At 50.0% G+C, this 115,343-nt stretch carries 108 protein-coding genes, 2 tRNA genes and 1 riboswitch (2 of these 111 only partly in view); of the genes, 47 read left to right on the forward strand and 63 right to left on the reverse strand.

Annotation, left to right across the window (positions count from 1 at the left end; all coding sequences use genetic code 11):
* The 17 genes in view from L9P87_RS08010 to L9P87_RS08090 are tightly spaced (at most 48 nt apart) and all read right to left on the reverse strand, a layout consistent with a single transcriptional unit that may run on beyond the window.
* Nucleotides 1-535: the 5' portion of a beta-ketoacyl-ACP synthase gene (locus L9P87_RS08010; RefSeq protein WP_237444154.1), read on the reverse strand. Its footprint begins 698 nt before the window's first position; only the first 535 of its 1,233 coding nucleotides appear in the window; its start codon is at nt 533-535; the stop codon falls past the left edge of the window.
* Nucleotides 532-1,260, reverse strand: a complete 729-nt coding sequence (locus tag L9P87_RS08015) for a 3-ketoacyl-ACP reductase FabG2 (protein WP_237444155.1) — start codon at nt 1,258-1,260, stop codon at nt 532-534. The genes L9P87_RS08010 and L9P87_RS08015 overlap by 4 nt, the downstream gene beginning before the upstream one ends.
* 1 nt (nt 1,261) lies before the next feature.
* Nucleotides 1,262-1,711, reverse strand: coding sequence for a hotdog family protein (locus L9P87_RS08020; protein WP_237444156.1), 450 nt, complete (start codon nt 1,709-1,711; stop codon nt 1,262-1,264).
* A gap of 1 nt (nt 1,712) precedes the next feature.
* The gene (locus L9P87_RS08025; RefSeq protein ID WP_237444157.1) at nt 1,713-2,915 is read right to left on the reverse strand and encodes a beta-ketoacyl-[acyl-carrier-protein] synthase family protein; all 1,203 of its coding nucleotides are present in this window, start codon (nt 2,913-2,915) and stop codon (nt 1,713-1,715) included.
* Nucleotides 2,902-3,459, reverse strand: coding sequence for a DUF3261 domain-containing protein (locus L9P87_RS08030; RefSeq protein ID WP_237444158.1), 558 nt, complete (start codon nt 3,457-3,459; stop codon nt 2,902-2,904). Before L9P87_RS08030 ends, L9P87_RS08025 begins: the two co-directional genes overlap by 14 nt.
* Entirely contained in the window at nt 3,452-5,761 is a 2,310-nt protein-coding gene (locus L9P87_RS08035) for an MMPL family transporter (RefSeq protein WP_237444159.1), read from the reverse strand. The genes L9P87_RS08030 and L9P87_RS08035 overlap by 8 nt, the downstream gene beginning before the upstream one ends.
* A gap of 1 nt (nt 5,762) precedes the next feature.
* Entirely contained in the window at nt 5,763-6,389 is a 627-nt protein-coding gene (locus L9P87_RS08040; RefSeq protein ID WP_237444160.1) for an outer membrane lipoprotein carrier protein LolA, read from the reverse strand.
* Nucleotides 6,389-6,808 (reverse strand): acyl-CoA thioesterase, encoded by a 420-nt coding sequence (locus L9P87_RS08045; RefSeq protein WP_354001884.1) that lies wholly within the window; start codon nt 6,806-6,808, stop codon nt 6,389-6,391. The genes L9P87_RS08040 and L9P87_RS08045 overlap by 1 nt, the downstream gene beginning before the upstream one ends.
* Nucleotides 6,801-8,351 (reverse strand): HAL/PAL/TAL family ammonia-lyase, encoded by a 1,551-nt coding sequence (locus L9P87_RS08050; protein ID WP_237444161.1) that lies wholly within the window; start codon nt 8,349-8,351, stop codon nt 6,801-6,803. Before L9P87_RS08050 ends, L9P87_RS08045 begins: the two co-directional genes overlap by 8 nt.
* Nucleotides 8,329-10,014: a glycosyltransferase family 2 protein gene (locus L9P87_RS08055; RefSeq protein WP_237444162.1), complete on the reverse strand. Its 1,686-nt coding sequence runs from the start codon at nt 10,012-10,014 to the stop codon at nt 8,329-8,331. Before L9P87_RS08055 ends, L9P87_RS08050 begins: the two co-directional genes overlap by 23 nt.
* The gene (locus L9P87_RS08060) at nt 10,011-10,361 is read right to left on the reverse strand and encodes an ApeI family dehydratase (RefSeq protein ID WP_237444163.1); all 351 of its coding nucleotides are present in this window, start codon (nt 10,359-10,361) and stop codon (nt 10,011-10,013) included. Before L9P87_RS08060 ends, L9P87_RS08055 begins: the two co-directional genes overlap by 4 nt.
* Entirely contained in the window at nt 10,354-11,769 is a 1,416-nt protein-coding gene (locus L9P87_RS08065; RefSeq protein ID WP_237444164.1) for an AMP-binding protein, read from the reverse strand. The genes L9P87_RS08060 and L9P87_RS08065 overlap by 8 nt, the downstream gene beginning before the upstream one ends.
* Nucleotides 11,770-11,807: 38 nt before the next feature.
* Entirely contained in the window at nt 11,808-12,371 is a 564-nt protein-coding gene (locus L9P87_RS08070; RefSeq protein ID WP_237444165.1) for a COG4648 family protein, read from the reverse strand.
* A complete protein-coding gene (locus tag L9P87_RS08075) occupies nt 12,372-12,617 on the reverse strand; it encodes an acyl carrier protein (protein WP_237444166.1) in 246 nt (81 codons plus the stop codon). It lies immediately after the preceding gene.
* Nucleotides 12,610-12,873: a phosphopantetheine-binding protein gene (locus tag L9P87_RS08080; protein WP_237444167.1), complete on the reverse strand. Its 264-nt coding sequence runs from the start codon at nt 12,871-12,873 to the stop codon at nt 12,610-12,612. The genes L9P87_RS08075 and L9P87_RS08080 overlap by 8 nt, the downstream gene beginning before the upstream one ends.
* Nucleotides 12,874-12,921: 48 nt before the next feature.
* On the reverse strand, nt 12,922-13,680 hold the full coding sequence (locus L9P87_RS08085) for a lysophospholipid acyltransferase family protein (RefSeq protein ID WP_237444168.1): 759 nt from the start codon (nt 13,678-13,680) through the stop codon (nt 12,922-12,924).
* Between the two features lie 6 nt (nt 13,681-13,686).
* Nucleotides 13,687-14,382: a beta-ketoacyl synthase chain length factor gene (locus L9P87_RS08090; protein WP_237444169.1), complete on the reverse strand. Its 696-nt coding sequence runs from the start codon at nt 14,380-14,382 to the stop codon at nt 13,687-13,689.
* 251 nt (nt 14,383-14,633) lie between these two features.
* Between L9P87_RS08090 and nosR the strand changes: the two genes are divergently transcribed.
* The 14 genes from nosR (at nt 14,634) to L9P87_RS08160 (ending at nt 28,880) form a co-directional block, all read left to right on the forward strand.
* Nucleotides 14,634-16,781 (forward strand): transcriptional regulator NosR, encoded by a 2,148-nt coding sequence (gene nosR, locus L9P87_RS08095; protein ID WP_237444170.1) that lies wholly within the window; start codon nt 14,634-14,636, stop codon nt 16,779-16,781.
* Between the two features lie 47 nt (nt 16,782-16,828).
* Nucleotides 16,829-18,736, forward strand: coding sequence for a TAT-dependent nitrous-oxide reductase (nosZ, locus tag L9P87_RS08100; RefSeq protein ID WP_237444171.1), 1,908 nt, complete (start codon nt 16,829-16,831; stop codon nt 18,734-18,736).
* A gap of 129 nt (nt 18,737-18,865) precedes the next feature.
* Nucleotides 18,866-20,158: a nitrous oxide reductase family maturation protein NosD gene (locus L9P87_RS08105; RefSeq protein ID WP_237444172.1), complete on the forward strand. Its 1,293-nt coding sequence runs from the start codon at nt 18,866-18,868 to the stop codon at nt 20,156-20,158.
* Nucleotides 20,158-21,108, forward strand: coding sequence for an ABC transporter ATP-binding protein (locus L9P87_RS08110; RefSeq protein ID WP_237444173.1), 951 nt, complete (start codon nt 20,158-20,160; stop codon nt 21,106-21,108). The genes L9P87_RS08105 and L9P87_RS08110 overlap by 1 nt, the downstream gene beginning before the upstream one ends.
* The gene (locus tag L9P87_RS08115) at nt 21,101-21,931 is read left to right on the forward strand and encodes an ABC transporter permease (protein ID WP_237444174.1); all 831 of its coding nucleotides are present in this window, start codon (nt 21,101-21,103) and stop codon (nt 21,929-21,931) included. The genes L9P87_RS08110 and L9P87_RS08115 overlap by 8 nt, the downstream gene beginning before the upstream one ends.
* Entirely contained in the window at nt 21,931-22,461 is a 531-nt protein-coding gene (locus L9P87_RS08120) for a nitrous oxide reductase accessory protein NosL (protein ID WP_237444175.1), read from the forward strand. Before L9P87_RS08115 ends, L9P87_RS08120 begins: the two co-directional genes overlap by 1 nt.
* A 45-nt stretch (nt 22,462-22,506) precedes the next feature.
* Nucleotides 22,507-23,571: a methyltransferase gene (locus L9P87_RS08125; protein ID WP_237444176.1), complete on the forward strand. Its 1,065-nt coding sequence runs from the start codon at nt 22,507-22,509 to the stop codon at nt 23,569-23,571.
* Between the two features lie 141 nt (nt 23,572-23,712).
* A complete protein-coding gene (locus L9P87_RS08130) occupies nt 23,713-24,075 on the forward strand; it encodes a hypothetical protein (protein ID WP_237444177.1) in 363 nt (120 codons plus the stop codon).
* Nucleotides 24,076-24,180: 105 nt separating this feature from the next.
* Entirely contained in the window at nt 24,181-25,899 is a 1,719-nt protein-coding gene (gene aceK / locus L9P87_RS08135) for a bifunctional isocitrate dehydrogenase kinase/phosphatase (RefSeq protein WP_237444178.1), read from the forward strand.
* Nucleotides 25,900-26,162: 263 nt separating this feature from the next.
* Entirely contained in the window at nt 26,163-26,894 is a 732-nt protein-coding gene (locus tag L9P87_RS08140; RefSeq protein WP_237444179.1) for an AsmA family protein, read from the forward strand.
* A 123-nt stretch (nt 26,895-27,017) separates the two neighbouring features.
* A tRNA-Asp gene (locus L9P87_RS08145) sits at nt 27,018-27,094 on the forward strand.
* Between the two features lie 63 nt (nt 27,095-27,157).
* Nucleotides 27,158-27,234: transfer RNA gene (locus L9P87_RS08150), tRNA-Asp, on the forward strand.
* A 159-nt stretch (nt 27,235-27,393) separates the two neighbouring features.
* Nucleotides 27,394-28,224, forward strand: coding sequence for a helix-turn-helix domain-containing protein (locus L9P87_RS08155; RefSeq protein WP_237444180.1), 831 nt, complete (start codon nt 27,394-27,396; stop codon nt 28,222-28,224).
* Between the two features lie 5 nt (nt 28,225-28,229).
* Nucleotides 28,230-28,880: a class I SAM-dependent methyltransferase gene (locus tag L9P87_RS08160; RefSeq protein WP_237444181.1), complete on the forward strand. Its 651-nt coding sequence runs from the start codon at nt 28,230-28,232 to the stop codon at nt 28,878-28,880.
* 5 nt (nt 28,881-28,885) lie between these two features.
* On the opposite strand, the gene L9P87_RS08165 is transcribed toward L9P87_RS08160, so the two are convergent.
* Entirely contained in the window at nt 28,886-29,215 is a 330-nt protein-coding gene (locus L9P87_RS08165) for a DUF6388 family protein (RefSeq protein ID WP_237444182.1), read from the reverse strand.
* A gap of 255 nt (nt 29,216-29,470) precedes the next feature.
* Nucleotides 29,471-31,231 carry an acyl-CoA dehydrogenase gene (locus L9P87_RS08170; RefSeq protein WP_237444183.1) on the reverse strand — a complete coding sequence of 587 codons (1,761 nt, stop codon included), beginning with the start codon at nt 31,229-31,231 and terminating at the stop codon, nt 29,471-29,473.
* A 439-nt stretch (nt 31,232-31,670) separates the two neighbouring features.
* On the opposite strand from L9P87_RS08170, the gene L9P87_RS08175 reads away from it, so the two are divergent.
* The 6 genes from L9P87_RS08175 (at nt 31,671) to dxs (ending at nt 39,463) form a co-directional block, all read left to right on the forward strand.
* Nucleotides 31,671-32,717: a TIGR03857 family LLM class F420-dependent oxidoreductase gene (locus L9P87_RS08175; protein WP_237444184.1), complete on the forward strand. Its 1,047-nt coding sequence runs from the start codon at nt 31,671-31,673 to the stop codon at nt 32,715-32,717.
* 132 nt (nt 32,718-32,849) lie between these two features.
* On the forward strand, nt 32,850-35,300 hold the full coding sequence (locus tag L9P87_RS08180) for a DNA polymerase II (RefSeq protein WP_237444185.1): 2,451 nt from the start codon (nt 32,850-32,852) through the stop codon (nt 35,298-35,300).
* 237 nt (nt 35,301-35,537) lie between these two features.
* Nucleotides 35,538-35,930 (forward strand): hypothetical protein, encoded by a 393-nt coding sequence (locus tag L9P87_RS08185; RefSeq protein WP_237444186.1) that lies wholly within the window; start codon nt 35,538-35,540, stop codon nt 35,928-35,930.
* Between the two features lie 302 nt (nt 35,931-36,232).
* On the forward strand, nt 36,233-36,565 hold the full coding sequence (locus L9P87_RS08190; protein ID WP_435531788.1) for an exodeoxyribonuclease VII small subunit: 333 nt from the start codon (nt 36,233-36,235) through the stop codon (nt 36,563-36,565).
* Nucleotides 36,565-37,485, forward strand: coding sequence for a polyprenyl synthetase family protein (locus tag L9P87_RS08195; RefSeq protein ID WP_237444187.1), 921 nt, complete (start codon nt 36,565-36,567; stop codon nt 37,483-37,485). Before L9P87_RS08190 ends, L9P87_RS08195 begins: the two co-directional genes overlap by 1 nt.
* A 106-nt stretch (nt 37,486-37,591) precedes the next feature.
* Entirely contained in the window at nt 37,592-39,463 is a 1,872-nt protein-coding gene (gene dxs, locus L9P87_RS08200) for a 1-deoxy-D-xylulose-5-phosphate synthase (RefSeq protein WP_237444188.1), read from the forward strand.
* A 52-nt stretch (nt 39,464-39,515) separates the two neighbouring features.
* On the opposite strand, the gene ribA is transcribed toward dxs, so the two are convergent.
* Both ribA and L9P87_RS08210 read right to left on the reverse strand, forming a co-directional pair.
* Nucleotides 39,516-40,109, reverse strand: a complete 594-nt coding sequence (ribA, locus tag L9P87_RS08205; protein WP_237444189.1) for a GTP cyclohydrolase II — start codon at nt 40,107-40,109, stop codon at nt 39,516-39,518.
* Nucleotides 40,110-40,205: 96 nt separating this feature from the next.
* Entirely contained in the window at nt 40,206-40,865 is a 660-nt protein-coding gene (locus L9P87_RS08210; RefSeq protein WP_237444190.1) for a retropepsin-like aspartic protease family protein, read from the reverse strand.
* Nucleotides 40,866-41,269: 404 nt separating this feature from the next.
* Between L9P87_RS08210 and L9P87_RS08215 the strand changes: the two genes are divergently transcribed.
* Nucleotides 41,270-41,872, forward strand: a complete 603-nt coding sequence (locus tag L9P87_RS08215) for an outer membrane beta-barrel protein (protein ID WP_237444191.1) — start codon at nt 41,270-41,272, stop codon at nt 41,870-41,872.
* A gap of 60 nt (nt 41,873-41,932) precedes the next feature.
* On the opposite strand, the gene thiE is transcribed toward L9P87_RS08215, so the two are convergent.
* From thiE to L9P87_RS08295, 16 genes are all read right to left on the reverse strand, one after another.
* Nucleotides 41,933-43,429 (reverse strand): thiamine phosphate synthase, encoded by a 1,497-nt coding sequence (thiE, locus tag L9P87_RS08220; RefSeq protein WP_237444192.1) that lies wholly within the window; start codon nt 43,427-43,429, stop codon nt 41,933-41,935.
* Nucleotides 43,430-43,450: 21 nt separating this feature from the next.
* Entirely contained in the window at nt 43,451-44,242 is a 792-nt protein-coding gene (locus L9P87_RS08225; protein WP_237444193.1) for a thiazole synthase, read from the reverse strand.
* 2 nt (nt 44,243-44,244) lie between these two features.
* Nucleotides 44,245-44,451, reverse strand: coding sequence for a sulfur carrier protein ThiS (gene thiS / locus L9P87_RS08230; protein ID WP_237444194.1), 207 nt, complete (start codon nt 44,449-44,451; stop codon nt 44,245-44,247).
* A 4-nt stretch (nt 44,452-44,455) separates the two neighbouring features.
* A complete protein-coding gene (gene thiO / locus L9P87_RS08235; protein ID WP_237444195.1) occupies nt 44,456-45,541 on the reverse strand; it encodes a glycine oxidase ThiO in 1,086 nt (361 codons plus the stop codon).
* A 68-nt stretch (nt 45,542-45,609) separates the two neighbouring features.
* Entirely contained in the window at nt 45,610-47,514 is a 1,905-nt protein-coding gene (gene thiC / locus L9P87_RS08240; RefSeq protein ID WP_237444196.1) for a phosphomethylpyrimidine synthase ThiC, read from the reverse strand.
* A 95-nt stretch (nt 47,515-47,609) separates the two neighbouring features.
* Nucleotides 47,610-47,718, reverse strand: a riboswitch (TPP riboswitch).
* A 326-nt stretch (nt 47,719-48,044) separates the two neighbouring features.
* Complete coding sequence (locus tag L9P87_RS08245) at nt 48,045-48,593, reverse strand: ProQ/FINO family protein (RefSeq protein ID WP_237444197.1); 549 nt, start codon at nt 48,591-48,593, stop codon at nt 48,045-48,047.
* 140 nt (nt 48,594-48,733) lie between these two features.
* Nucleotides 48,734-49,234: a phosphatidylglycerophosphatase A family protein gene (locus tag L9P87_RS08250; RefSeq protein WP_237444198.1), complete on the reverse strand. Its 501-nt coding sequence runs from the start codon at nt 49,232-49,234 to the stop codon at nt 48,734-48,736.
* A 15-nt stretch (nt 49,235-49,249) separates the two neighbouring features.
* Nucleotides 49,250-50,206, reverse strand: coding sequence for a thiamine-phosphate kinase (gene thiL, locus L9P87_RS08255; RefSeq protein WP_237444199.1), 957 nt, complete (start codon nt 50,204-50,206; stop codon nt 49,250-49,252).
* 95 nt (nt 50,207-50,301) lie between these two features.
* Entirely contained in the window at nt 50,302-50,766 is a 465-nt protein-coding gene (gene nusB / locus L9P87_RS08260; protein ID WP_237444200.1) for a transcription antitermination factor NusB, read from the reverse strand.
* A gap of 55 nt (nt 50,767-50,821) precedes the next feature.
* A complete protein-coding gene (ribH, locus tag L9P87_RS08265; protein WP_237444201.1) occupies nt 50,822-51,295 on the reverse strand; it encodes a 6,7-dimethyl-8-ribityllumazine synthase in 474 nt (157 codons plus the stop codon).
* A gap of 42 nt (nt 51,296-51,337) precedes the next feature.
* Nucleotides 51,338-52,465 carry a bifunctional 3,4-dihydroxy-2-butanone-4-phosphate synthase/GTP cyclohydrolase II gene (gene ribBA, locus L9P87_RS08270; RefSeq protein ID WP_237444202.1) on the reverse strand — a complete coding sequence of 376 codons (1,128 nt, stop codon included), beginning with the start codon at nt 52,463-52,465 and terminating at the stop codon, nt 51,338-51,340.
* Nucleotides 52,466-52,532: 67 nt separating this feature from the next.
* On the reverse strand, nt 52,533-53,192 hold the full coding sequence (locus L9P87_RS08275) for a riboflavin synthase (protein WP_237444203.1): 660 nt from the start codon (nt 53,190-53,192) through the stop codon (nt 52,533-52,535).
* A 9-nt stretch (nt 53,193-53,201) separates the two neighbouring features.
* Nucleotides 53,202-54,338, reverse strand: coding sequence for a bifunctional diaminohydroxyphosphoribosylaminopyrimidine deaminase/5-amino-6-(5-phosphoribosylamino)uracil reductase RibD (ribD, locus tag L9P87_RS08280; protein ID WP_237444204.1), 1,137 nt, complete (start codon nt 54,336-54,338; stop codon nt 53,202-53,204).
* A complete protein-coding gene (gene nrdR, locus L9P87_RS08285) occupies nt 54,331-54,798 on the reverse strand; it encodes a transcriptional regulator NrdR (RefSeq protein WP_237444205.1) in 468 nt (155 codons plus the stop codon). The genes ribD and nrdR overlap by 8 nt, the downstream gene beginning before the upstream one ends.
* Before the next feature lie 142 nt (nt 54,799-54,940).
* A complete protein-coding gene (gene glyA, locus L9P87_RS08290; protein WP_237444206.1) occupies nt 54,941-56,200 on the reverse strand; it encodes a serine hydroxymethyltransferase in 1,260 nt (419 codons plus the stop codon).
* Nucleotides 56,201-56,359: 159 nt separating this feature from the next.
* Entirely contained in the window at nt 56,360-59,734 is a 3,375-nt protein-coding gene (locus L9P87_RS08295) for a bifunctional diguanylate cyclase/phosphodiesterase (RefSeq protein ID WP_237444207.1), read from the reverse strand.
* A gap of 232 nt (nt 59,735-59,966) precedes the next feature.
* On the opposite strand from L9P87_RS08295, the gene ettA reads away from it, so the two are divergent.
* The 9 genes from ettA to folE all read left to right on the forward strand — a co-directional run bounded on the left by ettA (nt 59,967) and on the right by folE (nt 67,483).
* A complete protein-coding gene (gene ettA / locus L9P87_RS08300; protein WP_237444208.1) occupies nt 59,967-61,631 on the forward strand; it encodes an energy-dependent translational throttle protein EttA in 1,665 nt (554 codons plus the stop codon).
* A gap of 115 nt (nt 61,632-61,746) precedes the next feature.
* Nucleotides 61,747-62,136 carry an acyl-CoA thioesterase gene (locus L9P87_RS08305; RefSeq protein WP_237444209.1) on the forward strand — a complete coding sequence of 130 codons (390 nt, stop codon included), beginning with the start codon at nt 61,747-61,749 and terminating at the stop codon, nt 62,134-62,136.
* A gap of 8 nt (nt 62,137-62,144) precedes the next feature.
* A complete protein-coding gene (locus L9P87_RS08310; RefSeq protein WP_237444210.1) occupies nt 62,145-62,645 on the forward strand; it encodes a gamma-glutamylcyclotransferase family protein in 501 nt (166 codons plus the stop codon).
* Between the two features lie 156 nt (nt 62,646-62,801).
* Nucleotides 62,802-63,002, forward strand: a complete 201-nt coding sequence (locus tag L9P87_RS08315) for a hypothetical protein (RefSeq protein WP_237444211.1) — start codon at nt 62,802-62,804, stop codon at nt 63,000-63,002.
* Between the two features lie 143 nt (nt 63,003-63,145).
* Complete coding sequence (gene hutW, locus L9P87_RS08320; RefSeq protein WP_237444212.1) at nt 63,146-64,492, forward strand: heme anaerobic degradation radical SAM methyltransferase ChuW/HutW; 1,347 nt, start codon at nt 63,146-63,148, stop codon at nt 64,490-64,492.
* Nucleotides 64,493-64,624: 132 nt separating this feature from the next.
* Nucleotides 64,625-65,059, forward strand: coding sequence for a PaaI family thioesterase (locus tag L9P87_RS08325; protein ID WP_237444213.1), 435 nt, complete (start codon nt 64,625-64,627; stop codon nt 65,057-65,059).
* A gap of 161 nt (nt 65,060-65,220) precedes the next feature.
* Nucleotides 65,221-66,186 carry a YbgA family protein gene (locus tag L9P87_RS08330; protein ID WP_237444214.1) on the forward strand — a complete coding sequence of 322 codons (966 nt, stop codon included), beginning with the start codon at nt 65,221-65,223 and terminating at the stop codon, nt 66,184-66,186.
* 160 nt (nt 66,187-66,346) lie between these two features.
* Complete coding sequence (gene folX, locus L9P87_RS08335) at nt 66,347-66,748, forward strand: dihydroneopterin triphosphate 2'-epimerase (protein ID WP_237444215.1); 402 nt, start codon at nt 66,347-66,349, stop codon at nt 66,746-66,748.
* A gap of 51 nt (nt 66,749-66,799) precedes the next feature.
* Nucleotides 66,800-67,483 carry a GTP cyclohydrolase I FolE gene (gene folE, locus L9P87_RS08340; RefSeq protein ID WP_237444216.1) on the forward strand — a complete coding sequence of 228 codons (684 nt, stop codon included), beginning with the start codon at nt 66,800-66,802 and terminating at the stop codon, nt 67,481-67,483.
* A 173-nt stretch (nt 67,484-67,656) separates the two neighbouring features.
* On the opposite strand, the gene L9P87_RS08345 is transcribed toward folE, so the two are convergent.
* The 4 genes from L9P87_RS08345 to radA all read right to left on the reverse strand — a co-directional run bounded on the left by L9P87_RS08345 (nt 67,657) and on the right by radA (nt 73,982).
* The gene (locus L9P87_RS08345) at nt 67,657-68,709 is read right to left on the reverse strand and encodes a 2-oxoacid:ferredoxin oxidoreductase subunit beta (RefSeq protein ID WP_237444217.1); all 1,053 of its coding nucleotides are present in this window, start codon (nt 68,707-68,709) and stop codon (nt 67,657-67,659) included.
* 2 nt (nt 68,710-68,711) lie between these two features.
* Entirely contained in the window at nt 68,712-70,562 is a 1,851-nt protein-coding gene (locus L9P87_RS08350; protein WP_237444218.1) for a 2-oxoacid:acceptor oxidoreductase subunit alpha, read from the reverse strand.
* Nucleotides 70,559-72,349, reverse strand: coding sequence for an FAD-dependent oxidoreductase (locus L9P87_RS08355; RefSeq protein ID WP_237444219.1), 1,791 nt, complete (start codon nt 72,347-72,349; stop codon nt 70,559-70,561). Before L9P87_RS08355 ends, L9P87_RS08350 begins: the two co-directional genes overlap by 4 nt.
* Before the next feature lie 265 nt (nt 72,350-72,614).
* Complete coding sequence (gene radA / locus L9P87_RS08360; RefSeq protein ID WP_237444220.1) at nt 72,615-73,982, reverse strand: DNA repair protein RadA; 1,368 nt, start codon at nt 73,980-73,982, stop codon at nt 72,615-72,617.
* A 172-nt stretch (nt 73,983-74,154) separates the two neighbouring features.
* Between radA and L9P87_RS08365 the strand changes: the two genes are divergently transcribed.
* The 9 genes from L9P87_RS08365 to L9P87_RS08405 all read left to right on the forward strand — a co-directional run bounded on the left by L9P87_RS08365 (nt 74,155) and on the right by L9P87_RS08405 (nt 84,312).
* On the forward strand, nt 74,155-75,480 hold the full coding sequence (locus tag L9P87_RS08365) for a DnaT-like ssDNA-binding domain-containing protein (RefSeq protein WP_237444221.1): 1,326 nt from the start codon (nt 74,155-74,157) through the stop codon (nt 75,478-75,480).
* Nucleotides 75,437-76,081, forward strand: coding sequence for a replication protein P (locus L9P87_RS08370; protein WP_237444222.1), 645 nt, complete (start codon nt 75,437-75,439; stop codon nt 76,079-76,081). The genes L9P87_RS08365 and L9P87_RS08370 overlap by 44 nt, the downstream gene beginning before the upstream one ends.
* Nucleotides 76,082-76,350: 269 nt before the next feature.
* Nucleotides 76,351-77,823: a NarK family nitrate/nitrite MFS transporter gene (locus tag L9P87_RS08375; protein WP_237444223.1), complete on the forward strand. Its 1,473-nt coding sequence runs from the start codon at nt 76,351-76,353 to the stop codon at nt 77,821-77,823.
* A 9-nt stretch (nt 77,824-77,832) separates the two neighbouring features.
* Entirely contained in the window at nt 77,833-78,486 is a 654-nt protein-coding gene (locus L9P87_RS08380; RefSeq protein WP_237444224.1) for an ANTAR domain-containing response regulator, read from the forward strand.
* Nucleotides 78,487-78,822: 336 nt separating this feature from the next.
* On the forward strand, nt 78,823-80,184 hold the full coding sequence (locus L9P87_RS08385) for a CmpA/NrtA family ABC transporter substrate-binding protein (RefSeq protein ID WP_237444225.1): 1,362 nt from the start codon (nt 78,823-78,825) through the stop codon (nt 80,182-80,184).
* Between the two features lie 58 nt (nt 80,185-80,242).
* Nucleotides 80,243-81,247, forward strand: coding sequence for an ABC transporter permease (locus tag L9P87_RS08390; RefSeq protein WP_237444226.1), 1,005 nt, complete (start codon nt 80,243-80,245; stop codon nt 81,245-81,247).
* Between the two features lie 15 nt (nt 81,248-81,262).
* Complete coding sequence (locus tag L9P87_RS08395) at nt 81,263-82,117, forward strand: ABC transporter ATP-binding protein (RefSeq protein ID WP_237444227.1); 855 nt, start codon at nt 81,263-81,265, stop codon at nt 82,115-82,117.
* Between the two features lie 38 nt (nt 82,118-82,155).
* The gene (locus tag L9P87_RS08400; RefSeq protein WP_237444228.1) at nt 82,156-83,373 is read left to right on the forward strand and encodes an alginate export family protein; all 1,218 of its coding nucleotides are present in this window, start codon (nt 82,156-82,158) and stop codon (nt 83,371-83,373) included.
* A 54-nt stretch (nt 83,374-83,427) separates the two neighbouring features.
* Complete coding sequence (locus L9P87_RS08405; RefSeq protein WP_237444229.1) at nt 83,428-84,312, forward strand: hypothetical protein; 885 nt, start codon at nt 83,428-83,430, stop codon at nt 84,310-84,312.
* Between the two features lie 16 nt (nt 84,313-84,328).
* Here the strand turns inward: L9P87_RS08405 and hmpA are convergent, their stop codons facing one another.
* Nucleotides 84,329-85,504, reverse strand: coding sequence for an NO-inducible flavohemoprotein (gene hmpA, locus L9P87_RS08410; RefSeq protein WP_237444230.1), 1,176 nt, complete (start codon nt 85,502-85,504; stop codon nt 84,329-84,331).
* 183 nt (nt 85,505-85,687) lie between these two features.
* Here hmpA and norR point away from each other — a divergent pair, with 183 nt between their 5' ends.
* A complete protein-coding gene (norR, locus tag L9P87_RS08415; protein ID WP_237444231.1) occupies nt 85,688-87,235 on the forward strand; it encodes a nitric oxide reductase transcriptional regulator NorR in 1,548 nt (515 codons plus the stop codon).
* Between the two features lie 50 nt (nt 87,236-87,285).
* Nucleotides 87,286-87,903 (forward strand): LysE family translocator, encoded by a 618-nt coding sequence (locus tag L9P87_RS08420; protein WP_237444232.1) that lies wholly within the window; start codon nt 87,286-87,288, stop codon nt 87,901-87,903.
* A gap of 68 nt (nt 87,904-87,971) precedes the next feature.
* Here the strand turns inward: L9P87_RS08420 and dnaB are convergent, their stop codons facing one another.
* From dnaB to L9P87_RS17860, 8 genes are all read right to left on the reverse strand, one after another.
* Entirely contained in the window at nt 87,972-89,411 is a 1,440-nt protein-coding gene (gene dnaB, locus L9P87_RS08425; RefSeq protein WP_237444233.1) for a replicative DNA helicase, read from the reverse strand.
* A 169-nt stretch (nt 89,412-89,580) separates the two neighbouring features.
* A complete protein-coding gene (rplI, locus tag L9P87_RS08430; RefSeq protein WP_237444234.1) occupies nt 89,581-90,027 on the reverse strand; it encodes a 50S ribosomal protein L9 in 447 nt (148 codons plus the stop codon).
* Between the two features lie 85 nt (nt 90,028-90,112).
* A complete protein-coding gene (locus tag L9P87_RS08435) occupies nt 90,113-90,994 on the reverse strand; it encodes a YybS family protein (RefSeq protein WP_237444235.1) in 882 nt (293 codons plus the stop codon).
* A gap of 41 nt (nt 90,995-91,035) precedes the next feature.
* Nucleotides 91,036-91,266: a 30S ribosomal protein S18 gene (gene rpsR / locus L9P87_RS08440; protein ID WP_237444236.1), complete on the reverse strand. Its 231-nt coding sequence runs from the start codon at nt 91,264-91,266 to the stop codon at nt 91,036-91,038.
* A gap of 47 nt (nt 91,267-91,313) precedes the next feature.
* The gene (gene rpsF, locus L9P87_RS08445) at nt 91,314-91,745 is read right to left on the reverse strand and encodes a 30S ribosomal protein S6 (RefSeq protein WP_237444237.1); all 432 of its coding nucleotides are present in this window, start codon (nt 91,743-91,745) and stop codon (nt 91,314-91,316) included.
* Nucleotides 91,746-91,982: 237 nt separating this feature from the next.
* Nucleotides 91,983-92,720, reverse strand: coding sequence for a 23S rRNA (guanosine(2251)-2'-O)-methyltransferase RlmB (rlmB, locus tag L9P87_RS08450; protein ID WP_237444238.1), 738 nt, complete (start codon nt 92,718-92,720; stop codon nt 91,983-91,985).
* 52 nt (nt 92,721-92,772) lie between these two features.
* Entirely contained in the window at nt 92,773-95,313 is a 2,541-nt protein-coding gene (gene rnr / locus L9P87_RS08455; RefSeq protein ID WP_237444239.1) for a ribonuclease R, read from the reverse strand.
* Between the two features lie 69 nt (nt 95,314-95,382).
* On the reverse strand, nt 95,383-95,508 hold the full coding sequence (locus L9P87_RS17860) for a hypothetical protein (protein WP_290368485.1): 126 nt from the start codon (nt 95,506-95,508) through the stop codon (nt 95,383-95,385).
* A 247-nt stretch (nt 95,509-95,755) separates the two neighbouring features.
* Here L9P87_RS17860 and L9P87_RS08460 point away from each other — a divergent pair, with 247 nt between their 5' ends.
* Nucleotides 95,756-96,118 carry a diacylglycerol kinase gene (locus L9P87_RS08460; RefSeq protein ID WP_237444240.1) on the forward strand — a complete coding sequence of 121 codons (363 nt, stop codon included), beginning with the start codon at nt 95,756-95,758 and terminating at the stop codon, nt 96,116-96,118.
* A gap of 46 nt (nt 96,119-96,164) precedes the next feature.
* Here L9P87_RS08460 and L9P87_RS08465 read toward each other — a convergent pair whose 3' ends face one another.
* Nucleotides 96,165-96,509, reverse strand: coding sequence for a YgiW/YdeI family stress tolerance OB fold protein (locus L9P87_RS08465; RefSeq protein WP_237444241.1), 345 nt, complete (start codon nt 96,507-96,509; stop codon nt 96,165-96,167).
* A gap of 279 nt (nt 96,510-96,788) precedes the next feature.
* On the opposite strand from L9P87_RS08465, the gene L9P87_RS08470 reads away from it, so the two are divergent.
* Nucleotides 96,789-97,766 carry an alpha/beta hydrolase gene (locus L9P87_RS08470; RefSeq protein ID WP_237444242.1) on the forward strand — a complete coding sequence of 326 codons (978 nt, stop codon included), beginning with the start codon at nt 96,789-96,791 and terminating at the stop codon, nt 97,764-97,766.
* 68 nt (nt 97,767-97,834) lie between these two features.
* Entirely contained in the window at nt 97,835-98,254 is a 420-nt protein-coding gene (locus L9P87_RS08475) for a phosphate-starvation-inducible protein PsiE (protein WP_237444243.1), read from the forward strand.
* A gap of 43 nt (nt 98,255-98,297) precedes the next feature.
* Here the strand turns inward: L9P87_RS08475 and L9P87_RS08480 are convergent, their stop codons facing one another.
* Both L9P87_RS08480 and L9P87_RS08485 read right to left on the reverse strand, forming a co-directional pair.
* A complete protein-coding gene (locus L9P87_RS08480) occupies nt 98,298-100,661 on the reverse strand; it encodes a TonB-dependent receptor (protein WP_237444244.1) in 2,364 nt (787 codons plus the stop codon).
* A gap of 56 nt (nt 100,662-100,717) precedes the next feature.
* A complete protein-coding gene (locus L9P87_RS08485; RefSeq protein ID WP_237444245.1) occupies nt 100,718-102,013 on the reverse strand; it encodes a hypothetical protein in 1,296 nt (431 codons plus the stop codon).
* Between the two features lie 206 nt (nt 102,014-102,219).
* Here L9P87_RS08485 and L9P87_RS08490 point away from each other — a divergent pair, with 206 nt between their 5' ends.
* Nucleotides 102,220-102,921, forward strand: a complete 702-nt coding sequence (locus tag L9P87_RS08490; protein WP_237444246.1) for a Crp/Fnr family transcriptional regulator — start codon at nt 102,220-102,222, stop codon at nt 102,919-102,921.
* Here L9P87_RS08490 and L9P87_RS08495 read toward each other — a convergent pair.
* Both L9P87_RS08495 and L9P87_RS08500 read right to left on the reverse strand, forming a co-directional pair.
* Nucleotides 102,918-104,807 (reverse strand): MFS transporter, encoded by a 1,890-nt coding sequence (locus L9P87_RS08495; protein ID WP_237444247.1) that lies wholly within the window; start codon nt 104,805-104,807, stop codon nt 102,918-102,920. The two genes, L9P87_RS08490 and L9P87_RS08495, sit on opposite strands and share 4 nt — an antisense overlap.
* A gap of 74 nt (nt 104,808-104,881) precedes the next feature.
* Entirely contained in the window at nt 104,882-105,247 is a 366-nt protein-coding gene (locus tag L9P87_RS08500; RefSeq protein WP_237444248.1) for a hypothetical protein, read from the reverse strand.
* Between the two features lie 272 nt (nt 105,248-105,519).
* Here L9P87_RS08500 and L9P87_RS08505 point away from each other — a divergent pair, with 272 nt between their 5' ends.
* Nucleotides 105,520-105,735, forward strand: a complete 216-nt coding sequence (locus L9P87_RS08505; RefSeq protein WP_237444249.1) for a DUF3820 family protein — start codon at nt 105,520-105,522, stop codon at nt 105,733-105,735.
* Here the strand turns inward: L9P87_RS08505 and L9P87_RS08510 are convergent.
* The gene (locus tag L9P87_RS08510) at nt 105,732-107,657 is read right to left on the reverse strand and encodes a DNA topoisomerase III (protein WP_237444250.1); all 1,926 of its coding nucleotides are present in this window, start codon (nt 107,655-107,657) and stop codon (nt 105,732-105,734) included. The two genes, L9P87_RS08505 and L9P87_RS08510, sit on opposite strands and share 4 nt — an antisense overlap.
* Nucleotides 107,658-107,822: 165 nt before the next feature.
* Between L9P87_RS08510 and L9P87_RS08515 the strand changes: the two genes are divergently transcribed.
* Nucleotides 107,823-109,391 carry a tetratricopeptide repeat-containing sulfotransferase family protein gene (locus L9P87_RS08515; RefSeq protein ID WP_237444251.1) on the forward strand — a complete coding sequence of 523 codons (1,569 nt, stop codon included), beginning with the start codon at nt 107,823-107,825 and terminating at the stop codon, nt 109,389-109,391.
* Here L9P87_RS08515 and L9P87_RS08520 read toward each other — a convergent pair.
* From L9P87_RS08520 to L9P87_RS08550, 7 genes are all read right to left on the reverse strand, one after another.
* Nucleotides 109,373-110,284: a tetratricopeptide repeat protein gene (locus tag L9P87_RS08520; RefSeq protein WP_237444252.1), complete on the reverse strand. Its 912-nt coding sequence runs from the start codon at nt 110,282-110,284 to the stop codon at nt 109,373-109,375. The genes L9P87_RS08515 and L9P87_RS08520 overlap by 19 nt on opposite strands.
* 148 nt (nt 110,285-110,432) lie before the next feature.
* On the reverse strand, nt 110,433-111,128 hold the full coding sequence (gene artM / locus L9P87_RS08525; protein ID WP_237444253.1) for an arginine ABC transporter permease ArtM: 696 nt from the start codon (nt 111,126-111,128) through the stop codon (nt 110,433-110,435).
* Complete coding sequence (gene artQ, locus L9P87_RS08530) at nt 111,128-111,805, reverse strand: arginine ABC transporter permease ArtQ (RefSeq protein ID WP_237444254.1); 678 nt, start codon at nt 111,803-111,805, stop codon at nt 111,128-111,130. Before artQ ends, artM begins: the two co-directional genes overlap by 1 nt.
* A gap of 11 nt (nt 111,806-111,816) precedes the next feature.
* Complete coding sequence (locus L9P87_RS08535) at nt 111,817-112,560, reverse strand: lysine/arginine/ornithine ABC transporter substrate-binding protein (RefSeq protein WP_237444255.1); 744 nt, start codon at nt 112,558-112,560, stop codon at nt 111,817-111,819.
* A 13-nt stretch (nt 112,561-112,573) separates the two neighbouring features.
* A complete protein-coding gene (gene artP / locus L9P87_RS08540) occupies nt 112,574-113,311 on the reverse strand; it encodes an arginine ABC transporter ATP-binding protein ArtP (RefSeq protein WP_237444256.1) in 738 nt (245 codons plus the stop codon).
* Nucleotides 113,312-113,852: 541 nt separating this feature from the next.
* Nucleotides 113,853-115,130, reverse strand: a complete 1,278-nt coding sequence (locus L9P87_RS08545) for an MATE family efflux transporter (RefSeq protein ID WP_237444257.1) — start codon at nt 115,128-115,130, stop codon at nt 113,853-113,855.
* A 95-nt stretch (nt 115,131-115,225) separates the two neighbouring features.
* A protein-coding gene (locus L9P87_RS08550) for a spermidine synthase (RefSeq protein ID WP_237444258.1) crosses the window boundary here: on the reverse strand, nt 115,226-115,343 show its end. The gene runs 641 nt beyond the window's last position; only the last 118 of its 759 coding nucleotides appear in the window; the start codon falls outside the window, past its right edge; the stop codon is at nt 115,226-115,228.

A 115,343-nucleotide genomic window follows, 5' to 3' on the forward strand; every position in this document is an offset into this window, starting at 1 on the left:
TCGCCTCATAAGCATAGCCGATGCCCTGACTGCCCGAGGTGCAAGCACTGCTGGTGGTTATTACCCGGCCCCGCAAACCAAAAAACAGACTGATGTTGACCGCCGTCGTATGCCCCATCATCTTAATGTAGGTCGAGGAGGTAATCTTGCCGGTGTTATTTTCAATCAACATGGCGCCGAAGTCTTTAATCGCATCGGTTGAGCCGGTAGACGAGCCATAGGCAACGCCCACCTGGCCACTCTCCAATATTGGATCCGCTAACAAGCCAGCATCGGTTAAAGCTGCCTCTGTCGCAACCACAGCCATTTTGGATACTCGCCCCATGGCGCGGGTCTTCTTACGCGGGTAATTTTTTGGCATTTCGAAATCATTGATCGGTGCTGCCAAGCGAGTATTTAAGCCCTTGTAACAGTCCCACTCATCCATCGTCACGACGGCATTTTTTCCCTCGCGAAAACGCGCTTCGATGGCCAGCCAATCTGCCCCCAAGGCAGTAATACCCGACATACCTGTCACTACAACACGCTTGGTCATATCATGCCCCCATTAATTGAAATCACCTGACGAGTTACATAAGCGGCATTATCCGACATCAAATAACTTACCAAGCCAGCCACCTCTTCTGGTTCTCCCATTCGCTTTAACGGGATCATTTCCATCGCATGCTGTTTAACATGGTCTTCAACCATGCCCGTATCAATTAAGCCTGGCGCGACACAGTTAACGGTTATTTTCCGCTTAGCTAATTCTAACGACAACGCCTTTGTAGCGCCGATAATACCGGCCTTGGCTGCAGAATAGTTTGTCTGCCCCCGGTTACCCATCAACCCAGAAACCGAGGCCAGCGTGACAATGCGGCCACCTTTTCTGCCCTGTACCATCGGCATAACACAGGGGTGGATTACATTATAAAAACTATCGAGGTTGGTATGGATGACGCTGTCCCAATCATCCTCGCTCATCATCGGGAAGGCCGTGTCCCTGGTAATACCGGCGTTACTGACAATGCCATAAAAGTAACCATTATCAGCAATATCCTGCTCCAACACCTGACGGCATTGTTGCCGTTGGCTGATATCGAATTGCATTATTTGTGCCTGACCGCCGAGTTCAACAATAGCCGCCTGTGTCATTTCTGCACCGCTCTTATCGCCCATGTAATGAACGACGACAGCAAAACCATCCCGAGCCAATTGCAGGGCCACTGCCCGTCCGATACCCTTACTCGCCCCCGTTACCAGCACACGACGCTGCCCCATCTTAATCTCCTTTAATCATCTTATTAAGTTGCTCTTCATCGGGTAAATAGGCGGTTAGCTTGGCCTCTGCCAACACCTCTCCCTGCAACGTTATAGTACATTCAAACACCGACATGCCCGCATCTTGCAGCAGCTCTTGGCCGTGTATTTTCAACTCACTGCCCAGGGGAAAAACATCCGTATGGCTGCGATATTTACGTGTGCCCAATAAAAAGCCGACGCCAATGGGTCGCTGCTCAGCCAGGGCTGTTGCACCCGACCATGCCGCCACCGACTGGGCCATAATCTCTAAGCCGACCCAAGCGGGCAAACCGTCTCGATCGGCAAAGGCTAACGATTCCGTCACGGTAACAGAACAGTCGACACTGTTTTTTGTGAAACCGTCGAGGCGATCGAGCAACACCATGGGTGGCCGGTGCGGTATTACCTGCTCAATGTGATAGTTACTCACGTTAATCATCTCTCTGCTGTTTTGCCAAAATCACACTGACATTGTTACCGCCGAAGGCAAATGAATTTGACAGCACATAGCGCCCCTCTATCTTCTCGCCTGTCGCCAGTTTTATTGGCGCCAGATCGGTGTCTCGCTCCCCTGCAGCCAAATCATTATGCGCCGGCGCGAAGGGCTCATCCGCCATCAACGCCAGATAACACAGCCCGACCTCCTGCGCTGCAGCAGCACCCAGGGTATGCCCGATCATCGATTTCGTTGAGCTGCAGGGCACATCAGCGCCAAACAATCGGTATACCGCTGCCGATTCCATTGCATCATTGAGCGGTGTCGCCGTGCCGTGCAAATTGATGTAGTCAATTTGATCGGGGGCAATATTCGCCAATGATAGCGCCTTTCTCATCGCCTCCTCTGCACCGCTGCCATCCGGACAGGGGGCCGAGATGTGATGCGCATCCGAACTGTCACCGACTGCCACAACCGCCACATCGCTGGGCTCACGAGTCAATAAAAATAGCGCTGCGCCCTCACCAATGGAAATACCATTCCGGTGCTTTGCCATCGGCCTGCACAGGTCAGCCGATAGCGAGTCCAATGCATTAAAACCATTGAGTGTTAGCTGGCAAAGGCTGTCGACCCCCCCGGCAATCACCGCATCAACCAAGCCTGACGAGAGTAAGCGCTGAGCACTGAGTAACGCTCTTCCGCTCGAGGAGCAGGCTGTAGAAATGGTATAAGCCGGGCCAGCGAGATTAAGATGATGTTTGAGGAATTCTGACAATCCCCCTATCTCAGCCTGTGAATAGTGGAAGCCTGCGCCAACACTCCCGCTACGCTGTACCGCTTCGAAAGCACCTTCGGCACAGTCGACACCCGAGGTGCTGGTGCCTGTAACCACCGCTATACGATCGCGACCAAAACGTTCAACCGCGCGATCGAATGCCGGCCGAAACTGATCGAGTGCCGCTATGGCTAAACGATTATTGCGGCAGTTATGCTGAAGCCCCTCTATCACGGGTAACTCAGCGGCGACCTTGCCAACATAACAGGCTTGATTAGCCAGCAGATACTGCGTATCTAAGACCATCCCATCGCGTTGGTTAGTCAGCAGCGCCGAGGCAACCTCGGCGCTATTAGCACCGAGGGCATTGAGTACACCTAAGCCGTGGATATAGGCAGGTTTGAGAGAATTATTGCTCTTCATCTATCGGATTGATGGCCAAGTGGTAATTAAATTGAAGCTGTTCTAAAGTTAGCGAACTATACCATCGTTGACTGGCTTCGCCATGATATTTAATGCGATAAACGGGCTCGCCATCGGCGCGGGAAACCAATCTCTGCCGGCCATCATCAGCCATTACCCAGCCCTGTTGCTGCAAATAAGGCTGCCAACTCGCCATCGGCCATAACGCCAACATAATATCTTTCAGTACCTGTTCCGCACGAATATCAACACCGGGCATCATCAACTGCTGCTGGCGAATGGTCTCACCATCGTATTCAGCCGACATCAAACGAATACCACTGGGGTGCAGGACAACCACAGTGAGGTGATCGGCATTGACCTCTATACTGGCGATTAATAACTGTTGCGTTTCATTGTGCTGAACTTGAATCAACTGTTGAAAAGAACCGGTTACATTGGCATCGGCAGGTGCTGGCAGCAACAGTGAGGGGCTGAGTCTGGGCGAGACACAACCAACAAGCACCAGTGTTAGAGCCAGAATAATATAACAGCGGTTAATCATTCATCACACCAGCATAGCTATTGTCGCTGGCCGCCATTGGCGAAAATAGCCAAGCGACAACAATCCCAATAGCAACGGCCAAGCCAAAATCACTGATTGCAGCGGTCTGACTCAGAGCCAACAAGCCAAACGACAGCAGTGTTGTCATCGCTGCCAAGGTTGTCGCCACCAATGTCGATAGCTGCCACTGGTCGGCCTCGGCAAAAAACAGGGTGTAATCAATACCAATGCCCAATACCAAGACCATGGCCAGCATTGCAAATACATTGATTTCTATACCCAACAACACCATGGTGGCCAACGATATAGTCGTCGCTGCCACCGGGGCCAACATCAATTGTGGCAGCCGGGCAAAACCATAGCGCACCGCGAGAATTACCATGACAAAGCCATAGGCAACAAATAAAAGGCTGGTCACTAACGTACGAATGTTGCCCAGCAACGAAGATAGCGATGAGGCCCTATCAATATATTCGACGCCATCATGATCACTGGCCACCTGCTTTAACCAGTTTTTATTATCGACGCCGTGCAGTTGAATAATACTAAACACCGGTTCACCGTCAGCTAATTCATCCGCCGATAACCAGAGGTCTCGCCAACCATCAGCCGCCTCACTATCGATCCAGCTTTGAAACAACAGCGGCGCATTACTCTTTGGCGAGGCAAGTTGATCGGCACCGAGGTCTGTCTTCAGGTGAGCCAATTGCTCAAGCATAAGACGCTGCTGCAGCTGATTATCTTCGAGTTGTCGCTGTTGAGAGGGGACCGGTATGGCTCGAAAGCCCTTAAGCCAGCCGTCGCTGACCAATTTCTGCAGGCTATCGGCGGTCGCCTCAGTGCGCTGCAACATCTGCTCTAAATTATCGCCGCCGACAATTAAAAACGTGGTCGATATATCACTGGCCGTTACTCTAGTAATCATCTGCTGTTGCTCAACCAGTTCTGGCGACAGTGTTTGTAGCGAATGAATATCATCATCGATCTGCCAGCCCGGCCAAACTGTCACCACTAACAGAGCCGCTACTGGCGCAAGCCAAAGAAAACGGCGGTATCGGGCAACCGACTGACACCAACGCAGCCAAGCCCACAACACCTTTTTACCGAACACGCCTGACAATGCCGGTTTGACAATCCAATAGGGGTAGCACAAAACCACTGTCAGCCAAGCGCTGATTAACCCAACAATAGCGAACACAGCCATTTGCTGTATCCCCGGTAGCGGGGTAAAAAGCAGCGACAGATAGGCCAGCGAGCTGGTCAATAATGCCAGGCTAATCGCCGGGTAAATACTTGCCATCGATTTTTTAGCCTGCCAATCGGTACCACCACATTGCCGGTGGGCGAAAAAGTGAAAGGCGTAATCTATCGACACGCCGATAATAGCGGAGCCAAAGACCAGGGCAAAAATATGTATTTTGCCAAACAATAACAGGGTGAAAACCAGTGCCGTCACAATACCGCAGGCGATAGATAGCAGGCTAAAAAAGATCGGCATTAACGAGCGAAATGCTATCAGCATCAGCACAATAATGCCGATAACCGAACCCACACCAATCCGACTAACATCGTACTGGCCACCGGCCATACCCTCTGCCGCATAGAAGAACACGCCGGTATGCTTGAACTCACTGTTGGGCTGGGCCTGTTGACTGGCGGCAGTGATAGCCTCAACCTGCGCAATCGCTTCGGCACTGTTAAAGAGATTGGGGGCAACCGCCATCTTGCCCCGCATCAACAGCCAAAACTTGCCGTCATACTGTGAGATAATATAACTGTCGCGCCACTCCACCGCTCCACCACTATGATTCATCGTTAGAATGTAATCACGAAATAACAAAAAGGGATCGCTCAGCAACTCACTACTACTAACTCCAGAAAAACCTGAATAAACCTGACTGATAGCCTGCTGAGTAAGTTGCGATGAAAGCCCTTGAGAAATCAAATGGCGCTGCTCTGTGGTGAGCAACAGGCTGCGATAAGGGTACCAGAATTTATATATTTTCTGTTGCTGCTCGAGCGGCCACTCCAACTGCATTTCTTTGAATAAGCCACTTTCCAGCAAGGCTCTTCGATACTGAATCGCCGTTTGCTCTGCCGCTTCAAAACTATCGCCAGACACCATAAATACCACTTCCGGCGATACATTTTCATTATAGTGTTCGATGGCTGTACGCAGATTTTGACTTCCTTGCTGCTGCGGCAACAAGGCAAAAACATCGGCATCGACAACCAAGCCTCTGTTGCTCATAGCAACCAAAAGCAGCAGCATGCAGGCAACAAAGCCCAGCCATAATCGCATTTTATTGACACCAAACACGTTCTTCCTCCGGCCACTGCTGAGCAATGTCGGCATTATTGAGCAACAACTGGCTGAACACAATCAAGGTGCTGTCGCCACGCCTTTCATTCAGCTGTATTGATTGCATAACATCGCCATGGCCAGCCACATCAATAGTGGTAAAAATACCCGTGAACGGCGGCTGCTTTGGCGTCAGCATAATCTCCCAATGCTCAACATCACCTTTCAGTACCGGGGTAAAATTTGTTTGAATAGCCGCCATGTCGCCACTCATTAAAGCCGTTATAAATGACAGCGCATTGAACATCAGAGGGTTTTCTAGCGAGGTCGATATCTGCACCTCACCGCCTGCAACTTGTTGAGCAATATATTGCTGTTTAATGCACAATTTACTGCTGAAAGGTGTTTTCTGCAGCCAAAAAAGCTGATGTTCAGCATCGATTAAAAATGCTCCTTGCGTGATCAGCGGTCGGCTTAGCATCGGCATTGTCTTGGTCTGCTCGAAGCGACCAGCGAGGGGGATTTGATCGGCAATAACGTCAAAACGCCGCTGCAATTCGATATTGTATGGCTCAGCGCCGATGAATGGACTGAGCAGTAACAGCAAAATACATTGAACGCAGCGCATTATTCCGGTGGCTCCAGCGACAGTTTTTCGAATAAAACAGCCGGTGAACGGTAACACATTTCACCACTGCTATTATCGACAGCTACCTGAATAGTATAGCCTTTGGTAATGATTTCAGCCTCACTGTTACGAATTTCATAATTCAGCTTGAGCCGATTTTCATACTCTGCCAACGTCGCCGTCACCGTCACCACCTGTTCAAAGAAAGCAGAGCGCAAATATTTTACCCGGGTATCAACCACCGGCCAGGTATAACCCGACTCAGTCATCGTACGATAGTTATAATCGATCTGATCCAACAGCTGGCAGCGGGCCACTTCAAAATAACGAAAATAATTACCATGCCACACCACCCCCATTGGATCGGTATCGTGAAAAGGTATTTTAATCTCGACTACGGCGGTCACCGGCTTATTCATACAGTGACCAGTGCTGCTGTTGAATTTGCTGACAAAGCTGCTTGAGTTCATGTTCCAGCGGCCTATCTTCATCGATCAATGGGTGCTCAGATTTAAGCTGATGATAGAAATCCAGTACTGCAGGGGTCAATTGAGACTCTTGTAATTCACCGTGTTTAATACGCAATTCAAAGGCCTGCCTTACCGCCAACAACAGCGCGGCGGTCACCTGCTCAGTTAGCGTAAGTACTCTCAGGCAGTCGCGGCTGGCAATCGTCCCCATGCTCACCTTGTCCTGGTTATGACACTCCGTCGAGCGGGAGAAAACACTGGCCGGCATGGTATTCTTTAACGCTTCGGCAGCCCAAGCACTGGTACCTATCTGCACCGCTTTCATACCGTGATTGAGCGGGGCCCGTTCGCTCTCGCTGCCGCTAAGATTAGAGGGTAGACCGTTGTTATAACGGGTATCCATCAGCAATGCCATTTGCCGGTCGAGTAAATCCGCCAAATTGGCAACCGCGGTTTTCATACTGTCCATTGCCATTGCTATGTGACCACCATAAAAGTGGCCGCCGTGCATCACATGCTCACCAACACCGTCAATCAGCGGGTTATCATTGGCACTGTTCAACTCATTTTCAATCATCTGCCTAAACCATGGCAGGCTGTCTTCTAACACCCCAATGACATGCGGAGCACAGCGGATGGAATAGCGATCCTGTAGCCGGCTGCTATTACGCGGAAGCTCTAGACTTTCTATATCATTGCGAATGCGGCTGGCAATTTGCTGCTGGCCAGGGTGTGGCTTAACCTCGAATAACTTTTTATCAAAGTGAAAGGCATTACCCTGTAAACCAATACAGGCCATGGCGGTAATGCGAGAGCACAGCTTACCTAAGTAATCGGCACGGCTGTATGCCAACGCTGCCAACCCCGTCATAACAGCCGTGCCATTCATAATGGCCAGTGCTTCTTTCGGGCGCAGTTTTATCGGTGTCAGGCCATGCTGTTCAAAGGCCTCTTTTGCCGTCACTAATCGATCTTCGCTCCACACATCACGCTCACCAATTAATACCGCAGCAAGGTAACTCAGCGGCGTTAAATCACCACTGGCGCCGACGGAGCCCTCGCTGGGGATGCGTGGCGGTAAATCTTTGATCAACAGCTCAACCAGCAATTCTAACAGCTCAAAACTGACACCGGAGTATCCCTGAGTCAGCGATGCTAACCGGGCTGCTACGACTGCTCGAGATTGTTCGGGTGATAAATCATCACCCAAGCCACAACCATGAAAGCGTGACAGGTGGACCGGCAGTTCGCTGACTAAATCGGCAGGTACTTGGTTGACACAGGAGTCGCCATAGCCGGTGGTGACGCCGTAAATAACCCCATCTTCCTCGAGCAGGCTGTCGAGAAACGCTAGCGCCTTAGTTATTTTGTCAGTGAATTCATTATCTGTGCTCAGCTGCGGCAACGCTTTATTTTGCGCCAGCGCCACAACCTCTTCGATAGTAATTCTTCGGCTACCAAAGCAAATCTTATCCATCATTTTTACGGCCACTCAAATTCCAAAAATCAAAAAAATTAAACCACTGTAACGGCGCTTGTCGACAATAATTTTCCAATCTGTCTGCGTAGCGCTCGACCGCGGTTGCTAATGCCTGCTGTCGTTCTTTACGGGGTAATATCAGAGGGTTGGCAAATGCCTCAAACGACAATTGATAACGCTTATTATTCTTTAAGCCAAAGATTAAATAGACCGGACAGGCTAACAATGAGGCCAAAATAAACGGTCCTTGGGCAAACGGCGCCGGTCGCCCTAGAAAGCTCTGCCAAACCACCCGTTGCTCATTGGTCGTCGACGTTCTATCGCCAACAATCACCACCCACTCCCCCGCATCAATCTTTTGCTTGAGCATGATGATAGTTTCGGGGCCGATGTTCGACACCGGCAATAAGTTTACCGACGAATCAGGGTTGATCTGCGCCATGACGCGGTTAAAGCTTTCCGCATGCTCAGTAAATACCACGGCATTCACCGTAATACCTTGGTAGCCATCTGACAGGGCTCGGCAAAGCTCTATATTCCCCAGATGAGAACCTAACAATAACAGCCCCTGCTGTCGCTCTCGATGGGCGAGGATCTCGTTGCGAACTGCCGGCGTTAAGATATCGACATCGTCAATTGTTACGCCGCCAGACCATGCCGACAATTTGTCCAGCATGCATTCACCAAAGCTTAGAAAATGCTGAAAACTCGATAACTTACCCTGACCAGGGTCGAAGCTTTGTAGCTGTTTAATGTATTGAGTAGAGGCCAATCTAGCCTGCTTCGCACTCAGGTAGTAATACCCCATCACCGGCTTGAGCATTAACGAAAACGCCCTGCGACCCAATATATTGTAAAGTCCAAGCATAAACTTAATGCCCAGCACACTGCCACGCTCGGCCATCGACGACCAGTGCTGCTGGCGATTTCTCCCGGCTATCTTACGGGCTAACAACCTTGGACTGCGAGCTAACATGCCTAAGAATAATCGGCTGTGCATATAGCTGAGTCGGACGTTATCCCACAGCGCATCGAAGTGAGAGAGGCCATCGTCGGGGTAAATCACCCGCGTATCGATGAAATCGACCTCACAACCCTGCCAATATAAGCGCACCAAAACTTCAATATCGAAATCCATCCGCCGACCAAGTTCGACCTTTTCAAGCAGCGCAATAACCGCCGACAGCGGATAAACCCGGTAACCACACATGGTGTCTTTGAGGTCAAAAGAAAGCGTCTCTAACCACACCCAGAAATGGGTGATATAACGGCCATACAAGCGCGACTTGGGTACCGATTCATCATAGACTGGGCGACCGGAAATAACTCGGTTGGGCGCGGCCTCAGAGGCCGCTAAAAATCGAGGAATATCAGCGCTGTCATGCTGACCATCGGCATCAATTTGTAGACTGTGAGTAAACCCCATCGCCGCGGCTTTTTGTAGCCCGGCCATTACCGCTGCACCTTTACCGCCGTTGACGGCCAACGTCACCAACGTCATATCAGAGTACTGCTGCGATAACTGCGCCAAACGCTGTTTAGTCGTTTGATCTGAGCCGTCATCAACCACAATAACCGGCAGCGAATAAGCACTGACCCGCGCCACCGTATCACCAATTGTTTGGTGATGATTGAAAATGGGAATGACTACACAGTAGTTAGCCTGGGTAATCATAATGCCGCCAGACTAATGCGACCGCTGCTGTATACCGCGTCTTCGAAGCTATAGCGAAACTGCAACTGACGCTTGTGAGGCAGCCAAACCAGCTTGAGTACACAGTGGCGACCCGGTTGAAGTAGCTGTTGGAACTTCACCACATCCATGGCGTTAAAACGTCCCACCACAGCAAGGTAATCGGCGGCAAGACGAATAGCCCAATCAATCTGCGCAACACCCGGCACCACCGCCACATCAGGGAAATGTCCTGCGACACAGGCAATATCCTGATCGATATACAACCTTAACTCTGCGCTGTCACCGTCGACCGTTGTCGCTACAATCTGGGGGTAGGGGTTATTCATGATCAAACAACTTAATAATGTCCTGTTTTATTATCTTACCCTGGGCATTATAAGGCAGCCGGGGCAAAAAACGAAAACGCCGTGGTATCGCCACTGGCTCAACATCATGACGCAGCTGCTGACGCAGATACCGGGTCAGGCGATACCGCCCTTCGCTCTCCAACATTGCCTGCCCCGATGCTGTCAGCACCACCACGGCCACGATTTCATCGCGCTTTGCCAGCGTGAACATGGCAGTATGACTTTGCGCTATCTCAGCCAGAGCCGATAGATGATGATTAATATCCAGCAACGAAACTCGTTTCTCAGCGATTTTGACCACGCTGTCACTTCGCCCGCGATGAACAAATTGCCCGCTGCCGACCAACTCCACCAGGTCATCCATCTGCCAGGGTTGTTGTTGCGCGCTGATAAATGGCGACTCAATTAACAGACGACCTTCTGACATGGTTGCTGAAATGCCAGCAAAACATCGCCAGGGACTCGACGAATCCTGCTGCACTCGCCAGGCGACACCTCCGGTCTCACTGCTGCCGAAGACCTCGATAGGGCGACGTCTCAAAACCTCACCGCATTTTTTGCTCGCTGCCAGGCTCAACGGCCCACCTGAACTGAAAACGGTACCATAAGCCTGGCCACTGGCATCGCTTTCATCCAAACGGCTCAACAGCGCCGGACTGGCGACCAATACACGGTGCTTGGCAGCCTTGGCAACAACCTGCTCAGGGTAAAGCATGCTGTGGCTGCTCATGACTCTGCCCGCGGTTAAGGGCCACAATAATCGAAACAATAAACCATAAATATGCTGACCACTGACACTGGCAACGATCTCGCTATCGCCCAACAGGCTGCCCCATTGCTGTTCGAGCACTTCCACCTCTCGCAGCAAAAACAATAACGGCTTGTTAATCGCCTTCGGCATACCACTCGAGCCGGAGGTAAATACCGTGAGTTCGGCCCTATTCTCGTCGCCTCGCTGATTCAACCGGCTCAGTAATACTGACTGAGCGTGAGCGCTACCGGCGCCAGCTAGAGCATATAAATCAGATCCGACAAGAGTGATGGCTGCCCGATGCTTCAGCGGCTGATCGGTGATTAAACCCACCGCCTGCCCACTCAGTTTATCGATGGCCCCCTGCCGACTACTCACCGGTAACAGTGGTTTCTCACCGTCGATGACCAGCGCTAAAAACGCCGCCAAGAATAACAAATTGTCATCGAATGACAGCAGCCAAGATGCGCTCGAACCAGCACCGGCACCGGCACAAACAGATTTTTTCTGCTGAAGCAACACAACCAACTGCCATAATTGACCATAATCAACCGCCTGCCCCTGCTCACCACACGCAATTATCTGGGTCACAGGGCGCTGCAACAACCGTGTTAACCAATGATCAATCTTGTTCATAGTATCTCTAACAAAAAGGAAGTGGTGCGCGACAACAACTAATGCTGCTGGCGACGAACATGCTGGCGGACAAACCACTCAACGGCAAACAATAACGCCATCAACAGATAACTCAGCAAACCGTTATACAGCGTCCAAAATTCAAAGCTGGTGTAACCTGCGGTATACAAGGCAAACAAACCATTGACGATAAAAAACAGCAACCAAGCCTTGGTGACTATCCGGGTATAGGCCACACCACTGGCATCAAGCTCTGACTCTTTTAAACGCGCCAAACGCTCAACCATCGGCATCCCCCGCAACAGGCTGGCAGCAAATGCCGTTGCCATAATCGCATTGACGACTACCGGATAATAACGAAAGAAGTCAGACGACTGGAAATAGTAGCTGAGCCCGGCCAGTACCCCCCCCATTACACAGCCGACCGCCAACAAATGCTTTACCGGTGATTGGCTTGACCACAAAGAGGCCAGGCGCAGCAGAAATATCAACGCAAGCATCGAAGTTAGCTGTGCAATGGAAAAATAACTGAGACCAAAGAAGACTGCCAACGGATAGACGGCAATAACAATACCGACGGTCACATTCAGCAACACCTTCATTTAGGCGTTAATCAGCTCGTCGACGGCAGTAACAATATCGGCGACAGTACGAACCTGCTTGAACTCTTCCGGCTTGATTTTCTCACCGGTGATATTTTGCAGCTGCACAACTAGGTCAACCGCGTCGATGCTGTCGAGATCTAAGTCTTCATACAGATGGCTTTGCAGTGTCACCTGCTCGGCATCCAGCTCGAACAACTCGACCATAATCGATTGAAGCTGGTTAAATATTTCTGCTTTATTCACCGCTATTACTCGCTGTAATCAACTGCACAAGAGCGTTAACACTGGCAAAATGCTGCCGGCTCTCATTATCATCGGCATTGAGCACAATGTTGTATTTCTTTTTAACCGCCAGACCAAGTTCCAGCGCATCGATTGAATCCAACCCCAGACCTTCACCAAACAAGGGCTCTGCTGAGTCAATCTCCGAGGCGTCAATATCCTCTAAGTTCAAACACTCGATAATCAGTGTTTTAACTTCTAAATCTAAGCTTTGCATGTCCATCCTATCTCTTCGAATACAACACCATGACGAGAACGCTCGTCATTATTTCGGCTGTAGTTTCTCACTAAAAACTCGGGTTAGCTCTCTCGCGGCCCTCGACTTCGGTAAATCTGCGTCGAGTAATGTCTCCACCGCTAACTTTTCCCCTATAGTAACACTAAATACCGGCTTAGTTTCAGGGATGTAGTGCCAGGGGTCTGTTTTTGCCAGCATTCTAGGCGTTACATCTATATGACAAAACAAAATTTCGGCGTCAGTACGAGCCGCAATATTCCCCGCACCTCGCTGCAGCTCAATAGGCATACCTTCTTGCGAGCGTGTCCCCTCTGGAAAGATCAGCAAGTTATCCCCGGCCAGCATCGACTGATGACAACCTTCTAGCATTGAGCCACCCTGATTATTCGAAATATAACCCGCCGCTCGTATCACCCCCCCCATAAAGACATTGCTCCACAACGCCTCCTTAACAATGCAATTGCAATCGGGCAATTTTGAGGCAATCAGCACATAGTCGATTAATGAAGGGTGGTTAGCCAGCACCAGCACACCGCGCTGGTGGGCCAGTTTTTCAACCCCGTACCAACGCACACTGATCACCCCCAAAAATTCCATCATGGCGACAAAGCAACGAAACGCCAACTGAATACAGAACCGAGCACGATTAACTCGGCGCTGCGGATCACGGTTAAACAGCGCTAATAGTAGTAACAACACAGCCAATACCAAACCACCGAGACCAAAGCAGGTAAAGGAGATAGCCGTTGCAAATAGACGCCAGCCACGCTTTAGACGGACTAACATGGGCAACTAATAACAAGTAAGGGCAAAACAGCCTCCATCGGCTCGATCTTCTGCTAATACAATCTGACCAAGCAGCGATAACAGGTCGTCATCACTGCCATAGCTCAGGGTTTCAGGGCGGCTATCCCCTGCGCGCAACACCAAGCCTAGGGCCAGGTTTTGATTCCCCCCCTGACAGGTCGGTTGAAAGATATCGGGGACTGGCTCGTCAAAGTATTGCAACAAAACACTGTGCGTCGGATTTTGCTGCAAATAGATGTAACACTCTATCCAGGCTTGAGAGAACGTCTGCTCTCCACCAGCGATGGAGTTAACCGGCAGTCGCTGAGTGCTGATAATCGTATGCAGTCCAGCACTGGTATTATGTACTGACTGAGAAAAGCCCATCGGAGAGACATCGTCGCCGGCTATCAGCCCTTCTATAAGCTTGGCGGTACGTGGCAATTCACCGTGGCGACTGGCAAATACGGCATAGTCAAAGCGTGCACTTTGCTGTGCCAAGGTTAATGAGCACTGTAATGCTCGCTTGGTCAAAGACGACATTCGCCTTCGCATATTGGCTGGCAGCACGACCATCTCATCACCGGACCGGTCGAGATTTTCATTGTCCTGGGCGGCAAAAAATCGCCGCCATTGAGCCCTGCTATCAATATCCGCATTGAGAGCAAACCAGTTGTCGACCAAAAGGGGTATCGCCGGCATAGCAAACCTATAAAACCTGTGAAATAGAGCGTTTAGGAGAATGATGGGCGTCTATTGTTTATTGTAATTCGCGACATTATAGCGGAATACTCGCCCGCGGGGGGAGAGGATGAACAGCCTAGCACACGAAAAAAACGCAAAAAAAATGCTTGATTCAAGTCAACATGTCAAGTGTTTGCATGTGACAAATTGTCGCACCGGGCTAATAATCTATGTAGGTAAGTTAATTATTCTACACATAGGGATTTCATGTGGGTAAATTAAGCTCTTGGTTTTCTAGCGCAAGAATCATTACCTTACTATGCTCGCTGCTAGCATCCAACCCTGCCCTAACCGCCGGTCTAATTGTCAGCCCTGCCAAAGCCGCCAAACCCTTTATCGAGTCAGCCTTTCCTGAGGCCACGTCTATTGGCACAAAAGAAGGTGAGCTGCCCAGCTGGACGATTCGCAACGGCGAAGAGGTCATCGGTTATTCCTTCGAGACAGATGATATTGCCCCCATCCCCGCCTATTCTGGCGAACCGGTTAACAGTCTAGTGTCTATCGATATGCGCGGGAGAATCATCGCTGTTAATGTCCTCGAACACCACGAACCCATTTTATTGATTGGTATTCCCGAGCAAAAGCTGCATGACTTCACCGATCAATACACCGGCTTTATGTCGACCGATGTGGTGAAAATCGGTGGTCGGAAAGGTGACGATAGCATCCACGTCGATGGGCTTTCCGGTGCCACCGTCACCGTAATGGTGGTCAATCTTGGCATCATGCGAGCAGCCAAAATAGTCGCCAGAGACAAGGGCATTATTGCTTACGACGATATCGATAAACAGCCAGCCGCCACGATCAACCACGACTTTAAACAAGCTGCTGACTGGAGCCAATTAACCGGTGATGGTTCTATACGTCGCATGGTTTTAAAAAATGCCGATGTCGAGCAATCCTTTCTTGGCACCACAGGGGAGAGGACTACTCCGCTGTCACAATCAGAGGCAAACAAGCCGTTTATCGATCTTTACTATACCCAGATTGACCTTCCGGGTATCGGCCCCAATGTACTTGGCGATAGCGAGTACCAGTGGTTGCGCGATAAATTGAAAGCAGGGGAGTTTGCTTTGGCCCTTATGGGTAATGGCTTTTCCTTTAAGGGGTCGGGCTATGTACGCGGCGGGATCTTTGATCGCATCCAAATTCACCAAGGTGAAAATGTTTTCAGCTTCCGCGATTTAGATCAGTATCGCATCAATGATATCTATGCCGCCGGCGCCCCCTATTTCTCCGAGATGTCGATATTTATTATTCGTGACCACCATCAATTTGATCCGGGCAGCGAATGGGAAATCGAACTGCTGGTTCGCCGCCAAACAGGACCATTAGACAGTATTTTCAGCAGTTTCAAAACTCACTACCTGCCGATAGAAAAATATTTAATACGGCCTGAGATAAAGAGAGAGAAAGACCTCTCTAGCCTTCCACTTTGGCAGCAGATTTGGCACGCCAAACAAGTGCCCGTCACCATTCTAATCATCAGTATGATGCTAATCTTGGTGGTGATTTTTCTGCAGGATTGGATGGTGAAATTCCCCCGCTCCCTTCATATCTTTCGGCGAATATTCTTGATCTATACCGTGCTGTTTGTCGGCTGGTACTCCCTGGGGCAAGTGTCAGTTGTTAATGTTTTGACCTTTACTCAAGCCCTGATGACCGGGTTTCACTGGCAGACCTTCTTATTAGATCCGATTATCTTCTGCCTGTGGGTTTTTATCGCCGTCACCATTTTATTATGGGGCCGAGGTATTTTCTGTGGTTGGTTATGCCCATTTGGCGCACTGCAAGAATTGGTCAGTGAGCTCGCCGTCAAACTCAAGGTGCCACAGTATATCGTACCCTTTGCTGTTCATGAGCGCCTATGGGCTGTTAAGTATCTAGTTTTACTAGCTTTGTTTGGCTTATCTTTGGAGTCTCTACAAACTGCCGAGGTATATGCCGAGGTTGAGCCCTTCAAAACCGTTTTCCTATTACGCTTTGATCGCGACTGGCCGTTCATTCTATACGCCACCGCCCTGATTCTGGTGTCGGTATTCAGTCGCAAGGTTTATTGCCGCTATGTCTGCCCATTGGGTGCCGCCATCGCCATTCCATCGGGTATTCGCTTATTCGATTGGCTAAAACGCCGCAAAGAGTGTGGCGAACCATGCCAACTATGCGCTAACGAATGTGAAATTGGGGCAATAGAAAAAAACGGGGATATTAATTTGCGCGAGTGCCATCACTGCCTCGATTGCCAAGTCACATACCACAATGAAAGTAAATGTCCGCCACTTATTATCAAGCAGAAAAAAAATTCACGTCACAAACAAAAGACCGTGACCACTGAACCCGTTCGCATAGTTGAATAAGCCGCTGGACAACAGCACCTACTAAACAGAGAGAGTAAGGGAATATTATGAAAAAGAATGATAACCCAACAGAACTATCTGGCGAGATTAATGCCGAAGACAGCTCTAACGGACTTAGCCGACGCGGTTTCTTAGGTGCCGGGGCTGTTGCCGCAGCAGGAGCGGTGCCAATGACGGCAGCAATGTTTGCCGCTAGCGCAAAAACTCAGGCCGCCGAAATTCGCAACGATACCTCAGTTCATCCAGGCGAGCTCGATGAATACTATGGTTTCTGGAGTGGCGGTCACTCAGGTGAAATCCGTATTTTAGGTATTCCATCTATGCGGGAACTCATGCGTATTCCCGTCTTTAATACAGACAGCGCAACAGGCTGGGGGCTTACCAACGAATCTAAGCGCGTTAAGGGCGACAGCGCTCACATACACGCTGGCGATTGTCACCACCCTCACATGAGCATGACTGACGGCCATTACAACGGTAAATATGTTTTCATTAATGACAAGGCCAATTCTCGGGTTGCGCGCGTCCGATGTGACGTGATGAAAACAGATAAGATGATCACCATCCCAAACGTACAGGCGATTCATGGCCTGCGTGTACAGAAGGTGCCATATACTAAGTATGTCATCTGTAATGCTGAATTTGAAATTCCAATGAACAACGATGGCAAGTCTTCGATGGAAGACGTTAGCACCTACCGCTCGTTGTTCAATGTTATCGATGCCGAGGCTATGGAGGTCGCATTCCAAGTGATGGTTGACGGTAACCTGGATAATACTGATGCGGATTACGATGGTCGATTCTTTGCCTCGACATGTTACAACTCCGAAATGGGTATGACCTTGGGCGAAATGGTCGTTGCCGAGCGAGACCATGTTGTCATTTTTGATCTACACGCCTGCGAGAAAGCACTCAAGGCTGGAAAATTTAAAACTTACAATGACAATAAGGTGCCAGTATTAGATGGCACCAAGGGTTCCAATCTAACGCGTTACATTCCTGTGCCCAAGTCTCCGCACGGTCTAAACACCTCTTCTGATGGCAAGTATTTTGTCGCTAACGGTAAACTTTCACCCACTGTCTCAGTTATTTCCATCAAGAAACTCGCCGACTTATTCGATGATAAAATAAAGCCCCGCGATGCCATCGTGGCAGAGCCTGAGCTGGGTCTTGGGCCACTGCATACAGCCTTCGATAATCGCGGCAATGCCTACACCACCTTATTCTTGGATAGCCAAATAGCCAAGTGGAATGTTGAAGAGGCTATTGAGGCTTACCAAGGCAAAAAGGTCAACTATATACGTCAAAAATTGGATGTGCATTATCAGCCAGGGCACAACCATACATCGCAGGGCGAAACCCGAGACGCTGACGGGAAGTGGCTAATCTCATTATGTAAATTTTCGAAAGACAGATTCCTCCCCGTGGGGCCGTTGCACCCTGAAAATGACCAGCTGATTGACATCTCTGGCGACGAGATGAAGCTAGTACACGATGGCCCGACCTATGCTGAACCACATGACTGCATGATTGTTCACCGCAGCAAGGTAAAGCCTAAGAAGGTCTGGACCCGAGACGATCCAATCTTCGCAGAGACTGTTGCCATGGCGAAGAGAGATGGTGTCAATGTTGAGAGTGATAACAAGATAATCCGTGACGGTAATAAGGTTCGTGTTTATATGACCTCGGTAGCGCCAGCCTTCGGCATGAATGACTTCAAGGTCAAGTTGGGGAATGAGGTTACTGTCGTCGTTACTAATTTAGATAAAATTGAAGACGTAACACACGGTTTCTGTTTGACTAACCACGGGGTACAAATGGAAGTCGCGCCACAGGCAACCGCATCGATTACCTTCATCGCCGATAAACCGGGGGTTCAATGGTACTATTGCAATTGGTTCTGCCATGCTTTGCACATGGAAATGCGGGGCCGTATGTTTGTATCGGCAGAGTAACAGTAGATAGTCTCGGCACTTGAGGTGAGCCTACAAAGGCCACCTCTATAATTTTTATTTAGCCTAGCTATATCTATTTTTTGAGCAATCAGCTCCCTTTTTACTTGAATTAAAAAAGAGAGGACGCTTTTGAAGTCAGTAAAAAAAATAATTTTCAATCTTACTTTAATAATATTTATTCCCGTTGCGAATGCCAAAATATGGCAGGTCTCCACACAAGACTCACTCCAGACAATACTCGACTCTGCTAGCCCTGGGGATCAAGTACAGTTACTGCCAGGAAAATATTTAGGCAACTTTGTTATTAACCACAGCATTGATCTATCAGGTATGGAGGCCACCCTCGATGCTCAGGGGCATGGTCACGGGCTCTTAATTAATGCTGAGAATGTGACTATCGGCTCTCTTAGTATCGTCAACTGGGGAGATGATCTTACAGAACAAAATTCTGGTATTTACTCCGACAGAAAATCTAATAACATCACCATTAAAAACTGCCTGCTAAAAGGCGATGGCTTTGGCGTCTGGCTACAAAACGGTGAGCACAATACTATTTCCAATAACGTCGTCATTGGCAACGATACAATGCGTTCATCTGACCGCGGCAATGGCATCCAAATTTCCAACATAAAAAACACCAAGGTGACTGGCAACAACATCAGCAAAAGCCGTGACGGGCTATATGTGATTTCAAGCACCAACAACACCATTAGTAACAATACCGTACACGATTTACGCTATGGCATTCATTACATGTATTCTTATGATAATAAAATAATCTACAACCACGCCTACAACACACGCGCTGGATACGCCATGATGAACTCAAGGAATCTTGAAATTCGTGGAAACACTACTGAAAACAGTGATGACTATGGCTTCCTAATAAATTTTATTATTTACTCAAACTTCGAAGATAATATCGTTAAAAATGTTTGGACACCGGCGGATAAAAAAGTTCTCGGCCGCGACGGAAAGGGGCTTTTCATCTACAACTCAGGCTACAATACTATTCGCAACAATCATATCGAAAACGCTGAGATCGGAATTCATTTAACCGCCGGTTCAGAAGAGGTGGAAGTCTCAGGTAATAACTTCATCGACAATCAGATACAAGTAAAGTACGTCTCCAACAAAAAACAGGAGTGGAGCCAAGAAATCAATGGCGTACGACAGGGTAATTATTGGAGTAACTACAGAGGCTGGGATATGTCCGGCGACGGTAAGGGCGATATTCCCTTCGAGCCAAATGATAGTATCGATAAATTATTTTGGAAATACCCGGAAGCTAAGTTTTTAATGGACAGTCCTGCCATTTTATTATTGCGCTGGGTTCAGCAACAGTTTCCCGTTTTAAAATCACCTGGGGTGAAAGATTCCAGTCCACTGATGAAGCCTAACATGGCCATGGCGGTAAAATAATGACAAACGACATCGCTGTTGAATTAACAGCTGCCTGTAAATACTACCCGACTGTCGACGCTCTCCACCCCTTAACCATGTCGGTCAAAGCAGGCGAAGTATTAGGGCTATTTGGCCACAACGGTGCGGGCAAAACCACCTTGATGAAAATCATCCTAGGTGTATTAAAACCTAGTGCCGGGAATGTATCAGTGCTTGGTCATTGCCCCCGAAGCAATCAAGCCCATAGCTACCGAACCCTATTCGGCTACCTGCCAGAGAATGTCAGCTTTTATGAGCAACTAACAGGTCGAGAAGTTCTTCACTATTTGGCTAAATTAAAAGGCCACAGTAAGACTCAGGCAGACGAGTTGCTAGCGGCAGTCAGCCTAACTCAGGCCTGCGATCGTGCGGTAAAAACATACTCAAAAGGCATGCGCCAACGATTAGGCTTGGCTCAGGCTTTTCTGGGAGAGCCTAAATTATTAATCCTTGATGAGCCAACTGTTGGTCTCGATCCGGTCGCAACACAGGACTTTTATCAAACCGTCGACCGCCTTAAATCGGGTGGCTGCGCAGTTATCTTATGCTCTCACATATTACCCGGAGTCGAGCAACATATCGATCGAGCTATGATCTTAAGCAAGGGCTATAAATTAGCGCTTGGGCCTCTGGATGAGCTAAGATCTTTCGCCAAACTGCCTATTGAAATTTCTGTGTCTGGTATGTCTCGCTCTGAAATAGAGCATAAATTGAGCGGGGTGATCGATGACACCGAGTGGTCTGGAGAAGCATCCGGGGAAGGCCTCGTTCGATTTACCGCCCAGACAGAGAAGAAGCTCGATATTCTTAAGCGTTTGTCCACATCAGAAGCACTGCAGGACCTCCATATTCAACTGCCTTCGCTAGAGGACTTATATCGATTTTATTCGACGCGTAAGCAACCAGTGGGGGAAGGTATTAATGAATAAAATTTTTATTGTTGCACAAAAAGAATTTCATGACGGCATTCGCAACCGCTGGGCTGGCGCCATTACCCTTATTTTTATCTTGATGTCTCTGGGTCTGGCTTATTTTGGCTCAGCCGCAGCTGGGGTGCTAGGTTTTTCATCGCTGGAGTCTACCTTGGTCAGCCTTGCCAGTTTATCCGTAATGCTGGTTCCGCTGATAGCACTGATGCTGTCCTACAATTGCTTTGTCGGTGAACTGGAACAAGGCACCTTATTATTACTAATGACCTACCCGATCAGTAAAGCGCAACTGCTATTAGGCAAGTTTGTCGGCCAAGCCAGCATCATCACCCTGGCCTCAGCCCTTGGCTTTGGTCTACCTGCGGTCATTATATGCCTCATCAGCGATGTAGACGTGCCAGTGGTGCTAACAGCTTTCTCACAGTTCATTATCCTCGCCAGTTTGTTGGGCTGGGTCTTTATCGCGCTGGCCTATATTATCAGCGTGTCGGTAACGGAGAAATCCAAGGCTGCAGGGCTTGCCTTGATTGCCTGGTTCTTATCCGTGCTTGTCTTTGACCTACTATTAATGGCAATCCTGGTGGCCAGCGACGGCAACATTAACCAAACCCTGGTACCCTTTCTGCTATGGGTAAACCCGACTGACGTTTTCCGCATTCTGGTTTATACCGTCATTGAGGCTGATCGTTATTCTGGCGTACTACAAATTGCAACACATGGCGCCGACGGTACCGCCTACCTCATCATCGTCATGTTGCTCTGGGTGACCTTACCTTTGTTAGGCTCATGGTGGATATTTAACCGTAAAGAGTTATCAGAATAATGAAAAATATCGCTGGTTTTTTACCCAATATCGCTATCATTTTGTTCGTATTATTATCAGGCTGTGAGGAAAAAAAGGAACAACCGCTAGCATCGCCGAAACCAGTCATTATTCAAGATCACGATGAATGTGATTTGTGTGGCATGTACATTAACGCCTTCCCCGGACCAAAAGGACAAATATTTGAGCGAGGGCTGAACCACCCCAAACGCTTCTGCTCCACCCGTGACATGTTCGCTTATGCTCTGCAGCCAGAGCATCGACATCGGATTGAACATATTTTTGTTCACGATGTTTCCAGCGCACCCTGGGACCATCAAGAGAGCGCACAGTACATCGATGCAAGCAGCGCTTTCTTTGTCAGCGGCCATAAACTCAACGGCGCCATGGGACCCGCTCTCGCCTCATTTTCTACCCGCGCCGATGCGACTAATTTTGTTCGTGAGCAGGGAGGGAGTTTATTCACCTTCAAACAGATCGACATCGAGGTGCTTAATAAGATGAGCCATCAGCCTATGAACCCTGATTGATATGATATCATATGCATACATAAGCACTATAATAGCAGGCAAATTTTGTACAATTCCGATGATATGAACGCCAAAGATGCAAAGTCACATGCCCAAGCATTGGCGTTTGGCCCCATTCTTTTTCAGGCAACACAAGCCCTACGCGACTTAGGGATTTTAACCGTTTTAGACAACTCACCCAAGCGACAAAGTGATTGCGAGACCATTGCACAGCAATGCGGCCTCAGCGTCTATGGTGTATCGGTGTTACTCGATGTAGGCCTCAGCGCCCGCGTCGTCTATCTCGACAACGGCCTTTTCACGCTCAGCAAGGTTGGCTTCTTCATTCTTCACGATGATATGACCCGGGTGAATATGGATTTCTGCCAGGATATTTGTTATCGCGGCATGGATCATTTGCAGGAAGCCATTGTCACTGGCAAGCCAGCCGGCCTGAAAGAGCTAGGCCCTTGGCCTACAATTTACCCCGCCCTATCTGAGCTAACACCACAACAGAAAAGTAGCTGGTTCGCCTTCGATCATTTCTATTCTGATCAGGCATTCCCCGTTTTGTTACAGCAAGTTTTTGCGATAAAACCACGACAGATTTTCGACATTGGCGGTAATACTGGTCGCTGGGCTCGCAAGTGCGTAGAGCATGACAATGATGTCGAGGTGACTATTGTCGACCTACCCCAACAGACTAAAACGGCAGCGGCCGAGGCTGAAAAGCACGGCTATGCTGAACGGATCCATACCCACGCCATCGACCTCCTCGTCGACGACACCCCGATCCCATCGGGTGCCGATGTTTATTGGATGAGCCAATTCCTCGACTGCTTCTCCAGCGAGCAAATCGTCAGCATTTTACACAGGGTAAAAGAGGCGATGCGCGATGACGCCGTGGTCTATATTCTAGAGCTGTTTTGGGATAGGCAGGCCTATGAGGCTGCCGCACTGAGCCTCAACTGCACCTCGCTTTACTTCACCGTACTGGCCAATGGTAATAGCCATTTTTACCACTCGGAGCAAATGCTGGCGCTGATCGAGGAAGCCGGACTAACAGTCATCGAACAGGTAGACGGTGTCGGCCTCGGCCACAGCCTGATCAAGTGTAGCAAGTCACCTTAATTCAGCGTCTTTTCAGCAGGGGATAGTGTCTGCGTTAGCGACTCTCCCCTCGCTGTTTACCCTCTTCGTTACAACCTCGCTATCGGCGTCTATAGTTAATGCAATAATCTGGTTAATATATCGATAGTATTTGAGGCAGCAATGACCATTCAAATCAAGCATATTGCAGTGATCACCCGCCGCTTCAGTCTAGAAAGCAATTACCCCGGTGGCATTAATCAGCTTATTTTCGATTCCCCTTGCGATGCCATCAGTCAAGATAACTTCCTCATTGCGGTACACTTTCACAGTGAGTTAAGCGCGAGAAAATTCATTAGAAAGCTTACCAGGCAACATCTGATATACAGCCCAGACGGACACTACAGCGATATACTACTGCTTAATTATAGTGACACTCGCCGCCAGCATTGCGACTGGCTGGTGGTTAACAACCAACTCGATAACACCCTTTTTTGCCACTCAGCACTGGAGCAAGCCAAACAAATTTCAGGGTTAGAGCTCTGACCGCTTCATCAACGGCTAACGATCAATCGCCATGACCACGCGAGCATTGGTCAAGCGTCAGTATTTATGCTCTGATAGTAGTTTTCAAATAGCACTGTAAGCACTATGGCAACTTCCGTATATCTCGCTCGCTCCATACTCAATAGTTTTGAGGCAATGTTTGCCGACTTTCAAAATATTACCCTTGGTGCCAAGGCACGCTTTGAGCAGGCTGACTGGCAAGCGGTGCACGATGCGCAAAAAACACGACTAGAAATTTACAAAAGTAAAACCCTGCAGCTGAATGATTTACTCAAAACCTTGGCAGGTTCCCAGTTAAGAGATCTGGCACTCTGGCAACAGGCCAAACAATACTATCGCGAGCTGATCAAGCATCACATCAATTATGAAATTGCCGAGAGCTTTTTTAACTCCACCTTCTGCTCCATCTTCGAACATCACAATATCAACAATGATTTAGCCTTTGTTTTAAGTTCGAAAATGGCCGCCGACCCCAGCCTCGACTTTCCGATATACCGCACCTACCATACCCATCAAAATATCAATAAGTTAATTCGCGATATCATTGCCGAGTTTGAGTTCAACGTCGACTATGAAAACCTCGACCGCGATATTCGAACCGCCACCGTCATCGCCGTCAAAGCCATCACCCCTAAAATTAAGGGCGATATGGTTAATATACGAGTCGACGTGCTCAAGCCAGTGTTTTATCGCAACAAAGGCGCTTACCTCGTCGGCAGAATTTTCAATGACGACACGCCTCCACTGCCGTTTGTCATCCCCATCATCAACAAACCCGGGCAGGGGCTCTGTATTGACACACTTATTTTTGAGCCGGACGAAGTCAGTATCATCTTCAGCTTTACCCGCTGGTATTTCATGGTCGACTCTCAAGTGCCGTCGCAAATAGTCAGTTTTTTACATGGTTTGATACCCAGCAAGCCGATTTCTGAGCTATATAGCTGCATTGGCTTTAGAAAGCATGCTAAAACACAGTTCTTCCGTGATTTTCTCGATAATATCGAGCACTCCAACGACCAGCTGATTATTGCACCCGGTATCAAGGGCATGGTCATGACAGTATTTACTCTGCCATCACTCGATATAGTCTTTAAGCTGATTAAGGACAAGTTCGCCCCGCCCAAACAAGTTACCCGAGAGATAGTGAAACAGAAATACCGATTGGTTACCCATCACGACCGTGTTGGGCGAATGGCTGACACGCAAGAGTTCAAACACTTCCGCATCCCTAAGAGCTTGTTCACCCAAGAGCTATTGGATGAACTTTATCAGGTCGCCCCCTCGTTACTCCAAGAGAAGGGTAGCGACATCATCATTAAGCATCTGTATATCGAACGTCGCATGACACCGCTTAATATCTACCTCAGCACTGCCACTGACGATGAAATATGGCAGGTAATGGATGAATACGGCAATGCGATTAAGCAACTTGCAGCCGCCAATATTTTTCCCGGCGATATGCTGCTGAAGAACTTCGGCGTCACACGTCACGGTCGCGTGGTGTTTTATGATTACGATGAAATCTGCTTTATCACCGAGTGTAATTTCCGCAAAATCCCAGAACCTCAGACGCCGGAACAGGAGATGGCCTCGACACCTTGGTACTCCGTCGATGACTTTGATATTTTTCCGGAAGAATTTGGCCTTTTCTTCGCCGGCAACCGCAAAGCACGCAAAGCCTTTGACCAGCTCCATGCCGACCTCTATACCCCTGAGTACTGGCTAAGCCTGCAGCGCAATATAGAACAAGGTCAAATTATGGATGTATTTCCCTATCGAAGAAACCGGCGCTTTTCACACTGATAACCTCTGGCACGCACAAACCTGTTGATTTTCAGCGTTTACTTATTGAGCAATAGTAGGAGCGTTAGCACTGACCGGCACTGGCGAGGGTTATCTCACTTCCATCACCAGACTTATCCACAGAATCTGTGGAGTGTTTAACGATAGTGGCTGCCTGACGGCTTAATTGCCTCCGCAATTAGCCACAGGCTGAGGCAAACTGTTATATTAAATCATCAAAACGCTCAGGGTAGAAAACTAACAATGACAACGTCTCCTCAACGATGAAAAAACTTCTTATTTCTATAACACTTCTTGTTTTCTTAGGCGTGACGGCCTTTATCAACAGCCCGCGGCTCATTGGCCAAAGCCTACAAAGCGGTTTATCTGCGCTGTTAAAAACAGCGGTATCGATTAACCAGGTCGAACTATGCCTAAGCTGCACCAGTATCACCATCGACCAATTAAGCATTGCCAACCCCGATGGTTTCGACGACATTGATGCGATTTCTGTCACCCAGCTGGTGGTTGAAATTGACCTGCTATCAGTATGGTCCAACCCGACCATCTTTCACCGCTTAATCATTGAGCAAATTAAAATCAACTACAGCAAAGCCGGACGACGCAGCAATCTGACCCGCTTACTGGCCAACTTGCCTGAGAGTTTCACCTCGACCGTCAACTACGATGAAATCGAGTTCGTCTCCATGCCGGATAAAGCCACACAGAAACGCCCTGAGCAGCAGCTTTACAGCCTCGATCAACTGACAATCAACCGTACGACAATCACCGCCAACAGCGATGACATCAGTAGCAAGCCACTGACACTTGAGCTTGCCCCCCTGACCCTCTACGAGCTTGGCCACCCAGACCACGGCCAAACTGCCAGCGCAATTATAGGTTCCATCTTAGGGCGGCTCCAGCTTGAACTCGGTGCAGCGCTGATAAAATCCCCTGAATTTCGTCAGCATATTCGCCAAAAAACACAGCAACGACTACAACAACGCCAGCAATAATCGATGCTTTATTAACCAGCTGGCGGATGACAATATTAAGTCGAACAAAAGGATCAAAAAAAAAGTGCAAAGAGGGCTTGTCAGATACCAAAGTGCATGGCTATAATGCGCCCACTTCGTAACGGGCCGGTAGTTCAGCTGGTTAGAATGCCGGCCTGTCACGCCGGAGGTCGCGGGTTCGAGTCCCGTCCGGCCCGCCACTTATTTTATAGCGGCATACGAAGTTATCTAGGCTGGTTGACTCATCAATCAGCTCCTATTGCGGGCCGGTAGTTCAGCTGGTTAGAATGCCGGCCTGTCACGCCGGAGGTCGCGGGTTCGAGTCCCGTCCGGCCCGCCACTCTTTCGACACATACTCTTCAAGTAAAATGGCATAATATCGGTTGATAGTAACTATATTCCCGTTATTGCCCTGCAGTCATTTACCCCCCATACATTACCTCGTAGAATAAGTCCGCTATTAAGACTCTTCAACTCAACGCTTTTCTGGAGCAACGTCTTGTCAAAGAGCTCAAAACACAATGCTTTTGGCCGCTTGCTCAAGCTGTGGCGCAACACCCGTGGCATCAGCCAGGAAGAGCTGTCTCTTGAAGTCGATGTTTCTGGTCGGCATATTAGTTTTTTAGAGACCGGCCGCTCCAACCCAGGCCGCAACCTTGTCATTAAAATTGCCGACGTCTTCAAGCTGTCGCCCAGAGATCGAAACAACTTATTAGTCGCCGCTGGCTTTACCCAGAGTGACAGCGAGTCCGACTTACAGCGCCACCGCTTAACCACCAAGACCCTGCAATTATCACTGGCCAGTTTAGAGCCGACGCCGGCCTGCGCATCTGATGCCTATGGCAATATTTTGATGGTCAATCGCGGCTGGGTAAAGCTTCATCAAGGCTGCGCCAAAGAACTGATCCAAACCCCTAATATCAACTCATACCATCTGTATTTTGCCGATAATGGCCTCAAGCCACTGCTGATCGATTGGGAGAATATCGCCTGCGCACTGCTGATGAACCTTCAGCAGGAAGTGTTGCTCACCGACGACGCCAGGGCTGAAGAGGTGCTGGTACAATTGCTGGCCTATCCTGACACTCCTGAGAATTGGCAGCAGAAAAGTGATCAGTTTGGCTACCAACATAGCTTCAGAATTGATGTCAGAACACCACAGAACGGTGTCGATGAATTACTTTGCATCAACCATACCGTCGGCGCCACACCGTTTATCAGCGACCCCCGTATCATCATGTCCAGCTTCCATCGTGCCGATGGTCAGCCCATGTTTACCAGTGATGACCTTGACGATATCAGTCACCCGCTTTTATTCAGTGAGTTTTAATCGCGATGAAACAGGAAAAAGGTGCAGAGGGCTTCAGTGAAAACTATTGGCTCGAAAACTATGCCGATGTCGACGACATGGATGGCATGTATAACGCACGTGACCACGCCCACTATCTAAAGGCGGTATTCGCCCTCGACCAGATCGCCATTCGCAGCATCGCCGATTTTGGCTTCGGCCCTGGCCACCTGTTTTCAGCGGCCCTCGATACCTTTAAGCCTTATCGTAGCCTCGGGCTCGAACCGAGCGCCAGCGCCTTTATCAAAGCCCAAACCGTGTTAAAGCGTTATCAACCTCAACTACTGCAAACTGATCTGGCGAGCTGGTGTCGCGATAGCAGCCAGCACAAGCGCTTCGATCTTGGTATCTGTACGTCGGTTTTGCAATACCTTAATGACCAAGAACTGGCCGCGGTAATACCCACACTGGCCCTGCGGGTGAAGTATCTTTATCTCACGGTACCAACCGCCGCTGAGCAGCAACGGTTTGTCGAAGAATATCAGTTTGTTGATCAATACGCCTACAGTCGAACTCGCCAGCAATACAGAGAGTTATTATCGCCGCATTTCACCGTTGTCTCCAGCCGCCTGCTCGAGAGCAAGCAATTTTACAACGATCAAACCAGCGACTTCACCGAGGATTTATTTCGTTTCTGAGCGATTTACTGCTCACCGTACTCGTCACAGTACTCATCCCAGGTCATGCCCAGGGCCTCTGCTGTCTCGTGCTGATACTCCAACTGCATCTGCTTGAGCTCTTCAGGGCTGTCCGCAAGAACACTCAAGGTATATTCAGCGGTATCCATTCCCTCTTTCTGAGCATGTGCGGCAAAAGCACCGTAAACCGTATTAGCCTTCAACTGCTCACAGCTTAAGCCTTGAGCACTGGCAGCCTTATCATCCAGCTCTTCAACCTCGGTCTGAATTAAAGGATGAGCCGCTAAAAAACGATCGCAGGCAACTTCATAACGTTTACTTTTTGCCACTAACATATTGAACTCCAATAGAATTTAACCGCTTAAAATTATTGCTCTCAGGGCGGTTTCAAATAGTGTTATTGTTGTTATATCGCATTTTCAACTGCCGTTTTTTAACGGCGTTCAAACAGATTAGCAAAAAAAAATCACCTTGCCTACGAATTCAATATTACAAATAATGCTTAAAAAACGTCCGTTTTAAAACTAAAAAAATGCCGCGGTAAAAACAAAAAAGGCGCCAGAAGGCGCCTTTTTCATTCTTTTCAGCGGCTAGAGCTCATCTTCTGGAATATCCATAATTGCACCGGCGCCACACTCAATGCTCTGCAGCAAGGCTTCAGCACGGGGCAGCAACTGCTGGCAGAAGACACGCGCAGTGACAACCTTATTACGGTAGAACGGCTCATCCTGCTGTTTCGGCGCCGAGGCAGCAGCAGACTTCAGCATCAACCAGCCCCCCCACACATAACCGGAAAGCATCATGAAGCTGGTCGCCACACTGCCCACCCAAACGGCATCTTCACCATTCGACTGTATGGTTGTCAGTAGTGACTTGTAGCGTGTCACAGCCTGCTCAACCACAGCAACAACATCTTCAATACCCTCAACAGACTTAGCCGCCGCAATGTCGGCATCGATATCAGCCAACAGTTCATTCATACCACGACCGTTGTCGCGCAGGAATTTGCGACCGATCAGGTCAGCAGCCTGAATACCGGTAGTGCCTTCGTAGATAGGCAAAATACGCGCATCGCGTTGATATTGCGCAGCGCCAGTTTCTTCGATAAAGCCCATACCGCCGTGAACCTGAACACCGAGGGAGGTCACTTCTAGCGACATTTCAGTCGCCCATCCCTTCGACACTGGTGTCAGCAATGCAACACGGCGACTCGCCTTAGCCTTAACATCCGCGTCGGTTGCACTGTGAGCCAAATCCACTGCCGCCATCGAGGTGTACAGCATAGAGCGTCCCGCCTCAGTTGCGGCACGCATTGTCATTAGCATACGGCGTACATCAGGATGCTTAACAATACCGCCTGGACCGCTGACCGTCATGCCCTGAACACGCTCTTTAGCGAAAGAGACTGCATGCTGGTATGAGCGCTCGCTGACAGCGACACCCTGCATACCCACGCCCAGTCGAGCATTATTCATCATTGAGAACATATAGACCAAGCCGTTATTGGCCTCGCCCACAAGATAGCCTTTGGCACCAATATCATCACCGAATGCCATGACACAGGTTGGGCTAGCGTGAATACCCATCTTGTGCTCGATAGAGGCTGGATAAACATCGTTACGCTCACCCAGGCTACCATCCTCATTGACCAAGAACTTAGGCACCACAAACAATGAGATACCCTTAACACCTGGCGGTGCATCCGGTAATCTTGCCAACACCAAATGAACAATATTCTCAGTCATTTGATGATCACCCCAGGTGATGAAGATCTTCTGACCAAAGATCCGATACCCGTCACCATCGGGTTCTGCCTTACTGCGAATAGCGGCCAAGTCTGACCCAGCCTGTGGCTCGGTCAAGTTCATGGTTCCCGTCCACTCGCCTGAAATCATCTTCGGCAGGTAGGCTTGTTTTAATTCTTCACTGGCATGCAGGCTGATCGCCTCAATAGAACCCTGACTCAGCATCGGGCAAAGGCTGAACGATAAGTTAGCCGATTGCACCATTTCCTGTAACGTCGTGCTCAAGAGTTTTGGCAAGCCCTGGCCACCGTACTCAACGTCTTCCGACAAACTACCCCAGCCACCATCAATATAATGCTGATAGGCCTTGTCTAAGCCAGGGGCCTGAGTCACTGCTCGGTCAGCAAAGGTTGAGCCCGCCTGATCACTGCTTTGGTTAAGCGGTGCAATTTCTTCGGCACAAAGACGTCCAGCCTCTTCGAGGATGGCATTGACAATTTCGGCATCGCAGTCGGCATTTGCCGTGGCCTGACAAACGCCGTCAAGATCAACAAGCTCCTCTAGATTAAATCGAATATCGCGTAACGGTGGCTGATAATCACTCATCTCTATAACCTCAATCTTTCTTAAAATTCATTAACTAAGCGGTATTTATTGGCTTTTAAGCCGGCTCAAACTATAACTATCAAGCCTATTCACAAGTAGTCATTACCCGCATCGATCAGTATAGAAGCTAGGTAATGACTACGTCACACTGCCGTTTATAGACAGCATTAAACACATCCCAAGTATCGGAAATTGGCCCGATGAATGACGGCCAATCGAATAAGGTTAACACTGCTAACATTGCGTTTCAAATATCTATGACAATTATCAAACTGATGAATGTTTAGGCGCCGAAGACAATAGATAATTCAATAGCGATCGCTTCGCTGTGAATATTGCTGCAATATAGAGGTTTTCGCTCATCACTTGAGAGATGCTGACTACAGATTCAACCGTATAATAATAACAACAGGCCAGCGAGCTACATCAAGGACACACTATGAAGATTACCCCTACATTTCCCGAATTAAGCTGCTATTTATTACCTGGGCATACCACCACGCCTGCCGAGGCTATTGAGGAGGCAAAACAAGCTGAGGCGCTAGGCCTGGGGAAGGTTTGGCTGTCCGAACGCTTCGATGTCAAAGATGCCGGTGTTATTTGCGCCGCAGCCTTGGCGGTGACAAATTGCATCCATGTGGCCACCGCTGGCACCAATATCCACACCCGACACCTGATGATTTTGGCCACTATGTGCAGCTCATTACATCACCTCTCCAACGGCCGCTTCGAACTCGGTTTGGCACGAGGAGTGGCTATTCGCAATCAATTAATGGGGCTGAAAAATGTTAACAATGCCCAACTTGCCGAGGGTGTAGAGCTTTTACGCAGGCTGTTGAAGGGTGAAAAAATCATAGGCCATGATGGGCTAATGGGAAACTACCCATACCTCAATATGGGTGACTGGCTGGACGCCAGACTCCCCATTCACTTTGTCGGTTTTGGCCCCAAAAGCCTACGATTCGCCGGCAAACATTTTGATGGCGTACACTTGCACACCTTTGTCACCGACCATGGTTTGCGACGCGCCAAACAATTTATACAAGAGGGTGCAGAACAAGCCGGTCGACCTACAAGCGATATCAAACTTCATGCTGTTTATGCCACGGCATTGAATTTAACTGAAGAGGACTACCTGACAAAGCTGGTTGCAAGAATGGCCACCTACATGCAGGCGCCTGGTTATATTGAAATGCTAATTGAACTCAATGAGTGGGACCCCGAAGTCCTCACCGCCTTCCGCGCCAACGATCTGGTTAAGTCTATGGCCGGGGGCATCGACAGCGTCGCCACCCTTGAGCAACTGGATCAGATCAGCCAACTCATTCCCAGCGAATGGCTGCCGGCTGCCACAGGCAATGCTGAAAGCTGCGCACAAGCCTGGCAGAATCAATTCGCTAATGGCGCTGATGGTCTCGTTATTCATGGTTCAACGCCCAGTGAGTTCGCCCCTATTATCCAGGCCTATGCCGCACTGCCTCGTTGAGACCATTCCCGCTACAGACTGACTGTTTTGCCCGGTGCCAGTGCATTACCGGCAAAGCAATCACACCCACGTCACTATCTACGTTACACTACCACCTCGCTTCATTTCTTCCGTCACCCACAGGAAACACTTATGCCTACAACGGTGACCGGATTCTTGCTCTCTCGTCAATGGCGTGACGTCAAAACACCCACTGGCCTACAGCTGCAACTGAGTTATTGGCTGACCAGCCCTCAGGGCCCTTTACAACTGCTGTTCGATAATCAGCAAGCCGTTTTTTTTGTTCCTCAGTCTCAGCAGCAACCTGCGCTGGACCGGCTAAAGCAGGCCTCTATTCCCCTGGCCAAGCTGCAACAACTCGAGTTGACAGATTTTCAGCAGCAACCACTGACCGCCTTTTACTTTGCAGCTCAACGCTACTTATATCAGGCCAGAAAAACACTCAAAGAACACAACATAGAGCCGTTAGAAGCAGATATCCGCCACAGCGATCGCTTCTTAATGGAGCGTTTTATCACCGCTCCGATGACTATTAAAGGGGACTTTAAAGCCAGAAACAATTATTTAAAAGCGGTAAACCCGCAGTTAAAAACCGATGATTTTACTCCCCTATTCTCTGTCCTGTCTCTCGATATAGAAACCGCAATGTACAGCGACGAGCTGTTTTCGATCGGCTGCATCTTCTTTGATCAACAGCAACGGCAACATAATATTGTCTTAATGGTGGGCTCGGGTATCGACACTGATACCCTGCACTTCCACCCCGATCAGCAGGCCGTGATCGAAGCCTTTTTGATACTGCTGCAACAACATGACCCCGATATTATCATCGGCTGGAATGTCATCAACTTTGATTTACGCTTTCTCCAGCGAGTCTGTCAACGCCTCGGCATTAGCTTCACCTTCGGCAGGGGCCGCAGCACGATTTACTGGCAGGAATCACAAAGCGATAATGAGCACTACACTTTGACCGTTCCGGGCCGGGTAATCCTCGATGGTATCGATACGTTAAAATCAGCTACCTATAGTTTCGAGAGTTTCTCGCTGAACCATGTTGCCGAGCAATTACTCAAGCGCCAAAAATTACTGACAGGGCAGCACCGCGGCGAAGATATTGCCGAACTATTCAACAATGACAAGCCCGCACTGGCGGCATACAACTTAGAAGACTGTCAGCTGGTCTGGGATATTTTCCAACACACCAAACTCATCGACTTCGCCATCGAACGCGCACGATTAACGGGGCTGGCAATGGATCGCTTCGGCGGCTCCGTCGCCGCCTTTGATTTCCGCTACCTTCCCCGCTTACACCGCAGTGGCTACATTGCCCCTAACCTGAAAGCCGAGCCCGAGGGAGTTGGTAGCCCTGGGGGCTATGTGATGGACAGCTTTCCCGGGCTTTATCGTCACGTCCTCGTACTCGATTTCAAGAGCCTATACCCATCGATTATTCGCACCTTCAAGATTGACCCGATTGCCTTAATTAACGGCCTAAAACAGCAGGCCAGCCCCGCCACCAGAGACCGGCTCGAGACCAATAATACGGAGATTGAAACGCTGGTCAGTGGTTTTAACGGGGCCTTATTCGACAAACAGTCGGCCTTGCTACCCGCTATTATTGCCGAGTTATGGCAGGCCAGAGACAGCGCCAAAGAGCAGAAAAACGCCTCGATGTCACAGGCAATCAAAATCATTATGAATTCATTTTATGGTGTCTTAGGTACCCCCGGGTGCCGCTTTTTCGACTACCGTCTACCCAGTTCTATCACCTTGCGCGGGCACAACGTACTGAATAAAACCAAGGAATTAATCGAGCAGCAGGGGCATCGAGTGATTTACGGCGATACCGACTCTGTCTTCGTGTGGCTCAGTAATGCCGAGCAAGGTTATAGCAATCAACAGGTCGATAGTATTGGCAACACACTGGCCGCCGAACTCAACTTATGGTGGCGGCAGCATTTGCACAAACACTATCAACTCGACAGCCACCTTGAAATTGAGTTTGAAAGCCACTTTCAACAATTCATCATGCCAACTATTCGCGGCTCCGAGGTGGGCAGCAAAAAACGCTATGCCGGCCTGGTTACAAAAGGCGATGGCTTAGAGCTGATTTTCAAAGGGCTAGAGGCGGTCAGAACCGACTGGACTCGAGCGGCCAGGGATTTCCAGCGTGAACTCTATCGCCGTATTTTTTATCAACTGCCCTACAAGGAATACATCAAAGAAGTGGTCAGCGACATTCGTGGTGGCAAGCTGGATCAGCAATTAATTTACCGAAAAAGACTGCGTCGAAAACTCGATGACTATCAAAAAAACATCCCCCCTCACGTTCAAGCTGCTAGGCTGGCCGACCAACAACGGATTGATCAGGGTTTACCCCCACGCTATCAGCGTGGCGGCTGGGTGGAATACGTGATGACTCTGCACGGCCCGCAACCGGCAGATAGCTACACAGCGGCGCTCGATTATGATCTGTATATTGAACGTCAGATTGAGCCTATAGCCGATGGAATATTACACTTTTTAGAGACCAGTTTTGACGCCATTAACAATCGACAGATCAACCTCTTTGATCAATCATAAAAGCAGCCTTAGAAACATACTGTACGGTCGTACCATTACAGTAAACAACTAAAATATTAACGATTTATAATGCATTGGCGGCGTTAATTCACTGTTCTAAGTAAAAATCCTTAGTTTAACTTAGTCGATAAATCTCTATATTCGTGACTCGTCTTTTTTGAGCCACCTATTATGTGCTGGGTTATTCTTTTTTGCATTGCCTTAATAGTGCTGTCAGCGGTAACTGGCTGCTATTTTTTGGCAACCAATAAATATGACCAATACAACCCGAACCAGCGTCACAGGACACTCACCGCTGTGCTTTGCTGTGCCATTATCTCTTTTCTGTTCAGTGCCTATGTGCTCCATTTCGCAGCACAATATAAGACCCCCGCCCTTTGGCTCCAAGCCCTTACCATACTCCTCATGTGGCTGACCGCATCAACGTCAATCTATCATTCACAGCGGTATCTACTGCCTACCTTAACAGCGGCCTTGGTGACGCTGTCATCGGCCAGCAACTATGCCTACGCAAAATATGGACTCGACATGCCCGGGGAATTTGCCATCGCCATGGGCGTAGCTGTTAGCTCGTTATTTACAGCGATGATTTTATTCTTGGCCAGCCAACAGCAGGTATCAGAGAGCTGACGACAGCAATCTCAAGGTAATTCGAATAGGTATGTTGGGACGTAAAGAGAAGAGATAGGCGCAACCGATTAGATCGTAGTAATACATCCTTGTATTATTGCGCTCCATCTACCCACTATTGTGCTATACAAAATCGTTAGTTAAAAGCCGATATTGCCCCTCTGCGTGTAGGAAATAACCGATAAAAAACTTGTACTTAAGACAATATTCTCGACACCCCAATGTTGGGGGGTGTGATACTGAAAATCGTCTAAAACACATCAATCAACAACACCTCAACACCCATATTAGGCGGAATAATTTTGCGCCAAAAGCCTGCCATAGTGGTGTATCATAGCGACAACATCGCAGAACAAAATAATCACTGCAAAACAGCAAAGGGGCCTGCCACCATGGTGCGGAGCAAGAAAGTCAATTTCGAAAAGTCGCTGGAAGAACTGGAGCACATTGTCGAACAGCTTGAGACAGATGAGCTCGGCCTCGAAGATTCTCTTAAGCAGTTTGAAAAAGGCATCAAGCTTACCCGTGAATGTCAGCAGGCTTTGAACGAGGCCGAGCAACGTGTTTTAGCCGTCACCGAACAGGCCGATGGCGCCGCAGCCTACAGCGATTTCAACGAGGAAGACAGCGAGTAATGAGCTCTCTGAACCAACAACTACAGCACGCCCAACAACGTATTAACAGCAGTCTGAGTGCCGAGCTCGAAGCCCCCGTATCGCCCTATTCGGAAGGTGCCGGCGATAACCTGGGGCGAGTTTATCAAGCGATTCAATACAGCGTCATGAACGGTGGTAAACGGATGCGGCCGCTGCTGGTCTTTGCCTCCGCCGACGCCGTGCTGGCCGGGCGCAAGCAGACTAGCAAAAGCCTCGACTTAAGCGCCTGCGCCATTGAGTTTATCCACTGCTACTCACTGGTCCACGATGACCTACCCGCAATGGATGACGACGATTTGCGTCGCGGCCAGCCGACTGTTCACAAAGCCTTTGACGACGCCACCGCTATTCTCAGCGGTGATGCATTGCAGGCCATGGCCTTTGAAGCCCTCAGCCGCGCCGACGACATCCCCCCGGCTCAGCAAATCGCACTGGTAAAAGAGCTGGCCTTGGCTGCAGGCCCTGTTGGCATGGTCGGCGGACAGGCTTTGGATATCGCCGCCACTGACCAGCGGGTCAATTTAGAGCAACTCGAACAAATGCACAGTTTAAAAACCGGTGCACTGATTCGGGCTGCCGTTGCCATGGGCGCTATCTGCGCCGGCGCCAGCGAGCAACAAAGAATAGCCTTAGATCACTACGCCAGAGCGGTTGGTCTCGCTTTTCAGGTACACGACGATATCCTCGACGTTGAAAGCGACACCACTACTCTGGGCAAGACTGCCGGGGCCGACATTGCGCTCAACAAATCAACCTACCCAGCACTGCTGGGGTTAAGCCAAGCCAAAGATATGGCACAGCAGCTGCTGCAACAGGCACTGACGGCACTGAAGGATTTTGACGAACATGCTGACACGCTGCGACAGCTTGCTCATTATGCCGTTACACGTAATCACTAGTTTTATATTACAATAGGCAAATTGTACTGGTGAGCGGCGTTTTTTTGCCCCACCTCATCCCTGACAACGCCACCAAATCGGCGCATAAAGTGACAATGAATACCTGATGTTTAATCATTTTCCCACACATAGACCAGACACACCGCTATTGGATAGCATCGACAGCCCGGCTCAACTTCGGCTGCTCGATATCGATCAATTACCCCAACTCGCCAACGAGTTAAGGGAGTTTCTGCTTTATAGTGTCAGCCAAAGTGGCGGCCATTTCGGCGCCGGCCTCGGTGTGATTGAACTCACCATTGCCCTGCATTATGTCTACGAAACGCCAAATGACCGCCTGGTCTGGGACGTTGGTCATCAAACCTATCCCCACAAAATCCTTACCGGTCGTCGTGAACAGATGACCGGTATTCGTCATGCCGGCGGCCTGTCAGGTTTCCCCAAACGCAGTGAAAGTGAGTACGATACCTTTGGCGTCGGCCATTCTAGCACCAGCATCAGCGCCGCTCTCGGCATGGCACTGGCGGGCAAGAAAAGCTGCGCCATTATTGGTGATGGCGCCCTGACCGCCGGCATGGCTTTTGAAGCCATCAACCACGCCGCCGATAAAAAGGCCAATATGCTGGTCGTGCTCAACGACAATCAGATGTCGATATCGAAGAGCTCTGGCGGACTCAGCACCTACCTGTCGAAAATCTGGGCATCACCCAGCTACAACAGCCTGCGTAACAGCAGTAAAAAGGTGCTCTCCAAGCTGCCCTCTGCGGCACTCGAAATCGCTCGCCGTACCGAAGAACACATGAAGGGTTTCATCTCACCGGGCACAGTGTTCGAGGAACTCGGCTTCAACTATATTGGCCCAGTAGATGGCCACGATGTCATCGAGCTGGTCGGTTATTTACGTAATCTTCGCGACATGCCCGGGCCCCAGTTGCTCCATATAATGACCACCAAGGGTAAGGGCTTTGCTCCCGCCGAAGCCGATCCCGTTGGCTATCACGCCATTACCAAACTCGAGCCCAAGAATGTCCAAGACACGGCAGAAAAAGCCACTGGCAAGCAGAAATACCAAGATGTGTTTGGTGATTGGCTATGCGATACAGCAGCGGCAGACGAAAAACTTATCGGTATAACTCCTGCCATGGGTGAGGGCTCGGGGATGATAAAGTTCAGTCAACGCTACCCCCTGCGGTATCACGATGTCGCCATCGCCGAACAGCATGCTGTCACCGTTGCCGGTGGCATGGCCTGTGACGGGCTTAAGCCAGTTGTTGCTATCTACTCTACCTTTTTGCAACGCGGCTATGACCAACTGATTCACGATATAGCCCTACAAAACCTCGATGTACTCTTTGCTATCGACCGTGCGGGTATTGTTGGTGAAGATGGTGCCACCCATACTGGCAGCTTTGATTTGAGCTTTATGCGCTGCATTCCCAACATGGTAATCATGGCGCCAAGCAATGAAGATGAATGCCGGAAAATGCTGACTACCGGCTATCACTATTGCGGCCCGGCAGCCGTTCGCTACCCCCGCGGCACCGGCCCCGGCACAGCCATTGAGTCCGCGCTGGACAGCCTTGAAATCGGCAAGGGCAGAATAGTTAGCGAGGGTACAGAGGTAGTTATTTTGGCATTCGGCAGCCTTGTTGGCGCCGCGGTAGAGGCCGCCGCCGGACTTCAGGCCACGGTGGTTGATATGCGCTTTGTGAAACCTCTCGACACCGAGCTGATCAGCCGCCTCAGTGATAGCCATCGCCTCATTGTTACCGTGGAGGAAAATACCATCTGCGGCGGCGCAGGCAGCGCTATTAACGAATACCTTAATCAACAGGGTATTGTTATGCCGGTACTCAACCTCGGCTTGAGCGATCAGTTCCCCGAGCATGGCAAGCCAAAAACCTTACTGCGAAAATTCGGTCTCGACAGCGACGGCATTGCCGACAGCATTCGACAACGGTTGGCATTACTCGATTAATTCGAGCGACAAAAAAAGCCGCAATAGCGGCTTTTTTTTTGCTCAAACAGCTTTAGCTGTCTTTCATCATGTGACCGAGTTTGCCGGCCTTAGTCGCCAAATATTTCTCATTATGGGGGTTCTTACCAGTGCGTAGCGGTATTCTTTTCGCCACGTTAACACCCATTTCCTGTAGCGCCTTAACCTTGCGCGGGTTATTGGTCATCAGGTTAACCGCCGCAATACTGAGGTGTTCCAGCATCTGCTGACAAATACTGTAATCACGCATATCGGCGCCAAAACCTAAGGCCTCATTGGCCTCGACGGTATCCGCTCCCTCGTCCTGCAACTTGTAAGCTTTAATCTTGTTCAATAAGCCAATGCCACGGCCTTCCTGACGCAGATACAAAATAGCACCGCGCCCCTCTTTAGCAATGGCCTCCATCGCCGCCTCTAGCTGTGAACCACAGTCACAGCGAAGGCTGAACAGGGCATCGCCAGTAAGACACTCTGAATGTACTCGGGCCAATACCGGCTCACCATCACTTACATCGCCTAGCGATAAAATAATATGCTCTTTTTTTGTATCGATATCTTCGTAACCGTGCATATCGAATACAGCCCACTGGGTGGGCAATTTTGATGACTCTACGTAACGGACCGGCATCCCAAAACTCCTAAGCCTGTCTTATATTGGGGGCGTAATTCTACCAGCAAACCAAGGCGCTGGCTAACCTGTTAGCCAGCGCCCTCAACAACAGTGTTACTTCGTCAAATAAAGCACGCCATTTTTATGGCTGACTTCAACATGATTCAAAAAACTCATGCCCAATAAGACCTCTCGCATGGGGCTTTGATTGACAATGGCGTCGACGCCACTGACGCTGATCCCACCGACACTGACATTGTTGAGAGTAATTTTATAGCCATTGACCACGCCGCTGGCAGTACCCACCTGTATTGGTATGCCGGCGAGGTAATTAATCCCCAAAGTCTTCGCTGTCGAGATACTCATAGCGACACTGGTGGCACCGGTATCCACCAGAAACTTTACTCCACGGCCATTAATGCTCCCGCTGGTAATAAATTGGTCATAGCCATTATTATTGACCGCCACCGTCACTGACTCGGCCTGCTTGTAGTTATTGTTGATCCGCCTACTCAGACCAAGGGTGTATTGTTTGCCGTCGATTAATAGCTTGGCCTGCTGTTTATTGGCCGAGATCAGCTTGATGCCCTCTGGGCTGGTTTGACCGGCACGCAACATACGCTGTTTGCCATTAATGTCTAATATAGCGCCGTTATTAAACAAACCGCTGACGACGACGTCTGGACCGGCCATCACGCGATGACAGCTGAATAAGAAAATAATCATCAGCCCAAAAGTAAAAAATACGACGCGCGCTCTTCCCTGGTAACTCATCTGTGGTCGCCTTTATTTAACTGTCTCAACATCTTAGTAGTCGTCCTAGCGCAGCTAGTATAACCCCCTATAGGTCAGCAACTACAGTACGAGGCGCTTTTTTATGATTTTTTGATGTCACCACCAGCCAAACACTCACCCTTCAATGTAATAATGTATCAAGTAAATAACCCAGAGTAATTATCAAGAGAATATAAAATTACAAATGAGAGCTATTGATTATTATCATTCGGTAATCTTGAGCAAAAAACAACCTATAAGTAGGGGGTTTTCACCGTCCCACTCAGTACATCACCGTATACATTCGCGTCTAGTCCGGATAAATATTTTGCCAATAGAAATCATAATAGCCCCACGCAAAAACAACCGATACACAATTACAGCCATGCCAGTGGAGTTATACCATGAAGAAAATCATTACCGCCATCACCCTACCCGCCGCTCTTCTCGCCAGCAGCATCGCCACAGCGAATGACTCAGGCTTTTACGGCAGCGTCGGTATTAGCTACTCTGACCATACCGTCAGCGCTGGTGCAGCAGACCTTTTTGTCAATGAAATCAAGCGCGACGACACGGGTTATAATTTCACCGGCGGCTATCAGTTCAACCAATACTTTGGCGTAGAAGCCAGCTACTACGACTTCGGTAGCGTCAGTCGCTCCTACGGTGATGTCAACGCTAAGGCAAAAGCCAATGCCTGGGGCTTCGCCGCTGTCGGTACGCTGCCAATCAGCGAGCAGTTCAGCCTGTACGGCAAGCTTGGTGCCTCTCAATTCAACAGCGAATTGAAATATAGTGATGACATTGGTACCGCTAAATACAGCGATAAAGATTTCACCGCCTACTACGGCATTGGCGCCTCATTTGCCGTCACTCAGAGCGCTGAGATTTACCTTGAAACCATCAAATTTGACTTCGATGGCACCAGCGATGTGGTTGGCAATACCAGCCTGAACTACAACCACGATGTGCTCAATACCAGCCTCGGTCTCCGCATGAAATTTTAAAGAAAAAAGGCACAAAAAAAACCGGCTATTAGCCGGTTTTTTTGTCGATGCAGAGCAGCATTAAGAATGCCCTGTCCCCACCGCCGCTATTAACTGCTCGGTTGCCAAACGCCAGTCTTTGGCCTTGGTAATAGCACTGACCAAGGCAATACTGCCTACGCCAGTCTTATTCACCTCGATCGCCCGTGGCAGATCTATACCACCGATGGCCACCACGGGATAACATGGCATCGTGACTTGCAACCACTGACTAAGTTGCTGCAACCCCTGGGGGCCAAAACGCATCTCTTTCGTTGTCGTCGAATAGATTGGGCCGATAGCGATATAACTCGGCCCTATTGCATGTGCCCTGGCGAGTTCGGACCAAGCATGAGTGCTGACCCCCAATCGCAACCCCGCAGCGGCAATAGCCTCCACACTGGCATCATCAAGATCTTCCTGACCCAGATGTACACCATAAGCACCGCAATCAATCGCCAACTGCCAGTAATCGTTAATATATAAGCGTGCCTGATACTGCTGTGACAGAGCCACAACATGCTCAACCTCTGCCCGCAATGCGTCACCGGACAAATCTTTAACGCGGAGCTGAATCGTTTTAACACCTAAGGACAACAGCCGGGCAACCCACTCACTGCTGTCGACCACAGGATAGAGCCCCAGCTTATCGACCTCTCGGACAAAAGCGATTTTTTTAGTTTTCGGAAACTGTTTAAACAACTTCGGTAGATGCTGTGATTTGCTAGGGAAGCCCATATGGGCGATAGGTCCGTGACTTTGGCCAAGTTGTTCACCCGCATCAATACCCTCGCTAATATAAGCCTTGGCAGCAGTAACAGCATCTTCAATATCCAGACCACGAGCCAGCAATGCCGCTATCGCCGAGGACAGGGTACAACCGCTGCCATGGTTATTTCCATTGTCGATTAAATCGCCGCGCAGCCAAAAACGCTGCTGTTTATCGATAAAAAAGTCATAACAGTAATTGCCATCAAGCCCCTGATTATCAGGACTAAAATGATTGTGTCCACCCTTGATTAAAACCGCAGCGGCGCCACTGGCGAGAATGACCTCTGCCATCTCCTCAATTTTCTCAGGGCTGGACGCCACCATTGAGGTTAATGCTTCAGCCTCGGGTATATTAGGCGTTATCAGGCTGCAGTGCGGAAACAATCGATCGATTAAACTACTCCGAGCTCCCTCATCTAGTAGTAAACTGCCGCTGGTTGAAATCATTACCGGATCACAAACAACAGGTATCGTTAGGCCCGCAACAAAATCAGCAACGGTATTAATGATCTCGTGATTAAACAGCATACCCAGCTTGATCGCCGTTGCTGGCAAGTCCGTATTCAGCGCAGCAATCTCTGCTTGAATATGCGCCACAGGGGTGGCTTCAATGGCGCTGACGGCCACAGAATTTTGCGCCGTCAAGGCGGTGATGACCGTACAACCGTGAACAGAAAAATCATTAAATGTAGCTAAATCGGCTTGAATGCCAGCACCACCACCGCTATCGGAGCCGGCAATCGTCCAGACAATAGGTTTCTTATTCATCGCGTATTCTCTCAGGCGGTGTTAATCGTTGTGCCAAAAAGGCTGACCAACCACTGGCGAACTAGGGGAGGCGGTATCTCGAGCCGGCATAGCGCCAGCCAGATAGGCGCTTCGCCCTGCTTCGATTGACTGGCCAAAAGCCGCGGCCATGGCGACAGGGTCTTGCGCCAAGGCGACTGCGCTGTTCAGCAACACCGCATCATAGCCCAACTCCATCGCCTGACTGGCATGGGAGGGCAGACCGATACCCGCATCGACAACCAGCGTCAATTCAGGCAGCCGCTGGCGCAGTGTTTTCAGTGCATAAGGGTTGAGCAGGCCTTGGCCTGTACCAATTGGCGCCCCCCAGGGCATTAAAATATTACAGCCAAGCTCAGCCAGCTTGGTGCACAGCACTAGGTCATCCGTGCAGTAAGGAAACACCTCAAAACCCTGTTCAATCAGCTCCTTTGTTGCCTCCAACAGAGAAAAAGGATCCGGTTGCAGGTTGTAATCATCACCAATCACCTCCAGTTTAATCCAGTTGGTGTCGAAAACTTCCCGAGCCATTAACGCTGTATTAACAGCCTCTTTCACTGTTGAGCAGCCGGCAGTATTGGGTAACACATCAACATTTAATTGTTTGATTTGCTGCCAAAACGCCTCGCCATCCTGATTATCCTGCGCTGCTTGGCGACGTAACGACACCGTCACCACCTGTGATCGGGAAGCTTCAATAGCCTGACACATTACCTGAGGCGAAGGGTATAGGGCGCTGCCGATAAAAAATCGACTGGCGAACGTTTTGTTACCTAAGATTAACGGATCACTCATTTTTAGCCTCCTGATATAGGGCTGACAACATCGACTTTATCGCCGGCAGCTAATAGCTGTTGGCCATATTGGCTGCGAGCGACAAACTCGCCGTTAATCGCTACGGCAATTTTTTTCTCTACATCATAACCCCAAACAAGCAACGCCTCGGCAACGCTGACATTGGTAGATAATGATTTCCTACTGCCGTTCAACAAAAGCTCAATCATAATCCTACTCGATATCTCTAAATAAATTTTCAAACGGCGATTGGTAATCTTCGTTTTCGATCCTCTCGATCAACTCATCAACTATCGCTGGTGCCATTAAGTAACCGTGACGAAATAGACCGTTTACTCGAAAAACATCGCCGTCGACAAATATCTTCGGCTGATTATCCGGCAATGCAGGCCGCACATTCACATCGGATTTAATCACCCGCCCTTCGGCAAAACCGGGGTGAACGCTGTAGGCCGCAGAGAGCAGCTCCAAGCTCGATCGAACGCTGATTTCACTGTAATCTTCACTTTCTATCTGAGTAGCACCAATCAAGTACAGGTCATCACGACGCGGCACAATATAAATTCTATAGCGTGGATGCATCAGACGTACCAAGCGATTGATATCAACATCGGGGGCGCGTACCCAGATAATTTCACCACGCACACCCCGCAATTGCGGCAGTGCATCTCTGCCACCAAGACCTCGACTATCGATCACCTTATCGAAAACATGGTCAGTGCTTCTCGCCCGCCCCTTAATGGTAATGGTATTATCTTCGACAGCCGTAATTTCGCTGTGGGTATAAAAGGGCACACGACTGGCAACCAGCTGCTCACCCAATGTCGGCATCACACAGCAGGGACATAACCATGCCTCATCCGGCGTATACGCCGCTTGATGAAAACGTTCAGCCAAGGCTGGTTCTAACTCGGCTAACTGCTGCTGATTCAGCATCTGCAATTGGTCGCGGGTTGGTTTAGCATTGTGATTTACCGCCTGTAAAAAGCGATGATAGTCGGCCTGGTCTTGCCGGTGAGCAACCACGATACTGCCGCCAGTATGATAAAAAACTTCACCATTAATATTTTTAACCAAGGCCGGCCAGCGCTTGAGCGACTCGACACCCAATTGATACACCAGCGGTTCGTTAACATCAGCCTCGCTGATTGGCGTCAGCATGCCTGCGGCGGTATAGCTGCAAGCCGAACCATTGTCGATGCCGTCGCGATCAAATAACGTGACCTGATGGCCGCGCTGATGCAATAGCAAGGCACTCAGGCGCCCGATTATACCGGCGCCGGCAATACCAATTTTCATAACGTACTACCCGTGGTGGGACAAGCAAATAAAATCAGCGACGGCCCTATGACCGTCGCCCGATCAATTTAAACCTTTTGGTAGATTTCACTACCCGCCTGTTTAAATTCCTCTGATTTTTTCTGCATCTCAGCATCCAAATCAAGGATTTGAATACTGTCGCCGGCAACCTCAACACCATTGACCGAGGCGTAGTCTCGTACTTCCTGCGAGATTTTCATTGAACAAAACTTAGGGCCGCACATCGAACAGAAATGGGCCACCTTGGCAGAGTCCTTCGGCAGAGTTTCATCGTGATAGCTGCGGGCAGTATCGGGGTCCAGACCCAGATTGAACTGATCTTCCCAGCGGAACTCGAAACGCGCTTTCGATAACGCATTATCACGTACCTGTGCGCCGGGGTGCCCCTTGGCCAAGTCGGCGGCGTGGGCCGCTAATTTGTAGGTAATAATGCCGGTTTTTACATCGTCTTTATTGGGCAGGCCCAGATGCTCTTTTGGTGTCACATAACACAGCATGGCACAACCATACCAACCGATCATAGCGGCACCAATGCCAGAGGTGATGTGGTCGTAACCCGGTGCTATATCTGTGGTCAAAGGGCCTAAGGTATAGAACGGCGCCTCGTCACAGTGCTCAAGCTGTTTCTCCATATTGGCCTTGATCATGTGCATTGGCACATGGCCGGGACCTTCAATCATCACCTGTACATCATGCTTCCAAGCGATCTTAGTCAACTCGCCCAGTGTTTCCAGCTCGCCAAATTGCGCCTCATCGTTGGCATCGGCAATCGAACCTGGACGCAGGCCATCGCCCAAAGAGAAGGCAACATCGTACTGTTTACAAATTTCACAAATTTCTTCGAAGTGGGTGTAGAGAAAATTTTCCTGGTGGTGCGACAAACACCACTTGGCCATGATAGAGCCACCGCGAGAAACAATACCGGTAACGCGCTTTGCCGTCATCGGCACATAGCGCAGCAGTACGCCGGCGTGAATGGTGAAGTAATCTACGCCCTGCTCTGCCTGTTCAATCAGCGTATCGCGGAAGATTTCCCAGGTAAGGTTTTCCGCCACGCCATCGACTTTTTCCAACGCCTGATAAATAGGCACAGTACCGACGGGAACTGGTGAGTTGCGAATAATCCACTCACGGGTTTCATGAATGTTTTTACCCGTTGATAAATCCATCATGGTATCGGCGCCCCAGCGGATACCCCAGCTCAGCTTTGCCACTTCTTCTTCAATCGAAGAACCCAGCGCCGAATTACCAATGTTGCCGTTGATCTTAACCAAGAAATTACGGCCAATAATCATTGGCTCCGACTCCGGGTGATTGATGTTGTTAGGGATAATCGCTCGACCACGGGCAACTTCACTGCGAACAAATTCTGGCGTGATTTCATCCGGGATCTCGGCGCCGAAGGCTTCTCCGGGGTGCTGATCATCGACCAGGCCACGCTCTTTCAAATGTTGCAGCGTCATGTTTTCACGGATGGCAATATATTCCATCTCAGGGGTGATAATACCTTGGCGGGCATAGTGCATCTGCGTCACATTCCGACCAGCCTTGGCTCGACGTGGCGTGCGCTTTAAATCAAAACGTAATTCATCGAGGCTGTCATCGGCAGCGCGCATCTGAGCATAGTCCGAGGTGTCACCTGAAAGCTCTTCGGTATCGTCGCGCTCCAATACCCAGTTGCTGCGAATCGATGCCAAGCCTTTACGGATATCGACCTGCACATCCGGGTCAGAGTATACACCGGAGGTATCATAGACACGTACGGGGTCGTTAGGCTCCAGGCTGGTGCTGCCGTCAGGGCCGGCGACGGTTGTCGAGGTCAGAGCGATTTCACGCATCGGCACTTTGATATCCGGGCGACTGCCTTCGACATAAAGCTTATTAGAATTTGGAAAAGGTTGGATTGAAGCCTCGTCTACACGTGCGGTTTGGCTCAGTTTGCTGCTGGACATGACAATACCTGTGATCATTAATCGATGGGTAAAATCAGGGCGCACACGTTGTCTGTCAAAGTGGGATTGCAGGAGGGCTGCTGTGGTCTAACGGCTGATGCGCCGATCTTGTTCCCTCCGCAGGTATTAACCCAACAGGTTCAACGGGTAAATTCTCAGCTAAGACAATCGAATAAACGACTATTAGCACCCCGACAAGCTGTGCAGGATTCTAGAAGTTTGCCGACGCTAACGCAAGAAGAAGGGAGTAAAACATGAAAAAAACGTCAGATAGGATACCCCCCAGCCTCTCTTCAAAGAGACCGAGGGGTTAACAGTAAGACACTGTTCCAATCATTTCCAACATCTTTTTGTATTGCGCCTTAGTGACTTAGCGTATTCGTTTATTATTCTTATTAGACTGTTTAGACTGTTTATTGTTATAAACGCTTTGTTTATCACTTTGCTGCTTTATGTGACCAGTATAAGGGAATCCCCCTATGCGTCTATTGACGCATATCAAGATAGGTAGATTCCCCTACCTGACTACGCTATTTACTGAGAAATTTAGCAATGGCACGCTCTGACAGCTGCACACCGGTCTTTTTCTTGATCGCTGCTGCATCCAGCCCTTGGCCGGCGAGGCGCTGCATTTCACTGCCCATTAACTTCAGCTGTCGTTGCTGTTGCTGTTGCAGCTCCATCTCTTTGCGTCGGTTTTCTTCTTTCTGGCGTTTCTTCTGATTAACAACCTTCATCAAGGCCTTCAATTCGTCACTCTTAACACCACGTTTAGATAGGACGATGCCAGACAACTGCCGCTCTGAGGCCGTTGTTTCAGTGGCCTCGTTCTTATCGAGGTCAATACGCATACGCGGCTGGCCATTATTCCAAACTGCCCGATGGTATTTCACCGACCGGGTATGCTTACCTAAGAAGTACTCAAAAGCATCCGCTAATTCTGGGTGTCGAGCACAGAGCTCTTTGTATATCCCAATCGCCAGCGGAGCGATGTCTTCACCGAACAAATGGGGGTAATTTACCTCGAGAAAAACAGAGGTTACATCGATGATTTCTTTGGTAGGTATTGGCTGTGGCACAGCGACATTCCTTGGGTCTTGGGTTATCAGAGCGCTCTAGAATAACAAAATTCACAGAGTGAATCACGCCGGCACTAAATTAGCCTTGCATAACTGCTATCTAAGGGGGAGAAAAAACGGTGACATCACCGCCTTTTCCATTAAAAACTGAGACTGGGCAAAAAATATGCCGTCAGCTGCAGCGTCGCCAGGGCAAAAATACCGGCCAGAATATCGTCGACCATGATGCCGAAGCCGCCGCCAACTTTTTTGTCTAACCAGCTAATCGGCCAAGGCTTCAAGATATCGAAAATACGGAAGTATACAAAACCCAGCAACAGCCAAATCATGCCGGCTGGCGCCATCAACATGGTAATCCAATAGCCGACAAACTCATCCCAAACAATCCCGGGGTGGTCGTGTACTTGTAAGTCGGCCGCCGTCTTATGGCACAGATAAATGCCCAGCACCGTGGTCGCCAACAGCATGACAATATAGCTGGTCAGCGATAAATCCTGCAACAGCAACCAATAGATCGCCATGCCGGCAACAGTACCAAAAGTGCCTGGCGCTTTCGGCGCCAAACCACTGCCAAAACCAAAGGCAGCATAGTGAATCAAGTTTTTCTCAGGCTTAGGCAGCCCTTTTTTATGCTCAGACATTTCAATACTCATCGGCTAAAAATGTTTAAAACCCGTCTGTTGCGCTAGTATTTCACTGTCGCTGCCGCGCAGAGAAATAGCGTCGGCTTGACTATTCGCAGCGACAATACGCCCAACCGCTGTCAGTGGCCAGCCCTGGGCGGCAAAATAAGCCTTGGCCTGCGACCACCGGTCCGGTGCAATAGCAACACACAACTCGTAATCATCACCACCGGTTAATTGGTAGCGCTGACGCTCGTCAACATCATCGATAAAGCCCAGTGCTTTCGATGTGGGCAGTGCATTGACATCGACGATTGCCGCCACCTCACTGGCGGCCACCAGGTGACCCAGATCCGCCAATAGGCCATCAGAGATGTCGATTCCACAACAGCTATACGGCAGCAGCGCTTGCCCTTCGGCAACCCTGGCCGTCGGCCGTAGGAATCGAGACAACAGAAAGGCGTCGGCAGCCTCTTGCTCACGCAGTAACAGCTGCAGTCCAGCAGCGGCATCGCCAATACTGCCCGTCACGGCAATAATATCGTCAACCTTGGCGCCAGCACGGGATAAATAGGCATCGTCGGTGATCACTCCGTGGACTTGAATCGTAATCGTCAGCGGCCCCCTGGTGGTATCACCACCCAGCAGCGCCATATCGTGTTGCTCGGCGAGCTCAAAAAGCCCCTGACTAAACCCGGCCAGCCATTGATGATCGACAGCGGGAAGCGTCAGCGCCAGGGTAAAATATCGCGGCTCAGCCCCCATTGCAGCAAGATCACTCAGTGCCGTCGCCAGGGCTCGATAACCGAGGTCCTGTGGCGCCATATCGGCGAGGAAATGACGCCCCTCGACCATGGTGTCGATAGAGAACACCAAACGCTCCGAGGCCGCTAACTCGACAATCGCGCAGTCATCGCCGTTATCGACGACGACGCCATCACAGCTATGCTGACGGCGAAAATACTGCTTAATGAGATCGAATTCATCCATAGAGAAACTCTACCAAAGACAGAGGCCAATACTGTTGCTGTCGCCGAAAAAAAATAAGCCTCACAGAGAGGCTTAATAACACGACAGCAACAGGACTACGCCTCGGCGTCGATCTCTGTCGTGCGGATCTTACGGGCCAACTTATCGAGAATACTGTTGACGTATTTATGACTGTCGGCGGCGCCAAACTTCTTCGCCAAGCCAACCGCCTCGTTAATAACCACCTTGTAGGGCACATCGGTGCGCTTGAGCATCTCGTAGCTGCCAAGGCGAAGCAGAGCGGTCTCTACCTGATCCAGCTCTTTGAGTTCGCGATCTAACAGCGGCACAAAAAGCTCCTGTAGTTCGGCCAGATTAGCCGCCACACCGTCCAGCAGGTCGTGGAAGTAATGTACATCAACCTTACTCATATCATAGTCAGCGCGGAACTGCTCTTCGATTACATGAATCGCCGTACCCGACATCTGCCATTGATATAAGCCCTGCATCGCATAGTGACGTGCCTTGTGGCGAGTCTGTGACAGGGGGGGCTTTGGTTTACCGCTCGATTGATTTGACATGAAGATTCTCGATCATCAACCGCGACCGATGTCGCGGTTTATCTAAAAAGTAAAATTACAGTTGGTCTAACAAACTGACCATTTCAAGTGCAGAGGCCGCAGCCTCCTCACCCTTGTTACCGGCCTTAGTGCCGGCACGCTCAATCGCCTGCTCGATGGTATCGACAGTCAATACACCGAAGGTTACAGGGATTTCGCTTTCAAGATTAACGTGCGAAAGACCCTTAACACACTCACCAGAGACGTATTCAAAATGCGGTGTACCACCGCGAATAACTGCGCCTAAGGCAATAATGGCATCGTATTTACCGGTGGCGGCTACTTTTTTAGTGGTCAATGGTATTTCGAACGCACCCGGACAGCGGACGATGGTTAAGTTGTCCTTATTGACACCGTGAAGCAGCAAATAATCGAGGGCGCCTTCCAACATGGACTCAACAACAAAGCTGTTCCAACGACCAACCACTAGTGCAAAACGTTTCTTTTCACCGCTGACAAAGTTACCTTCGATCGTTTTTATGTCTTTCATTTCATTCTCTCTATGATGCTTATCAATTCAACCGCGTGCTGTTTAAGCTTCCGGTTCAATTGGTTCAAATTCGACAACTTCAAGGTCAAAGCCTGAAATCGCATTGTATTTAATCGGCGGCCCCATCAGACGAATCTTACCAACGCCGACCTCCCGTAAAATCTGCGAGCCAATACCGACGGTAAAATAGGTCGACTGGCTGCTGCCGCCATCCAACTTAGGCTTTGGCTTATTGCCCAGCGCCACCTCAACACTGGCCAATAAATCTTCCTGGCTCTCGGGGCTGTCGATCAATAACACCACGCCTTTGCCTGCTGCTGCAACACGTTCCATACAGCGCTTGATGTTCCAGCCCTGCTCTTTACCCGGAATTTTTGCACACATTAAATCGCGTACGGTGGCACCCAGGTGAACACGAACCAGCGTCGGATCATCTACCGTCACCTCACCCTTGACCAGGGCAAAGTGTAACTTGCCTTCGCTGGTATCGCGGAAGGTGTGTAAGTCGAAGCTGCCGTAGTCGGTTTCGATCTCACCCACACTGATTGACTCGATGGTCTTTTCGTTGGCAACACGGTATTGAATCAGGTCGGCAATGGTGCCGATTTTCATATCGTGCTCGGCGGCAAAGACCTCCAAGTCTGGACGACGGGCCATAGTACCGTCTTCGTTCATAATTTCAACAATTGCCGCCGCTGGCTCAAAACCGGCAAGGCGAGCCAAGTCGCAGCCGGCCTCGGTGTGACCGGCGCGGGATAATACACCACCGGGCTTGGCCATCAACGGAAAAATATGACCGGGCATGACGATATCTTCTGGTACCGCATTGCGTGCCACTGCGGTGCGAACGGTATGCGCACGGTCAGCTGCACTGATCCCCGTGGTCACACCGGTCGCAGCCTCGATAGACAGGGTGAAATTGGTGCTGTGCTGACAGCCATTTTCGGTAACCATCAGCGGTAGATTTAGCTTGGCACAGCGCTCTTCACTTAATGTCAGGCAGATCAAGCCCCGGGCATGGGTGGCCATAAAGTTAATATCGGAGGCGTTGACACATTCCGCGGCGATGACAATGTCACCCTCGTTTTCACGGTCCTCGTCATCCATCAAAATAACCATCTTACCGAGACGGATATCGTTAATAATTTCTTCTGCGGTATTTAACGCCATTTTACAAATCCACTGATGTTTGATGATTGCCGCCTATTGAGACGGCGCTATTCTACGCGTTTGCGAGCTACTTTAAAAACCCACTCTCGGCAAGCTTGGCCAAAGTGACACCCTCGCTCGCCGCCTCACTGTCTTTATCCGCGGTTAACAGTCGCTCTAAATATCGTGCGATCACGTCTACCTCAAGGTTTACGCGGCGCCCAGGACGATAAGAAGGCAGCAACGTTCGCTCGGCGGTATGGGGAATTATATTCAATTCAAACCTCGAACCATCGATCTTATTGACCGTCAAACTGACACCATCGACGGTGATCGACCCCTTGTGGGCAATATACCGCGCTAAATCCGTCGGTGCCTTGATCCACATCCGGATAGAGCGAGCATCATCAAACCGCTCAGTAATCTCGCCGACGCCGTCGACATGGCCGCTGACAATGTGACCGCCCAGGCGACTGGTCGGCATCAGTGCTTTTTCTAGGTTGACCGCATTGCCACTCTGCAACTGACCGATACTAGTGTAGTCCATGGTCTCGACCGAGACGTCGGCAACAAAACTCCGAGCCTTTACTGCTGTAACCGTGAGGCAAACACCATTGACGGCGATAGAATCTCCCAGATGCACATCGCTCAAATCCAGTTCACCACTGGATATTTCTAGCTTAATATCCCCCTGACTGCGGTGTACTTGGCGAATACTGCCCAGTGATTCGATAATTCCTGTAAACATATAACGTCTCTATAAAGGCGTCGAATAAACCGGCGCGGCACTGATAAGCCAGTCGTCGCCGACAGCTCTGATATCGTCAATGGCCAATTCAACCTGCTCACTCATTGCCGCCAACGGTAAAGTAAACAATGGTCGGGCTTGGCTCCCCAGCAGCTTGGGCGCCATGAAAATTTTCAGTCGATCAATCAAGCCCTGCTGCAACCAACCTCCAGCCAACTGACTGCCGGTCTCCAACAACACCTCATTACACTGTTGCTGTTCTGCCAGCCAGCGCAACAGCGCTAAGCCATCGACATGACCATCTCGCAGCGGCAACTGCACTAACTCGGCACCAGCATTGGACAACGCCTCCAGCCGCTCTGCGTCCGCATAATGATAGGCGATAATTGTGCGCCCTGTTTGCCTCAAAATTTTCGCACTCAGCGGCATCCGTAAACGACTATCCAGCACCACTCGGATAGGCTGACGTCGAACCACCTGCTCACTTAATTCGGCATCCAAGCCCAGCTCGTCACGGCGTAACGTCAACGAGGAATCATCCAGCAATATACTGCCGATACCGGTGATAATGGCGCAGCTTCTGGCGCGCAACTGCTGTACCTGAGTGCGTGCCGCCGGCCCAGTAATCCACTGGCTTTCACCGCTGGCCATCGCCGTCCGACCATCGACACTGCTGGCCAACTTTGCCGTCACCAGAGGAAGGCCATGCGTCATGCGACGAATAAAGCCCGGGTTTAATGCTCTGGCCTGTTGTTCCAAAACGCCAACGTCAACGGCAATCCCTTGGTCGCGTAGGTATTGCAGGCCGCTGCCACCCACCTGCGGATTGGGGTCTTGCATGGCCACCACCACCCGAGCAACACCGGCATTAGCCAGCGCCTGACAACAGGGGCCTGTTCTGCCGGTATGGCTGCAGGGTTCAAGTGTCACATAAGCAGTGCAGCCTTGGGCATTAACGCCAGCATCAGCCAGTGCGTTAACCTCGGCATGACCTTCACCGGCGCGCAGGTGATAGCCACGCCCCACAACCACATCGTCTTTAACTAAAACACAACCTACTCGAGGGTTGGGTGATGTCGTCATCAAGCCTTTTTTGGCCAGTGCAATTGCCTCGGCCATATAGTATTGATCACGGGCATTAGTCATTTTTACTGCCATCGGCAGACAGGCTGTCGATCTCGCGACGGAACTCATCGAGATCCTGAAAATCACGATAAACCGAGGCGAAGCGAACATAGGCAACATGATCGAGCGAGCGCAGGGTATTCATCACTCTTTCGCCGACCGAGCGGGCATCAATTTCGCGCTCACCGGTGGCCTGCAGCTGGTGCTTAATTTTGGCGATGGCAGCCTCTATCGATTCCATATCGACGGGCCGTTTTTCCAACGCTTTCAAGATACCAAAGCGAAGCTTATCCTCATTGAATGGCTCACGGGTACCGTCACCCTTGATAATCCGAGGCATTAACAGCTCGGCCACTTCATAGGTGGTAAAACGCTCGCTACAACTTAAACACTCGCGGCGGCGGCGTACTTGATCAGCCTCGGCAACGAGGCGGGAATCGATAACCTTGGTTTCAGCTTCAAAGCAGAACGGGCAGCGCATAGAAAACCTAAGTGAATATAATGGGAGGGAATTTTGCCAATACTAACACAGCGACGGCCCTGGCTGGAAATCGGCACAACGCAATAACAAAAAAAGCCGCCGAGCATAACGCTGGGCGGCTTTTTTGTCTTTAAGGCGTTTCTTACTTTTCGTAAACCGGTAGGCGGTTACAAATTTCAAGTACCTTGGCCTTAACACCATCGATTACCGCTTGATCACCCATATTATCGAGGATATCAGCAATCCAGCCCGCCAGAGCGGCACAGTCTGCCTCGTTAAAACCACGGCGCGTCACTGACGGAGAGCCGATACGCAGACCACTGGTGACAAACGGTGAACGCGGGTCGTTTGGTACCGAGTTTTTGTTGACCGTGATATTGGCCAGACCCAGCGCCGCATCAGCTTCTTTACCGGTGATGTCTTGCTTGATCAGGCTGAGCAAGAACAGGTGGTTCTTGGTGCCGCCGGAAACCACATCAAAGCCACGTTCGATCAATACCTTGGCCATTGCCTGAGCGTTTAGCACAACCTGCTGCTGATACGCCTTGTAGTCATCGCTCATCGCTTCTTTAAAGCATACTGCTTTCGCGGCGATAACATGCATTAATGGACCGCCTTGACCGCCGGGGAAGACAGCAGAGTTAAGCTTCTTCTCAATCGCTTCGTCGCCACCCTTGGTCAGAATAATACCGCCGCGTGGACCGCCAAGCGTCTTGTGGGTGGTCGAGGTCACGACATCGGCAAACGGTACAGGGTTGGGATAGACACCTGCGGCAATAAGACCGGCAACGTGCGCCATATCTACCATCAAATAAGCACCGACCTTATCCGCAATCTCGCGGAAACGTGCCCAATCAGCGACCATCGAATAGGCAGAGAAGCCGGCGATAATCATCTTCGGTTTGTGCTCAACAGCCATTGCCTCAACTTGATCGTAATCGATCTCGCCAGTCTCAGCGTTTAGGCCATACTGTACCGCATTGTATATTTTGCCAGAGAAGCTCACTTTGGCGCCGTGGGTCAGGTGCCCACCTTCGTCCAAGCTCATACCTAGCACTGTATCGCCGGGCTGAAGCAGCGCCATGAACACGGCGGCGTTAGCCTGTGAGCCAGAGTGCGGCTGAACGTTGGCGTAACCGGCACCGAACAACTCCTGTGCACGTTCAATGGCCAGCGTTTCGACAACATCGACGTGTTCGCAACCGCCGTAGTAACGCTTGCCGGGGTAACCTTCGGCATACTTGTTGGTTAATGCAGAGCCTTGAGCTTCAAAAACACGCGGCGTGGCGTAGTTCTCTGAGGCAATCAGCTCAATATGTTCTTCTTGACGAACAACTTCGGCGTCCATAGCAGCCTGAAGTTCAGGGTCAAAATCAGCAATCTTCATATCTTTACTAAACATATTTTTATTTCCCCATTGCGAGAGTTGCAAAACAATTACGGCAGTTCTGAAAGGGGCACATCATACACTCAAAGCAGGGATTCTGCGAGCAGAAAAACAGCAAAAGAGAGAATGCGAGAATTATCAGCAAGATATTGTTTTAAAAAGGAAAAATATTTTTTATCCGTCGCCAATTAGCTGCACTAACTGCAAATCAATTTTTGTCGAATTCTCGACCAAACGGTTAACTTCTTGCGCCGGCATCGGCTTGCCGTAGAGGAAACCTTGGCACTTTTCACAGCCCAGACTATCGAGATAACTCGCCTGCTCCTCAGTCTCCACCCCCTCGGCGACAACGGTGAGATTAAAGCTATGAGCCATGGCGATAATGGCCTGAGTAATGGCGCTATCCTGGGTGCTACCCGGCAGGTTGGCAACGAAGCTGCGGTCAATCTTCAAACTGTCAATCGGGAATTGCTTGAGATAACTCATCGACGAATAACCGGTGCCAAAGTCGTCGATGGAAATTTTCACGTCCATCGCCTTCAAATCGGCCAACATGCCCAGGGTGTAGGCCACATCTTCCATTAGCACACTCTCTGTGAGCTCGAGCGCCAAGCAATGGCTGGGCAGGCCTGAAACGTCCAGCGCATCAATCACCTGCCGCAACAAACTCCCCTCGGAGAACTGCAGCGCCGATATATTGACCGCCACCCGCTGCACCGCCAAGCCATCGCGACGCCACTGCGCCATTTGTCGGCAGGCCTCATTAAGCACCCAATTACCCAGCGGTACAATCAAGCCAGTTTCCTCCGCCATCGAGATAAACACCTCAGGAGGAATGCTGCCGCGTTGCGGGTGATGCCAGCGCACCAAGGCTTCTACCGATATTAAACGTCGGGTATTGAGGTCGATAACCGGCTGGTAGCACAGTTCAAATGCTCCAGCAGCCACGGCACGATGCAAGTCGTTTTGTAGCTCCAGTTTATCGAGCGATGAATGGTTCATCATGCCAGAGTAATACTGATAATTGTTCTTGCCCGCCGACTTGGCGTGATACATCGCCGCATCGGCGTTTTGCAATAACGTCGTGCTATCAATGGCATCCGTCGGGTAAATAGCAACGCCGACAGAGGCCGTTAAATACACATCCTTTCCCTGAATGATAAAGGGTGCCGCCAGCGAGGAGAGTAACGACTGAGCAATGTGGGTCGAATGCCCGACCGCGTCAGAATGGTCATCACAGTCGGGCAGGATGACGGCAAATTCATCCCCCCCCATGCGGGCAACCTGACACCCCTCGTCAACCACCGCCTGCAAACGCTTGCCAACCTGGGCCAGCAAGATGTCACCAGCGCCGTGCCCCATCGAATCATTGATCGACTTAAAGCCATCCATATCAATAAAAAGTAACGGTAGCAGCAGCTGGTCCCGGTTAGCTCGGAATAACTTGGCCTCTAATTCATCATGAAATAAACTGCGATTAGCCAGACCTGTCAACGGATCATAAAAGGCCAGTTTAAGAATACGCTCCTCATTTCGCTTGCGCTCGGTTTCGTCTGTAAAGGCGGTGATGTAACCAATGTGCTCACCGTGCTTACTGCTGACCTCTGTAATACCCACCTGAACCGGGTAACACTCACCACTCTTACGGCGACTCTCAACCTCACCCTGCCAAAAACCAGCCTGCTCTAACACCGGTTTAATGGTACGTGCAAAACTGACTCCCGCATGACGATTGCTGGATAAAAACGAGGGACGCCGACCAATAACCTCGTCTGGTCGGTAGCCGGTAATAGCAGTAAAAACCTTATTCACTTGTGAAATAGTGCCGTTGGCAGCGGTGATATAAATCCCCTGCAAACTGTTTTCAAACACCTTGGCAGCGAGACGCAAGTCGTCATCAATTTTTAATCGTTGAGTGATATCACGACAAAGAATCAGCATGCCCTGCAGGCTGCCATCCTCCTCCCACATCAGGCTGCTTTGCAGCTCTAATGAAACCTTATAACCTAAGTGGTGCTCTACCTCGACCTCCTGCAGGCGCAAATATTGACGCTGCTCTTCGGCAGAAATATGCGGGTTATTGGTCAGCCGATGATAGTCTTTCGACAACGAATCGAAGACTAATTTTAAGGTCGGTATTTGCTCTGTAATCAACGCCTGCTGAACAAGGAATTGCTGCGGATAATAACCCAGCAACTTCTCCACAGATGGGCTGATATAGTCAATTCTTAACTCGGTGTCAGTGGTGCAAATAATATCGCTGAAATTATCGGCCAGGGTTCGATAGTTTCGCTGCTGGTGGTCGTAACGACTCTTTATCCGCTGTTGCTCAGTCACATCGGTGGCGACTGTCACAATGTAGGCGGTACGGCCATTGTATTTATCGATAATGCCGCTGCTGCGAGTAACATAGTTACGCCATTCACCGCTGACATGCATCATACGCAGGTGTTTTTCAACCACCTCACCATCACCTAAGCGCTTGAGAAGATGGATTAGTTGATCGCCACTCAGGCGGTCTTCCGGGTGCAAAAACAGACTGCTTTCGTCGCTCAAATCCAGCGGTGATGAATGCTCTTCAATGCCAAAATGGCGGGCAGCCTCGCCATTAACAAAACGTGTTTTGTGATTCTTTAAATCGTAGACAAAAAGTAAATCAGGCACCGCTGACAAGGTCGCCGAGAAGAAGTTTTCCCGCGCTTGCAAATCGCGCTGTACACGTTTTAATTCACTGGTATCAAAACCGGTAAATAGCACGCCGCGAACTAGATTATCCTTGCGCGGCAACGCCGATATGACCGTGTAATTGAAATACTCGCCGGCATTATCGCGCACCTCGACGTCAAAGCGATATTCACTTTGGCCGCTGATAATCGCCACCACCGCACTGCAGCAATAATTGAGATGACGATCGGGAAAAAGTGAAAGGTAATCGCTGGTGGCGGCATTTTTGACCCCGATGAGCTCTATCGCGGCAAAGTTTATTTCGATAATCGACAGCCGACGACGTACCTCGGGCATAAATTCGCTATCGGTTAACAATCGTTGCTTCAACGACTGTTCACACCCGATACCGAGTTCATGCATATAGTGGTACAACGATTCGATATCAATGGCCCACTGCGGCGCCACGGAGATATCAAAAAGGGTTTTATAACGATCTGCCTGAGCAACAATACCATTGCCGCTTTTTACCGCATCAATATAACGAAACTGCCAGACAATCTGTTCGAGCTTGTCATCCTCTCTAACCGGGTGATTAACGATGAGAAAACGGCCGTATTGTTCACCGATCTTAAGACTGAACATCTGCTCAGCAACCAATTCTCCCGCTCGAATCAACTCGATACTTTCAATGAAACGGGCATAACTCAGTGGTGTAAAGAGTGAATTCCACTGCTGGGCATTTGATAGCGACAACTGGTTTTCAAATAACTGCTGAGCTTGCGGGTTTAAATACAGGACGCTGCCACCGGCATCGGTCGCAACATAGGCCTCATCGCAGTCAGTGAGTAACTGGCTCAGGCTAAGATTGAAGAAGTCCTGCATAGTGTTGACGCTGCCCTATCTTATTATTATCTGTAATACAACCGTCTTTCCTAAGGGTTAAATTTACTATAACAGCGGCTCAGATAATTCCAAACTAACGACGGCAACTTTTACACATATAGGCGAATATAATATATTTTTGCCGTTTTTGTGCACTACTCGACATAACCATACTGCTATAATGTCGCCTTTTAACAGTTAACCCCACTGTGTAGCTCGAAGGATCTCCTGTATGGCTCAATACGTTTTCACCATGAACCGCGTTGGCAAGATTGTGCCGCCCAAACGCCAAATTCTGGCCGACATTTCTCTGTCGTTCTTTCCCGGCGCCAAAATCGGGGTGCTAGGGCTTAATGGCTCGGGTAAATCTACCCTATTACGAATCATGGCCGGTGTCGACCAGGACTATATTGGCGAGGCCAGACCCCAGCCGGATCTCAATATCGGCTATCTGCAGCAAGAACCTCAACTCGATGAAAGCAAGGATGTCCGCGGCAACGTCGAAGACGGTGTTCGCCCGGCAGTCGATGCCCTCAAACGTCTCGATGAGGTATACGCCGAATACGCCATGGAGGACGCTGATTTCGACAAGCTGGCCAAAGAACAGGGCAAGCTTGAAGACATTATCAACGCCTGGGACGGGCACAACCTCGAACACATCTTGGAAGTCGCTGCCGACGCTCTGCGCCTGCCGCCCTGGGATGCCGATGTCAGCAAGATATCCGGTGGTGAGAAACGCCGTGTCGCCCTGTGTAAGTTACTGCTGTCTAAGCCAGACATGCTGTTACTCGATGAGCCGACCAACCACTTGGACGCAGAAAGCGTCGCCTGGCTGGAACACTTCCTTACCACTTTCACCGGCACCGTCGTCGCCATCACCCACGACCGCTACTTCCTCGACAATGCCGCCGGCTGGATTTTGGAACTCGACCGTGGCCGCGGTATACCTTACGAGGGTAACTATTCCGACTGGCTGGAAGCAAAAGACCAGCGCCTAGAGATGGAAGATAAACAACAAAAATCCCATGAGCGCGCCATGGCCTCGGAATTGGAGTGGGTGCGCTCCAATGCCAAGGGACGTCAATCCAAGAGCAAGGCCCGCCTGGCCCGCTTTGAAGAGTTAAGTTCGCAGGAATTCCAAAGCCGCAACGAGACCCAAGAAATCTACATCCCACCCGGACCTCGCCTCGGCGACGTTGTCATCGAAGTCGAAGGGTTGCAGAAGAGCTTTGGTGACAAATCACTGATCAGCGACTTGACCTTTACCGTACCCAAGGGCGCCATCGTCGGCATCATCGGCGGTAACGGTGCCGGTAAATCAACTCTGTTCAAAATGCTGACCGGTGAGGAAAAGTCTGACGCAGGCACTATTCGCATCGGTGAAACCGTCAACCTCGGCATGGTCGACCAGAGCCGTGACAGCCTCGATGATAATAAAACAGTCTGGGATGAAATTTCCGATGGCCAAGATGTGTTACAGGTCGGCACCTACGAAGTAAACTCCCGTTCCTATGTGGGCCGCTTCAACTTCAAAGGATCAGACCAACAGAAGCGCATTGGCGACCTCTCCGGCGGTGAGCGTAACCGCGTCCACTTAGCGAAGTTATTGCGCGGCGGTCACAATGTTTTGCTGCTCGATGAGCCGACCAACGACCTGGATGTAGAGACGCTGCGTGCACTGGAAGAGGCTATTTTGGCCTTCCCTGGCTGTATTATGGTGATCTCGCACGATCGCTGGTTCCTCGACCGTGTCGCCACTCACATCCTCGCCTATGAGGGAGAGTCAACGGCGGTATTCCACGAGGGTAACTTCAGCGATTATATGGAGGACCGCCTGGCCCGCACCGGTGTCAAAGAGCTGGTGCCAACCCGGGTTAAATATCGCAAGCTTAAATAAGGCTTTGATATAACGGTATGCCCCACAAGGGGCATACCGTTTACCGCAGGACTCTGGCACTATAAACGCTGTATTGATCAACACCGCATAAAATAACAGTGAATAAGAGCCCGCTATGAAACTCCCCGTTACCACCTCCTCTGTACAAGTCCGCTTCTCCGATACCGACGCCATGGGCCACATCTCTTCGGGTGCCTACGTCAGTTATATGGAGGTTGGCCGGGCCGATTTCTTCTACGCCATTAACAACTGTTATGAGGGCGAAGTACCCTACAATGCCGTGGTCAATATCAATATCGATTATCTCGGCGAGGTGATTTTTGGTGCCGATGTCAGCGTCGTTAGCTGGTGCTCGCGGATGGGCAATAAAAGCATGACGATCAGCCACGAGATTATCGCCGATGGTCGTGTTGCCAGCCGCGGACACATAACCGTTGCTGGCTTCGACCTCAAAACGCGCAAGGGCTGCCAGCTACCAGCAGACTGGGAAGAATCGGAGCGATAAGCACACCTATGACGACCCTCTACTATTTCGCCTACGGCTCTAATATGTCGATGGCGCGACTTCGACAACGCGTACCCAGCGCAGAGAAACTCGGTATTTTTGCGCTCGCCAGCCACGAGCTGCGATTCGACAAAAAAGGCCGGGACGGCTCTGGCAAGTGCAATGCACTCTATACCGGCAACGACAGCGATACCGTGTTCGGCACGCTATTCAGCATGAAAGCGGATGAAAAACCCACCCTCGACGAGGCCGAAAGCCTCGGCGTCGGTTATGGTGACAAGACTGTCACGGTGACCAATGCCACCGGTGAATCGTTCGAGGCGTTGACTTACTACGCGCTCAGGCTAGATGCCAACTACCAACCCTACGACTGGTACCTTAATCACGTGTTAATTGGCGCCTTCGAAACAGGCTTGCCACTGGATTATATTGCCAAGATTGAAGCGGTTGAATCCAAGCCAGACCCAGATCGGAGCCGGGCGGCGACGCAATGGGCCGTGCACGATTAGCGCGGCTATAAATTAACTCAAAAAAAACAGCTGCTGTCATCAAATGGCAAGTATTTAATGCTGCTCTCTTTATGATGAGACCCATCACGCCTATTTGACCGCCGGCAATCACCACCGCTCGGGCAGACAGGCAACCCTATTTGATGAGGTATAAAGATGAATAAAATCGAAGTAGGTCAGATTTGGGCAGATTCCACCGGCGAATGGCATACCGTGCGCAGCATCCGCGAAAAGGGGTTCAATGCGGTTGATAGTCGGGGGGAATCCTTCTTCTATACCATGGACGGCCACTTAATCAATCTTAAAACCATCGAGTTTGGCGGTGACCAGCACACGTTACGCCAGCGAGTACGCTAACAATAAACGCCACGCCCCGATGATCAGAGCACTCGGCGAGAGCAGCTAAGGCACTGCCACATATCACAGCTAGGTTGATCCATCACAACGCACCACCGAACGATAATGATTATCATTACTTAAATTCATTTTGAGTAATCACCATGCTGCTAAGCCCTTCGATGACTGGTACCGCCAGTGCCGACCCACTTCGCCAAGCCTTTGCCGCTAAGAACGCTCCTCATGCTGGCCGGAACAGTCAGCCGGTGACAATCAGTGAACTGCAATGGCAACAATGGTGGCGGCAGCCAAGTACGGCGCAGCAACGCACGCTGTATATTCATATCCCCTTCTGCCGCAAGCGCTGCAGCTTCTGTAATTTTTTCGTCAGCGGCTCCAACCCTGCCGACATTAGTGACTATATGCAGTCTATAACAGCGCAGCTGACCATTGCCGCGGACACGGTTTTGGCCCAAAGCCGTATGTTTGACGCAGTGTATGTGGGCGGCGGCACCCCCAGCGATATGAGTGCCGAAGCAATCAGCCGTCTCGGTCAAGCCATCGCCAAATTCCCTCTTAACGACGATACCGAAATCACCCTGGAGGGACGACTGCACGGCTTCGACGACGATAAATGGCAGGCCGCCCTGAGCAGCGGCTTCAATCGTTTTTCCTTTGGCGTGCAGAGCTTCGAAACCCAAGTACGTCAAGCCGCTGGCCGCATCGATGGCCGCGACATTGTCATCGACAGACTCAAGCAGTTGAGCCAACATCCAACAGCCAGCATTGTGGTCGACCTCATCTTCGGTCTGCCAGGACAGACCAGGGATATTTGGCAGCAAGACCTGGCAGCGGTTATCCAGTCAAACGTCCACGGTGTCGACCTCTATCAGCTCATCCAACTGAGTGGCAGCCTGATTGACCGAGCCAGCAGCAAGGGAGAAATACTCGGCACCGACAACAGTCAGTTCCAAGCCGACAGTCAGGCCCGCGCCGGCATGTATGCCTCCGGGGCAGAGTTTTTTGAATCACGGCAGTGGCAACGGCTGTCCAGCTGCCATTGGCGCAGAGATGAGCGTGAACGTAGTCGCTATAACAGCTTGGCAAAAAGTGGGGTCGAGACCCTACCCTTCGGCGCCGGTGCCGGCGGCAATATTCATGGGCACAGTTTAATGAATGGCCGCAAGATAAAAGCGTGGCGGCAGGCACTGGCCAGCGATGTCAGTATCGCCACCCCCTGTCGAGTACCGGGAATGGTCATTGCCCCTAACTCATCGGCAGCCTTTGACAGCACTATTAAGCGAGGCCTAGACCGCGGCATATTGCCGCTCGATCAGTTGGAACAAACAATGATCGAACAACTCAAGCCGCTGTTTAACGCCTGGCAAAACAATGGCCTGGCCATACTGGATCGGCAACATTTAAAGCTGACACTTGCCGGGCGATTTTGGAATGTAAACTTACAAACAGGACTGTTTGACTATTTAACGAAAAACAGTATCCGGCAATAAATAGCCCCGCCGTATGTCATTCCCGCAGCGTTGAAGTTATCATCTAACACATATAACAGAGCACTATCGAGATAACAGCCCTGGCAACAACAATGCCCCTCGATAGCAATAAACAAACGATGAGACACACCCATGGACTTAACAACAATGAGTGGCCTGGAAGTAATTCAGGCTGTCATCCGAGGTGAATTACCACCCCCTTCTATTACCAATGCCATTCCGATGATTATGGCCGAGGCCGAGGCCGGACGGGTGATCTTCCTCGCCACCGCCAATGAGAATCACCTCAACCCCATGGGTGGCGTCCACGGCGGTTTCGCCGCCACAGTGCTCGATTCGGTCACCGGCTGCGCCGTCCATACAATGATGGAACCCATGGTGAGCTATAGCACCATCGACCTCAATATAAAGATGATGCGACCACTGCCGCAGCACGAGGAAATGATTGCCGAGGGGCGCATCGTCAACCTCTCTAAGTCGCTGGGTGTCGCCGAGGGCACACTGAAGAATAAGGCTGGCAAGCTATTGGCAACGGCTACAGCGACCTGCCTAATAAAAAGACTTTAGCTGCAAAGCAATGGTCGAAACAACACCAGTGACCACTGCATAGACGATCGTGCAATAGCTTTGTGGCCCATGCTTATTTTCTTCGGTGATACATCCGAACAGAGATTTTTGACGTATATTTAATTCAGTAAACGCCATCTATCGAGAATAAGAGACATAACATGGATACCATCAGTCGAGAGAAAATCAGCATCGGCATCAGCAGCTGCCTGATCGGCGAAAGAGTACGCTTTGACTCCGGCCACAAGAACAACAGCTATATCACCGGCACCTTGAGTGACTACTTCAGCTTTACGCCTTTTTGCCCCGAGGTCAGTATTGGCCTCAGCATTCCCCGTGAGCCCATCCGCCTTGTTGGCATCGACGGTGAGACGCGCTGCGTGGGCACCCGCGACGCCGAGCGTGATTTCACCGACGCGCTAGACCAATGCGCCCAAGAACAACATGATTGGCACAGCAATTTACGCGGCTATATTCTCAAGAAGGACTCCCCCAGCTGCGGCATGGAAAGAGTAAAACTGTACACCGAGGGAGGCCCCTCGGCTCCGGGTAGAAACGGTATTGGCATCTATGCTAACCGACTGATGAAGAACTTCCCCAACCTGCCAGTAGAGGAAGAGGGGCGCCTTGGCGATGCCCGCCTACGAGAGAACTTCATTCAGCGTGTCTTTATCTACAGCCGCTGGCGAGACATGATGGCAGCCTCGCCTGAGCTTAAACACATCCAACAGTTCCACGCTCGCCATAAATATATTTTCATGAGCCACGACCAAGAAAAAGCCCGGGCACTCGGCGCCATGCTGGCCGACAAAAAAGGCTGTGACATCGACCAACTCTGTGAGCAGTATCTCAGTCAGATGACAGCATTGCTGAAGATTATTGCCAGTCGCAAAAACCATGTCAATGCGCTACAACACATCCAAGGCTACTTGAAAAATCACCTCGACAAAGAAGATAAGGAAGAAATGACGCAGGCAATCACACAATATCATCGCGGCCTATTGCCCTTGATTGTACCCATTACCCTGCTGCGCCATCACTTCCGACGCAACCCGAACGAGTACATTAGCCAATCATTCTATTTAAAGCCGCACCCGAGTGAATTAATGCTACTCAATAACGTCTAACCATCCATCACAGGCTATGATGCAACAGAGCTGTAATCTCTGTTATTCTATAGCTTGTGAATAATACTTTTAAGAAGGTCAGCCGTTTTTTTGCCAGCGCAACTCATCCAAGCACAGAGCCACTGCGTACCATACAATAACAGGCAACCATGGAAACCCTATGACACAGCTTAACCCGCTCACTACACATCCTATTGATTACCAAATGAATGCCGCCGTGATTCATATCAGCAATCTGCGACTGCGCACTTTCATTGGCTTTAACCCTGAAGAACTGAGCAAACAGCAAGATATTATTATCAATGCAGAAATACACTACAGCGCCGATGAGGCCTGTGACAGCGACGACGAAAATCGCGCGCTCAACTATAAACTGGTGTGCAAAAGCCTGATCGAGCATGTGGAAAACGGCCGTTTCCGCCTACTCGAAAAACTGGTTGCCGATTTACTGGCCATTATAATGGCTGCCAAACAGGTTGAATACGCCAGTATCCGTGTCGACAAACCGCATGCACTGCGCTTTGCCGACTCCGTCTCACTCAGCCTCAGCGCCAACCGTTAAACCAGCGTATCACCACCCAAACATGCATACACTTTAGCCCAGGAAATTGCTATGAACATTGCTATCAATCAACCACTTACCATCAGTGAAACTGTCATAAGTGACGAGGCGAATCTGGTACAGCAAGCACTGCTACAACGCGGTTTAGAAACTCCATTAGTTGACAACGATCTGACCAATGAAGAAAAATACCAGCGTATCAAGGCCTCATTTACCGATATCGTCGCCACTCTGGGTCTTGATTTAACGGATGATAGTTTGGCAGAAACCCCGCATCGCATTGCCAAGATGTTTGTCGGTGAAATTTTTTCTGGCCTCGACTACAGCCAATTCCCCAAGATCACCGTCATCGACAACAAGATGAGTGTCGATGAAATGGTCAGGGTCAAAGATATTAGCTTTACTAGCACCTGCGAACACCACTTTGTTACCATCGATGGCATGGCCACCGTCGCCTACATCCCCAAGGATAAAATCATCGGCCTCTCTAAGATCAACCGTATTGTTCGCTTCTTCGCCCAACGACCTCAGGTACAAGAACGCTTGACCCAACAAATATTGGTGGCTTTGCAAGCACTGCTCAACACCGACGATGTCGCCGTCAGCATGGATGCCAGACACTACTGCGTCAAAGCTCGTGGTGTTATGGATGCCAGTTCTAGCACACAGACGACAGCACTAGGTGGCTGCTTCAAAAGTAATGATAAAACACGGTCTGAGTTTCTAGCCAAATAGAAACTGGGGGCTGTGACTCTGACTCACCTCGGATGTGACAACCTCTGCCTTCGGTGATGGCGGCGTCTTCTTCCGTCACCAACGCTACGAACACCGGCTAGTATTTAAGCCATAAAAAAAGCCCTTATCAGTGGCTGATAGGGGCTTTTTTATGCTCACAATAGCGGTGAATGCTAGCGCAGCCCCGCATTGATGTTTTCCAACACAGAAGCACTGGGACATAAGACGGTTTCATCAAGCTCTCGTAACGGCGCCTTATTGGTATTTATCTGACCGTGCAAGTCCTGACTGTCAGTGTCGAGATAGAGCAAGCCGGTCAAGATTTCACCTTTCAGTTTTGCTTGGGCAATGGCATTCAAGGCCGACTGCCGGTCAAACGGATCCCATTCCTGCGCCAGCTTATTCAGCTTCAGCTCAGATCCATCGTGCATGGTAACCGCCGTCGACTCGCCCTCATCGTACTGAGTGGTAATCTGCTCCTTCATCGGCACAAAATCCAGCGTCGACGTGGCGTCGAGATGATCGCGCACATACTCATAGTTTTTAGTCGAGCCAGGATTATTATTAAACGTCACACAGGGCGAAATCACATCGATCAGGGCAAAACCCTGATGCGACAACGCCGCCTTGATCAATGGCTCGAGCTGCTCCTTGTCACCAGAGAAGCTGCGAGCCACAAAAGTCGCCCCTAACTGCAGCGCAATACTGGCCAGATCAATAGGTTCAAAGGCATTGACGCTGCCCGCCTTGGAGGTGGACCCGATGTCGGCTGTCGCCGAATCCTGCCCCTTGGTCAAACCGTAACAACCATTGTTCATCACGATATACATCATATTGAGGTTGCGACGAACAACATGGGCAAACTGCCCCATGCCAATCGAGGCAGTGTCGCCGTCACCAGAGACGCCGACATAGGTCATGTCTCGGTTGGCCAATGCAGCACCCGTGGCCACCGACGGCATACGACCGTGGACAGAGTTAAAACCGTGCGAATTACCCAAGAAGTAACTGGGGGTTTTCGACGAACAGCCGATGCCAGACATCTTAGCAACATTGTGGGGGGCGATAGACAACTCGAATACCGCGGTCAATATAGCCGCCGATATTGAATCATGACCGCAGCCGGCACACAGTGTCGACAGCGGCCCCTCATAGTCTTTTTTGGTATAACCCAAATCGTTGGTTGGCAGATTGGGGTGGCGAAATGCAGGGCGAATAAAGCTCATCGTTAGGCCTCCTTCAACGCGGGGACAATAGTGAGTGGACTGATGCTGTTCTCGAGCTGCGCCGACACTTTCTCGACCACAAAACTGGCCGTCAACGGCATGCCATCATAGTTCAACACCGCCAGCAGTTTCGCCGGGTTGGTCTCCAGTTCGTTGATAATCAATGAACGCATCTGACCATCGCGGTTTTGCTCGATTACAAACACCTGCGTGTGCTCAGCAATAAATGCCTCAACCTCATCACTGAAAGGGAAGGCCTTGATACACATGGCGTCAATTTTTAAGTTGTGACTGCGGAAGTAATCCAGCGCCTCCTCGGCAGCATATTTACTGGTGCCGTAAAACAACATCGCGATGTCGGAGGTATTACCCTGTTGGTAGACCTCTGGCTTGGGCATTAAGCCCTTGCTGGTCTGCCACTTCTTTTCCAGGCGCTGCATGTTGGCCACGTATTCATCGCCGTCTTCGGTATAAACGGCGTACTCATCACGCGAGGTACCACGGGTAAAAAAGGCGCCCTTGGTCGGGTGGGTACCCGGATAGGTGCGATAACAAATACCATCGCCATCAACATCCAGATAACGACCAAAACGCTCGCTACTCGCCTCGAGCATGTCTGCCGTCATCACCTTGCCGCGGTCGAGCTTACGCTCATCATCCCAGCTAAACGGTTCAGACATGTTGTCGTTCATGCCCAGATCGAGGTCGGTCATAATGATAACTGGCGTCTGGATTCGCTCTGCCAAATCGAAAGACAGTGCGGTGAAATCGAAACACTCCTTTGGCGTCGAAGGTATGATGAGCACCTGTTTGGTATCACCGTGTGAGGCATAGGCTGCGGATAAAATATCCGATTGCTGAGTCCGGGTCGGCATGCCTGTCGACGGCCCTGATCGCTGCACATCAATTAGCACCAATGGTATTTCAGCAAAATAAGCCAAGCCTAAAAATTCACTCATTAATGACACGCCGGGGCCCGATGTGGCGGTGAATGCGCGGGCGCCGTTCCAGCTGGCACCGATGACCATACCGATTGCCGCCAGTTCATCCTCGGCCTGCACAATAGCAAAGTTATTGGCTCCGGTGGCCGCATCAATACGCAGCCGCTTGGCGTATTTACCAAAGGCATCGATAACCGATGTCGAAGGCGTGATCGGATACCAACCAGCAACAGTGGCGCCGGCAAAGACAGCACCCAAACCGCAGGCCGAGTTACCGTCAACCAGAATCGAATCTTTGACTAAATCACGGCTTTCAAGTCGCAGCCCCAGCGGGCAGTTATAGTGTTGTTTGGCGTAGCTATAGCCTAATTCTAAGGCGTGTATATTTGGCGCTATTAGCTTTTCTTTACCCTTGAACTGATCTTCTACCATCGCCGTTAACACGGTAAAATCCATATCCAGTAAGGCGGCTAATGCACCGACATAAATGATGTTTTTAAATAATTGGCGCAGCGATGGATTGCTGTATTCCTGCAGACAAATTTCCGTCAGCGGCAGGCCAACAAATAAAATATCATCACGCATCATCCGCAGGTCTAACGGTTTGGTAGAGTCGTAAATAAAGCAACCCCCGGGGGTCACCTCTTTTATATCGCGAGCCATCGACTGAGCATTCACACCGACAACAACATCGGCACCGCCGCGGCGGCCGATATAACCCTGTTCTGATATCCGCACCTCATACCAGGTCGGCAGGCCTTGTATGTTAGAGGGGAAAATATTTTTTGGTGTGACCGGGATGCCCATGCGAAAAACAGCCTTGGCAAACATGTTGTTGGCCGAGGCCGAGCCAGTACCGTTTACGTTGGCGAAACGAACCACGAACTCATTGACTGCCTGTAATTGTTTCATCGGCACGAACCCCCTGCCTTGCTGTCTTTGAAGAGAAATTTCTGCATATCCCAGGCTGTTGTTGGGCAGCGCTCGGCACATAAACCGCAGTGCAGACACACATCCTCATCCTTCACCATTGCTCGCTTGGTTGGCAATACGTCCGAGATATATAAATCCTGCGCCAGATTGGTCGCCGGGGCCGATAAACGCTGACGCAGATCTGCCTCCTCCGTCAGCTCAACAAAAGAGATACAATCGGTTGGGCAGACATCCATACAAGAGTCACACTCAATACATCGATCTCCGTAAAACACCGTTTGCACATCGCAGTTCAAGCAGCGCTGGGTCTCCTGAACCGCATCCTCCAAGGAATAGCCGAGTTCAACCTCGACAAAACGGTTGGCCAGCGATTTTTCCTTATCCTCGATGGGGACCACATAGCGACTGTCGTTGGCGACCGACGAGCTGTAACTCCATTCATGCACACCCATTTTTTGAGAAACAAGATTAACCGTCGGGTCAGGACGCTCGCGGTGTAAATCCTTGCCTGCCAGCATCAGATCGATCGAGATGGCTGCCTGATGCGCCTGTGCCACGGCAGTAATAATATTTTCAGGGCCAAAGGCAGCATCACCGGCAAAGAAAACCTTATCCAGTGTTGACTGGTAAGTGACCTTATCGACAACCGGCATATCCCACTGACCAAATTCAATCCCTACATCTTTTTCTATCCAGGGAAAAACATTCTCTTGGCCGACGGCAATAATCACATCATCACATTCAAAATAGACGATCTCACCGGTCGGTATTAACGACCGCTTGCCATTTTCATCGTAGACCGCATCCACTTTTTCGAAGTTCATACCAACCAGTTTGCCGTTATCACAGACAAACTCTTTCGGGCTGTGGTTATCAAAGATGGGGATATCTTCATGCATCGCATCTTCTTTCTCCCACGGCGATGCCTTCATATCGGCATAGGGCGAGCGCACCACGATTTTGACATCTTCACCACCAAGGCGGCGGGCACTGCGACAGCAATCCATGGCAGTATTGCCACCACCGAGAACCAACACTCTTTTGCCAACGCTATCGGTATGATCGAAGGCAATACTGGACAGCCATTCAATACCAATATGAATGTTGTCATCACCCTCTTTACGACCATCGAGTTTGGCCAGATCTCGCCCCCTCGGCGCGCCGGTGCCAACAACAATGGCATCGTAATTTTTATCTAACAACCCTTTTAAGCTATCGACTTTATTACCGAAGAAGGTATCCACCCCCATGTCCAAAATATAACCCAGCTCATCGTCTAGTACGCTCATTGGCAGGCGAAACGAGGGGATTTGGCTGCGCATCATGCCACCTGCCTTGAGCTGCTCATCGTACAGGTGAATACTGTAGCCTAATGGCATCAAGTCCCTGGCCACTGTCAGCGAGGCTGGGCCTGCGCCAACAAGCGCAACTGTTTTACCGTTTTTGAGCTCAGGTATTGCCGGCAACTGGCTAAGAATCTGCTGTTGTTCCGTCATGTCGGCGGCAACACGTTTCAGCCGACAGATAGCCACTGGCTCCTCGTCGATACGACCACGGCGACAGGCCGTCTCACAGGGCCGATCACAGACCCTTCCGAGCACGCCAGGAAAGACGTTAGACTCCCAATTCACCATATAGGCATCGCCATAGCGCTGTTGGTGTATCAGTCTTATATATTCGGGAACAGGGGTATGGGCGGGGCAGGCATATTGACAATCCACCACTTTATGGTGGTAGTCGGGCGAGGAAATATCAGTTGGTTTCACAATACACTTCCTGGGTATTATTATTTTTATATTTGTTGTTAGCCCTGATTTCTGGGCTAACTCACTGTGAGTATTTATTTGCCTAATACAAACTTAGCATAATCCGTTTAACGGTGACACCGCCATGTCCATAGCGACTCTCTTTGCTGACAAAACGGCTTAACACAATTATTTGCCACCGCTTAAATAGGTTAAACGGTGACGCAATCATTAGGCAAGCACTGACTGTCAAATGATGGCAATTTTTACAGTTTTAGAAAAAACCTCACCCTAAAGCATCTATTGCCTGAATGAGTTTGTCGACAACAACAACCTCCAAGCCTTTTATGGGGTCCCGTGGGGCATTGGCCCGCGGCACAATTGCACGCGTAAAGCCATGCTTTGCCGCCTCGCTCAACCGCTCCTGGCCACTCGGCACAGGGCGAATCTCGCCGGACAAGCCCACTTCACCGAAGACAACTAAATCACGCGGTAGCGGCGTATCACGAAAGCTGGAGACAACAGATAACAGTAACGCTAAGTCGGCCGATGTCTCTAAAACTTTGACGCCACCGACGACGTTAATAAAAACATCTTGATCACCCACCATCAAACCACCATGACGATGCAATACAGCTAACAACATTGCTAAGCGATTTTGATCGAGGCCGACAGCCACCCGCTTGGGATGACCACCCATGCTGTCATCGACCAGCGCTTGCAGTTCGACCAACAGTGGCCGCGTTCCCTCCCATACCACCATAACAGCACTACCAGAGTTAACCTCTTTGCCACGACTTAAAAATATTGCCGAGGGGTTTTTTACCTCTTTCATGCCCTGCTCAGTCATAGCAAAAACACCGAGCTCGTTGACCGCGCCAAAGCGGTTCTTCTGGCCTCGCAGGGTCCGATAACGACTGTCGTGGCTGCCCTCCAACAAAATCGAGCAATCGATCATATGCTCCAATACTTTCGGGCCGGCCAGTGAACCATCTTTGGTCACATGCCCCACTAACAGCAAGACCGTGCCAGTTTGCTTGGCAAAACGGGTCAGCGTCGCCGCTGATTCACGCACCTGCGATACACTCCCCGGCGCCGATTGAATATCGGCCAAATGGGTGGTCTGAATCGAATCGACCACCAACACTTTCGGTTTATGTTGCTCGGCGGCGATAATAATATTTTCGACGCTGGTTTCAGACAGCATTTGCAACTTATCCGTCGGCAGCCCTAACCGATGCGCCCGCATCGCCACCTGCTGCAACGACTCCTCACCAGTAACATACAGCGCCGGCATTTGCCCGGCTAAAAAGCACATGGTTTGCAGTAACAGCGTCGATTTACCCGCGCCGGGGTTACCACCGACCAATATCGCCGAGCCAGGTACCAGGCCGCCGCCTAGCACGCGGTCAAATTCTTGCGTACCGCTGCTAAATCGCGGCAGTGCCGACAGATCAATGTCGGCAAGGGTTTGAATCGACGCCGATACCGCGCCGGAATAGCCAACACGGCCGCCTGAAGTCGATACGGCAGGGCCTAATCGAATCTCAGAGATGGTATTCCAGGCGTTACAATCGCCGCACTGCCCCTGCCACTTGCTGTAGTCAGAACCGCAGTCACTACAGACGTAAGCCGTTGTTTTCTTTTTAGCCACTGATTAACCCTTTCCATTTCCTGCAAATATGTTCATTCTAACAACAGCCAGCCCGCGACTAAAACTCATTCAATCGGGCTGGTATCGCGCCGAACTGCGTCGTAGAATAGCAAGTTCGCCTTCGTCTTTGTCGAAATATCTCGTGCTTATTGGATAACCTGAAGTTATGCCCTTGTCTCTGATTCAACAACGTAACATTGTCATCCCCTCCCGTCTGGCACAACAGATTGGCTTGGAAGGCGCAGTGTTACTACAGACGCTGAGCGAGTGCGCACAATATCTTACCGCCGAAGACAACCGCGGTTTCCAATGGCATGAGATTGCCAAGACTAAGCTACTATCGCTACTGCCATTCTGGACCGAAAACGATGTCCAGCGTATTAGCGATCAGCTGAAAGACAACGGCTTAATTCGTCTCGATTCACCACAGTTGGCGCTCACCGATTACTATCGCTTTGCCTTCAACCAACAGGGCAGCAGCCACAAGAATCAAACCAATAACAGCCGCACTACTGCAAGAGCTACCAGCAGCCATGCCATGCCGAGTTGGACGCCGAGAAAACGTGGCACCCAGCCGCCGAGGCCCATAGCAGAAACAGCACCCACCATCAGCGAACCCTCCTCTCAACCCTACCGCCAACCGATTGATCAGAGTCAGCATCAGGTGCGCCAGCGTAATCTACCGCCGAGCTGGCCCAGCCTCGGGGCCAAAAACAATGGTCAGCTGATAACGGCTAACTGGCAACCGAGCAATGACAAGGTAGAGCAATTACACGTTCTACATGGTGTACCGACAGAATTCTGTCGCCAGCAAACCGCCGAATTTGTCACCTACTGGGTCGACAAGGCAGAGCGTCATGTCAGCTGGGAGAGCAAATTCCATAGCCATATCGTTAAAGCGTGGCAATACCAACAGATTCGTCAAAATCAGCAACAGCTGAAGCAACAAAACAAAGCCGAAAAACAGGCCGCCGCCGCCGCCGACCTCAATAACTGGCAGCCCAGCCATGACGCCGTCGATATCATGCTGCGCGACAACGTCGAAAAAGACTTCATCTATAACGCCGTACCCGAATTCATCCTCTATTGGCGCGAGCGCGATCACGGCGCAGGCCAATGGAATAGCAAGTTTATCCAGCATGTTCGCCTCACCTGGGCACGCTATAGCGCTACCATCGAACACGATGGCCTGCCGCAGATCATCGACCCAAAATGGCAACCGAGTCACGATGCTATCGACGTTCTTAGCATGGCCAATATCGACAGCGCCTTCGCCCGCAGCCTGGTGGCGGAATTTGTGATATTCTGGCACGACAACAAGCAACCCCAACGCTCCTGGAACTCAAAATTTATCCAGTGGGTTAAATCGCAATGGGCACGACGCCACCAAATGGACACGCACAATGTCTCATCCCAAGGAAATCAAAACTTTACTGGCAAAGACCAGCGCGGCTTTGTCGAAAAACACACCGACTCAAGCTGGGCAGAAGACCTCTGAGGCCAAGGTTTCCGATAGCGATCAACGCCAAAGTGCTGATAAGGGGCAGGTAGTCGCCGCCGTCAATCAGATGTTTGCCGAGCTAGAAGTGGTCTATCACAACCAGTTTCGCAATGCCTTCCCGAGTCCAGAGAAACTGCACTACGCCAAGAAGCTGTGGTTTAGCAATCTCAGCCACCTCAGTCCTGACACGATTATTCAAGCGACCCATCAGGCAATTCGCTCCTCTGATTTTTTGCCGACGGTGCACGGTATTCTAAAATACTGCGACGCCCTCGATAGCCATGGCCTACCCAATGCACGCAGCGCCTATATCGAAGCCTGCAATGCCAGTAAGCCCCGCCGCGATCATCCGTGGTCTCACCCCGCGGTTTACTTCGCAGGCCAAGACAGCGATTGGTTTTTTCTCGAATCGAGCAGCGAGCAAAAAGCCTTCCCCGTATTCAAGAGCCATTACGACAAACTGTGCGAGCGCGTTCGCAGTGGCGAAGATCTCGTCGTCAACCCTACTCCTGCTCTGCCTGCATCGATCAACCGGCCACTCAACAGCGAGCAGCGGCGCGAGGCGCTGGATAAGCTAAAGCAGGATACCGGCCTTTAGCACCTTCTTGGCGCTCGGTCCCGGGCGCCAGCAAAACAACCGATACATTTTTTGCACCAGATCGAATCCCCGCGTTAGAAAGCTGCATCATTGTGCGCCCTAAGTTCGCACACTTGCTGCTAACTAGCGTACCGAGGGGCGCACCGTAATAGCCCTCTAAGCCGCGCTATGGCTCGCAAGCATTTATTAAAACAATCTTGGCACGATCCCTGCTAAACATGATTTATAACTTTCTAATCTTTGTTGCGGCATTATTTCAGGGGAACCCTATGAGTAGCCAAAAACTCAACCTTCTCAACTTTTCCGATAGTTCGATAAGAACACTCCATCTTTCATGGTTTGCTTTCTTTCTAACTTTTGTCATGTGGTTCAGCTATGCGCCGATGAAGCCCTTCATCGTTGAAGCCTTTAACCTGACCAACGGCCAGTGGAAGGCGCTGCTTATTCTTAACGTGGCACTTACTATTCCTGCCCGTATCGTGGTCGGTATGCTGGTCGACAAATTCGGCCCACGCATTGTTTTCAGCCTACTGTTGATCACCTCTTCATTTCTCTGCTGGGGCTTCGCCTTTGCCCAAAGCTATGAGCAACTGGCATTGTTTCGCTTTCTCTGCGGTTTTACCGGCGCCGGCTTTGTTATTGGTATCCGCCTGGTGGGTGAATGGTTCCCCGCAAAAACTGTCGGCCTCGCCGAGGGTGTCTATGGAGGCTGGGGCAACTTCGGCTCGTCGGTAGCCGCCTGGACACTGCCCGCGTTAGCTGCCTACTCATTTGGCGGCGAAGACGGCTGGCGGTATGCTATTGCGGTTACGGGTGTTGTTGCCCTTTGCTACGGCGTATTTTTCTATTTAAAGGCACGCAATACACCGGCTGGCTCGACCTACTTCAAGCCTAAAAAGAGTGGCGGCTTAGAAGTCAGCAGCCAGAGAGATTTTTGGTTTTATATTGCGATGAATATCCCCATGTACATTGCTCTCGCTGTTTTAACCTGGAAATTATCGCCGGCTGGCGTCGGTCTGCTCACCGATGGCACCAGCAATATACTGTGGCTGGGGCTGGCAATTATTTTTGTCTTTCAGTTTTATCAAATCTATGACGTTAATAAGGAAATCTTCAGCAAGGAACCCGCTCAGGCAGACAGCTACAAGTTCAAGCAAGTCGCTATTTTAGACTGGGCCTACTTTGTCACCTTTGGTTCAGAGCTTGCCGTGGTATCAATGCTACCCGCCTTTTTCATGGAATCCTTTGGCCTAACACCGATCATGGCCGGCTTGCTCGGCGGCGCCTTTGCCGTGATGAACTTGGTCGCACGCCCCGGTGGCGGCTATCTATCGGATAAGCTAGGACGCAAGAAGACGCTATCGTTTTTGATTGCCGGTCTCGCCGCGGGTTATATGGTGCTGTCTCAAATCACCGCCGAATGGGCCATACCGTTGGCAGTTATTGCGGTGATGACTTGTTCGTTCTTTGTTCAAGCGGGTGAAGGCGCAGTCTTTGCCATGGTGCCGCTGATCAAACGTCGAATGACCGGACAAATCGCGGGCATGGTAGGCGCATACGGCAACGTGGGTGCGGTCACCTTCCTCACCGTTTATTCCTTCGTTGATACCTCAACATTCTTCATGGTCATCGCCTCTTCTGCCGTCATTTGCTTTGGCATGGTTCAATTCATAGAAGAACCCGCAGGCCACATGCACGAGGTATTACCCGATGGTACTGTGCAGTTGATCGAAGTCAGCTAATCTATCCCAATGAAGAAAGACGTAACCGTTAGCACTGGCGGCGGCAAAGCCGCCAGCAGCCCCTCTCAAGCAATATCCGTCATCCTGATAGATCAAGATAGCTCACGCGCTACCATCCTCAAGAAAGCACTCAATTTTGCCCATTTCGACATTGTTGCATCCTTAGACAGCTGCGAGGGACTGCAATCAATCATCAGCACCTCTGCTGCCGATTTAATCGTCATTGGTATCGATAGCCCTGATCAATCAACACTGAAACAATTAGCAGTATTAACAAAGAAAAGACCCACACCTGTGGTTATGTTTGCAGAAAAAGACACACCTAACATTATTGCCAACGTTGTCGATGCCGGTGTCAACGCATACGTTGTTAACGATATACAGGCGGAGAGAATCAAAGCGATTATCGATGTCGCGGTGGCAAGATTTCATGCCCAGCGCCGCTTACTCACCGAGCTTGAAAGTGCAAAAAACCAGCTACAGGAGCGAAAAATAATCGATCGAGCAAAAGGAATCCTAATGCAACAGCGATCCCTTAGCGAAAGCGATGCCTTCGCTGCAATACGATCAATGGCGATGGACAAAGGCATTAGTTTGAGTGTTGTCGCCAGCAATATTATCGACATTTTCTCGTTGTTAAATACCGAGAACCATAACGCTTAGGCAATCCCCAACAACAATCACATCAACCTATAAAAAGTACTATTACAGTGCGTAATACCTGACAGAAACACTAAGGCCTTGAACATAAGGCCGATATAACAACGGTTTCAGGACTGAAAACACCAATATAAAAACTTGGCACGCTAACTGCTAAAGAAACTATAGAATATTAAATTATTTCAAACATTCGAAATAATAACCGGCTATCAACGGCGATAGTTTCAGGTTTCAGGTAGAGACACCTTCTACCGCAAGAGCAACGGCGCTCACAATACAATAGTCATTATGACTGTATGTACTGTGGGCGTTTTTTTTGGAAAAAATAAGGAAATTAAAATGCTATCAACGTCTATAAAAAAAGCTATTGCTTTTCTGGCCATAGCCTCTAGCTGCCAATCAGCAATAGCCGATATAGGTTTCGCCGAGAAAGAAGAATTGAAATTTGGTTTTATAAAATTGACCGACATGGCCCCCTTGGCTATAGCCTATGAAAAAGGCTACTTCGAAGACGAAGGCTTATATGTCACGCTTGAGGCGCAAGCGAACTGGAAGGTATTACTCGACGGCGTCATAGATGGCCAGCTCGACGGTGCTCATATGCTCGCAGGCCAACCCTTGGGAGCGACAATCGGTTATGGCACGCAGGCACATATAGTGACCGCCTTTTCGATGGATTTGAACGGTAACGCCATTACGGTTTCAAATGATATTTGGCGGAAAATGAAAGTGAATGTGCCTCACGAAAATGGCAAGCCGGTTCACCCGATCAAAGCAGATGCTCTGAAACCAGTCGTTGAGCAATACATAGAGGCAGGAAAGCCTTTCAATATGGGCATGGTATTTCCTGTCTCTACCCATAACTATGAACTGCGTTACTGGCTAGCATCCGGTGGCATCCACCCTGGTTATTATGCGCCGCACAAGGGCGACAGCAGCGGCACTATTGAGGCACAAGCCCTTCTCTCGGTCACGCCGCCACCACAAATGCCCAGCACCATGGAAGCCGGCACTATTTATGGTTACTGCGTTGGCGAACCCTGGAACCAACAGGCAGTCTTTAAGGGGATTGGCGTACCTGTCATTACCGATTATGAGATTTGGCGCAACAACCCTGAAAAGGTATTCGGCGTATCTAACGACTGGGCAGAGAAAAACCCAAACACCCACATCCGTATTGTCAAAGCAATGATTCGTGCCGCCAAGTGGCTGGACGAAAATAACAATGCCAACCGTAAAGAAGCTTCAAAGATTTTATCGAAGCCCAACTACGTCGGCGCGGACTACGAGGTCATTGCCAACTCAATGACCGGTACGTTTGAATACGAAAAAGGCGATGTACGTGAAGTGCCAGATTTCAATGTGTTCTTTCGCCACAACGCCACCTACCCCTACTACTCAGATGCTATTTGGTATCTCACTCAGATGCGCCGCTGGGGACAGATCAGCGAGGAAAAAAGCGATCAATGGTATAGCGATACCGCGAGAAAAGTATATCGCCCTGATATCTATGCCGCGGCAGCACAATCGCTTATTGATGAGGGAAAGGCGAACGCCAATGAATTCCCCGACCTCAATAATGAGAGCGGTTTTAAACCCGAACAAACAGGGTTTATTGACGGCATTAGCTATGACGGCAAAAAACCCAATGAGTACCTTAATAAATTCACCATCGGCCTAAAAGGCGATCAGGTTTTATAAGTGTTATCGGCGGTGAAAGCCGCCATCTACTGTATCGTTGTTATGCAAGGAATTGAGTATGTCTATTCAGGCTAGTATTTCGAATTTGTTTGAGACTAAACAAAAAAGAAAAACGCTAAATATTTATGAATCTATTATAAAACCAGTCATCCGAACATTGACCGCGCCACTACTGGGAATTATTATTTTTCTCTTTATCTGGACAATTTCCGCCGCCAACATTCATACATCACTAGGCGAATTTCCAGGACCTTCAGCGGCCCTCAAACAGGGCGCAGTACTGTGGCAAGAACACAAAGAAAGTGGCATTAAAGAATCGGCGTTTTATCAGCGTCAAGAACAAAAAAATGCACAACGAATCGCACTACAACCCGACTATGTCGCTAAAGTTCGTCCCTACACGGGCGCACCTGATTTTATCGACCAAATATCCACCTCTTTGCTTACCGTCATGGCAGGCTTTGCTCTGTCATCGCTTATTGCCATACCTTTTGGCATAATTATTGGCTTAAACAGCATGCTGCATGCTGCCAGCAACCCAATCATTCAAATTTTCAAACCTGTCTCCCCCTTGGCTTGGCTGCCCTTGGTGACAATGGTCGTCAGCGCGCTCTATATCAGTGACGACCCCTTACTGCCAAAGTCATTTGTGACCTCAGTGATTACAGTCACACTCTGTTCACTATGGCCAACGTTGATCAACACAGCCGTCGGGGTCGCCACCATAGATGACGATTTAAAAAATGTTAGCAAGGTACTTCGCTTAGGCTGGTTCTCTCACGTTAAAAAGATTGTCATCCCCTCCGCTACACCGATGATTTTCACCGGCCTTCGGCTCTCTCTCAGTACCGCCTGGATGGTACTAATCGCCGCCGAAATGCTGTCTCAAAACCCGGGTCTCGGTAAGTTTGTCTGGGACGAATTTCAAAATGGCAGTTCATCATCATTGGCGAGAATTATGTTTGCCGTACTCACTATTGGTGTCATCGGATTTGTGCTCGACAGAATCATGTTAGCGCTCCAGCGATACGCCTCTTGGGACAAAAACAGCAGCAGCCTATAAAACTGGAGATAATCTATGAATAATTTTTTACAACTCAGCGGCGTCGGCATCGATTTCCCAACAAGAGATGGTGCATTTTGTGCCTTAAAAGATGTCTTCCTCGATGTTAAGCAAGGGGAGTTCATCTCTTTGATTGGCCACTCTGGCTGTGGAAAATCAACCGTATTGAATATCATTGCCGGGCTTCATCAAGCCACCACGGGAGGTGTCATCCTCAACGGCAAAGAGGTCGACCAACCAGGCCCCGAGAGGGCTGTTGTATTCCAGAACCACTCATTACTTCCCTGGCTTACCGCCTATGAAAATGTAGAGCTTGCGGTTAAAACTGTTTTCAAAAAACAAAAGACAAAAAAACAAATGCGGGAGTGGATCGAGCACAATCTGTCACTCGTGCATATGGAACACGCTATTGACAAGCGTCCTGGCGAGATATCTGGCGGCATGAAACAGCGGGTAGGTATCGCCCGCGCCCTCGCAATGCAACCCGATGTTCTGCTGATGGATGAGCCCTTTGGCGCTCTTGATGCCCTAACTCGCGCCCATCTACAAGACTCGATCATGGACATTCAGGCAAAGCTAAACAACACCGTGATCATGATCACTCACGATGTTGATGAGGCCGTTTTATTATCTGATCGCATCATTATGATGACCAACGGCCCCGCCGCGACGATCGGCGAAATACTGCCGATAGAATTACCCCGGCCTAGGGATCGATTAGCCCTCGCCAATGATGAACGTTACAACAACTATCGCGCTGCTGTTTTACAGTTCCTCTATGAAAAACAAAAAAAAGTTGAACCGATTACACCGACACAAAAAGCACCGGCTTCTGCCGCAGAACAAAACACCAGCACCGACATTGCCTAATAAGAATTTATAGATCGCCTCAAACCTTGGAGTAAAAAATGAAGTTTCACCTTAGCCCTATTGCAATCGCCATCACCATAGCCTCCGCGACAGCGTCAAACGCAGGAAAAACATTTGCCGACGACAGTTTTTATCAAGCCATATCATCGGGCACAGCGACGATCGATGTTAGAACACGCTACGAATCTGTCGATCAAGACGGCATTGACAATACCGCTGACGCTTTAACAATAAGAACAAAACTGGGCTATAAGACTGGCGACTATCTCGGTTTTACCGGTTTCATTGAGATGGAAGACTCTCGTACAATCGCGGGCATCGATGACTATGCCCCTAACAAGTCGGGCTACCCCGTGATTGCCGATCCCGCCTCTACCAACCTGAACCAAGCCTATCTCAACTATCAGTTTACTGAGGGCTTAGATCTCCGTGCAGGTCGCCAGCGCATCATCTTGGATAACGCACGATTCGTTGGCAATGTCGGCTGGCGACAGAACGAGCAGACTTTCGATGCCGTCAAAGCATCGTATGGTGCTAACAACTTGACCGTCGATGCCGTGTGGATTAGCCAGGTAAAAACTATCACCGACGGCACCCTCAACACTAATCACGCTCTGTTCAATGCCAGTTATCAGCTTGCCAACATCGGCAAACTGACGGGTTATTTCTACGGCCTTGATAATCAAGATGACAGTAACGATAACGCCACCAACTCTGATACTTATGGCGTCAGATTTGCCGGTTCCATGGCACTCAATGACAGCATAAAGCTTATTTACAACGCCGAGTATGCCAACCAGAAAACCGATGTCGACAATTACAACGCCGACTATATACTCGCCGAAATTGGCGCTGATTTTTCACTGTTTAGTATTAAAGCTGGGTATGAATTATTGGGCAGCGACGATGCAAGTTATGGTTTTCAAACCCCGCTGGCGACCAAGCATGCCTTCAATGGCTGGGCTGACAAGTTCCTTTCTACCCCTACCGGCGGATTACAAGATAGTTACATTCAGGCCAGTACCAAAGTGGCTGGCATGAAGCTTGCTGCTATCTATCACCAGTACGATGCGGATCAAGCCTTCAATTGTGGCGGCAGCGACCAATGCGACAGCCTAGGCGATGAGATCAACCTGCTCTTAGTCAAGCCGCTCGCTAAGAAATACAAGGTTGGCGTCAAATACGCAGCTTACTCGGCAACAGACTTCGCGACAGATACTGACAAGGTCTGGCTCTGGGGTGAAATGAAGTTTTAACGAACACCCACCTTTGGCGCTCCCTAACGGGGCGCCCCTTTTTTTGAGGGCACTATGGACGCACAATTGATACAGCACAGCTTCCGCCAACACAAACATTGGTTAGCCGTCATCGAAGCCATTAAGAACATCCAAACGTTGAGCTACGAGGTGAGGAACCATCGAGGCGCGACTACGGCGCAATTGGTGGGTGATGATTTTCTTAATTCAATAGCCTTCAGACAACAGCAGTCGGCCGATAAGATGCTGGCCACCATCGAACGATTCAGCAATAGCTTTCCTGATATTTTGCAACGTAAAGAATATGCCTGCATCAGCCAAAGTTGGCGAGCTATTCAGCAGCAATGGCATAACCTTGGCCCTCTTGCCTGCTTCGATCTTCATAGCAAACTGTTAGATTATTTAAACAAGCTCAGTTGGTTAATTGCCATCAGAACCGATGGCGACATACTCGATAATAAGGGCGGTGATAAATCGCGCCTCAGTCATTTTATTTTTAGTCATTTGATTCAACTGATCGAATCGACAGCGAGACTAAGGGGTATTGCATGCTTCCACTGCAGCAAGGGCGAGCTCAATGCAGAGGACAGACAGGAACTGGGACGCTTACTCAACACTCTCTTTCAGCAGTGGAGTGATTTACAGCGAGAGCACAAAAACATGCCGCTTTACTCCCAGCAACTTGTTGAAGATTCCATCAACTGTCGCGATATGCAAAGCCTGTTATGTGATTTTTTTGATGTGATCAATCCGATCCAAAACACCCAGGAAGAACTTCCTGTCAGTGCCGATATTTTTCTCAGTGCGGGCCCTTTTTTGGCCGCCTTAAAGCACCAGTACAACATTCTCGTTGATCAACTGGCTGGCTGCATGCCCAGCAACCTGAACCACTGGGTCAATGGTTCATCGATGATAAAACAGCAAGGCCTAGAGCTCTAGGCCTTGGCGATCAGACTTAAATTTCTTCTAGTGGGCCGAAGAATTCAAAGCGAACATACTCATCGCTAATATTTAAGTTGCGGGCAATATTGCGCATCGCCTGCATAAACGGTTTCGGCCCCAAGAATAAGAAATCGACCTTTTTATCGCTGGGCAATAAAGCCGAGATCATCTCCTGACTAATAAAGCCATGATGATTTGCTTGATCGTTGGCCAGCGGCTCGCTATACACATAGGTAGTATTAAAGCCTTCGTGCTGCTCGGCAAGCTGATCGGTATGCTGTTTAAAAGCGTGGGTCTTACTGTTGATGGCGGCATGGACAAAGTCAATCTTGCGCCCATGCTTAGCAATATCGTTAGCAATACTGATTGCAGGTGTAATACCCACGCCGCCGGTCACTAATAACAGCGGACGCTGCGACTGAGGAGCGGTGAATTCACCACTCGGGGCCAATAGCTGCAAGTGATCGCCGATACTGCACTGCTGATGCAAAAAGCTCGACATCGCGCCACTCTCTTCGCGCTTAACACTGATGCGGTAATAATCATTATTGGGCGCATCAGACAGGCTATAGTTGCGGCGTATTTGCTCGCCATTCACCTCGGCAACCACACAAATATACTGACCGGCTGCAAAGCCCATCAAATCACCACCGTCGGCAGGCTTGAGGTAAAACGACTTAATCACCTCGCTCTCATCGACTATTTTGTCGATCACAAATTCGCGTTCACCACGCCAGCCACCCACTTCGGCCGCCTTAGCTTGATACACTTCTTCCTCGGCACCGATCAGCAAATCAGCCAAGAAGTTATAAGCTTCACCCCAAGCCGCTGCCACCTCATCGGTCACCGCATCACCCAGCACCTCAGCAATAGCTTCCAGCAGACACTTACCGACAATGGCATAGTGCTCAGGTTTAATATCTAACGATACGTGCTTGGCAACAATCTGGCCGACAACGGGACCCAAATTATGCAGCTTATCGATATTCAACGCATAGGCAACGACGCTATCTGCCAGCGCCTTGGCCTGAGTACCCTTGCTCTGATGGGTCGCATTAAAATAAGGGCGAACCTCCGGGTAGCCGTCCAGCATAATGGTGTAAAAGCGGCCGGTGATTTCGGTTGAGTGCTGCTTTACTGCCGGTGCGGTGGCTTTTACGATGGCGACGGTTTGTTCAGATAATGACATATTGCTGTTCCCTGTGACGAAAGATATAGCCAGAATCGGCTGGCAAAATTTAATGTTTCAATAAGTTGTTCTATATCAACCTTCGTGCCAACTTTTATCGGTAGTGTTTTCGAGGGCTTCAGCCTATAGTTGTCATATCGACATCCAATAGCTTGTGTTATTAAGACAACACTAGAGGTTAAAGTGACTACAGAAAACAGCGCCGGCATAGAACTCATTGCCGATCTTAGCCGCCAACTGCCCGCCAGTGAGCGCTACCAACGCCTACTCGATCAAATCACCACACTATTCCCCTGTGATGCCATCGCCCTACTCAAACTAGAGGGCGAGCAATTGCGCCCACTGGCGATTAAGGGGCTGAGCCAAGACACTCTTGGCCGGCGCTTTAAGCTCGATCAACACCCCAGACTCAGCAGTATTTTGGCCACCAACCAGCCGCTGCGCTTCCCCGCCGACAGCGACTTACCCGACCCCTATGACGGCTTGGTCGGCGATGACTGCGATAAGCTGGAGGTGCACGACTGCCTCGGCGTAACACTGATTGTTGACGATATCCCCTGGGGTGTAATCACCCTCGACGCACTCGATCCCCACTGTTTCGACCAGCTCGACTATCAACTGCTGGCCAATATTATCAGCATTGCTGCCGCCACCGCCAAGGCCGCAGAGTTAATACAAGCCCTGGAGCAGCAGGTTGAAACACAGCACCAACTGACCATGTCGGTACTGCAACAGAAGCAGACCGAAATGATTGGTAAAAGCACGGCCATGCGTAGCCTGATTGCCGACCTCGATGCCGTTGCCCCATCAATGCTGTCAGTGCTGATTACCGGCGAAACAGGTGCCGGCAAAGAGGTCGTCGCCCACCATATTCACCGACAATCTGAACGCTGCAACCAACCCCTGGTCTATATCAACTGTGCCGCACTGCCGGAGAGCATCGCCGAGAGCGAACTCTTTGGCCACCGTAAAGGAGCCTTTACGGGTGCCGTCGACAACCGCGCCGGTAAATTCGAAATGGCCGATGGCGGCACCTTATTTCTCGATGAGCTAGGCGAGCTGCCACTGCCGATTCAAGCCAAGTTATTACGCGCCATTCAAAGTGGTGAGATTCAGCGGGTCGGCAGCGACGCCCCGGTCAATGTCGACGTTCGGATTATTACCGCCACCAACCGCAATCTTAAGCAGGAGGTCAAGGCCGGCCGTTTTCGTGCCGACTTATACCACCGCCTCAGTGTTTTTCCCGTGGAGGTGCCGCCACTGCGTGAGCGCGCCAGCGATATTATCCTACTTGCCGGCTATATGCTTGAGCAGGAACAGCACCACTTTGGCATCGACAAGCTTCGTCTCGCACCGAGCTGCAATGCCACACTGAAACAATATCACTGGCCGGGTAACGTGCGTGAACTTCACCACCTTTTGAGCCGGGCGGCACTCAAGGCGGTCAGCAGCCAACGAAACCGAAAACTGGTTACCATCGACAACAGCCACCTCGATATCACCCCCTCCACAACACCCAACGGCCCACACCTCGAACAGGCAACTCTTACCACTGCCAATCAGCAAGACATCGACTTAAAATCCATTGTCGACCAATTCCAAATCGAGCTGATTCAGCAAAAGCTTGAGCAGCATCAAAAAAACATGGCGGCGACAGCAAGATCGCTTGGCTTAGACCGCAGTAACTTCTATCGTCTGCTCAAACGACTGGACATCTATACTGATAACTAAGTCAACGTACTGCACAAGACGCAAATTATACGCGCTACCGAAGGTAAATAATGAACTGGCTCAACTCTGTGGCGCTGGCCACCACCATGCTTATTCTGGTCATGACACCGGGGCCCGGTGTCTTTGCCGTGGTTGCCCGCGCCTTGGCCAGCGGCTTTAAAACCACGCTGCCGCTGGTCTTTGGCATGGTATTAGGCGACTTGGTTTTTCTATCGATTGCCATCTTCGGTCTGTCGCTGATTGCCGGCTGGCTGGACGAGCTGTTTGTGGTGGTGAAATATCTTGGTGCCTGCTACTTGCTATGGATGGGCTACAAGATACTCAAGTCCAAGCCAACGACAACAGTCAACGAGGATGACAGCACCGTCGAGCGATGGCCAGCCACGGTTGCCAGTGGCTTGATGATTGCGCTGTCCAACCCCAAGGTCATCTTGTTCTACCTCGGCCTACTCCCCACCTTTGTCGATTTGACCACATTACAATCAATTGATATCGGCATTATCGTGACCATCGTATTTTCCATCGTCAGCTCAGTATTGATCGGCTATGCTTATACCGCCGCGCGCGCCAGACACTTATTTAAAAGCGACAAAGCCTCGATTCGGCTCAACCGCTTTGCCGCCTCGGCCATGGCCGCCACTGCGATGGCGATAGTGTTCAGGCAATAGGCTTTATTATCCCTAAAATGCGGGCATAAAAAAAAGCGCCGAGGCGCTTTTTTTTATATCGCTAAAACTTATTCTCCATAGTCGCCGGTATACTGTCCTGGCGCCAGGTTATCAAATCGAGAATGAGCACCGTTAAAGGCTAGGCGACAGGTGCCAATGGGGCCGTTACGCTGCTTACCGATGATGATCTCACCGATACCCTTATCGGGACTGTCCTCGTTATAGACCTCATCACGGTAGATGAAAGCGATGACATCGGCATCCTGCTCGATGGCGCCGGATTCACGTAAGTCGGAGTTGATCGGACGCTTGTTGGGTCGTTGCTCCAACGATCGGTTAAGCTGCGACAGCGCGATCACCGGGCATTCAAACTCCTTTGCCAGCATCTTTAATGAGCGCGAGATCTCAGAGATCTCTGCCGTTCTGCCCTCGGAGGGGCCGGACACCTGCATCAACTGCAGGTAATCGATCATGACCATGCCAATCTCGCCGTGCTCACGGCTAATCCTTCGCACCCGAGAGCGCAGATCGGTCGGCGTCAACGCCGCGGTATCGTCCATAAACAGCTTTTTGTCTTTGAGCTTGGTAATCGCCGCGCTCAACTTGGGCCAGTCCTCTTCATTGAGTTGGCCGGTGCGGACACTGGTTTGGTTGATACGGCCAACAGAGGCCAGCGTACGCATCAGAATCGACTCGCTCGGCATCTCCATACTAAACACCACGCAACTCTTATCCTGCGCCATCAAGGCATTCTCGACCAGGTTCATGGCAAAGGTGGTCTTACCCATCGAAGGACGAGCGGCAACGATAATTAAGTCGGAGGCCTGCCAGCCCGAGGTCATTTCATCGAGATCGTCAAAGCCCGAGGTAATACCGGTAATACCCTCGCCTTTCTCGACCATCTCATCGATTTTGGTGACGGTGCTTTTGAGCAGCGCGTTCATCTCAACCGGGCCACCCTCTTTCGGGCGCAGCTCACCGACCTTGGCTATATTGCGTTCGGCAACTTCTAATAATTCATCGGCACCGCGACCATCGGGGTCGTAACAGGCCTCGGCGATATCGCCGGCCGCTGAGATTAATGAACGCCGGGTAGAGCGCTCCCGCACAATAACTGCATAGGCCTTGATATTGGCGACGCTGGGCGTGTTTCTGGCCAGCTCACCGAGATAGGGCAAGCCACCGACGTCGTCGAGCTCTGCGCGATTACTGAGGTGCTCAGAGAGGGTGATAATATCGAGGGGTTTTTCTGCCTTGACCAGCTCTTCCATGGCGCTGAAAATTAGCCGGTGGTCGGCGCGATAAAAATCGACCGGACCAACGTTTTCATTGACCGCGTCCCAGTTATCGGCACTGAGCATCAGACCGCCAATCACAGACTGCTCAGCCTCGATAGAGTGTGGCGGTACTTTTAGCCTCAGAAGTTCATCGTCGCCGTCATCAACGCTAAAATCTGCCTCATCCTCTAACAGAAAGTCATCGTCTATCGGTGATAATTCATCTTCCATCGGCTGCGTTCCGCACTCACAATTTGAAATAGGTCAATCAGTATAACGTCACTTTTGATGGCTGTAACCACTAAAATTCGACACAAAAAAAACGCCGCAGGCGATTCGCCGACGACGCTTTTGCAGATAAGCTCTACCACCGTATGGCAGAGCTATCACACCGTGCTACTTACTCAGCAACAACAGACAGCTTCACAACAGCCTTAACATCGCTGTGAACCTGAACGGTGATCTCGAACTCACCAACTTCACGGACTGGGCCGTTAGGAAGACGAATTTCAGACTTAGCCGCTTCAACACCTGCAGCGGTGATCGCTTCAGCGATATCACGGGCACCGATTGAACCAAACAGCTTACCTTCATCGCCAGCATTAGCTTCGATGGTGACGGCAACAGCGCTTAGTTTCTCGGCACGCGCCTCAGCACCACCTAGTTTTTCTGCCGCAGCAGCTTCAAGTTCCGCACGACGAGCTTCAAAAGCTTCAACGTTTGGCGCAGTAGCAGGAACAGCCTTTCCCTGTGGGAAAAGGAAGTTACGACCGTAACCAGATTTAACATTAACCTGATCGCCTAGGCCACCTAGCTTACCAACTTTCTCGAGTAGAATGACTTGCATCGCTCAAACCCCTATCAAGTAAATTTTGTACTAAACGATTATTCGTTTAGCGCTATTCATAACGGCTTATTCACAACGGAATAAGCTAGTCGTTTTGTCCGCTATTGCCGGCTAACCGCGACCTCAAATTGAGGAAGCTGTCAGCAATAGCAGCTATTACCAATATCTGTACGATCAATAGGCTGCTGACAATACTGAGCAGCAACACAATATAAAAAAGCACCAGCAGTTGCTTTGACCACTGCTTGGCCTTAACCAACCAATGCACCAGCGCTATGCCTGCAAGCAAAATCGGCATGACCAGGATTAACCCCCAGATACCGAATGAGCCACCCTGCAAACCAATCGCCATGAACAGCACCGTAAACAGTACTGCCAGCTGCGGCGACAAGCGCAACTGATGAAACTCCTGTTGAAAACCACCCGGGTTATACAACAGCGCCTGCCACCAGCGACCCAGAATCAAGCTAAGCACGCCAAATAGCATCTGGTTTAACGCCAGAGCTCCGGTAATAAATACCGGATCGCTAAGAAGCGCCAAGACCTGGTTGCGAGTACTCTCATCAACCTGATCCAAGCTTGTTACCACCATCTGTTGCTGCATTTTCATCACCTCAGCGACAAAAGTGCTGTCCGTTGTTAGTAACAGTGACGCCACGGCGACACAAACAACAACTTGACTCAACAGCGCCACAGACCAAGAGCGTGTTGCACCAAGGGCATAACCCCCAATATAACCACCAATGACTGCAAGCAACGGCAGCGGGTTACCCTGCCAAGCAATCAACAACGCCGGCAATGAAGCCCACGCTGCGACCAACAAACCTTCGTTTTTACCGCGACTCAGGGTAACTAAAACGACTATCGCCGCCGCCACCCATGAGAACATCAGTGTTACCAGTGCAAAACTGGCAACGGCGATGGCCTGCATGCGTCCACGCATAATAAATTCAGCTAATGCACGCATTTAAATACCTTTCTATATCGTTAACCTATTGATACCGCGACTTATCTGTCGTGTGCGTCAGAGTAAGGTAGTAGCGACAGGTAACGAGCGCGCTTGATAGCAGAAGCTAGCTGACGCTGGTATTTCGCTTTAGTACCGGTAATACGGCTAGGAACAATCTTGCCGGTTTCGGTAACATAAGCTTTTAAAGTTTCAAGATCTTTATAGTCGATCTGTTTTACGCCTTCTGCGGTGAAACGGCAGAATTTACGACGACGGAAGAAACGAGCCATGAGAACTCTCCTTCTAATATTGCGTTAGACCCTAAATGGGCGGGAAATTATTCGCTATCTTGCTCAGCAGCAACTTCTTCAGTAGATTCGTCAGAACCCGCTTCAGTTGTTACTTCTTCAGTCTTGGCAGCGCGGCTAGCACGACGCTCACGACTTTCTTTCTCACTCTTAAGAATCGGAGATTCTTCGGTGATAGCTTCATCTTCGCGGATAACCATGTTACGCAATACCGCATCGTTGTAACGGAACGTAGTGGTTAGCTCATCAACAGCTTCCTGAGTCGCTTCTACGTTCATCAGTACGTAGTGCGCTTTGTGGACCTTGTTGATTGAGTAAGCCAACTGACGACGGCCCCAATCTTCAAGACGGTGTACCTGACCGCCTGCTTCGGTAACGATAGCAGTGTAACGCTCGATCATTGCTGGTACTTGTTCGCTTTGATCTGGGTGTACCAGAAAAACGATTTCATAGTGACGCATAAAAATGCTCCTTACGGTTTTAACAGCCTCGACAGTGAGGCAAGGAGAACCAATAAATACCCAGAACCTAACAATTATGCAGCTTACAGCGGGGATATAACCCGACCATAAATACGTAATTCCAGGTCACAGTGAATCTATCCGGTTTTCGGGAACGGCGGATTATACAGAGGAAGGTGCTGGACGGCAAACATAATCTGCCCTCCAGCCTCGATTATACGGGGGATGGGGGTAAAATCAGCTGCTGCGCTGACGGACCGCCTCAAATAAACAGACGCCGGCGGCGACGGAGACGTTTAAACTACTGACGCTACCGGCCATCGGGATATAGGCCAAATAGTCGCAGCACTCTTTGGTTAAACGGCGCATGCCATCGCCTTCGGCCCCCATGACCAACACCCTGGAGCCCGTCATATCGGTCTGATAGATAGACTCAGTCGCCTCGCCAGCAGTACCCACCACCCAACAACCCTGCTGCTGCAACCAGTTCAACGTACGCTTTAGGTTGGTAACGGTGATAAAGGGCACGGTCTCGGCAGCACCGCAGGCCACCTTGGCAACAACCGATGTTAAACCAACAGAGTTATCCTTCGGCGCTATCACAGCGGCAACACCACTGGCATCGGCGGTACGTAACAGCGCCCCCAGGTTATGAGGATCAGTAACGCCATCCAATACCAAGAACAGTGGCTCACTGTTACTCTCTAAGATGGTTTTTAGATAGTCCTCACTGAAGCCCTTGGCCATCTCGCACACGGCGACCACACCCTGATGCTTACCCCGTACCAACTCATCGAGCTCGCGGCGCTTAACACGGTCGAGCTTAATGCCGGCAATTTTCGCCGCCTCGACAACCTTCTCGAGACGCTGATCATCGCGGCCGTCCTGCAACATCACCCGGCGGACCCGCTGTGGCTGTTTATTAAGCAGCGTAGTCACTGCGTGTATGCCAAAAACAGTATCAAACTCAGACACCGACAACTCCTAACTCTTTTATTTCAATATCAGCAGTTATTCACACTGCAATTTAGCCATTGCGCGGCATTTTATCGGCCTTTTTCTTGGCTGCCCGCTTCTTACCCTTTGGCGTCGTCGATTTCTTCGGCTTGCGCTTGCGCGGCTTTTTAGCGCCTTCGGATACCGGTGACTCACCCTCTGACGATGGCGTCGCGCCAGCTTGAGACTGCTTTTTCGATTGACTAATCTTAGCGTCGAGGTTGCGTCCTTTGCCCTTGCCTTTATTGGCACGCTTCTTTGACTTCGCCTTGGAGTCATCGAGTACTTTTTTAGCGTTTTTACGCGCCCGTCTCGGTGCTTGGTCGAGCAACGACAGATGGATTTTCTTCTCTTCCATATCGACTCTGGCCACCTGCACGACCAACTCATCACCGAGTTGGAAGGTGACACGGGTGCGCTCACCAACGAGGCGCTGCTTCGCCTGATCAAACTGATAAAAGTCTTTATCAAGGGCAGAGATATGGATCAAGCCTTCCACATAGACGTCTTTGAGCTCAACAAACAGACCAAAGCCTGTCACCGCGGAGACAACACCGGTGAAGGCATCACCGACATGGTCGCTGAGATATTCACACTTAAGCCAGGCCATCACATCACGGGTGGCCTCATCAGCACGGCGCTCGGCCATTGAGCACTGCTCACCCAGCACTAACATTTTTTCAGTGTTATACGGGTAAATTGCCTCGGCGGATAAAACCTCGGCACCCTCAACCTTGCGCACATGCTTGCTGGCCTTCGAACGCACCACATAGCGAATGGCACGGTGGGTCAGCAGGTCGGGGTAGCGGCGAATCGGCGAGGTAAAGTGAGTATACGCTGGGTAATTCAAGCCAAAATGACCTTCGTTATCGGGCTGATACACCGCCTGACTCATCGACCGTAACAACATGGTTTGCACGACCAGGGCATCGGGGCGGTCAGCTATCGCCGCTAATAGATGCTGGTAATCACCCGGCGTTGGCTTCTTTCCACCGCTCAGTTCCAACCCCAACTCACCAAGATACTGCCGCAGGTTATCGAGCTTTTTCTCTTTCGGGCCTTCGTGCACGCGGTAGAGACCATCGAGCTCATGCTTTTCAAGAAACTTTGCCGCGGCGACGTTGGCACACAGCATGCATTCTTCGATAATGCGGTGAGCAACGTTACGATGCACCGGTACGATTTGCTTAACCTTGCGATCCTCATCGAACAACAACTTGGTTTCGACGGTTTCGAATTCAATGGCGCCGCGCTTTTTACGGGAATCCATCAAGGCGTCGAACAGATTGTGCAGTGTGTCGATATCGGCACTGACATTGGCAAACTTGTGCCTTAGCTTTTCACGCTTCGGTGAGTCAGCCTCTAGCATCGCGCCAACTTCAGTATAAGTCATTCGAGCGTGCGAATTAATCAGCCCCTCGTAAAAGGTATAGCCCGACAGCTTGCCGCCGGCACTGACCGTCATCTCGCAAATCATCGCCAAACGATCAACCTTGGGGTTTAGCGAACACAGACCGTTGGACAAGATTTCTGGCAGCATCGGAATAACGTTGTCGGGAAAATAGACCGAGGTCGCTCGTGTCACCGCCTCTTCATCGAGGGCCGTGCCGGGGCGAACATAATGGGAGACATCGGCAATCGCCACCCATAGTCGCCATCCACCACTCTTCTTGGTCTCAGCATAGACGGCATCATCGAAGTCACGGGCATCCTCACCGTCGATGGTGACAAAGTGCTTATCGCGCAGATCGACACGGTGCTGCTTATCCTGTTCGGCCACCTCCGCTGTTAAGATGGCGGTTTCGTCACGCAACGCCTGCGGCCATAGGTACGGAATATCGTGGCTGCGAATAGCCACCTCGATTTCCATGCCCGGCGCCAGATAATCACCCATCACCTCAACCACCTTGCCCTCAGGCTGGCGACGAGACGTCGGTTGCTCGATAATATCGACCACCACATACTGGCCATCTTGAGCACCGGCAACCAGCGCTGGCGCCACTGATACTTCCTGGGTGATTCGACCGCTGTCAGGCACGACAAAGCCACCCTCACCGCGACGGAAGAAACGGCCAACCAATTGCTCGGTGTTGCGCTCAATCACTTCAACAATAATCGCCTCGCGCTTACCCTTGAAGGACGAGCCACTGTCTCGGGCAACAATGACATCGCCATCGAATACCCAGCTCATCTGTTTGTTGTGCAAAAATAAATCTTTGCTGCCGTCTTCCGGAATCAAAAAGCCGAAGCCGTCGCGATGTCCCTGCACCTTACCGCGCACCAATGGCAGCGACTCAATCGGCACATAACGACCTTTTTGCATTCTGGCGGCCTGACCGTCACGTTCCATGGCACGTAATCGACGGCGTAACGCCTCTATAGAGTCGTCATCATTGAGACCTAAATCTTCGGCCAACTCAAGGTGCCGCTTACCCTGGGGAAAGTCTTTTAAGTAATCGAGAATGTATTCGCGGCTGGGAATGGGGTTGCTATAGTTTCCCGCCTCACGCGTGGCGTGAGGATCTGCACTGTTGTGCTGTTTCTGTTTGTCTTGCTTTTGGCTGTCTGCCATCTACTTTTTTTCCTAATACTAATTTTATTGGTGCGGCTAATTATGCCGCTAAGCGATGACTTTCTGTTGTCATAACGCCTGTGATGCGGCCTGCTGACGGGTTCTTTTACCGTCGATAAGGCTGCCGACCTCAATATATTGACTGGGGCTGAAACCCATTAAAAACAACGGCGCAACACTTGAGATAGTCAGCATTAACATGTTTACGCAGTTTAAATAGCATCATAGTCAGCAGCGAGAGGAGGCTTACTGTATACATCTACGAGGGGCTTAAGATCAAAATATTGGAGGTTGAGTGCATTATACCCCAGCCTCCGCCGATGGGCTAATTTATGCGCAACAACGCCAACAATATCCCGCTCTTCACGCTGGCGCGATCCATAAGCGCTAGGTAAACTAGCCACATTATTTCACCAGCCATCCTCTAACAAGAAATATCATCATGAGCAAAAATCCTGGCAACACTGGCCTAATGCGTATATTTCGCGCCGGCATCAACTCTTACCACGGCTTTTTAATTGCCTTTAAGGATGAGGCGGCATTCCGGCAAGAGTTATTAATTCTCGCCATTTTCACCCCTATTGCATTATGGCTGGACGTGTCAGCGCTGGAAAAAGTCATACTGATTGTCGCGCTATTTTTTATACTGCTGGTCGAGGTGCTGAATTCGGCAATAGAGGCCTGCATTGATCGGGTTGGTCCAGAGATCCACCCGCAGAGTAAGAAAGCCAAGGATCTCGGGTCGCTGGCCGTCAGTCTTGCCCTCGGCATGGCGGCAGCCGTCTGGCTGGCCATTTTACTTTAATAAGCCTCTGCCATAGCAACAGTCGCCGCTATGGCCAGCCAACAGATTACTTAATAACAGTAATACGGTCGACCTCAACCGTGGTCGGCTTGGTCAGACTGGTCTCAACCTCGCCCTCAATTCGCACCACGTTATCCGGTGTCACCTTCATCCCCTTAAAGTCTTCATCGTCAATCTCGACCGTTATAGAGCCACTCTGATCTTCAAATAAGTAATTCTCATTTTTCAACTTCTTTACCAACCGCCCTTCAAGTACCACATCGGTGTCATCAGACAGCTGCTCAATCTGTTTGACTGAGATCAGCACCTGATCGCTGGGGCCTTCGAATTGAGCGTTTGCAGACAAGCTAATTAGCGCTGCTGTGAATAAAGCAAGTAACGGCTTATGCATAGTAAAACCTCATTAGTGGCCCCCTTAGGGCGGCTGGAAAGTTCTTATTCATCACACAATCTAGTATAGGGGCTTATTTATTGTGCAAAATAAGTAACTTCCGAATACGCTGTAAAAAAACTAAGGTGTTGACAGCGAATGGCTGCGGCCACTACCTGTTTAACCCACTATTTAGCATGGATGGGTTATAGCGATCGCGGTTTAAACCATCGCCGACCATTAACATAACCAATAAAGCACGTAATATAGGGGAACGAAAACAACGGCAATGTATTCACAATGGCAAGCTGGCAGCATCACAACGCGACAATCAATGGCATCAATATGCATTATGTTGAGCAGGGCGAGGGCATGGCCGTGGTGCTTTGCCACGGTTTCCCCCACCTCTGGTTTAGCTGGCATCGACAGATCACAGCCCTTGCCGATGCGGGCTACCGAGTTATCGCCCCGGATATGAGAGGCATGGGGCAGACTTCTGCGCCACTCGACGCCAACAGTTACGGTATCGATACCATCAGCAACGATCTCACCGGGCTGCTTGATCACTGCAAGATTGAGCAAGCTGTTTTCGTTGGCCTCGACTTCGGCGCTTTTGCCGCCTATGACTTAGCCATGCTTCACCCCGATCGTGTTATTGCGATTATCGGCCTTGAAAATCCTGCCGCCCCACACAACCCCGACTGCCCCCCGCTGACTGAATACGCCGCCATGGCGGAGAACCATTTTGTCCACATCGAATACTTTCGCCCCGTTGGTCCGGCCGACCAGGCACTCAATCAAAACACCGCTGAGTTCCTCAGCAAGGTGTTTTTCGCCCTCAGCGGCGACTACCATTATCTCGATGTTTGGCAGCACCCTCCGGGCACTTCTTATCTCGACGCGCTGCCGCAGGCGCCGGCTCTGCCATGGCGCTGGCTGAGCGTCGATGAAATGAATTACTTTGTTCAGCAGTATCAGCGCAGCGGTTTTACCGGCGGCCTCAATTGGTATCGTTCCATGGATTTGAAGTGGCGGCAAAGAAAACCTTTAGAGGGCCAGCAAAGCCATATTCCCGCCTATTTTATTGGCAGCGAATTGGACTGTGACTTAGAAGGGTTTCACGGCGACAGCCCCATCGATTTAATGCGCCAACAATTCCCCAACCTCAAAGCCGTCGATATGATTGCCGGTGCTGGGCATCTGGTGCAACTCGAACAGTCAGAACAGGTCAATAGATTATTATTAAAAAATCTCACCGATATTAACCGTAATCAATAACGACCATTCACCTGCGAATCGATAATGTATGTTATGGTCAGCCGATCAAAATCAACAGAGTCATTACCATGGATGAAAGCAACCTTCCGCCAAAGCTCCGCGTCGGCCTCAATCGCTGCATCGGCTGGATAGAATCCGTTCTACTGATCAGCATTACACTGTCGACAATTGCCGCCATCGGGGAAGAGTTTTACCTGATTTACCAAAACGGCTACGTCAGTTTAAGCGATATTCTCCTGCTATTTATCTACCTCGAGATACTGGCCATGGTTCATCAGTATGCTAGTCACGGTAAGCTGCCAGTGCGCTACCCGATTTATATCGCCGTCATTGCCATCGCGCGTTATATTATTTTAGGTATGAAGGAGATGGATAGCAGTGAATTAATTATGCTCTCTGTTGCCATTCTGATACTCACCGCCTCGACCACAATCATGCGTATTGGCCACCACTACTGGCCCTATAACAAAATGCCCGAAGAGAAATAAAAAACCTCGCCACGGGGTGGCGAGGAAAAGGGTGGATAACGGGTTAAAAACGGTATTGCCCTTGCACCGCAACAGAACGAGGCCGCTCAGATACGGCAAAATAGCTACCACTGTTACTCAGTGGTACATCATTTTTCCAAACATCTGTTTTTTCGTTAGTGAGATTTTTGCCAATCACCGCCACAGTCCAGTCATCGTTGGCACCATCCAGTGCGATTCGTGCATTCCACTTAACAGCACTGTCATGCAACGTATTGGCATCCAAGTCCAGGGCGGAGTAAAACTCGTCGGTATAGTTAACATCGACGCCGGTACGGATTAACATGCCATTGGCCAGTGGGATGTCATAATTAACGTTGGCATTGGCGCTGAGATCTGGCGAGTAGACCAGGGTCTCCCCACTGAGGTCCTGGCTACCAGCCTCGCAACCAGGATCGTTACCCGCGGCCTGATCAACAGTACACGTGGCGTTTTCAAACTCATCGTAATAGGCGTCTAAATAGGCAATGGCACCGCCGATAGTCAGATTGTCAGTCAGCGCCCAGCGCCCATCGAGCTCCACGCCCTGAGATATCGACTTGCCAGCATTGCTCACCCGAAAGGCATCGCCTATCAGCGAGCTGACCTGTAAATCGTCGTAGATATTATGGAATAACGCTACATTTAAAGTGGCGGCGCCATCGGCCAACGTCATCTTCGAACCTATCTCAAAAGACAGTACGCTCTCCTCTTCATAGGCCAAAATTGACGCGTCGTTACCCGGCAGCGGATCACCAGGCAGTATCTCGCCGGTCAGCACATTAGCCCGCCGTATTTCCTCACCCGCACCGCTATAAGCCTCATCGAAACCGCCACCCTTAAATCCTGTACCGCTGCTGGCATAAAACATCGTATCGTCGGTGGCAAACCACTGCGCATTCAACGACCAACTGACATGGCTCTCATCGCGCTCAACATCGGTAAAACTATGGGAGCGCAAGTCTTCTATCAGAGCATTATCTATCGGACGCGCCTTGACCACAATCGAACCGGCGCTGGCACCAATATTAGGGTTGGTCGAGACCTTGTCTAAAGTCTTGGTCTCCTGGTTGTAACGCAGCCCACCGGTAACCGCAAAACTATCGCTGATATTCCACGTTGACTGACCAAAGAAAGCATAGCTGGTCGACTGCTGATCAAAGTCACTACGACCATTCAAGTCATTGGTTTGTATTAACGGCGTCACGGACAACGGCCCCAATAGAGCGAAGTCCATATCGATAATCTCTCGCTGTATATTCAGCTCGCTCTGTTGCGCATAAGCGCCCACCAACCAGTCAATCGTTTCGCCGCCTGGCGAGGTAAAGCGAAGCTCCTGACTATATTGTTTAAAGTCTTCGGCGCTGGTGCGGTGCAGCGCAGCGACAGCAGACTTATCCGCGTCTTCATGGCCCTCTGTTTGATAGCCGGAATAAGCGGTAATCGATGTCAACGTACCGGCGTCAAAGGCCTGCTCAACGGTGAGCGCGAATACGTCCGTCACTGTCTCATTGGCATTACCAAAATCCATCACACTGTTGTCACCATCAGAGATAACAGGAAAGGGCTGGTTACCGTCGGCATTGGTCGGCTGATCCGATTGATAAACATACTGCGGGAATTCATCGACACTGAAATCGCCGTGTTCGAATTTAGCATCGATTTGTAGCGTATCGGTGGCCAACCATTGAACGGCCCCCCTAACAAAGGTGTTGTCTGTATTTGGCGCCGTGGCGCCGGATGACTCATTATCGAGCCAGCCATCCATAGATTCTTGCCGCAAAGTCAAACGACCACTGACGTTATCACTGAGGGGCCCTGATATTGCTGCGGTATAAACCTGTTCATTATCTTCCGGGGCATAAATAGCATCAACGTACCCTTCAAAAGATTCTGTTGGCTTAGCGCTGGTGACATTGATCGCCCCACCAATCGTATTCTTACCAAATAGAATACCCTGGGGTCCCTTGAGTACTTCAACCCGCTCCATATCCATCATGAACGGCACACGAGCCAGCGCACCGCGGCCACTGTAAACACCATCGACATAGATGCCAACAGACTGTTCAAAACCAGCATTGGTGCCAGAGCCAATACCACGAATAAAGACATTCGAAGTGCTGGCGCCCTGGTTAATACTTATATTAGGCGTATATTGGCTTAAATCCTGAAGATCAGTAATACCAGCGTCTTTCATTTTATCACCCGACACCGCGGTCACTGAGATAGGGACATCCTGCAGACTTTGCGCCCGCTTTTGTGCCGTCACAACAACTTCTTCCAACATGGGTGAAGCACTGACATTTGCACTGAGCGCGACGATTACTATCGCTACGCTATCAGAAATTATTTTTTTTGAAAAAGATTTTTTATTTTTTATTTTATTCATTTTTATCTCATTATTATTGTAATATTCACGACTGCAAAGAAAGCAGCCGCTTATCGCTATGTGTTACAAGGCATTGCAACTTCGACAGCATTTGTCATCGTGTACATTAACTGTGGGTAGTATTCGCCCATCACCTCTTCTGCCGTACCATCTATTTCAACGTTTTGGATCGCCTGTTTAAAATCATCTGAGGCCAACATGTTTCTGATTTGAATAATGGATACATCCTTATCAAACACACCGTCACCATCGTCGGCCATCGGCAGCCAAGCCATACCACACTCTTGCCGTGCATTGCGCGGACGGTCTGCCTCACGGCTGATCACAATGGTGTAGTAACCGTTCTGATCCAGTGGTACTTCTTCATCAAACAGGCAGTCATTGACCCGAGTATTAGCAAAACTTTGGTTGGAGCAAATAGACCAGTATCGCAATTGCGCATCGGTCATTTTTTTATCTCCGTCAAACGTTTTAGGTGTCGTCGGCATCTTTGCTCGAATCACCACCACAGGACCGTGACGACGATTAACAATGGTGCGAATATAATTATTATCGGGGTTGGGGTAAAAACCTCCGGCACTGCGCCTGGACTCATAATTAATATCGCCAGTGTAGATACCAATTAAACTTTTACGATCAAGCTGGATATGCCATTTGGCTGGGATAACGGCAGGCCAGGTATCGGGTTTATCTGGCTGCGAGATGAGTTCACGATACTGGCTGGTGGGTATCCCCAGAGCATCGAGCGTGATCTGTAACGGCTGATTCGTCTTTAATGCCTTGCAGGCCTCACTACCGGTTAACCGACGACCATCGGCCAGGGTTAATACTGGCTTAGGCAGATCAACGCCGCCGGACTCATTCGCCTTGTCATCCGGCGCGTAAATACGATACAGCAGTGCCTGTTGCCCTGAAAATGCTGGCGCGTGAATTTTATTGCGCTTTAGACCGGCTAGATTCTTGCCTTCAACATTCTGTGTCGACAATGCCTGCCCAACAACCTCGATAGTATAATCGCGGTGCCGACTATCCCGTCGTGCACCAGCCCTAAAGGGGTTGATCGAGCCCTTATTGGGTTCAATTAAGTAATCGGCCACCGACTCAACAGGCCTGCCACGGTTGTCGTAGCTAATCAGCGATTGATAACGGGAGTGAGCAAACTCACCGGCCATATCCAGCCTTGCCCCATCGGGGACGGTAAACATTGCCGCCCAGTAAAACACCGATGAATCTGGATAGGCAATATTGACATAGGGGTCGGCACTGACAGGCCCTCTAGCCCAAAAACAATCTCTCGGACCGGGAATAACCTGCTCGTTAGCAGCCTGCGTTAATGGAGATACTGTTGCCAAAACCGCCGCAAATGCGGCCGAAGTCCAGGATATTTTTTTCGTCAACGATGACGTTTTTCGATTACAACGCGTCATGAAAGATGCCTTTTCATTTTTATTGTTTAAAGGAGTACACTCCACTGAAGGCCATCATAACCCTGCCTGATCAAGGCAAATGTCAGCTCAGCGACATTTGCCGGATCTTCCTCTCAATCAGAGTTTTTTCGATGCATAATACCGACGCAGTTGAAATACGAAACCAATTGACTCGCCACCCTGTTACCGGCGTATTACCGGCAGAGGCGATCGAACAGCTGGTAAAATCGTCACGCATAGAGTCTTTTAAGGTCAGTACAATGCTTTCAGACGAAGGCATACAGGCAAGTCATATCCGCTTTGTACTCGAGGGAAACATTCAATTGGTCAGTCATAACAAACAGGGCGAGGCAGTGGTGCTGAGCTCGATTGGCCGACACCAGTGGGCAACCTGGTTAATGTGCTTCGACAAGACCGCCCCTATCCACGCTTTTTATAGCTCAGCAAAAAGCCGCTTTATTGCCATCCCCTGCGAGACGATGATGCACGTCGCCCACCAACACCCCGACATGTATTTACACATCATCAGCGCTATTGGTAATCGATTTCGCTTACTGATGGACTGGGTGGAACAATCGAGCATGTTGCCATCGAACAGGCAGGTAGCCAAACTCTTACTGATCAGCGCCCAATTGACAGAATGTCGTAACAATCAGGGCATGGTTAGCCACACCCAAGAGAAGCTGGCAAAGCTCGCTAAACTCTCTCGTCAGACAATTAATAATATTCTCATGGAGCTCGAACAGCAGCAGCTGATTGTTCGTTCCTACGGAAAAATCACTATTCCCGACATGCTGGCCCTCGATGCATTTATTAGCAGCAACGGCGATTAACCAAGCCTGGAGGTGGTCAGCATGGTCGCCACCTGTTGCTGCAAGGCCTCAACATCAAGCGCCTGGGGGGAAATTGCGGGCTCGGCCGCGATCTCAACCCGTGAATAAAAACGCTTGGGCAACGTGGTCAACGCTGGACCACCGCGATGACTAAAAAAGCTCCCCCACAAACCACTCAGGGCCACCGGAATAACTGGTACCGGTGTCGTCTCAACAATACGCTGCAAACCAGTCTTAAACTCATTCATACGACCATCGGTGGTCAACTTTCCCTCTGGGAAAATACAGAACAAATCACCCTGCTCTAAGCCAGCTCTGATATCAGCCATCGCCTTGTCATAGGCTGGCCGATCGACATGAGACGAGACAATGGGAACTGCCTTACCGACGCGGAACATATAATTTAACACCGGTATATCATAGATAGGCTTGAACATAATAAAGCGAATCGGACGCCTAACGGCGCCCCCCAGCAGCAAAGCATCAACATAACTGACGTGATTGGCGGCAATGATTGCTGCGCCTTCACCAGGTATGTTCTGTAACCCTTTATGACTGACACGATATACCGTATGGGTCAGCATCCAGATGATAAACCGCACAGTGAAGTCGGGCACCTGGCCATAAATAAATAACGCGACAATGATATTCAGTATCGATAACAGCAGGAAGAAGTCAGCAATAGTCAATGGCAATAATGTCAGACTAACTATCGCCAGCACAGCACTGGCCACCATGAAGATTGAATTTAAAATATTGTTCGCGGCAATGGTTCTGGCCTTGGCATCCTTGTCTGCCTTCGACTGAATATAGGCATACAAAGGCACCGTGTAAAAACCACCAAAGACGCCCAACATCGCCACGTCAAAGAGTATTCTTAGCGATGGCGGGTGAGCGACAAACTCGCCGGCGGTGACAAACTCACCGGCTACAGGTAGCAAGTCATAGCTGTTAATAGCAAAGTATATATCGACACCAAATAAGCTAAGACCTAACGATCCCAAGGGAACCAGGCCTATTTCAATCACCCCCGCCGACAGCTTTTCACACAGCAATGAACCCAGAGCCACGCCAATTGTAAAGGCACATAACAACAGGGTGACAACGTTATTATCGGCAGAAAGATAATCCTTACTCAAAGCCGGTAATTGCGTCAGATAAGCCGCACCCAACAACCAAAACCAAGAAACGGCCAGCAGCGACAAGAAAATGGGACGATTACTGCGCATCGAGCTAACCAGCTTAACACTTTCGGTCAATGGATTAGCCTTTATAGACAGCGTTGGATCCGATGCCTGCGCCGAAGGAATCCAATAACTGGCCACCAAGCCTGTCACTGACACCGCTAAAATAACCAGCGACAGCAACCAGACAGCCTGCTGTTGACCAGCCAGCAATCCACCACAAATGGTACCGAGTAATATGGCGACAAAAGTCCCCATTTCAACCTGTGCATTTCCCGCCACCAACTCTTGCTCGGACAAAACCTGGGGCAACAATGAGTATTTAATCGGCCCAAAAAAAGTCGACTGAGCGCCCAGTAAAAACAGCACCAGCAACATCGCCCATATTTCACCGGTATATAGCGCCACACTGGCCAAAACCATGATGGCCACCTCGGCGACCTTGATTATTCGTGTGAGTACTGCCTTGTCGTACTTGTCCGCTAACTGACCCGATAAAGCAGAGAAAAGAAAAAACGGAAGAATAAATAGGCCGGCGGCAAGGTTGACCAACAGGCTGCCTTGCTGGCTGCTGCTGGCCTGAAACACCAGCAGGACGATAAGTGCATTTTTATACACGTTATCATTAAATGCCCCCAGAAACTGAGTGACAAACAACGGTAAGAATCGACGTTCCGATAACAGCTTAAATTGTCCACTCACAATGACGCATCCCTAGCCAAATAGGCTCTATCGTGCATCGAATTTGCTGTGTGTGCAATGACAATCCACTCTAATTAAGCGGCTTGATAGGGCGAGGTATCGATCGAAATCATATTATTTAACTGCAACACCAATACCCGGGCAATAGAGGGCGACGCGGGATAATCATCAACCAGCAGCTGATGGTAGTCAGCAACAGCGGATAACACCAAAACTATATCGGCAAGGTTATCGATGGAGGTTTCAACATTATTGCAGGCCTTAATAACGTCGAGTGCGGCACTCGCGTCCCGAAACTCTTCTTGCAACTGACTGACTAAGGCATAATTATTTCGTGTCGTTAGTTGCTCCAGTGTATTGCGAATAAACAACAGCGAGTAATTAAGCTGCTGATATTGATTATTGATCAACAACTGACTTTTACTTTCTTCAATATTCAATATAACCTCCGCTATTTTTGCTCTACTCCTGCCAAAAAACTATTGAGGTAAAAACAAGCAGAGCCCATCAATATTATCACTGCGACGCTTGAATTATTATATCCATTCGATAGCGAGTGCAACCGCTCAATAGCTAAACTGTTAGCCAATTAATTTTTTTTGCAGAATAAATAACAAAGCACCCTCAGCTTAACAGGAAATTATTACCGGTTTATTGCTCTTTCTATTACAATGGTTAAAAAATTTGGCTTTCAACGGCGCGACTAAACACTATGATTGAAAAAAAGCATCTAATCAAAATTGCCAATATGAAAATGCCCTTCGGGCGTTACCAAGGCAGAGTCCTAATGGACATCCCCGATGAATACTTACTCTGGTTCCGCAAACAAGGCTTCCCCAGCGGCGAGCTGGGCATACTACTGGAGTTAACGCTGGAAATTAAAACCGAGGGCGTTGAATCGGTACTGGAGCCGCTTAGACAACATTAGGTGCGGGCTGATCTTGTTATTTTTTTTGCCGTCGTCGACCGCCTCCGACCTTTAGGTTTTGCCACCTTAACCCCTTTCAGCCCCGTTGGCAGCGTTGCTTTTGCCTCTTTAATCAGCGGAAACAGCGATTGCTGCAGCGGCGTCATAAAGCCGCTATAGCTACTTTCTCTCTCACTGATACTATTCAGCGCCGCTTCCCATTGCGCCGTCATATCAGCACTGGTCGCTGATACCGGCAGGCTGGCAATCAGCCCCTTGCCCGCTTCTGTCGCCTGAATATTTTTTCCACAACGCTGCAAGAAACTGCGTTTAAATAATAATTCAATAATACCCGCCCGGGTCGCCTCAGTGCCTAAGCCATCGGTGTCTTTCAGTATTTTTCTGATTGCATCGCTGCTGACATACCGGGAAATCCCTGTCATTGCAGCCAATAAGGTGCCATCGTTATAAGGCTTTGGCGGCTCCGTGGCTTTTTCCAACACCTTCGCATCAATACAGCTCAACATCTCTCCCTGAGCCAGCGCCGGTAGGGTTTGCTCCTGCTGATGCCCTCGATCTGGCAGCACCTTTTTATAGCCAAGCTCTACCTCCTGCCTTGCCTTGGCGACAAATACACCACCACTTATCTCTAGCTCCACGGTGGTTTCATTAAACGCGTAGGACGGCAAGAACTGCGCTAAATAGTAGCGACTAATTAATTCATACAGCTGTCTAAGAGGCTTGTCTAAGGCTGACACGTCTTGCTTTCTGGCGGTTGGGATGATGGCATGGTGAGCATCCACCTTGCTGTCGTTCCAGCACCGCCCCTTAAGTGATAAATCTGCCTCATCAACAACGCAATTTAATTCAACGATATTGGCTGCCACAGCACCACTAACCTGACCGGCCATCGCGTGTTGATCCACCGGCAGGTAGCGGCTATCGGAGCGCGGGTAGGTGATCAGCTGATGACGCTCATAAAGTTGCTGGCAATTATCAAGCACCTGCTGTGCCGTCATCGCATAACGCTTGTTCGCCTCGATTTGTAGTGCGGACAAATTAAACAATAATGGTGGCGGTTGTTTTTTCAGTGTTTTATCGAGTTTCGATACCAGCGCTACCTGTCCGCTGATGCGCGAGCAGACATTCTCAGCCAACCCCTTATTCAGCACTCGGCCCTGCTCATCACGGTAGGGGTCGCAGGCCTTGCTGGGCTGCCAGCGCGCTCGAAATGATGGCGACTGCCCACCCTGTTGCTTTACCACCGCTTCGACTTGATAAAACGGTTTACTGATAAAACGCTGTATTTGCCGATCGCGCTCGACCACCAGCCCGAGCACCGGTGTCTGTACTCTGCCAACCGATAGTACGCCTTGATAACCGACTTTTTGCCCTTGTAGTGTATAGGCACGTGTCATGTTAATGCCGTATAGCCAATCGGCCCGCGAGCGCGCCAAGGCGGAGGTCGACAAGGGAATGAAATCGTTGTTATCACGCATCTTCGTCATCGCATGACGCACTGCCATTGAGTTTAAATCACTGATCAACAAGCGCTGAACACCTTTCGCGCGCGCCCCTTTAACGCCGTGGTAAGCCAGCACTTGATCGACCAGAAGCTGACCTTCTCGGTCAGGGTCACCGGCATGCACAATGCTATCTGCCTGTTTAATTAGAGATTTAATAATTTTTAGCTGTTTTCGTGTTTTGCTTTTCGGTACCAATTGCCACTGTTCAGGGATAATCGGCAGACGGTCAATAGACCATTTTTTTAAGCTGGCATCATAACGTTCAGGCTCGGCCTGTTCGAGCAGGTGGCCAATACACCAGGTGACACAGTCACCGTCAGCAGAATAAATACAGCCATCCTGTTTTTTCAAAGGTTTGGCCAGAACGTCGGCAATGGCGCGCCCTAGGCTTGGTTTTTCGGCAATAAAGAGTCTCATCAAACAACTGTATAAAACAACAGTAGATGTTGCAAGTTATTCACTGTAACAATTCCGCTGGTACAGACCTTTCGATGGCTGGGCCTCCCCTTAGGCTATTGCCGCTCTATAGCAACACAGTTAGACTGCTAAGCATTATTCCGCCTCCTGACATAAGAACTATTCATGCCCGCGCCCCGACGTTCCAAAAGCAAAAAAAATGCCAAAAAGCTCGCTAAATCGATCACCCTAAAGCTTGGCCCGAGGCCGGCTATATCCCTGTCAATCCAGCAGGCGTTGCACCTCTGCCAACAACACTTAAAAAAACAGCAGACCAGCACTGCCAAGGCCATCTTGTTGCAGATCAACCAGCAACAGCCCGACCTTCTCGAGGTCGACTTGATGATGTCGGACATCCTCGACAGCGCAGCTCAATACGATGATTTGCTACTACATGCCAAGGCTTCTGTTCAGCGCCACCCACGTCAGGTTTCCTGCCTGCTCGGCTTGGCAACCGCTCTGCGCCATCTACAACGCCACACCGAGGCAGAGGCTATTTTGTTAAAGGCTCAGAAACTCGCGCCGGGCAACGCCCAGGTATTCAACCATCTTGGCATCATCCAGAAAGAGTCTGGCCAACTGGATAACGCACTGGCCAACTTCGATCGTGGCTTGGCAATCAATCCCAAACTGTCGGAAATTTATTGGAATCGAGCTGACCTCGATCACAGCGATAATCCTGTACTGCTGACACAAATGCAAACACTCACTAACAGCCCGCAGTGTGGCGATAATGCTGCCGCCAGACTGCATTACGCAATGGCAAAATATTATCGCCATCAACAACAAACAGAACCTGAATTTGAACAACTAAGACTGGGTGCCAAGCGCAAAAAAAACACGCTAAATTACCAGCACCAGGAAGAATTGAATCGTCACGATGAGGTTATCCATTGTTTCGATCAGACGTTCTTTCAACAGCAATTAGCCGCCACACTGCCTGAATCATCGACAACCACGCCGATTTTTGTCTGCGGCATGGCCAGAAGCGGCACCACACTGGTGGAACAAATCATCTCTTCTCACTCCGATGTCATCGCCGGGGATGAGCGCCCAGACCTGCTCAATGCCACGGCAGAGCATCTACAAAAGAGCCGCAACGAACAGCCCTATCCGCAGTGGGCCAAAGACTTTAAACAACGGGACTGGCAGGCAATTGGCCATCAGTATCGAGTGACCACCAATGACCTTGGCCAGCGCAGAATGTTTACCGACAAATGGCTCAGTCACTATGAGGCCATCGGTTTGATTCATCTCGCTCTGCCAGATGCCAAGATTATTCACCTGCAGCGCAACCCGATGGACAACCTATTTGGTTGCTTCAAACAACTGTTTCAGCAGGGCATTGCCTATAGCTACGACTTCAACGAACTGGCGGAGTATTACCACAGTTACCGCCAACTCATGGCGCATTGGGATGCCGTGTTGCCCGGCAAGGTTTACCATATCCAATACGAACAATTGGTCACCAATCAGCAACAGACAACCGCAGAACTCTTGGCTTTTTTGGGCTTGGAGTGGCAACAGAACTGCGTGGATTTTCATCACAACAGCCGCCCTGTTAGAACGGTCAGCAGCAGTCAGGTTAGACAGCCAATGTCCGAGGCCAACATCAATAATTGGCGGCGTTACGAGCGGCAACTAGAGCCGCTTAAACAGCGACTCATTGAACTAGGCTATTCCAGCGAACTATAGCCGCTACGGTATTTGTTGGCCTCATCAACAGCCATGTCAATCTCATCGTCGGACAACATGTTTTTTAAAATTCGGCCATTAGTCGATAGGGTATGTCGATGCCAGTTCTCCGTAGATTTTAAATCACCCTCGTTGGCCAGCATCCACCACGTGTAGGCCTGCTGGTAATCTTTTTCAACCACGGTGCCGGTATAGCCAAACCAATAGAGAGCATACTGGCTGAGGGAATCACCCTGCTCGGCGCCTTTTTTGTAGTAACCGTAGGCAGCCTCCACATCTGGCCTGCCTGCCTTCCCTGACTCCAACATATAACCTTTGTGATAATAGGCGCGAACGCTGCCATATGCGATGGCACGCTCAAGTAGTTGGCCAGCCTCATCAAAATTGTATTGACCGATGGCGCTGACCGCCAAATCTTTACAGGAAGCCGCCCACTGCTGCTGGCAGGCTAGGCTGTGCAACGCCATTGCCTTCGCCTCATCCCTTGCAATATAGACACCCTGCTGCAACAGCTGCGCCATGCGATATTGTGCCTCGACATAATCTTCTGCCAAGGCCTTACGGTAGTAGTCAACGGCCATCTTGCGCGCTGTTTCTGAGTCTCGCTGAAGATAAAGTTCAGCCAATAGAAATTGACCCTCGGCACCCGCCAAGGTCGACGCCTTAACGCAGTCTTTCTTAGCTGTCACCAAATCCTTTTCCAGCAATGCCTGACGGCAGCTGCTCAACCACTTGGCCTGCATTTCATCACTAACAGCAGGCGTAGTGTTGACCGTCACCGCCCTATCGGTCGTTGATAATTGGCTCTCTATGGTATCGTTGGATTGCCCGCAAGCCACGAGTAGAAGAAGTGTCAGATAAATAACGGGGCGCATAACTTGTCTTCCCTGCATGATCGATTCATTCCCTTAATGCTTAATATCGATGTCAGCACTGCTCCGCAGCACTAAGGTTTGCCTCTGAAGAAACGAGACAAACCATAATCGTTATGTGAAGTCTATCACACCCCTAAATATAGGGGATAGCATTAAAGAGAGTGGACTAGCCGCCAGTTTGGAAGCGCAAAGCCTTTTTCTCAAGCAGTCTGAAGATAAGCGTTAGCACCGCAGTTATCATCAAATAGAAACCGCCCGCCACCGAGAATACCACGAGGGTGTCATAGGTCTGGGCATTAATACGCTGTGCATAACCCATTAAATCCATGATTGTAATGGTGCTGGCCAACGAGGTTCCCTTAACCACCATAATCACTTCGTTAGAGTATGCCGGTAGCACCTGTCGAGCAGCGCGAGAAATAACCACTGACAAGGTTTGCCGGGTATTCATTCCCAGCGCCTTACAGGCCTGCCAATCTGAGCTTGGCACCGCCTCGATTGCTCCCTTAAACAGCAACGCTGAGTAGGCCGAGGTATTCATTGCCAAGGCCAAGACAGCACAGACATAAGGTTGTCTTAAATACTCCCAAGCCCAACTTTCTTGCAGCCAGGAAAACTGACCTGGACCAAAGTAAATCAAGAAAAACTGCACCAGCAACGGCGTGCCAGTAAAAAATAAAATAAACCCCTTGGCCAACCACTCCAACAGGAAGATTTTAAGCTCAAGAATCAACGTTAATACAACGGCAAATAGCGCACCACAGAGCAGGCTCACCAGCGCTAACTTCAGTGTTTCAACCAAGCCAATGCTGAGAGTCCCCAGGTACAGGTTTTCATTCAACGATGATAACCACTCCATCATTATGCCTCTACTGCTTGATCATAATGGGCGGCTCGACGACGCATCAGCCCCATCAATCGCTGACTGACTATAGTGATCAACAAGTAAATCATCGCCGCCAGAGCATAATAGGTAAATGGTTCATAAGTCGTTGCCGAGGTTAAATCGGCTTGTTTCATCAGTTCGGTGACACCAATCAACGACACCAGAGCCGTATCCTTTAACAACACCATCCATTGATTTCCCAAACCCGGCAGTGCATAGCGCCATGCCTGCGGCAAAATGACCCGAAAAAAACTGTATAGCGGCGGCAAACCTAGCGCCTTACAGGCCGCCCACTGATCTTCTGCCACCGCATTGATCGCCGCTCTCAAGGTCTGCGAGGCATAACCGGCAAACAATAGGGCCAATGCCGCCACCCCCGACCAGAATGGGCTTACATCGATAAACTCATCGGTGATTATAAACAACAGCTGTGTACTGCCGAAATACACAAACATCACTACCAGAATCTCTGGTACGCCCCGAATTATCATGACCAACAAAGTAAACGGCATACTGACCCAGCGATGCTTGTTCATTTCGCCGGCGCAAAAAACCAGCGCCAGAACAAAACCAAAGACCAGCGCTGTCAGCGCCAGACCAAGAGTCATCACCGCCGCCGTACCAAAGGCAGAGATTATCGGCAGATCAAGCATCCGTCAGTCGCCTAGTGGCCGAGGTGCTTGTTATAGATTTTCTGGTATTCGCCGTTTGCTTTCAGCTCGGCCAAGGCCTTGTTCAACAAACTGATCAGCTCACTGTTGCCCTTGCGCACAGCAATTGCGAAGCCAGTACCGAAGTACTTGGAATCCGTTACCGCATCGCCAACCACCGCAAAGTTTTCTTCTCCGCGCTTCTCCAGCCACTCTCGTGCGACTAAGGTATCGGCAAACACAGCATCGACACGCTGATTACTCAGGTCGAGATAAGCCTGTTGATAACCCTTGTAAGGAACAATCTCAATATTGGCATCTTTCATTCTATCGTCTAAATAGTGAAAGTGGGTGGTACCGTTTTGCACCGCAATACGCTTACCGGCTAAATCGGCAACCGTCTTGAACTCACCGCTGCGGCTGACAAAAATTGCCGAGTTTTCCACATAGACATCGCTGAAATCGACGACTTTGGCGCGCTCTTCGGTCACATCCATCGCAGCGATGGCGGCATCAAACTTACGAAAACGCAGACTGGGAATCAGGCTGTCAAAATCGTTACTTTTAATCTCGCACTCAACTTTCGCAGTGGCACAAATGGCGCGCGCCAAATCCATATCAAAACCCTGGTACTCTCCCTGTTCATCGATGAATTCGAACGGTGGGTAAGTAGGCTCGGTGGCAAAAGTGATCTTCTCAATAGCAAAAAGCTGAGTGCTGGCAGCCATCGCCGCAGCAAAAAGTAGAATTTTCTTCATAGTTTTATCCAACTCAGTGGTTTAAATAGTTTTCGAATTCTGGCGTCTGGGGTGTCTGCATACAGCTGACAGCACCCTCTTCAATAATAACGCCCTGTTCCATATAGACAACACGGGTTGCTATACGCGCAGCAAAACCAACCTCGTGGGTAACCACGACCATGGTAATGCCGGTCTCAGCTAGTTGTTCGATAATCGATGCGACCTCATTGGTAATCTCTGGGTCGAGGGCGGCAGTCGGTTCATCAAACAGCAGTACCTCAGGCTCCATCATCAACGCTCTGGCAATGGCAACACGCTGCTGCTGACCACCAGACAATTGGCTGGGAAAGACATCAGCTTTCTCGGCAATCTTTAACTGCTCGAGCAGGGCTGTTGCATTGGCGCGGGCCGTAGTCTTGCTCATCGATAGCACCTTGCAAGGAGCCTCGATCAAGTTTTCGACAATCGTCATATGCGGCCATAAATGGTACTGCTGAAACACCATGCCGACTTTCTGTCGCAATTCACGGGCGCGACGCTCCAACGCCTTATTGTGCGCACACGGAAAGTCAAAATTCATGTTGGCCACGGACAGCGTACCGCTATCGGGCATATCGAGTAAGTTTAACACCCGCATCAACGAGCTCTTGCCTGCGCCACTCGGGCCTAGCAATACGGTGGTCTCACCCGTCGCCAGTTCAATTGAGACATCGTTCAATACATGGGCAGCCCCCCAACTCTTGTTGATGGCCTGTAGTTTAATAGTCATAAAGCGGATGTGTTTCACTCGAAAAATATCTCCTTAGGATACGTCATATTGAGTAAAAACAGTACTGCGCAAATCAACACCACACGGATATCTTGATTTAAGACAATGCGTACATTAGTCACAGTGTTTCTTCGGAGCCATCCAACACAGGTTTGGCATCATTTTTCAGGCGAAAAAAAAAGCGGTCAGATGACCGCTTCAAAGGCTTGGGGTAGATTTGGTCATCACATTTATGTCACCCGAGGGTGGATTCACTGCAACCATTCAATGAAAAAACATGTTGAACAGGGTTAATAAAAGCAGTAACTATGCCAACATGGACAATTTGCGACAAGCTAACACTTTCGACTTAGTGTTACTTGCTCGCCAGCACGCCAGACTGCAAAGCTATTCGACAGCCAGAAAGCTGGTAATCGACAGCAACAAGGCTCACAACACCAAATGACAAGCCAGAGCAGCGCTGGATGCCTGAATGAAAGCACTGTTAAGCAAACTGACAACCGGCAAGGCTATCGTGGCGCTGATCGCGTCGAACACCGCCCTACAAACGATTTTTCAAGTTTTCTATCCGGCGCAGCAGTACCACCGTGGCGGCAATAGCAAAAACAGCGGCGGCAACAGCCTCACCGGTCAACACGCCGGGAGCACCAAAATACTTCGACATAATCGCAACAAAGGGAATGACCCCCAACAGCGCTTTGGCAAAATTAAACGTCGTCGCTAAATAGGCTCGGTTAAGATTGTTAAAACCCGCATTGGCGACAAATAACATACCGCTGAACAGGAAGGCCCCCACCAAGTACTGGCAGTAGAAGATAATCAACGATGCTGTTTCACCCTCTGCGTCGAAAACCGCCACAATAATGTCCTTTAATAAAAACAATAACAGCCATGCCGCCAGGCAATAAACCACATTGAGCAGCATGGCACTGAGTACTGTCTGACGCACTCTATCATAGGAGCCGGCACCGGCGTTTTGCCCGATGATCGGCCCAACAGCCCCCGAGAGAGCGAAAATAACTGCAAACGTGACCGGGATTAAACGCCCGATAATTGCCGAGGCAGCAACAGCTTGATCGCCATAGGTCGCCATTACCTTGATCACGTAGGTGCTGGCCAGAGGCGTCGCCAATGAGGTCAGCATGGCTGGTCCGGCGATCAGTGACACCGGTCGAATCGATGTTTTGAAGGAGGCCCACCGCGGGTGCTGCGGTAACCGATGGGTTTTTATCAGCCAGTACATAGCCAGCACAAATAACACGATTCGTGAGCAGAACGAGGCCCATGCCGCCCCCTCAATGCCCCAGCCAAATGTGAATATAAAAAGCGGGTCGAGAGCAACATTGACCAGCGCCCCCATAATCGTCACATACATTGAGCGCTTGGCATCGCCCAAACTTCTCAACGCCGCAGAGCCACACATACCCACCGCTAAAAACGGCGTCGATAATAATAAAATTCTGCTGTAACTCAAGGCGTATTCCAAGGTGTTACCACTGGCACCAATGAAGATCAGTAACTCATCGATACAAAAGGCAAAGGCCGCAGTGATCAACAGCGAAAAAAACAGGCTAAACAGCAACACATCTGTACATAACTGTCCTGCCTGCAAACGCTGGGATGCTCCCAACGCACGGGCAACCAACGCCCCCATGCCCACCTGCAAACCAATACAGGCCGCCGTGGCAAAAAATAGCAGTGTACCGGCAAAACCCACTGCCGCCGCCAACGGCTGGTGGCCCAGCTGGCTGAGAAAGAACATATCGACTAAATCGGAGGTAAACAGCATAATTAAGCCAACCGCAGATGCCGTCGTCATATTGATTACATGCCGGGTTATAGAGCCGGTTAAGAATTTAGCAGGTTGCATTTTTTTTTAATTTTTCCCTGAACCAATGATCAATAAGTGAGTCCTCAGCCAGATGCGGGGGCCTCAGCAAGCGTCTGTAAGCGCCCCACCATGGGTACTAAATTAATACCCAACTGAGCCGACAGCTTCTGCGCCTGCTGCTTAAGCTCTTTATTGCTAATA

This window comes from Sinobacterium norvegicum (genome assembly GCF_923077115.1).
Classification (GTDB): Bacteria; Pseudomonadota; Gammaproteobacteria; order Pseudomonadales; family Sinobacteriaceae; genus Sinobacterium; species Sinobacterium norvegicum.

Excerpts from the sequence above, each read along its gene's own strand:
- L9P87_RS08015 (WP_237444155.1), bottom strand. The coding sequence starts at position 1,260 with ATGGGGCAGCGTCGTGTGCTGGTAACGGGGGCGAGTAAGGGTATCGGA.
- L9P87_RS08025 (WP_237444157.1), bottom strand. The coding sequence starts at position 2,915 with ATGAAGAGCAATAATTCTCTCAAACCTGCCTATATCCACGGCTTAGGT.
- L9P87_RS08030 (WP_237444158.1), bottom strand. The coding sequence starts at position 3,459 with ATGATTAACCGCTGTTATATTATTCTGGCTCTAACACTGGTGCTTGTT.
- L9P87_RS08035 (WP_237444159.1), bottom strand. The coding sequence starts at position 5,761 with ATGCGATTATGGCTGGGCTTTGTTGCCTGCATGCTGCTGCTTTTGGTT.
- L9P87_RS08040 (WP_237444160.1), bottom strand. The coding sequence starts at position 6,389 with ATGCGCTGCGTTCAATGTATTTTGCTGTTACTGCTCAGTCCATTCATC.
- L9P87_RS08045 (WP_354001884.1), bottom strand. The coding sequence starts at position 6,808 with ATGAATAAGCCGGTGACCGCCGTAGTCGAGATTAAAATACCTTTTCAC.
- L9P87_RS08055 (WP_237444162.1), bottom strand. The coding sequence starts at position 10,014 with ATGATTACCCAGGCTAACTACTGTGTAGTCATTCCCATTTTCAATCAT.
- L9P87_RS08060 (WP_237444163.1), bottom strand. The coding sequence starts at position 10,361 with ATGAATAACCCCTACCCCCAGATTGTAGCGACAACGGTCGACGGTGAC.
- L9P87_RS08065 (WP_237444164.1), bottom strand. The coding sequence starts at position 11,769 with ATGAACAAGATTGATCATTGGTTAACACGGTTGTTGCAGCGCCCTGTG.
- L9P87_RS08070 (WP_237444165.1), bottom strand. The coding sequence starts at position 12,371 with ATGAAGGTGTTGCTGAATGTGACCGTCGGTATTGTTATTGCCGTCTAT.
- L9P87_RS08080 (WP_237444167.1), bottom strand. The coding sequence starts at position 12,873 with ATGCAAAGCTTAGATTTAGAAGTTAAAACACTGATTATCGAGTGTTTG.
- L9P87_RS08085 (WP_237444168.1), bottom strand. The coding sequence starts at position 13,680 with ATGTTAGTCCGTCTAAAGCGTGGCTGGCGTCTATTTGCAACGGCTATC.
- L9P87_RS08090 (WP_237444169.1), bottom strand. The coding sequence starts at position 14,382 with ATGCCGGCGATACCCCTTTTGGTCGACAACTGGTTTGCTCTCAATGCG.
- nosZ (WP_237444171.1), top strand. The coding sequence starts at position 16,829 with ATGAAAAAGAATGATAACCCAACAGAACTATCTGGCGAGATTAATGCC.
- L9P87_RS08110 (WP_237444173.1), top strand. The coding sequence starts at position 20,158 with ATGACAAACGACATCGCTGTTGAATTAACAGCTGCCTGTAAATACTAC.
- L9P87_RS08115 (WP_237444174.1), top strand. The coding sequence starts at position 21,101 with ATGAATAAAATTTTTATTGTTGCACAAAAAGAATTTCATGACGGCATT.
- L9P87_RS08120 (WP_237444175.1), top strand. The coding sequence starts at position 21,931 with ATGAAAAATATCGCTGGTTTTTTACCCAATATCGCTATCATTTTGTTC.
- L9P87_RS08130 (WP_237444177.1), top strand. The coding sequence starts at position 23,713 with ATGACCATTCAAATCAAGCATATTGCAGTGATCACCCGCCGCTTCAGT.
- aceK (WP_237444178.1), top strand. The coding sequence starts at position 24,181 with ATGGCAACTTCCGTATATCTCGCTCGCTCCATACTCAATAGTTTTGAG.
- L9P87_RS08140 (WP_237444179.1), top strand. The coding sequence starts at position 26,163 with ATGAAAAAACTTCTTATTTCTATAACACTTCTTGTTTTCTTAGGCGTG.
- L9P87_RS08160 (WP_237444181.1), top strand. The coding sequence starts at position 28,230 with ATGAAACAGGAAAAAGGTGCAGAGGGCTTCAGTGAAAACTATTGGCTC.
- L9P87_RS08165 (WP_237444182.1), bottom strand. The coding sequence starts at position 29,215 with ATGTTAGTGGCAAAAAGTAAACGTTATGAAGTTGCCTGCGATCGTTTT.
- L9P87_RS08170 (WP_237444183.1), bottom strand. The coding sequence starts at position 31,231 with ATGAGTGATTATCAGCCACCGTTACGCGATATTCGATTTAATCTAGAG.
- L9P87_RS08175 (WP_237444184.1), top strand. The coding sequence starts at position 31,671 with ATGAAGATTACCCCTACATTTCCCGAATTAAGCTGCTATTTATTACCT.
- L9P87_RS08180 (WP_237444185.1), top strand. The coding sequence starts at position 32,850 with ATGCCTACAACGGTGACCGGATTCTTGCTCTCTCGTCAATGGCGTGAC.
- L9P87_RS08195 (WP_237444187.1), top strand. The coding sequence starts at position 36,565 with ATGAGCTCTCTGAACCAACAACTACAGCACGCCCAACAACGTATTAAC.
- dxs (WP_237444188.1), top strand. The coding sequence starts at position 37,592 with ATGTTTAATCATTTTCCCACACATAGACCAGACACACCGCTATTGGAT.
- ribA (WP_237444189.1), bottom strand. The coding sequence starts at position 40,109 with ATGCCGGTCCGTTACGTAGAGTCATCAAAATTGCCCACCCAGTGGGCT.
- L9P87_RS08210 (WP_237444190.1), bottom strand. The coding sequence starts at position 40,865 with ATGAGTTACCAGGGAAGAGCGCGCGTCGTATTTTTTACTTTTGGGCTG.
- L9P87_RS08215 (WP_237444191.1), top strand. The coding sequence starts at position 41,270 with ATGAAGAAAATCATTACCGCCATCACCCTACCCGCCGCTCTTCTCGCC.
- thiE (WP_237444192.1), bottom strand. The coding sequence starts at position 43,429 with ATGAATAAGAAACCTATTGTCTGGACGATTGCCGGCTCCGATAGCGGT.
- L9P87_RS08225 (WP_237444193.1), bottom strand. The coding sequence starts at position 44,242 with ATGAGTGATCCGTTAATCTTAGGTAACAAAACGTTCGCCAGTCGATTT.
- thiS (WP_237444194.1), bottom strand. The coding sequence starts at position 44,451 with ATGATTGAGCTTTTGTTGAACGGCAGTAGGAAATCATTATCTACCAAT.
- thiO (WP_237444195.1), bottom strand. The coding sequence starts at position 45,541 with ATGAAAATTGGTATTGCCGGCGCCGGTATAATCGGGCGCCTGAGTGCC.
- thiC (WP_237444196.1), bottom strand. The coding sequence starts at position 47,514 with ATGTCCAGCAGCAAACTGAGCCAAACCGCACGTGTAGACGAGGCTTCA.
- L9P87_RS08250 (WP_237444198.1), bottom strand. The coding sequence starts at position 49,234 with ATGTCTGAGCATAAAAAAGGGCTGCCTAAGCCTGAGAAAAACTTGATT.
- thiL (WP_237444199.1), bottom strand. The coding sequence starts at position 50,206 with ATGGATGAATTCGATCTCATTAAGCAGTATTTTCGCCGTCAGCATAGC.
- nusB (WP_237444200.1), bottom strand. The coding sequence starts at position 50,766 with ATGTCAAATCAATCGAGCGGTAAACCAAAGCCCCCCCTGTCACAGACT.
- ribH (WP_237444201.1), bottom strand. The coding sequence starts at position 51,295 with ATGAAAGACATAAAAACGATCGAAGGTAACTTTGTCAGCGGTGAAAAG.
- ribBA (WP_237444202.1), bottom strand. The coding sequence starts at position 52,465 with ATGGCGTTAAATACCGCAGAAGAAATTATTAACGATATCCGTCTCGGT.
- L9P87_RS08275 (WP_237444203.1), bottom strand. The coding sequence starts at position 53,192 with ATGTTTACAGGAATTATCGAATCACTGGGCAGTATTCGCCAAGTACAC.
- ribD (WP_237444204.1), bottom strand. The coding sequence starts at position 54,338 with ATGACTAATGCCCGTGATCAATACTATATGGCCGAGGCAATTGCACTG.
- nrdR (WP_237444205.1), bottom strand. The coding sequence starts at position 54,798 with ATGCGCTGCCCGTTCTGCTTTGAAGCTGAAACCAAGGTTATCGATTCC.
- glyA (WP_237444206.1), bottom strand. The coding sequence starts at position 56,200 with ATGTTTAGTAAAGATATGAAGATTGCTGATTTTGACCCTGAACTTCAG.
- L9P87_RS08295 (WP_237444207.1), bottom strand. The coding sequence starts at position 59,734 with ATGCAGGACTTCTTCAATCTTAGCCTGAGCCAGTTACTCACTGACTGC.
- ettA (WP_237444208.1), top strand. The coding sequence starts at position 59,967 with ATGGCTCAATACGTTTTCACCATGAACCGCGTTGGCAAGATTGTGCCG.
- L9P87_RS08305 (WP_237444209.1), top strand. The coding sequence starts at position 61,747 with ATGAAACTCCCCGTTACCACCTCCTCTGTACAAGTCCGCTTCTCCGAT.
- L9P87_RS08310 (WP_237444210.1), top strand. The coding sequence starts at position 62,145 with ATGACGACCCTCTACTATTTCGCCTACGGCTCTAATATGTCGATGGCG.
- L9P87_RS08315 (WP_237444211.1), top strand. The coding sequence starts at position 62,802 with ATGAATAAAATCGAAGTAGGTCAGATTTGGGCAGATTCCACCGGCGAA.
- hutW (WP_237444212.1), top strand. The coding sequence starts at position 63,146 with ATGCTGCTAAGCCCTTCGATGACTGGTACCGCCAGTGCCGACCCACTT.
- L9P87_RS08325 (WP_237444213.1), top strand. The coding sequence starts at position 64,625 with ATGGACTTAACAACAATGAGTGGCCTGGAAGTAATTCAGGCTGTCATC.
- L9P87_RS08330 (WP_237444214.1), top strand. The coding sequence starts at position 65,221 with ATGGATACCATCAGTCGAGAGAAAATCAGCATCGGCATCAGCAGCTGC.
- folX (WP_237444215.1), top strand. The coding sequence starts at position 66,347 with ATGACACAGCTTAACCCGCTCACTACACATCCTATTGATTACCAAATG.
- folE (WP_237444216.1), top strand. The coding sequence starts at position 66,800 with ATGAACATTGCTATCAATCAACCACTTACCATCAGTGAAACTGTCATA.
- L9P87_RS08345 (WP_237444217.1), bottom strand. The coding sequence starts at position 68,709 with ATGAGCTTTATTCGCCCTGCATTTCGCCACCCCAATCTGCCAACCAAC.
- L9P87_RS08350 (WP_237444218.1), bottom strand. The coding sequence starts at position 70,562 with ATGAAACAATTACAGGCAGTCAATGAGTTCGTGGTTCGTTTCGCCAAC.
- L9P87_RS08375 (WP_237444223.1), top strand. The coding sequence starts at position 76,351 with ATGAGTAGCCAAAAACTCAACCTTCTCAACTTTTCCGATAGTTCGATA.
- L9P87_RS08380 (WP_237444224.1), top strand. The coding sequence starts at position 77,833 with ATGAAGAAAGACGTAACCGTTAGCACTGGCGGCGGCAAAGCCGCCAGC.
- L9P87_RS08385 (WP_237444225.1), top strand. The coding sequence starts at position 78,823 with ATGCTATCAACGTCTATAAAAAAAGCTATTGCTTTTCTGGCCATAGCC.
- L9P87_RS08390 (WP_237444226.1), top strand. The coding sequence starts at position 80,243 with ATGTCTATTCAGGCTAGTATTTCGAATTTGTTTGAGACTAAACAAAAA.
- L9P87_RS08395 (WP_237444227.1), top strand. The coding sequence starts at position 81,263 with ATGAATAATTTTTTACAACTCAGCGGCGTCGGCATCGATTTCCCAACA.
- L9P87_RS08400 (WP_237444228.1), top strand. The coding sequence starts at position 82,156 with ATGAAGTTTCACCTTAGCCCTATTGCAATCGCCATCACCATAGCCTCC.
- L9P87_RS08405 (WP_237444229.1), top strand. The coding sequence starts at position 83,428 with ATGGACGCACAATTGATACAGCACAGCTTCCGCCAACACAAACATTGG.
- hmpA (WP_237444230.1), bottom strand. The coding sequence starts at position 85,504 with ATGTCATTATCTGAACAAACCGTCGCCATCGTAAAAGCCACCGCACCG.
- L9P87_RS08420 (WP_237444232.1), top strand. The coding sequence starts at position 87,286 with ATGAACTGGCTCAACTCTGTGGCGCTGGCCACCACCATGCTTATTCTG.
- dnaB (WP_237444233.1), bottom strand. The coding sequence starts at position 89,411 with ATGGAAGATGAATTATCACCGATAGACGATGACTTTCTGTTAGAGGAT.
- rplI (WP_237444234.1), bottom strand. The coding sequence starts at position 90,027 with ATGCAAGTCATTCTACTCGAGAAAGTTGGTAAGCTAGGTGGCCTAGGC.
- L9P87_RS08435 (WP_237444235.1), bottom strand. The coding sequence starts at position 90,994 with ATGCGTGCATTAGCTGAATTTATTATGCGTGGACGCATGCAGGCCATC.
- rpsR (WP_237444236.1), bottom strand. The coding sequence starts at position 91,266 with ATGGCTCGTTTCTTCCGTCGTCGTAAATTCTGCCGTTTCACCGCAGAA.
- rpsF (WP_237444237.1), bottom strand. The coding sequence starts at position 91,745 with ATGCGTCACTATGAAATCGTTTTTCTGGTACACCCAGATCAAAGCGAA.
- rnr (WP_237444239.1), bottom strand. The coding sequence starts at position 95,313 with ATGGCAGACAGCCAAAAGCAAGACAAACAGAAACAGCACAACAGTGCA.
- L9P87_RS17860 (WP_290368485.1), bottom strand. The coding sequence starts at position 95,508 with ATGCTGACTATCTCAAGTGTTGCGCCGTTGTTTTTAATGGGTTTCAGC.
- L9P87_RS08460 (WP_237444240.1), top strand. The coding sequence starts at position 95,756 with ATGAGCAAAAATCCTGGCAACACTGGCCTAATGCGTATATTTCGCGCC.
- L9P87_RS08465 (WP_237444241.1), bottom strand. The coding sequence starts at position 96,509 with ATGCATAAGCCGTTACTTGCTTTATTCACAGCAGCGCTAATTAGCTTG.
- L9P87_RS08470 (WP_237444242.1), top strand. The coding sequence starts at position 96,789 with ATGGCAAGCTGGCAGCATCACAACGCGACAATCAATGGCATCAATATG.
- L9P87_RS08475 (WP_237444243.1), top strand. The coding sequence starts at position 97,835 with ATGGATGAAAGCAACCTTCCGCCAAAGCTCCGCGTCGGCCTCAATCGC.
- L9P87_RS08480 (WP_237444244.1), bottom strand. The coding sequence starts at position 100,661 with ATGAATAAAATAAAAAATAAAAAATCTTTTTCAAAAAAAATAATTTCT.
- L9P87_RS08490 (WP_237444246.1), top strand. The coding sequence starts at position 102,220 with ATGCATAATACCGACGCAGTTGAAATACGAAACCAATTGACTCGCCAC.
- L9P87_RS08505 (WP_237444249.1), top strand. The coding sequence starts at position 105,520 with ATGATTGAAAAAAAGCATCTAATCAAAATTGCCAATATGAAAATGCCC.
- L9P87_RS08510 (WP_237444250.1), bottom strand. The coding sequence starts at position 107,657 with ATGAGACTCTTTATTGCCGAAAAACCAAGCCTAGGGCGCGCCATTGCC.
- L9P87_RS08515 (WP_237444251.1), top strand. The coding sequence starts at position 107,823 with ATGCCCGCGCCCCGACGTTCCAAAAGCAAAAAAAATGCCAAAAAGCTC.
- L9P87_RS08520 (WP_237444252.1), bottom strand. The coding sequence starts at position 110,284 with ATGCAGGGAAGACAAGTTATGCGCCCCGTTATTTATCTGACACTTCTT.
- artM (WP_237444253.1), bottom strand. The coding sequence starts at position 111,128 with ATGATGGAGTGGTTATCATCGTTGAATGAAAACCTGTACCTGGGGACT.
- artQ (WP_237444254.1), bottom strand. The coding sequence starts at position 111,805 with ATGCTTGATCTGCCGATAATCTCTGCCTTTGGTACGGCGGCGGTGATG.
- L9P87_RS08535 (WP_237444255.1), bottom strand. The coding sequence starts at position 112,560 with ATGAAGAAAATTCTACTTTTTGCTGCGGCGATGGCTGCCAGCACTCAG.
- artP (WP_237444256.1), bottom strand. The coding sequence starts at position 113,311 with ATGACTATTAAACTACAGGCCATCAACAAGAGTTGGGGGGCTGCCCAT.
- L9P87_RS08545 (WP_237444257.1), bottom strand. The coding sequence starts at position 115,130 with ATGACGACGGCATCTGCGGTTGGCTTAATTATGCTGTTTACCTCCGAT.